The sequence below is a fragment of the Flavobacterium sp. genome (assembly GCF_041392085.1).
In the GTDB taxonomy this organism is placed as follows: Bacteria; Bacteroidota; Bacteroidia; order Flavobacteriales; family Flavobacteriaceae; genus Flavobacterium.
In genome coordinates, this window is the sequence record NZ_JAWKMW010000005.1 from 288,358 (window position 1) to 403,700 (window position 115,343).

The window sequence follows — 115,343 nt, forward strand, 5'->3', positions numbered from 1 at the left end:
TATATTCTCATCAGTGTCACTCACGGTATATTTTGCAATCACGGTAGCACCATCGCCCGAACGTGTGTAGTTTACATATAAACGCCCATTGGTGGCATAATCCGGGTGAAAAGCCAAGCCCAACAAGCCGCGTTCGCCACCTGCTGTAATGATTGATGTTAAGGATAAAAACGGCGTAGTATTAATGGTTCCGTTTGGATTAACAATTCGGATTAAACCGCCACGTTGCACCACAAATAAACGTTCATCCCCTGCATTCACGACGGCAACCGGACTCGAAAATCCGGTGGCAAACGTTTCTAAAGCGATTGTTTGCGAAAACGAAACGGCAGCAAACAATATAAAACATGCGTGTAGAATTTTTTTCATAGCTTTTTTTTGAATTACGTAAAATTAATAAAAAAATGCAAACTATGCTAATTAGAAACAAGTTAGCGATTGATTGCGTTAAAAATTAAATGATTTACGTTACTTTTTAGGGATTTTTTTTTAATTGTAGCATGATCTACTAACTATTAGAAATCTATTTTCTTCTTACTCAAATAGCCAAAAAACGTCAACGATGGCGTTGTTTACGTGAACGTTCAGGTTGTTTACGACATCGTTGGCGTTGCCGACGTCAAATTTTACGTTGGTGTATGCCAAATTTGACATCGCGAACGTCAACGTTCACGTTCCTGATGCCAACGTTTACATCGAAGACGTCAAACTTGACGTCAACAACGTAAACGTTTACGTATTTAACTTAAATTTTATGTTGCGAACCCCATTTATTACGTAACATAACCCCACGGATGGAGTTTAGAATCCCAAAAAAGGAGTAACAAACCCTATACACGGAGTTAGGAACACTATATATGGTGGTTACTGTGTGGTTGTGATTTTAATAATGTTATAAAATAACACTAGGTAACAATTAATTAATAATATGCAATAATTTTATAAGTAATTTTTTATATTTTAGCTTTTTCGAAAATATAAATTTATAATTTTAATTTTTGATTGTAATATAATTTATGTATTTAGATATAAAAGCTGATTTTTAATAATTATTGATTATTATGAAAAAAATAAATTATTATTTGATTTTAACTGCCTTTTTGTTTTCAATTCTTTTGTGCATGGTTAGCTGTGAAATGGAATCAGATTTAGAAGGATTAAATACTCAACAGGACAGCACATTTAAAATTGAGATTATAAGTTTTGAACAACTGAAATCTAATGATAAAATAATTCAGAAGTTAAATCGTTTTAATAGTAAGTCTGTTAGTAAAGAAATAGATAATTCAAAATTTAGTAGGTTTATATACAATAGTGATTTCGATTTTGTTATTAATACTAATTCTGTAAAACACATTATTAATATAGAAACTGGAATGCAATCTTATAATTTTTTCAATAATTAGGGATAATCCGGATACTGAAAATATTGAAAATTTATTGTTGCAGTCTAATAATCAGGGTAGTTATGATGCATTTATTGTTGAATATGGTTTTAATGAAGAACAGTATAGTACTTTAACAGAAGGCACACTATTTAATACTGTAACAAAATACACTCCAATAGATTTTGATACAACACTTTTTAATAGTGACGAACTTTCAAGAATTATCACTCAATATTATTGTGCTGAGCTTTGGGTTTTGGTAACAGGTATTGATAATAATGAAGGTGAGTTGGTAGGAGCGGGAAATTCTGGAACTCATAATGAATGGGTGTTAATTTCTACAGATTGTGGTTGGATGTCATATGAAGAAGGAACAAGTTCTGGCGGAGGAGGATCATCCGGAAGCAATCCCCCATCAGGAGGAAGTGGAGGAAACGGCATCCCAAGTCCTTCTAATAGTAATAGTCCTTATAATGTCATTTTAAGCTCACCAGTGTTTCAAACCCATATTGATAAATTATCAGAGGAAACAAAAAACCCTCAAATAAAGACGAGAATTCAACAAATGGAACAGAACTTGAATACCATTGTTAAAGAACAAGGTAGTGAATTTAGAAGAATTGCAAGTAATGGAACTATACAAATTGGAAACGTGTATGAAGAGTATCAGATCCCAGATTCCCAAACTAATTTTAGTGGTATTAAATTTCCTAATGCTTTATCAAATTCGGAAGTTAGGGTTCATGTTCATCATAATAATTCTCAAGTAAATTCAGATGGAGGAGTAGAAAAATTAGCACCAATTTTTAGTATAGAGGATGTTTACGGTATGTCTGAATTTTTTAAGCAGAAGAAGAGTGCCAATGCTGGTATACCTCTAGCTAGGGACGGAAACATTTCTTTTATTTTAGTTTCTAGACGTGGACTATTTGCTTTACGTGTTACAGATCCACAAAAAGCTGAGGATTTTAATGATTATTTGACGAATGGTGCAACAAATAGTGAAGGAAGAACTTATATAGAAGTTATTTCAGAAGGTTTCAAAAAAGATGTAATAATAAGAACTGAGCAACAATGTAATGGAGGTTGTAATGAAAATCTAGCTGATGCAAAATTTGAACTTAATTTTATAAATTTTTTCAAAAAATTGGACACGGGTTTTGGTCTTTTTGTTGCTTTAGAAACTGACGCAAATGGAAATTATATTTGGAATTTTTTAACAAATTAAAACAAACAAAAGAATGAAAACATCTATCACGATACTACTAATTTTCACTTTTATTACATTTAGGGCACAAGAAATTATTGTGCCTCTTGAAAACCAATTTACATATAATGAATTAAATACTTCAAGTCCAATATATTATAAGGATGTTAATAATACCCTAACTAAATTTTTAGGCAATTGGATTTATAATGATGGTATAAATTATTTAAAAATTTCAATTACAAAAAAGTTGCATCAACAAAAGGGCTTTCCTGGTTTTAATGATCGAAATTTTGAAGATTATTTATCTATCACGATGATTTACAAAATAAATAATACTGAAATATATAATACAACTCCTGTACCTCCTACTGATGGACTAATTTATGGTAATATTATAAAAAGTTCGAATAAGGTAGAATTGAATTATAATGAACCTACTTCAAGTTGTAGAAGGCAAAAAGATGCTGATTTAATACTTGAGTTTATACCTGATGGAGGATTAAGTTTTCTTGATAATCCTACTGGCACGTTAAAATGGAAAAGAAAAAACAGACTCAACCAGATAGCTCCTCAAACAACTTGTCCTGATGGAACTCTAGTTGATTCCTCAAGTTTTATAATACCGAATGAATTAATATTAGATCGAGAATAATTTAGGTATAAATTATAGTTTTAAAAAAAACCGCCCCAAATTACTTCAAGGCGGTTCAACCACAATCCAACTAAAATTAGTTCACTACAACATAACCTTTTGTTTTGGCAACACTATGAATAGAGGTTGTTATGGCATTACCCAAATCGTCTTGCGACTTGGTTTTTTTTGATTCGGTATCAATATAAGCTTGGCGTTTTTTAGAAAGTTCATCCATTTCTTTTTGAATAGTTTCGCGTTCTTTGGTTTTTTGGGCTACAAACGTTTTAATTTCTTCTTTTGACTTGTTTTTTAACTCTGCCGGAAGCTCTTCTTTTTTAAGGTTGTCTAAAACTTTACTGTCTTTTTTGGCTTTGTCCACCAAATCCCAACTGTCATTTTTATACACGGCTTTAGATTTGCTCACCGCTCTTTCGGCATAATTAGCTCCCGAAATGGATTGAGCATTGGCATCTTGCACTTCCTGAGCCATTTTTTTCTCGGCTCCTTTAGAACCATACCCGATATACGTTTTGTTCAACCGCACGTTGCATTGTGAAATCTGGTCGTCATACGGTGTCACGATATACCGCACTTTGGCATTGGAATCAATATTGAAATATTTGCCTTGTCCCACATCGGCACCGTCTTTCCACAACCCGCGAATACCTTCTTCTGCACCACCACAATAAATGGTGTTGATGTAAATGCCTTTTTTCAACGCATCGGCAATCGCCTCTTTGTAGTTGACGGTACCTTGAGTAAACGGTTCATTTCCGGCAATATAAATGAGTTTCATGTTTTGTATGCCGTCTTTCCAGGTCAGTTTTTGCGACGCATCTTGAATCACCGCTCCGCAATATTCGTTACCACCATTGGTACGCAAAGCGAAAAGTTTCTCCGAAATTAAATCTAAGTCATTGGTCAACGGCGTGACTTGTCGGATAAAATTGGAAACACTGCTCAATCCATCGTTGCCGTATTCATACAACGCAATTTCAATATCGGGTGTTTTTCCTTCGTATTTTAAGGTAGTCAAGGTATTTACAATGTTCCACAAACGGGATTTGGCTTGTTCTATCAACCCGTCCATGCTGTTCGACGTGTCTAACAATAAAGCAACTTGAATGGTTCCTTCTGAAGTGGTTTCTTCTTGTTGTTGACTGTTTTTTCCACTTGTATTCTCTGCAAGAGTAGCAGCGTTGATTTTCTTTTCACAGCTAAACATCACCATAGAAGTAAGTAAAGCAAAGGTTAAAACTAAATTTTTCATGAGATTGTGTTTTTTAAATTGTTGAAATTATTTTTGAAGGTTTTTAATGTCATTTTCTATCGAAAGTATCATCAAGCAAGTCGCTGTACAAAACGAAGGACTCGTAATGCAGTGATGACCGTTCCAGCTACCGTCTGCATTTTGAATTTGCATCATACGACCACCAATGTTGTCGTACCATTTTTTCCAATCATCATCGTGATTCACTACCATCGATTCACCGGTTTGAAGGAAGCTCAAGAATTCCTCACCACCGTTGTTTCCAAATCCATTCAATACATCTTCTCGCATAGCAGTAACTTTCGCAGATTGATACACTTTTGTTGCCACATCATACGATTTTGCTTTTTCTTTGGAATAGCCTAAACGTTCTAAATTTTGCTCGTTTAAAACAGCATCTCTTTCGATTTTGCCTTCGGCTTTGGCTTTTTTAAAGACTTGTTCGGCTTCTTTGGCTTCTTCGGCACTATTTCTAACCGAACTGCTCACGGCATAGAGCATAATTCCCGCACCATCCTCTGTTTTAGCGGATTGACTTTCAGGATTGTAATTGCTTTTTTGGTATGCTCTGGCTTGTTGAATTTTGTTTTTATTCACTTTTATATCTTCAATTTTAGCCGCCATTTCTAAACCTGAATTAGCAAACGAAGATTGTAAAACCCCAGCCCAACCCGAGCTCCCCACTTTACCGGAATCGCCCATTGATTTTTCAATTTTATCCACGCAAACCTGAATGCCTTCTTTCACTCTTTTTTTCATTAAGTCATCATTCAAAGTAGGAAGCAATTGGTTAAAAAATTGCAACGTGAGAATAGCATCAATGTGTTCGCCTAATTTTCCTTGAATTTGCGTGCCCCTGATTTGTGTGATGTAGGGAGAATTTTGGTTCTTTTCGATTTCATTTAACAGAAATAAAACAGATTTTTTAAGGGTTTCTTTGTGCTGACCTTTTTCCATAGAAAATCCACAACGGTATAATGCCATTGCCGACATTGCCGTGGTAGCCGGGTCAGATGAAACAGCGTGTGGATTTCTTTCCGATTGATTGTTGCGTGCACCGGCTCCCCAGCCACCATCGGCATTTTGAGCTTGAATGAGCCATTCTTCCCCTTTGGAAATGGTTTCCATGAATTTAGAATTCGTTTTTACTGTGGCTGAACCTTCTATAGATTGTTCGCCCATCAAAGACATAAATACACACGGTTGTTCTTCGTCTTCCATCATTTCGTGTTGAGTGATTTCTTTTTTGGGAAGTTCTTTTGTTGATGCTGAATCATTTCCTAACAAATAAATAAACGGAACACAACTTACTAAAGCAGACATTCCAAGCATGATTTTTGTTTTCATATTATGTTGATTTTGATTAATTTTTTTGATAAAATTACTTTTCATACAAATTCAACTTTGGTCGACTTGGTGAAACCCTTTTTTGACTTGGTGAAATCGTTTTTTAAACCCGAATTAATTTTCGTACTTTACACTATAATATAAATGAGATGGTTATCCGATTTAAAATAGTACTATTGGCAATGTTTTTTCCTTTGGTCATGATGGCTCAAGACAGTGTCAAAACCAAATTGAGCAAATCTTCTGTGAGCAAAAAAGCCAAGGAAGTGGAGCAAACATTGTCTAAAAGTAATCCAGAAAGTACCGCAGATAAATATGTAGAATTGGCGAATGAGTTGGATAAAAAAGGAGATTACGCCAAAGCGGAAGACTATCTGAAAAGAGCTTTGCTGATTTATCAAAAGCAAAAAAATAAAGATAAAATAGCGAGTACAACCCGATCGATTGCTCAAGTTCAGGAGAAGCAAAACAAAGTGAAAGACGCAATCAAAAACTATCAATCGGCGAGTGAAGAGGCGGTAGATGTTGGTTATTCAAGGATGAACTCGAATGATGCGAGCCGATTGCAAAATAAAAGTCCGAAAGTACAAGCGGATTATTTAGATTCCAACATCAAAATTTTGGAGAAAGAAGGAAAATTGGATGATGCCGCGGAAGTGTATAAACAAAAAGCTGTAGTCGATTTAAAATCAGAAAACAAAGAAATGGCAATTGAAAATTATGAAAAGGCCATTGCTGTTTCCAAAGATAAACCGGAAGAAGTTCTAAAAATAAAAAGTGAGATTTCGAAAGTCTATGCTTCGGAAAACAACTTGGATAAAGCGATTGAAATCACCAAAAACACCATTTCGGAAGCGGAAAAAATCGGAAGTGTTTCGCAACAAATTGAGCAGCAGCAAGCGTTGGCCGGGTTGTATTTTAAAAATGAAAACCAAGACGATGCGATTGTTTTATTGGAAAAAACGTATCAACTGGCGTTAAAAAACGGACGTACTTTTGATGCAAAGAAAGCAATGTTGGCTTTATCAGATTATTATCGAGAAAAAGGCAATCAAGCAAAAGCAATTGAATTGTATGATCAATTTCTGAATGATTTTGACCGCATGATTCAAGCAGACAGTTCGTTGGTAGATGCGAAAATTTTTCAAGTTACGGAAGAAAAAATCAAACAGCTGGAGAAAGAACGTGCGTTGAAAGATGAGTTGATTACGAAGAAAAATAAATTCAATTATGTGTTGATTGGCTCCGTGATTTTGATGTTGATTTTGTTGGGACTGATTGCAAAAGCGTTGTTCTCCATCAAAACCAAGAACAAGAAAATTGCCCTACAATCGTTACGAAGAGAAATGAATCCGCATTTTATTTTCAACAGTTTGAATAGTGTAAACCAATTTATTGCTCAAAATAATGAGTTGGAAGCCAATAAATATTTGACTTCCTATTCCAATTTGATGCGAAATATGATGGAAACATCGAACAAAGATTTTATTTCGTTAGCCAATGAATTAGAGCAGATTAAAAAATATTTAGATTTAGAACATTTACGTTTTCAGGACAAATTTGAGTATGAAATTATAATAGATGAAAAGTTGGATGCAGATGCGATTTGGGTTCCGAATATGTTGATTCAGCCCCATTTGGAAAACGCTATTTGGCACGGTTTGCGTTACCGAGAAACCAAAGGAAAATTGAAAGTGACTTTTACAGAAGATAATCAGTTGATAAAAGTTTTGATTGAAGATGACGGCATTGGTGTTGAGAAAAGCAGGGAATTGAAAACTCAAAATCAAAAAGTGCACGAATCCAGAGGCTTGAACAATGTGGAAGAACGGATTAATTTGCTGAACGATTTGTATCATCAGCAGATTTCGTATACCATTTCCAGCGGTTCAGACGGAAACGGAACGTTGGTCACACTTTATTTTTCTAAAACCACCAAAATTGTATGAACGATTTTCAAAAAATAAAAAGTGTCATTGTCGAAGATGAGTCGGCGGCTCGCGAAGCGTTGAAAAATTACTTGGCAAAATATTGTCCGCAAATCGAGATTATTGGCGAAGCAGAAAACAGTCGGGAAGCCATTCCGTTGTTGCACGAACTGCAACCGCAATTGGTTTTTTTAGATGTAGAAATGCCGTTTGGAAATGCGTTTGATGTGTTGGAAGGCTGTAAGAATTTGCATTTTGAAACCATTTTTGTCACCGCTTTTTCCGAATATTCGTTGAAGGCGTTGAACCAAAGTGCGGCGTATTATTTATTGAAACCCATCAGCATAGAAGAATTGATTTTGGCCGTCAACAAAGTGCAACAACAATTGATGAAGCAGGAATTGTTTAATCGAAATCAAATCATTGTTCAAAATTTCCGCGAGACTAAAATCGAGAAACAACAAGTGATTTTACCTACATTAGAGGGTTTTGAAGTCGTGAAAATGGAAGAAATCGTCCGTTTGCGAGGCAATGGCAACTTTACCAATATTCATTTGGCCAACGGAACCAAAAAAATGGTCTGTCGTTTTTTGAAACATTTTGATGAATTATTGGAGTTTCCGTTTATGCGAGTACATAAATCACACATCATCAATTTAAATTTTGTAAAATCGTATCACAAATCGTTAGGCGGATATGTCACGCTTTTTGATGAAACGGAGATTGAGATTTCGTTGGGTTATAAGGAGGAGTTTTTGAAAAAATTTAAATAAACTACCCAAACAATTCTCCTACCACATCTTCAATCTTCGCCACCAATTTCACTTGAATCAATGTTTCTTTCAACGAAATTTTATTGTATTTCGAAACAAAAATTGTAGAAAAACCTAATTTTTCGGCTTCCAAAATGCGTTGTTCTACGCGGTTTACGGGACGAATTTCTCCGGCTAAACCTACTTCTCCCGCAAAACAAAAATCTTTTCCCACCGGAATGTCTTCGTTGGAAGATAAAATAGCGGCAACCACTGCTAAATCAATTGCAGGATCATCGACAGAAATTCCGCCTGTCACATTTAAAAATACGTCTTTTGCTCCCAAACGAAAGCCGGCACGTTTTTCTAAAACCGCCAAAATCATATTCAATCGTTTGGCATTGTAACCGGTCGTGCTGCGTTGTGGCGTTCCGTAAACTGCGGTGCTGACTAAAGCCTGAATTTCAATCATCAACGGTCGCATGCCTTCAAGGGTTGAAGCAATTGCTGTTCCTGAAAGTTCTTCATCTTTGTTCGAAATCAATATTTCCGATGGATTAGCGACTTCTCTTAAACCTGAACCTTGCATTTCATAAATGCCAATTTCTGCGGTGGAGCCAAATCGGTTCTTGAGCGACCGTAGAATTCGGTAGACGTGATTGCGGTCGCCTTCAAATTGTAAAACCGTATCGACCATGTGTTCCAAAATTTTGGGCCCAGCAATCGTTCCGTCTTTTGTAATATGTCCAATCAACAATACCGGAACATTGGTTTCTTTCGCAAATTTGATAAGTTCTGCGGTACATTCGCGAATTTGTGAAATACTTCCGGCAGTCGATTCAATATAATCGGTATGCAAGGTTTGAATGGAATCGATGATGACAATCTCCGGTTCCATTTCTTGAATTTGTTTGAAGATGTTTTGCGTTTTGGTTTCCGTAAGAATAAAACAGTTTTCAAAACGGTTTTCAATTCGTTCGGCACGCATTTTTATTTGTTTCTGGCTTTCTTCACCGGAAACGTACAAGGTTTTATAAGGTAATTTTAAAGCAATTTGAAGTAATAATGTACTTTTCCCAATACCGGGTTCGCCACCCAAAAGGGTTAAAGAACCGGGTACTAATCCGCCACCAAGCACTCTATTTAATTCGCCATCAGAAGTGTCGAGACGAATTTCTTGTGAAGAATCTATATCTTTAATTCGGAGCGGTTTGGGAGCTTTTTTTACTTCAGAAGTGGACTTCCAACTGGTTTTTTCTTCTTTTTGGATGACTTCTTCCACAATGGTATTCCATTCTTTGCACGCGTTACATTGTCCTTGCCATTTGGAATATTGTGTACCGCAATTTTGACAAAAAAAGGAGGTTTTTATTTTAGCCATTTAGTTCATTAATTGCTTCATTTCTTCCGATTTGTCATACATCATGTCTTTATCTAAATCCCCAATAGGTTCTTTTTGAAAAGCACTTAAATATTTTTTCTGGGCTCTTTTATAATCTTCTTTTCGTTCATACATCTGAGCCATATAATAATCAGACAGCATTGTTTTGCCGTAATGTTTGTCTGCAAGAATAGCTAATTCGTCAAATTCGTTATACATTTTATTTTTCACGATAGCCGCTTCAATTGCTCTAAAATCATTTAAACGAATGGGCATTTTGATGTTGAGTGTTTTTTCGAGCGTATTATATTTTTCTTTCAAATACTCAACATAGCCATATTCTAACGTAACAATTTTTTCATTAAATTCATTCGTCGTAATGGGTTGATAAACAGCAAAAAATTGATATAATGCATTCGGAATTGAATGCAAAACCAACGAATAATGGGAAGCTCCTAAGAATTCATCAAATTTATAATTGAGTGTTTCTTTTTGAATAGTTTTTGTTTTTTCGTCTAAAGCTTTTATTCTTGTTTGAATTTTTTTTAAATCACCATCTGATGTTGATTGGTAATAATAAATTGGTTTAGCAATAGCATTTAGTCTTTCTGGAATTCTATTTTCCATATCTAATGCTAACTCAGGACTTAAAGAAATATAGGCATCAAAAATAGGATTCTCTTTGTACAAAAAAAAGTTTAAAAAACCGGCAGTTGTATCGTGACCTGCAATTATTTTAAAAGGAGCAATTCGGTATGTTTTTTGTAAATAAGGCATTAACTCTGTTCCAATGAAATCAAAAAAATTAGTCCCTGTTTCAATTGGCAGACCGCTTTCTTCATCAAATTCACTATCAGCATACCGTTCTTCTTCTTTGTTTTGAGAAATTCCTACTAAGATTACTTCCGGTAAATCATCCCAGTAATTTCCGAATTTTAAAGCCCCTTGAAAAGGGTCAAATAGATATTCGCCATCTAGCACTAAAAGCAAAGGAAATTTTTGGTTTTCATCCCTGTCATAAGAGGGCGGAAGTGATAGGTAAATATCCCGGTCTCCGCCTAACTTTTCAGAAGAAAAGGGGACAACGGTTTTTTGAGCATAACTATACAGGGAAAACAAAAAAACAGATAGGAATGGAATGAATTTCATCGTGTTTCGGTTTTGGAAATTAAGATTAGGCCTAATTTTTTTCGAAAGCAAGATAGTAAATTATTTGTTTTTGTGTAAAATAGGGAGTAATAAAAATGATAATGTGCCTAGAATGACCACCATAAGTGTTTGAGAAGTCCACACTAACCAACCAAAAGCAGTTCCGGCAGTTTCAGGAACGTTGTAAAGCAATAGAATCTCTGCCATTAAGAACGGATAGGCACCAAACCCCGAATTGGTCAAAGTAATAGCAATACCACCAACAATAAATGAAATGACAACAGTACTTAAATTTAGATTACTGGTTTCGGGTAATGCAAAAATGGTGATATAGAACATAAAGAAATAACTTGCCCATATCAGTAGAGAATGAAAAAGAAAAGCCCATTTTTTCTCCATTTTCCAAATACTTGAAACACCTTCTACTAAACCTGAGATTTTTTGTTTGATGGATAGGATTATCTTAAAATTCGAGTACCGGAACAGTAAGATTAAAGCTATCAATGCAAAAGTTCCAACCCCTGTAATAAATATTAGTTTTTCGAATGGAATCTTGTCTAAAACAAAAGCTTTTAATACATTAAATTCCAGAAAAAAAGCTAATGCTATAAATGAAAATAAAAAAAAAGTATCCACAACCCTCTCTGCAATAATGGTTCCAAAAGCTTTGTCAAACGGAACATCTTCATATTTTTTTAAAATCAAGGCACGTGAAACCTCACCAGAACGGGGAATAGACATATTAATAAAATAGCCGATACAAACCGCCATAACGTTTGTAGAAATTTTAGGATGATATCCAAGATGAGCGAGAGAATATTTCCAACGGTAACCTCTTGACCATAATGCTAGGGCACTGATTAGTAAAGAAATAAAGATGTAGAAATAATCAGCATTTTTAAACTGCAGTTTAATTTCTTCTAATTGTTCGGGTGTAAATTTATTGTAAGTATAGATAACCAATGCCAATCCTAGTAGAATAGGAAGTAAAATAGATAGCCATTTACCAATATTCTGTTTCAAAGGATTAAGTCAACGAATTGTCATTTTCATTAGGAAAAACCAGAGCCGGTTTGAATGATTTTGCTTCTTCAAAATCTAAAATACCGTAAGAAATGATAATAATAATGTCTCCTTTTTGGACTTTTCGTGCAGCCGGCCCATTTAGGGTAATTTCGCCACTATTGCGATTGCCTTTTATAACATATGTTTCTAAACGTTCACCGTTGTTTATGTTAACGATAGAAACTTTTTCACCCTCAACAAGATTAGAAGCGTCCATCAGAGCTTCGTCGATAGTAATACTGCCGATGTAATTTAAATCTGCTCCAGTCACCTTTACGCGATGAATCTTGGATTTTACAACTTGAATTTGCATGGTGCAAAGGTAATTAATTTAATGAAATAGTATCAATCAATCGAATGTTGTTAACAAAAACAGCAATAAAGGCACGGTATTTTTTGTTTTTGGATTTGCGTATGCATGGTTTTAATGTGGTTTCATCTGCAATTTGAAAATATTCTAATGAAAATTGAGGATGATTTTCAAATGTTTTTTTAACAAAATTCGAAACTTCATTAGCAGTTTTCGTGCCAAACATTTTTTTGGCGTTTTTTAATGTTTTGAAAATCAAAGCAGATTCCTCTCTTTCGCTTGCAGAGAGGCGTTCATTACGCGAGCTCATTGCTAATCCGTTTTTTTCTCGATGAATTGGACAACCTACAATTTTTAAAGGTATTTTATATTTTTGAACTAATTTTTTAATAATTTGTAATTGTTGAAAATCTTTTTCGCCAAAGTAGGCTTTTGAGGGTTGAACTATTTCGAATAATCTCTTTACAATAGTGCCAACCCCATTAAAATGTCCCGGACGATGTTTTCCTTCCATTTGATGCTCTAAACCATCGAAATGAAAAGATTGTGCAATAATATTTTCTGTATAAATATCCTCTACAGAAGGAGCATAAATAACTATATTATTGCTAACACTAATAACTTTTTCTATGTCTCTGTCTAATGTTCTTGGGTATTTTTCCAGATCTTCAGTGTTGTTAAATTGAGTGGGATTTACAAATATACTCATCACAACCATTTTGTTTTCTTGAAGTGATTTTCGGAGTAAAGATAAGTGTCCTTCATGTAATGCTCCCATAGTCGGAACAAATCCGATAGAGGTATTTGAAGCCAAAAAGGATGCTAAATAGGCTTTGAGGTCGGTTTGTTTATTGAAAATGAGCATATAAAATCGATTTGTTTTGATGCAAACTTACTATTTTACTTAAATATCTGTATAAAATTTTGTAATTTTGCATGCTTTAAAAACTCAAAAGATAAAGTTCAAAACGTATGGAGGATAAGAGGATATTGTATGTATCATCTGAGGTAGTGCCTTATTTAGCTGAAAATGAAGTCTCAATTATGTCTTATGACGTTCCCAAGATGGTAAATGATTTGGGTGGTCAGATTAGAATTTTCATGCCAAGATATGGTAATATCAATGAAAGGAGGCATCAATTGCATGAGGTAATCAGGTTGTCGGGTATGAATCTAGTTGTGAACGACTTAGATATGCCTTTAATTATTAAAGTTGCTTCAATTCCGAGAGAGAGAATACAAGTTTATTTTATAGATAATGATGAATATTTTAAACGGAAAGCTACTTTTTCTGATGAAGATGGAAATTTGTATAGCGACAATGACGAAAGGGCGATTTTTTTTGCTAAAGGAGTGGTGGAAACGGTTAAAAAATTAAATTGGGTTCCTGATATTATTCATGTTCATGGTTGGATGGCATCTTTGTTGCCTATATATATGAAACACTTTTACAAAGATGAGGCACTTTTTTCAGAGACTAAAATCATAACATCTGTTTATGCTCAGTCATTTGATGGGAACCTAGATATGGAACTCATCAATAAAATTAAGTTTGACGGGGTTCCACATCAATCTATTGCTATATTAGAACAGCCTAATTATGAAAATTTAATAAAAGCCTCCGTTGAACATTCTGATGCGGTGATAGTTGCTTCAGAAAAATTATCACCAAGTTTAACAAAATTTATAGAAGCTTCAGGAAAACCTTTTTTACCTTTCATCCCGAAAGAGGAATACCCTGAACATTACACCAATTTCTATAAAAACAAGGTTCTATAAATTTTATTTTTTTATGATATCAAAGAAAATTATCCAATACGCTTCTGTTGTTGCAACTGCATTTTTTCTTTTTTCCTGTGACAAGGAATTTAACACGATTGGAGGTAATGTGCTTGGTGAAGACCATTTTCAATTTGGAGAAAAAGACCAAGAAGCAACAGTAATTGCCTATAATCAAGATTTAGGAGCTGTACAAACCAATAATTTAACAATTAATCCTTTGGGAATATATAATAATACTGCATTCGGGAAGACTACTGCTCATTTTGTTACACAAGTATCGCTTCCAACAACGACTCCAACTTTTACAGCGTCTCCGGAGATTACAGAGGTTATCTTGTACGTTCCTTATTTCAGTACAAAAGGAGATACCGATGAAGAAGGTGTATCAACTTATGAACTCGATTCTGTTTATGGAACTTCAAAGTTAAAACTAAGTGTTTTTGAAAATGGTTACTTTTTAAGAGATTTTGACCCATCAACTGAATTTTCAGAAGCACAAAAATATTATTCTAATCAATTATCCGATTTTGAAAACAATAAAAGAGGAGCTTCTCCCGATGGAACGTCTATTTCACATGGTGAGCGGTTAAACAACGGTACTGATGTTTCTGAAAATGATCAATTCTTTTTTAATCCGGCCGAAATTTCAGTTACAACTGTTGATGATGATGAAGAGGAAACAACCACAAAATCGGTGCCTGGAATGTACTTAAAATTAAACAAAGATTTTTTTCAAAAAAAGATTATCGAAGGATATGACCAGAATAAGTTGGTTAATAATAATGTTTTCAAAGAATACTTTAGAGGGTTGTATTTTAAAGTGGAAGCCTCAGATGTTGAACCGAATGGGAGTAGTCTTGCGATGATTAACTTTAGTGGTGGAAAAATTACCATAAAATATGAGCAAGGTGCAGTAGGGTCTAGAGAAGAGAAAACATTAGAACTAACCCTTACGGGGAATACAGTTTGCCTAACCAGTCAAGAAAGAAATACAAATTATTCTAACGCATTGACCTCTGCTGATGCAACCCTAGGTGATGAACGGTTATACTTAAACGGAGGGGCAGGCTCTATGGCGGTTATTGATTTGTTTGGACGTGATGAAAATGGAGAGTCTGCAGAATTAGAAGCATATCGGGCAAATGGATGGTTGATTAATGAGGCCAATCTAATTTTTAGAATTGACCGTAATGCAATGGGGGAAAATGCTGAGCCCGATCGTATATATTTGTATGACATGAAGAACAAGATACCGCTGATAGATTATTACAATGATTTTACTGTTAATTCAACCAAACCAAAATACGGAAAATTGATTCATGACGGTATAATTAAATTAGAAGATGAAAAGGGAGTTACTTATAAAATCAGAATCACCAATCACATCGCCAATCTGTTTAAAAACCCTGATTCTACGAATGTTAGATTAGGTTTAGTTGTCACAGAAGCAATTGGAAATGTTGGAAATTACAGATTGAGAAATGAAACGGCAAGCGGTATAAAAGAGGTGCCAATTGCTTCAATAATGAATCCTTTAGGAACAGTGTTGTATGGAAGTAAATCTTCTGTACCTTTGGACCAAAGATTACGTTTAGAAATTTATTATACCAAACCTGACTAAATAATTAAAATTATGTGTGGAATTGTTGGATATATTGGAAAAAGAGATGCTTATTCAATTGTTGTCAAAGGACTTAAGCGTCTTGAATACAGAGGCTACGATAGTGCAGGAATAATGCTGCACGATGGTAAAGAACTCAAAGTTTCAAAAACAAAAGGTAAAGTAACAGACCTGGAAGAAGTGTCTGAAAAGGATAATAATTTCTTTGGAACAATTGGAATGGGGCACACCCGTTGGGCCACCCATGGAGTACCAAATGATGTAAATTCTCATCCGCATTTATCTAACTCCGGAAATTTGGCCATTATTCATAATGGGATTATTGAGAATTACGAACCATTAAAAAAAGAATTAATAAAAAGAGGTTATGTTTTTCACTCTGACACAGATACTGAAGTATTGGTTAATTTAATTGAGGATGTTCAGAAAAATGAAAATCTAAAGCTAGGTAAAGCCGTGCAGGTAGCATTAAATCAAGTTGTTGGTGCTTATGCAATTGCCGTTTTTGACAAGAACAAACCTAATGAAATTGTTGTTGCTCGATTAGGAAGCCCATTGGCTATCGGAATCGGAGATGGGGAATTTTTTGTTGCTTCTGATGCTTCTCCATTTATCGAATATACATCCAACGCAATTTATTTGGAAGATGAGGAAATGGCTATTGTTCGATTACATAAACCTATCAAAGTCAGAAAAATAAAAGATGATACGTTGGTTGATCCTTATGTTCAAGAGTTGAAAATGAACTTAGAGCAGATTGAAAAAGGAGGTTATGATCACTTCATGCTCAAAGAGATTTATGAACAACCTAACGTTATTAAGGATACATATCGAGGAAGATTACTTTCCAACAAAGGAATTATTCAAATGGCCGGTGTAGAAGATAATCTTGAGAAGTTCCTTAATGCTGAACGCATTATTATTGTAGCTTGTGGAACTTCATGGCATGCTGGGTTGGTGGCAGAATATATTTTTGAAGAGTTTGCCAGAATTCCTGTTGAAGTTGAATATGCTTCTGAGTTTAGATACAGAAACCCAATCATTAATAAAAAAGATATTGTTATTGCAATTTCTCAATCCGGTGAAACGGCGGATACCTTAGCGGCGATTAAATTAGCTAAAGAAAACGGAGCATTTGTTTTTGGAGTTTGTAATGTCGTAGGTTCTTCCATCTCTAGAGAAACAGACGCTGGAGCATACACCCATGCCGGACCGGAAATTGGTGTAGCTTCGACTAAAGCATTTACCACTCAAATTACAGTATTAACACTCATTGCTTTACGTTTAGCAAAAGCCAAAGGAACAATGTCAAATTCTGATTATCATCGATATTTATTGGAATTGGAAATGATTCCTGACAAAGTAGGTGAGGCACTCGAAACAAATGAAATTGCTAAAGAAATAGCAAAAATTTATAAAGATTCTCCTAATTGTTTATACTTAGGTAGAGGATATAATTTTCCTGTTGCTTTAGAAGGAGCTCTTAAATTAAAAGAAATATCCTATATCCATGCCGAAGGTTATCCGGCAGCTGAAATGAAACATGGGCCGATTGCCTTAATTGATGAATCAATGCCTGTTGTAGTGATTGCACCCAAAATGGGGCATTATGATAAAGTTGTGAGTAATATTCAAGAAATTAAATCGAGAAGTGGAAAGATTATTGCTGTAGTGACCAAAGGCGATACACAAGTACGGGAATTAGCTGATCACGTTATCGAGATACCGGAAACATCCGATGCAATATCACCTCTTTTAACAACGATTCCGTTGCAGTTACTTTCTTATCACATCGCCGTTATGAGAAATTGCAATGTAGATCAACCAAGAAATTTGGCAAAATCAGTGACTGTGGAGTAATTCATTTTCCTGTAATTAATATTAGAAAGTGAACATGAAGATGTTCACTTTTTTTATTTTTTACTAAAGTTGCTAAATTGTTACTTAATATTCATAAAATTATATGAACGCATAGTAAATTGAGCTAAAAAAACTAAAAAACTAAAAATAATGCAAGGATTTGCGTTGTGAAATGTATAAAAACGAGGTGTTTTTAATGATAAATGTGATAAATTAATTCACTTTTTTTATTAATTTCAAAAATATTTGTACTTTGGTAACGTAAACTAACAAAAACTCTAACTTTATGAAAGTGAAAATTATTCTTCTAACATTGTTTTTTTGCAGCATTTCTTTTGCTCAAACAACAATTAAAGGAACAGTTGCTGATAATACAAATCAGCCAATTCCAGGGGCTAACATTAAAATTGTTGGCGAAGATATAGGTACGACAACCGACTTTGATGGTAATTTTACCTTAACAACCCAAAAAAAACCACCTTTTACAATTGAGATTTCTTCAATTGGTTTTGCGACCAAAAGAGAAGAAATAAAGTCAAACAATCAAAAAGTTTCTGCTGTATTGGCTGAAGAAGAAACAAGACTTGACGAAATTGTAGTGTCTGCTTCAAGAGCACCGGAAAGAGTTAGGGAATCTCCGGTAACGATTGAAAGAATGAGTGTTAGAGATATAAAGAAATCTGCATCGGTAACTTTTTACGATGGTTTAGAGAACCTAAAAGAAGTTCATATGAATACAAGTAGTATGTCTTTTAAGTCTATCAATACAAGGGGGTTTGCAACGGTTGCCAACACGCGTTTTATGCAGTTGGTAGATGGAATGGATAACTCATCACCTTTATTGAACTTTGTGTTAGGAAACTTAATAGGTGTATCAGAGATTGATGTAGCTAGTGTTGAATTATTGCCTGGGGCGTCTTCAGCATTGTATGGAGCAAACGCCTTTAACGGGATATTATTTATGACCAGTAAGAGTCCTTTTACCCACCAAGGGATTAGTGCTTATGCAAAAGTAGGACAAACAAGTCAGGAAGCTGCCGGGAATAATATATATTATGATTATGGAGTTAGAGCTGCAAAAGCATTTACTCCGCATTTTGCTGCCAAAGCAAACTTTACGTTTATGAGTGGAACCGATTGGTATGCAACTGACTACAGAGATAAAGATTTGGTAAACAAAATTGGGGCAGATAGAACAGATCCTAACTATAATGGTATTAACGTTTATGGTGATGTAGTTTCTACTAACATTAGAAGTGTAGCTTCTGGTTTACTTAATGCGGGAGCAATTACACCCGCTCAATTTACTGTTTTCAACGCAGTATTACCAAATGTAAATGTTTCCAGAACGGGTTATAACGAAGTAGATATTACGGACAATAAAGTTAGAAATGCAAAAATTGATTTTTCTTTACATTTCAAACCATGGGCAACCGGAAGTTCCGAGTGGGCAAAAGAGATTGAGTTTATATGGCAAAGTAAATTTGGATTTGGAAATACCGTTTATCAAGGAGCGAATAGATATTACCTAAATGGATTTGAAATGCAGCAACATAAGATAGAAGTGATGGGTAAAAATTTCTTTGCAAGAGGATACGTAACTTCTGAAGACGGAGGTAATTCCTATGATATGGAATTTACCGCTGTAAATGTAAACAGAAAGTGGAAACCGGACTCCACTTGGTTTGGCCAATATGCAGGGGCATATGTTCAATCTACGTTAGGTGGAGCTACTCCGGCACAAGCTCATGCATCAGCTAGATTAGCTGCTGACTCAGGAAGATTCTTGCCTGGAACCCCCGAATTTATTAATGCTTTTAATGAGGTAATTGCCGACCCGGATGTGCTAACAGGTTCTAAATTAGTGGATAACTCTAAGATTTATCATGCAGATGCAAATTATAATTTTAGAGATATCTTAAAGTTTGCTGAAATACAAATAGGAGGTTCGTACAGGATTTATGACTTGAATTCATTTGGTAGAATTTATACAGACACACCTGAATTTGGACCAATAGACTACGAAGAATACGGTGTTTATACCCAAGTTCAAAAGAAATTTTTACAAGATAAATTTAAGTTCACAGGTTCAGCCCGTTATGATAAAAGTCAAAATTTCGATGGGAATTTTTCGCCAAGGGTATCTTTGGTTTTCTCACCGGATGAAAGAAAAAATCATAACTTTAGAGCATCTTTCCAAACAGGTTTCCGTAACCCAACTACCCAAGATCAATATATTGGATTTAATGTAGGTAATGCGGTTTTAATCGGATCTGCACCGGATAACTTAGACCGTTACAGTGAAACTTTACCTGTATCTACTGCTGAGGGACAATTTTTCGCCGGAGGTAGTTCAGTGGTGTTAACAGGACAAAATGCTTATTACAACTCGTATACTGCAACATCGGTTCAGGCATTTGCGGCTTTAGCAGGTTCAGATCCGGTTGCAGCTTCTGCATTATTAAAAAGAACAAATGTTGATTTGGTTAAACCTGAAACGGTAAAAGCTTTTGAATTAGGATATAGAGGTCAGTTTGAAAACTTCGCATACGACATTAACGGTTACTATAATATTTATAATGATTTTATTGGAAACCTAAATGTTGTTGCGCCTTTGTATGGAACCGCACAAGATTCTCCAAATCCCGGAGCAGGAGCAACAGATCCTGGCTTCCAAACATTACACGCAATTCAAACAGGGAATATCAGAGCGTATCAGTTGTATACAAATACAGATATTGAAATTAAATCATTAGGTTTCGGTTTAGGCCTTTCTACCAAAATTTACAAAGATTTTGAAATTGGTGCAAATTACAACTATGCTGAGTTTAGTTTTGACCAAGCTTTAGATCCAAGTTTTGAAGCTGGTTTCAATACACCTAAGCACAGAGTAAAAGGATCATTAAGTAATGATAAATTGTTTAAGAATTTTGGGTTTAATGTCAGTGCAAGATGGAATTCGGAATATTTATGGCAATCAACTTTTGTTGATGGTATGATTGAAGAAGCTACCGTTATCGATGCTCAAATTAACTATGCCATTCCAAAATTAAAAACAGTTATAAAAGTGGGAGCAACTAACCTTGGAGGACAAGAGTATATTCAAGTTTTAGGTGCTGGAGCAATCGGTCAACAATTCTTTGTTGGACTAACTATTAATCAATAATCAACAACATAAACCTATATGAAAATGATAAAAAATAATAAATGGCTTTTATTGGTTGCTTTAACCATGATAGCATGTAGTGACGATGATGCAGTAGTTGTTAATGAAACTGCCGATGGATTACCATTAACTGCAGGGTCTGCGGATTTTTCTAAATATGTTTCTTTAGGAAATTCACTAACAGCAGGTTATAGTGATAATGCTCTTTTTATGGAAGGACAAGCAAATTCATTTCCTGCTATTTTAGCAAGTCAATTCGCGTTAGTTGGAGGAGGAGAATTTAAAATTCCGTTTATGAATGATAACGTTGGAGGATTACTCTTGGGAGGAAACCTAATTGCAGGACCAAGATTATATTTTAACGGATCAGGACCGGTTCCGGTATCAGAAATTCCTTCAACAGAGGTTTCAAATGTTTTATCGGGACCTTTTAACAACATGGGTGTTCCGGGAGCAAAAAGTTATCATTTAGTAGCTCCTGGTTACGGTAATGTTGCAGGTGTAGCTTTAGGACAATCTAATCCTTACTATGTTCGCTTTGCTTCTTCACCATCTGCTACAGTATTAGGAGATGCTGTTGCTCAAAACCCAACATTTTTTTCTTTGTGGATTGGAAATAATGATGTGTTAGGTTATGCTACTTCTGGAGGTGCGGGTACAAATCAATTAGGAAATTTAAATCCTGCAACCTACGGAGGAAATGACATAACAGACCCAACAGTATTTGCTAGTGTTTACTCAACTATACTAGATGGCTTAACAGCAGGAGGTGCAAAAGGAGTTGTGGCGAATATTCCTGATGTTACTTCGGTCCCCTATTTTACAACTGTTCCCACCAACCCTATTCCGGGATTACCAAGTGCTAATGCAACTTCTTTAAATCAATTATTTGGAGGTATTAATGCAGCTTTAGCTGGTGCAGGGCTTCCTGCTCGTTATGTTACTTTAATGGCAGACGACGGAAATTCGGCTACCGTTGAGGCAAACCCTTTACTAATTGTTGATGAATCGTTAATTAATATTTCTGCTCAAATTACAGCAGCACTTACTCCTATCTATGGAGGCCCAACAGCTGCCTTTTTAGGAAATTTGTTCGGTCAAACCAGACATGCTAGTAATGCAATGGGTTCGAGAGATTATATTGTATTAACAGCAAGTGGAATAATAGGAACAACTACAACTGCAGCACCGGCTCCTTTTAATACTGTTGGGGTTTCCTATCCAATGCAAGATAGTGCGGTATTGACTGCCGATGAGACTGCTCAAGTCAAAACGGCGACAGATGCGTTCAATGCTACAATTCAATCTTTAGCATCTGCTAAAGGGCTCGCTTTTGTCGATGCTAATTCATTATTAAATCAAGTTTCAAACGGAGGAATTACTGCCAATAACTTTACTGTGACTTCCAACTTTGTAACCGGTGGAGGATTTTCTTTAGATGGTGTGCATCCAAGTCCAAGAGGCTATGCGTTAATTGCAAACAAGTTTTTTGAAGCAATTAATGCTACTTATGGGTCAAATTTTAAAGGGGTAAACATAGGTGATTACAGAATATTATACCCTCAAGATTCAGCTAATTTTTAGTTATAAATATTTTCTTCAAAACCACCTTATAATAAGGTGGTTTTTTTGTTTTTCTACACTATTTTTAAGTTTAGACATACACAACTTCAACTTATTCAAAAAAACCTAAAAAAAACATCTGTTTGCTATTGATTTTATATTTTTAAAATTTATCTTTGCACTCTGAAAAAAGACGTGTTTACAATAAACATAAATAGCTATTAAATAAATACATAAGCAATGTCAAAAGTAGTAGGAAAAGTTGCCCAAATCATCGGACCTGTAGTAGATGTAGTGTTCGATTCTAAAGTTGCAGAATTACCAAAAATTTATGATTCACTAGAAATCAATAAAAAAGATGGTACAAAATTAGTATTGGAAGTACAGTCTCATATTGGCGAGGACACTGTTAGAACCATTTCAATGGACTCTACAGACGGATTAAGTAGAGGTACAGAAGTTGTTGCTACCGGATCTCCTATCCAGATGCCAATAGGTGCTGATGTTTATGGAAGACTTTTTAATGTGATTGGTGATGCCATTGATGGTTTGGGAGATTTGCCAAAAACAGGGGAAAATGGAATTTCTATTCACAGACCTGCTCCTAGTTTTGACCAATTATCCACTTCTACCGAAGTTTTATTCACTGGTATCAAAGTTATTGACCTTATCGAGCCTTATGCCAAAGGAGGAAAAATCGGTTTGTTTGGTGGTGCCGGTGTAGGTAAAACGGTTTTGATTCAAGAGTTGATTAACAATATTGCAAAAGGTCACGGTGGACTTTCAGTATTCGCTGGAGTAGGAGAGAGAACTCGTGAAGGGAATGACTTACTTCGTGAGATGTTAGAGTCAGGAATTATTAAATACGGTGAAGATTTCATGCACTCTATGGAAAATGGAGGTTGGGATTTAACTAAAGTTGATAAAATGGGTATGAGAGAGTCTAAAGCTACTTTTGTATTCGGTCAGATGAATGAACCACCAGGGGCTCGTGCTCGTGTTGCATTATCGGGACTTTCTATTGCAGAATACTTCCGTGATGGAGCAGGTTCAGACCAAGGGAAAGATGTGCTTTTCTTCGTAGACAATATCTTCCGTTTTACGCAAGCAGGTTCTGAAGTTTCTGCTCTTTTAGGGCGTATGCCATCTGCGGTAGGTTATCAACCCACTTTAGCAACGGAAATGGGTGCTATGCAAGAGCGTATCACTTCTACTAAAAAAGGTTCTATTACCTCTGTACAAGCAGTTTATGTACCGGCAGATGACTTAACTGACCCTGCTCCGGCTACAACATTTGCCCACTTAGATGCAACAACCGTATTGTCTCGTAAAATTGCTGAGTTAGGTATTTATCCTGCAGTTGATCCGCTTGATTCTACTTCTAGAATCTTAACTCCTGAAATTTTAGGGAAAGATCATTATGAGTGTGCACAAAGAGTAAAAGAAATTCTTCAAAAGTACAAACAGTTACAAGACATTATTGCCATTCTTGGTATGGAAGAGCTTTCTGAAGATGATAAGCTAGCTGTATCACGTGCTCGACGTGTGCAACGTTTCTTGTCTCAACCATTCCACGTTGCAGAACAGTTTACAGGTATACCTGGAGTATTAGTAGACATTAAAGATACAATCAAAGGATTTAACATGATTATGGACGGAGAATTAGATCATCTTCCAGAGGCTGCTTTCAACTTGAAAGGAACCATAGAAGACGCAATCGAAGCCGGACAAAAAATGTTAGCAGAAGCATAATCAAGTTGTCAGTTTTCAGTTTTCAGTTTTCAGGACTGAGACTGTAAACTGAGAATGTAAACTAAACAAAATGATTTTAGAAATAGTATCCCCGGAAGCTACATTATTTAAAGGCGAAATCACATCAATCACCTTACCTGGAGTTGACGGTTCATTTCAAATTTTAAATAATCACGCACCAATTGTTTCTATTTTAAAACAAGGAACTGTAAAAATTGTTGCCTCAAGTTTCAAAATAAATAAAGATGTGGCTGCAAAGTTTACTAAAGTAAATGACCAAACCTATACGTTAGAAATCAATTCGGGAACCATCGAAATGAAAGACAACAAAGTAATCGTTTTAGCCGACTAAATATTTTCAAAACAGTAAATAAAAAAGTCACGCAGTAATGTGTGACTTTTTTTTATGAGCTATTTCCCGCTATCCGTTTCAAGCTTTTTTGTCTTGTTGCTTTTTTCTAAGGCAAAAAAGAGCTTCCGTTGGTTGCTTTTTTTTGCCAAGAAAAAATGCAACAATCCTGCAAAAGGCTTTTCACTTCTATCGGGGCTAAAAACCGACTTCACAACCAATTCCATTCAATTTCTTCTTAATTCAACTTTCAATTCGTACATTTGAATATCAATTCAAAAAACATGTCAAAAGATAAAAAAGGAGTTTATTCCGGCATCATCGAAAAGGATGAAAAAGGCAATTATTTCTGCGGAGAATATTTGTTAGACTTCAAATATACCGAAGCCAATTTCAAAATAGGCGATGAAATTAATATCAAATCGGTTATAGAAAATCCAAGTGACATCAGTTATAATCAATACCCAAAAAAATCTAAGAATTTCTTTTTAGCAAACGATAAAAAGTAACTACAATGATTGTTTTATTTCGAACAACATCCAATCATACCGATTTTCAAAAATTGGTTGTACAACTCGATGATTATTTGCAGGTTATTGACGGAGAAGACCATGCATTTTATTCGCAATTTAATAAATCGAATTTATTAAAAAATGCACTAATAGCCTATGAAAATAAAATTCCTGTCGGCATTGGAGCTTACAAAGAATATGATACTGAAACAATCGAAATAAAAAGAATGTTTACCTTTCCCGAACAAAGAGGAAAAGGAGTAGCAAAAGCGATTTTAACTGAATTGGAGAATTGGGCAAGAGAGGAAAACTATTCAGTAGCTATTCTTGAAACAGGTGTTGAGTTAAAAGACGCCATTTCTTTATATCAAAAAATGGGTTATCAGATTATTGAAAACTATGGTCAATATATAGGTGTTGAAAATAGTATTTGCATGAAAAAACACCTTTAAACAGATAATTTATTATAAAATTAAACTATGAAGTGGGAACAACTTTTATCCTTAAAACGTCAGGGCGATAAAGGAAAACGACTCAGAATAGAACAAGACGACACTCGTTTGGGTTTTGAAGTCGATTACGACCGAATCATTTTTTCGGCCGCTTTTCGAAGCTTACAAGATAAAACACAAGTTATTCCACTTTCAAAAACTGATTTTGTTCATACGCGACTAACGCATAGTTTGGAAGTATCAGTAGTTGGTCGTTCCATTGGTCGATTAGTTGGTAAAAAAATCATCGAAAAATACCCCTACCTTAAAGAAGCTCACGGTTTTCACATGAATGATTTTGGAGCTATCGTTGCAGCCGCTTGTTTGGCTCACGACATCGGAAACCCACCTTTCGGACATTCAGGAGAAAAGGCGATTGGCGAATATTTTAAAAACGGAAACGGTCAGCAATATAAAAGCCAGCTCACCGCCAAAGAATGGCAAGATTTAATCGATTTTGAAGGAAATGCAAACGGTTTTTCTGTGCTCACCGGAAACCGAGCCGGTATCGAAGGCGGATTGCGAATATCCTATGCTACTTTGGGAGCTTTTATGAAATACCCCAAAGAAAGTTTACCCAAAAAACCAACCAATGCCATAGCCGATAAAAAGTATGGATTCTTTCAGCAAGATAAAGCTTTTTTTAAAGAAGTAGCCGAAGAATTAGGCTTAATTCCAAATAAATCCGGAGATGATTTGGGCTATGAACGACATCCGTTAGCCTATTTAGTGGAAGCTGCAGACGACATTTGCTACACCATTATTGATTTTGAAGATGGGATTAATTTAGGTTTAGTAGAGGAGGACTTTGCCTTAGAATATTTAATCAAATTAGTAAAAGAAAGTATCGATTCGTCCAAATATAATTCCTTAACAACCAAAGAAGACCGTATCAGCTATTTACGTGCATTGGCGATTGGAAGCTTAATCAATGATGCTGTGCGTGTATTTATTGAAAATGAAGAAGCAATCTTGCAAGGAAAGTTTCCGTTTGCGTTAACCGATAAAAGCAAATATAAAGCCCAAATGGATGATATCATCAAATTGAGTGTAAAAAAGATTTATCAAAGTCAGGAAGTTATCCAAAAGGAAATTACCGGTTATCATATCATTAACAATTTGCTAGACAAATTCATCACTGCTTTTAACAATAAGCACGAAGGAAAAATGACCAATTATGACCAATTATTGTTGAAACTATTACCGGAGAAATACCAAGTAGAAAAAGCAAATTTATACGAAAGATTACTGCATATTTCGCATTATATTTCTTTATTAACCGATGGAAATGCTCTTTTATTGAATAAGATTATTTCGTCAAATAGCTAAAATGCATAGGTTACGCCAATTCCTAACGCTTGTTTTAGTTGCAATTTTGGGCCAACAGTCACTTGTTCGCCGGCAATTTCTTCTTTGGCTTTAATGTCATCATCATAAATCATGTGAATGCCTACATTTGCTTTAACATATTGATTAACAACTAAATCTACGCCTAATTGCCAGTCTATATCAACATTTCCAAAGTTATTTATGTAATCGGAATAGAGAGAAAGTCTGTGTTCAAAAAACATATTTTTATAGAATTCTTTCTTCCAATAGCTATTAAAAAGCAAACCAAATTCGGTTCTTGATTTGTGACCTCTTCTAACTAAATTTCCCTCTTCGTCGTAAATTGCTTTAGTCACACCAAATGATCCCATATCAGCTAAACGTTGATCTAGTACAAGCGTTGTTTTTACGGTTAAAGGAGAAAAATAAAAATTCATATTCAAATCTTTCCGATTATATTCAGAACCTGCTCCAAGAAAAATATAAGCAGGTGCAAATAACCTCGATATTGGCTCATCTGTGTTTGGATAGGAGTAACCATCAGTAAATTGCGTAGCAAAACTAAAACGAGCAGAATAATACCAATTCGATTCAGGATGTTTTTTATAGCCATAATTGGAAAGAAATGAAAATGCATCATCTGTTTTACGAAGTTCTCTTCCTTCTTGTTTGTTGATGCCGTAACGTAGCGACATTTCATTATTCCAAATTACGTTTGCTCGAACATATTTGCGAGAAAAATCACCTTTAAGCAATCCAGATACTGAGCTATTTCCTCCCGCATTCCAATTCATAAAGGCAATTTGACTAAAATCTAAACCTGCAATATTCTTCTTGGTCCAATAAGTAGTATCTCTCGGAATTGTATCGCTTTCCGAAACAAGTGTTTGACTAAATAATGGATGAGAATAAAAGAGTAATAGGAAAAGTAAAAGTATGGAAAACCTCATTATCTATTTTAAAATTAAAAAATAATGGCAAAAATGACCATTTTCAATAAGTTGACAAAATTGAAATCAAACTTTTCACATTAATTTCACTAAAACGCTGTAGTTCATCAATTGTTCCTTGTTCAATAAATTGGTCTGGAATCCCTAAAATTTTAAGAGGAATGATGTAATTGTTTTTTGATTTAAATTCCGCAATAGCAGACCCAAATCCACCTAATATTGTTCCTTCTTCAATAGTAATAATGCTACTATATTCTTTAAAAATGATGTGTAAAAGAGTTTCATCCAAAGGTTTGACAAACGGAAAATCATACTGCGAAAAAAGTTCAGCATTTTCCAATTGGGTTAAAGCTATAGTTATATTTCGGCCAATGAAACCATTCGATAATATGGCAACTTTTTTACCTTTTGTCAATAAAGAAGCTTTTCCAATGTCAATTTTTTGAAAGGTTTGACACCAATTAATTATTTCTCCTCTCCCTCTTGGATAACGAATCGCAATCGGATGACTCAAACCTAACTGAGCGGTATAAAGCATATTTCGTAATTCAATCTCATTTCTAGGAGAATAAATAATCATGTTAGGGATACATCGCAAATAAGCTAAATCAAAAACGCCGTGGTGAGTAGCTCCGTCTTCGCCTACCAAACCCGATCTGTCTAAACAAAAGATGACGGGTAGATTTTGCAACGCTACATCATGAATAATCTGATCATAGGCTCGTTGTAAAAAGGTAGAATAGATGTTACAAAAAACGACCATACCTTGAGTGGCCATTCCTGCAGAAAGAGTTACAGCATGCTGTTCGGCAATTCCAACATCAAAGGCTCTGTCAGGAAAAGCTTCCATCATGAATTTAAGTGAACTTCCGGTAGGCATTGCGGGTGTAATACCGATAATTTTCTCATTTTGTTGGGCCAACTCTACCAAAGTCAAACCAAATACATCCTGAAATTTTGGAGGAAGATGCTTTTCTTCTTTTAAATGAATTTCACCGGTAATTTTATCAAATTTTCCCGGGGCATGATACTTTACCTGATCTTCTTCTGCTTTTTTTAGCCCTTTTCCTTTGGTGGTAATGACGTGCAAAAACTTTGGACCTTTTACTTTTTTCAACCGTTCCAATTCCGAAATAATTCCAAAAATATCATGTCCGTCAATCGGTCCTGAATAATCAAAATTCAACGACTTAATCATGTTATTCACTTTTGGATTTTTCCCTTCTTTCACCGCAGTGAGATAATTTTTCAATGCACCAACACTTGGATCAATTCCAATGGCATTATCATTCAAAATAACAAGTAAATCAGCATCGGTAACACCTGCGTGATTCAACCCTTCAAATGCCATGCCACTCGCAATCGAAGCATCTCCAATCACAGCAATATGATGTTTGTTCTCACCTTTCAGTTGTGATGCAATCGCCATGCCCAACGCTGCGGAAATTGAAGTGGATGAATGCCCAACTCCAAACGTGTCAAATTCACTTTCGCTTCGTTTAGGAAATCCGGAAATACCATTGAATTGTCGATTAGTATGAAAAACAGATTTTCGTCCGGTTAAAATTTTATGTCCGTAGGCTTGATGACCCACATCCCAAACCAACAAATCTTTGGGGGTATTGAACACATAATGCAAAGCGATGGTTAATTCTACCACACCTAAACTCGCTCCTAAATGGCCTTCTTTTACCGAAACAATATCAATAATAAAATCACGTAATTCCTGTGCCAATTGAGGGAGTTGAGTTGCGTTTAATTTTCGTAAATCAGAAGGAAATTCGATATGTGCCAATAAATTTGTATGCATGACACAAATGTACGAATTGAAATTGTATTTTTGTTTCTATGGAAAACCCTTTCAATGATGAATATTTTATGAAAAAAGCTTTGCAGGAAGCTGCAATTGCTTTTGAAAAAGGTGAGATTCCAGTAGGAGCAGTGATTGTGATAGATAATAAAATAATTGCTCGAACACACAATTTAACTGAATTACTCCACGATGTTACTGCCCATGCTGAAATGCAGGCGATTACTTCTGCTTCCAATTTCTTGGGCGGAAAATATTTAAAAGGGTGCTCATTGTATGTTACTTTAGAACCTTGCCAAATGTGTGCCGGTGCTTTGTATTGGAGTCAAATCTCCAAAATTGTGTTTGGTGCTCGAGACGAACAACGTGGTTTTTTGTCAATGGGGACAAAACTTCATCCAAAAACGGAGGTTGTTTCAGGTGTTTTGTCTAAAGAAGCAGCTGAATTGATGGTGTGTTTTTTCGCTTCAAAGCGGAAGTGATTAACGGTATAAAGGCATGGATTTGTTATTTTTAATTTATAGGATAACAGTAAATCTTGTTTCAACTATAGATTTGTTGATTACTGAGTTGTATAGCTTTTTCAATAATTTTTCGTATTAAAAGTAAAAATTTAGTAGATGTTTATTGGGGATATTTTTTACAAATAAGGAAATAAAAAAACCCATTTCTTCAGAAATGGGTTTCGGTATTTTAATAACAGTTTCTAGTTAAGCTTCAAAAGGGATAATAGATACAAACGATTTGTTATCTCCTTTTTTCTGAAATTTGACAATTCCGTCAACTTTTGCATGCAAAGTATGATCCTTGCTAATGTAAACGTTTTCTCCCGGATTGTGTTTAGAACCTCTTTGTCTAACAATGATATTTCCGGCAATTGCTGCTTGACCACCATAAATCTTAACGCCCAAACGTTTTGATTCTGATTCTCTACCATTCTTGGAACTTCCGACACCTTTCTTGTGAGCCATGATGTTAGGTTTTTATAAGTTAATATTAAAATTAAACAGCTTTACCGCCATTTAACTCATCTTGTAATTTCTTTAATTCATCCATTTTACCATCAGCTGCTAACTGAGCTTGTTGAGCCCAAGTTGTTGGGTCTAAATGGGAAACTTTGGCTTCTGACGCTTCTAAAATAGTCTTAACATCTTCAGCACTAGTTTTAGCTAATTTAGCAAAGGATGTTATCCCTGCAGCGGCTAAAACCTCGGCGGCAACAGGTCCGACACCTTCAATAATAGTTAAGTCATCGGATTTTTTTGTGGTTTTCGGTGCTTTCGGACTTTCAGATTTGGCAGCAGCTTTTTTTGTTCCGGAAGCTAAAATTCCTTCAACTACAATTTGTGTAAAAGACTGTCTGTGTCCGTTTTTCTTTTTGTATCCTTTTCTTCTTTTCTTTTTGAAAACGATTACCTTATCACCTTTTAAGTGTTGTAACACTTTGGCTTCTACTGAAGCACCTTCTATAGCGGGGGCGCCTATAGTAACTGTTCCGTTATCGTCTAACAACATAACCTTGTCGAAAGAAACTTTAGTTCCTTCTTCAGATGCTAAACGGTGAACAAATACTTTTTGGTCTTTGCTTACTTTAAATTGTTGCCCTGCTATCTCTACGATTGCGTACATAACAATATGTTTAAATTATTTTTTTGAGTTTGCAAATATACAACTAATATTGATTTGTGCAACTTAAAAATTTAAATTATATTTCGTGATGTCAAATTTTGATTAAAAAAGTATTTTTTTTTACTGAAAAACAAAAAAATTGTAACAAAATCACGAAATTGCATACCTATTCAAACAAAAATATATAATTAATTTTATGAAAAAATCATTAATGGCTTTAAGTTCAGTTCTTATGCTAGCAGGAGGAACAGTTTCTGCTCAAAAAGTGGAGTTTGAACATTACACGCTCAATAACGGTATGCATGTAATTTTACATCAGGACAATTCTGCTCCCGTAGTAATTACATCGGTAATGTATCACGTAGGTGCAAAAGATGAGAATCCGGAAAGAACCGGTTTTGCTCACTTTTTTGAACATCTTTTATTTGAAGGAACAAAAAACATCGGACGTGGTGAATGGTTTAAAATTGTAACCGGTAATGGAGGGACTAACAATGCCAATACATCTGATGATAGAACATATTATTACGAGATTTTTCCTTCAAATAATTTAGAATTAGGCTTGTGGATGGAATCTGAACGTTTACTTCACCCTGTAATTAATCAAATAGGTGTTGATACACAAAATGAAGTAGTGAAAGAAGAAAAGAGGTTGCGTGTTGACAATCAACCTTATGGTAATTTAATTGCTGAAGTAAAAAAGAATATGTTTACAAAACATCCTTATCGTTGGGCAACTATTGGTTCAATGGAACACTTAGATGCAGCCACTTTAGAGGAGTTTCAAGCATTCAACAAAAAATACTATGTGCCCAACAACGCTACTTTAGTAGTTGCTGGCCAATTTGATCCTGCTCAGACTAGAGCTTGGATAGATAAATATTTTGGATCGATTCCAAAAGGAGCTCCTGTTACTAGAGAAAAAATAGAAGAAAATCCTATTACAAATACCATCAGGGCTCGATATGAAGATCCTAACATTCAAATACCAATGGTGGTTGCTTCTTACAGAACACCTTCGATGAAAACTAGAGACGCAAGAGTTTTAGATATGATTTCTACCCTTTTGTCTGATGGAAAATCATCGCGTTTGTATAAAAAATTAGTTGATGATAAAAAAATGGCTCTTCAAGTAGGTGCGTTCAACTTTAGTCAGGAAGATTATGGATTGTATATTTTGTATGGTCTTCCTATGGGTGGAAATACACCGGAAAACTTAATGACTGAGATTGATGAAGAAATCGTAAAACTTCAAACTGATTTAATTTCTGAAAAAGAGCACCAAAAGCTACAAAATATCTACGAGAGTCAATATGTTAACAGTAATGCATCTGTTGAAGGAATCGCTGGTAATTTAGCTACTTTTCACATGTTGTATGGCGATGTAAATTTAATTAATACTGAAATAGAAATTTACAGGTCAATTACCAGAGAGGAAATTAGAGAGGCGGCAAAAAAATACCTTAACCCAAATCAACGTTTACTTTTAGATTATGCTCCTAAATCAGATAAAGCTCAAAATTAAGATATCAATCATGAAAAAAATAGTCATTATAGCAACGAGCTTGTTTATTTCACTTTCTATGCAAGCACAAGACAGACCTCAACCAAAACCGGGACCGGCTCCTAAAATCAATATTGGTAAACCTCAAACGTTCGAATTAAAAAACGGATTAAAAGTTTTGGTAGTAGAAAACAATAAGCTTCCCAGAGTTTCCTACAATCTAACAATCGATAACGCTCCTTATGCAGAGGGTATTAAAAAAGGAGTTTCTGATTTAACAAGTAGTCTAATTGGTAATGGAACAAAAACGATATCTAAAGATGAGTTTAATGAAGAAATTGATTTCTTGGGAGCAAATATTAATTTTGATGCAAGTGGAGCTTATGCAAGCGGGCTTTCTAAATATGCAACCCGAATATTGGAATTAATGGCCGATGGGGCATTAAATCCGGTATTTACTCAAGAAGAATTTGACAAAGAAAAAGCTAAATTAATAGAGGGTTTAAAAGCAGATGAAAAAAGTGTTCCTTCTATTGCTCGAAGAGTTCAGCGAGTATTGGCCTATGGAAAAAATCATCCTAATGGTGAATACGTGAGCGAAGAAACCATCAACAATGTAACTTTAGCAGATGTAAATCAAAATTATAATACTTACTTTACCCCAGAAAATGCTTATTTAATAATTGTGGGTGATGTAAAATTTGCTGAAGTAAAAGCTAATGTTGAAAGATTGTTTGTTACTTGGAAAAAAGGAGTAGCTCCACAAGTAACGTATTCTGATCCCAAAGATGTACAGTACACACAAATTAACTTTGTTGACGCTCCCAATGCAGTGCAGTCAGAAATTGCTGCGGTTCACATCACTAATTTAAAAATGACGGATAAAGATTATTTTGCAGCAATCGTAGCCAATCAAATCTTAGGGGGTGATTTTAACAGTTACTTGAACATGAATTTAAGAGAAGCTCATGGATGGACTTACGGTGCCCGATCAGGATTAAGAGGAAATAAGTACACATCTAATTTCAGTGCCACTACACAAGTTAGAAATGCAGTAACCGACAGTGCTGTGGTTGAAATTCTGAAAGAAATCAAACGTATCAGAACAGAAAAAGTATCCGATGAAACGTTGAAAAATGTAAAAGCCGGTTATATTGGTAAGTTTGTTATGGATATTGAAAAACCTGCTACGGTTGCTCGGTATGCTTTGCAAACTAAAACACAAAATTTACCAGCTGATTTCTATGAAAATTATATTAAAAACATCAATGCGGTAACTGCCGATGATATTTTAAGAGTTGCTAAAAAATATTTTTTAGCTGAAAATTTGAGAGTGGTTATTGTTAGTAAAGCTAGTGATGTTTTACCTGGTTTAGAAAAATTAAACATTCCAATTTTCTATTTTGATAAATACGGAAATAAAGTTGAAAAGCCTGAAGAAAAAAAGGTAAGTGCTGATGTAACGGCTAAATCAGTTTTAGAAAAGTATATTGCTGCCATTGGAGGACAAAAAGCCGTATCTGATGTAAAAACCATTTTGACAAAGTCTAGTGGAACGATTCAAGGAACAGCTTTGGAGTTGACCACAAAAGTAAGTGCAGAAAACAAAATGATGGTTGAAATGAAAGCGATGGGAATGACGATGATGAAGCAAGTGGTAACAAAAGATAGTGGTTATATGGTGCAACAAGGTCAACGCAAAGATTTTTCTGCTGAAGAACTAAGCGAAATGAAAGCATCTGCCTATCCATTTGAAGAATTGAACTTATTAAGTGATAACTCTATTACTTTAGGAGGAATTGAAAACATTGGTGGTTCTGATGCTTATGCAGTTAAAAACGGAAAGACTACCTATTATTATGATGTCAAATCAGGGTTGAAAGTAGCCGAAGCAAAAGAAATGGAGCAAATGGGACAAAAAATGACTCAAACAACCAATTATGCCGACTATAAAGAAGTGAAAGGAGTTAAAATTCCCCATAAAACAACGCTAAACATCGGGATGGAGTTAGAAATGACTACCTCGGAAGTTATGATTAACGAAGGAGTTAGCGATGCAGATTTTCAATAATCAGCAAGTAAATAATTTTTTAAAGACTGTCAGCAATGGCAGTCTTTTTTTATGCTTCAAACTGAAACAAAAAAATCATTTCTTAGCCGAAAGATAGACCCCAAACATAATAATTACCGCTCCTAAAAGTTGAACTAACGTTAAACCTTCATGATCTAATAATCCCCAAAAAAAAGCTACTACCGGAATTAAGTACGTAACCGAAGAAGCAAAGACCGGAGAAGAGATTTGAATTAATTTATAAAATAAAATATTGGCTAAAGCAGTTCCAACAATACCCAAAACAGCAATGTAAATTATTACATTTTGTGTTTTCTCCACTTGAACTACTTCGAAAAAGTTAGAGAAAAACAAAACTGCAAAAGCTGGAATCAACATCACTACAAAATTTCCGGTGGTAATACTGAGTGGATTTAAATCGGATAAGTAACGTTTAATAAAATTTACGTTCAAAGCATAGCAAATAGAGGCAATAATTAATAAAATCGCATAACTGTAATTTTGATTCGGATGCGTGGCGGCTCCATTCAAAATTAGCAATGCACTTCCGACTAGCCCAAAGAAAACACCGTAAAGCTGTCGACGTTGAAAGTCAATTTTAAACAATAAAATACCGAGCAATAAGGTGTTTAATGGTGTGAGCGAATTGAGAATCGCACTAATCGTACTGCTAATTTCGGTTTGAGCATAGGAAAACAAATACACTGGAACAAACGTGCCAAAACAAGCAGTTAAAGCCAAGTATTTCCAATGTCGAAGCTGAATTTGCTTCAAACTATTGAATCCGATAAGCAACAAAAACAACCCGGCAAAAACCATTCGCAATGAGCCCAGCTGAAAAGGCGTTAAACCGGTCAATCCCCTTTTTATAAGGATAAAAGAGCTCCCCCAAACGAGAGCCAAAATGGCTAAATAAACGAATCGTAAGTTTTTGTTTTCCATGGTTGGTGATTTCGCATCACAAAACTCCGTTAATTTTGGCAAATAAAAAGCGAAAAAAATGTTATTTTTGTAATATCGTATAAATAAAATTTATATCACTCATTTTAAACAATATAACTATGAAATTCACACAAACAATCGCAGCTATTGCTTTAACAACGTTAATGATGGTAAGCTGCAAAAAAGAAGCAACAGAAAACACAGAAAACACAACGGCAAATACAGAACAAGCACAACCTGCCCAATTGGCAACGGCTTCTTTTACTGTTGAAGGCATGCATTGCGAAGTGGGCTGTGCCGGACATTTAGAAAAAAAATTAGCCAAATTAGATGGCGTTCAAAAAGCAGAAATCGATTTTGAGGCCAAAAAAGCAACCATCGAATATGATGCCAATGTGCTAACACCGGAAGTATTGGTGCAAACCGTAGAAAATGCTGCCGATGGGAAAACTTATAAAGTATCTGATGTTGTTAATACTGCCGACAAAGCAATGCTTTTTAGCAAAGACAAAAAGAAAAAGAAAGCGAAGAATAAAGAAAAAGAAGCCAATTCTTCTGAAGAAAAAAAATCATGTTCTTCCGGTGAGAAAAAAGCGTGTTGTGCTTCTAAAAAAGCAGAAACTTTATAAATATTTTAGGATAATACACAATTGAAAACCTTTATCAATTTTTGACAAAGGTTTTTTTATTTCTTCCAACGCATTGTCTCCATCAACGTTTGCATATCGTCTTTGATATAACTCGCTGCCGGCATAATCGAATCAAAATTAGGTTTGGCATAAAAATACACCGAACCGGTTACAAAGTGTTGGATGCTGTCGGTTAGATAAAATTGCGTATTAGTAGCGGCATTTCCTCCCACTTGATAAAACATACCATACACTTTATCTTTGGTATTGATAAAAGGAGTTTCCACAATATCATCGGCTTTAATCACGTGCTCGTAGGTAAGTTTTTGAGCGTCTTTCAACAATTCATCGATGTTGTTCTCCACTTTTCGATACGTTAAATAAACCGTAGCTTTCATTTTTGGATATTGAATCGTGACATCACAATTGTCTTTCACGTTTACTTTTGTGTCCACATTATGGTCAAAATTAAAGGCACACGGACTGTCAAACTGCATGTAATTTGCCATTTCATAATCCAGTCGCAATTGAGCGGATGGCTTCGGCAAAACGTCTTCTTTACATCCTATTAATAAACAAATGACAAATAGAAATCCGAAGTATAAAATTGATTTAGGCATCTAAAGTTACTTTAATTTGTTTTACGCGTTTTTTGTCAACCGATTCAATCGTGAACAAGCATTTATCAAAACTTATTTTTTGTCCTTTTTTGGGAAACGTTCCGATAATTTCTAAAATAAATCCGGCTAACGTTTCAGCTTCCCCTTTTTTGTCTTCAAATAAATCTTCGTCAACATCTACAATTCTGTAGAAATCTTTCAGGTTTATTTTTCCTTCAAAAAGAAAATTCTTGTCGTCAATTTGTGAATAGTTGATGTTTTCGTCATCAAACTCATCACTGATATCGCCCACAATTTCTTCGATAATATCCTCTAAGGTAATTACACCTGATGTTCCACCGTATTCATCTACAACTACAGCCAAGTGGTTTTTCATCCCTTGAAAATCTTTTAGTAAATTATCTAACTTTTTGTTTTCAGGAACAAAAAACGGTTCTCTAAGTAAGGTTATCCAATCAAAATCAGTTTTATCTATATGAGGCAACAAATCTTTTACATATAAAACGCCTTCAACATGATCAATATTGTCTCGGTATACTGGAATTCTAGAGTAACCTTTATCTAATATTTTAGGTAATATTTCTTTGAATGATTCTTGAATTTCTAAACCAAAAACATCAATTCGCGGGCTCATAACCTGACTAGTATCTGTATTTCCAAAGGAAACGATACCCTCCAAAATTTTTTGTTCTTCCTGAGAGGTATCTTCCGAAGAAGTCAATTCTAACGCCTGCGACAATTGATTGACGGAGATATTGGTCTTTTGTTTGCCAAGTTTATTTTCCAAATAAATTGTCACTGCCCGCATAGGCATATTGATGGGGGACAAAATCATATTGAGGAAATGGATGGGTTGTGCCACCATGTAGGCAAATTTGATATTATTACGATTAGCATAAACTTTTGGCAAAATCTCGCCAAAGAGTAAAATTAAGAAGGTTACTAGCCCAACTTCGATGGCAAACTGTAACCATTCAGGATAAATAGTTCCTAGCAAATCATTTTTAATAAACGAAAAGATAATAACGATACCTATATTAATAAAATTGTTGACTATCAATAGGGTCGCTAATAATTTCTTGGGTCGTTCTAAAAGTTTGGAGATTAAATTACCTTTTGTTTCATTTTTTTCGATGCAATCATCAATATCTTTCTGTGAAAGCGAGAAAAGAGCAACTTCTGCACCTGATACCAAGGCAGAAAAAAACAGTAACAGTATCATTCCAAGTCCTCCAAGGAGTAAGCTTGTATTAATTAATTCCGAGAAACTCGCGGGGTCTGCGTCCAAATGGTTAAGAATTGGTTATACTTTAATACGGTAAATCGTCATTATCTGAATTTCTTCCGCTGTGGTTGTCAAAAGAAGCGTTTTTAGTTGAGTCTTGATTTTGTTTGTTTAATTCAGTTTCTTTTTTAGTTGTTAAAAAAGTAAACTCTGTTACCTGAATTTCGGTGGTATACTTTGTCTGACCGTCTTCGGCTTGCCATTGTCTGGATTTAATTCTTCCTTCTACATATATCTTGTCTCCCTTTGAAAGATATTTTTCGCAAATTTCAGCCGCTTTGTTACGTACAACTAAATTATGCCATTCTGTTGAAGTTAATTTTTCATTGGTCGTCTTGTTTATATAAACCTCATTGGTAGCTAATGGAAATCTGCCTATACAATTACCTCCTTCGAAATAGTGCATTTTTACGTCGTCGCCTAAGTGACCAATTAACATCACTTTGTTTAAAGTTCCATTCATAATGTTCTTAAGTTGTTTTTGGATTGTATCAAAGTTACAAATTTAATAACAGTTTAGAAATTCTTTTCAATAAAATTAAAAATCACAATAGGAAAAGGAAGTTTTTTTACTGCTTCTTTTGATATTCCTTCTCTAAGAATACCCTCTACTTTTATTTCCCAAAACCTGATTTTTAGTCGTTGATGAGACAAAATGTGTAAGACGCTTTTCTCATCATACGGTTTTAAAGAGAGTAATTTGTTTGTAAAAAAAGAAGTAGTAGAAAGTTTTTCTTTTACTTCTTTTTCGTTGAGTTCTTTTTTGGATTCTATCAAGGGGAATTCGTATAAATTATACCAAATATCTTTTGTTGTTCTTTGTTGAATTACATATTGCTCGTTTTCATCTTCCAAAACCAAGTAATTAAAAAATCGTTCTGTTACCTTCGTTTTTTTTAATTTTATTGGAAGCAAATCTACTTTTTTCTTTTGTAATGCGGCACAACTATCATTGAAAACACAAATTGAACAATTTGGTTTTTTGGGAATACATTGTAAAGCTCCAAATTCCATTAAAGCTTGATTAAATACATCGGGTTGTTTTTTATCAATTAATTCATTGGCTAACGAGGTAAATTCTTTTTTTGCTGAAGTCGATGAAATATCAGTTTCCAAATCAAAATAACGAGCCAAGACTCTATAAACATTGCCATCTACCACCGGAACAACTTCCTTTTGACTGAATGAAGCAATTGCCGCCGCCGTGTACGTTCCGATTCCTTTTAATTTTAATAATTCGTTGTAGGTTTTAGGAAAGATGCCCTTGTGCTCAAAGGCTACGATTTGTGCTGTTTTATGAAGATTTCTGCCTCTGGAGTAATAGCCTAATCCTTGCCATAGTTTTAAAACTTGTTCTTCCGAAGCATTCGCTAAATCAAAAACAGTGGGAAAAACTTCAGTAAACTTAATGTAATAAGGTAAACCTTGTGCAACTCGGGTTTGTTGCAGAATAACTTCTGAGAGCCATATATGATAAGGATTTATTGTTTTTCGCCATGGTAAATTACGTTTGTTTTCTAAATACCATGAGATAAGCCGATTAGAAAAAGTCATAAATTTGAATTGGTTAACAAAAGTATAAGTTTATGTAATTAAATTTTAATCAATTATGCTTGAATATTTGTTTTTTTAATTTGTATATTTGCACTCTCAAAAATTTACACATAAAATTAAATACGCAAGAAAATGACGAAAGCAGATATCGTAGCGAAGATTTCAGAAAAATTAGGACTTGAAAAAGGAGATGTTCAAGCAACAGTAGAGTCTTTTATGGAAGAAGTTAAAAACTCATTAGAGACAGGAGACAATGTTTACCTAAGAGGTTTTGGAAGTTTTATCATTAAAACCAGAGCCGAAAAAACAGGAAGAAACATTTCTAAAAACACTACAATCAAAATTCCTGCACACAACATACCTGCCTTCAAACCGGCTAAGGTTTTTGTTGAAGGTGTAAAAACAAACACTGAAGTTACAGTATAAATTATTATTAATACCAAAAAAATCACACTATGCCAAGTGGAAAAAAGAGAAAAAGACACAAGGTAGCGACGCACAAACGTAAAAAAAGAGCGAGAGCTAACCGTCACAAAAAGAAAAAGTAGTTCTAAACTACTTTTTTCTTTTACAAAAAGTTCTTTGAAATGAGACAGTAAAAAACAATAACTGTTTCACCGGGTAAAAATACCTGTTTAAAATATTGTTTAATCCATCCTTACGTATGGTTGATTGGTTATAAGTTGCGAGTTACGGGTTTTACCCCTAACTGACAACCGACAACCGACAACTAAATTGTTTGGATAAAAATTTACAACGTGAATAAAGAGTTGATCATCAGGTCAAGTTCTGAAGCTGTAGATTTTGCCTTATTAAAAGATGGAAAACTAATTGAATTACACAAAGAAGAAGAGCAAAAAAGCGGTTTTCAAGTAGGCGATATTTTTATTGCCAAAATCAGAAAACCGGTACCGGGACTTAATGCAGCTTTTGTAAATCTAGGATTTGAGAAAGATGCCTTTTTGCATTATCATGATTTAGGGCCCAACTTATCTTCTATGTTAAAATTCACTAAACTTGTAAGCACAGGTAAACTAAAAGATTTCTCCCTTAAAAACTTTCAGTTTGAAAAAGAAATCGACAAAGACGGCATCATCACCGATGTGTTGAGTGCCAATCAGTCGGTTTTAGTACAAATCGTTAAAGAACCTATTTCAACCAAAGGACCAAGAATTAGCTCAGAGCTTTCATTGGCCGGAAGATATATTGTTTTGGTTCCATTTTCAGATCGCGTTTCTGTTTCTCAAAAAATAGAATCGAAAGAAGAAAAAGACCGTTTAAAGAAACTTGTACAATCTATCAAACCAAAAGGATTTGGTGTTATTGTTCGCACAGTAGCAGAAGGCAAAAAAATAGCCGAACTAGACCAAGACATGCAGCATTTACTTAGTAAATGGACTGCCATGTGTAAAAAATTACCAACGGCTCATCATCCGTCAAAAGTTCTAAGTGAAATGAACAGAGCTTCATCTATACTTAGAGATGTTTTTAATGATTCCTTTACAGGAATTTATATAGACGATGAAGAGTTGTTTGAGCAAACTAAGGAGTCAATTGAAGAAATTGATCCCTCAAAAGTATCTATTGTCAAGTTATACCAATCGAAAGAATTGCCCATCTTTGAAAAATATCATATTGAAAGACAAATCAAAACGTCTTTTGGTAGAACGGTATCGATGAGCAAAGGAGCATATTTAATTATTGAGCACACCGAAGCTCTTCATGTTATTGATGTGAACAGCGGAAATCGTTCTAATAAAGCTCAAAATCAAGAAGACACAGCCTTGGAAGTAAACCTAATTGCAGCAGCAGAAGTTGCCAGACAATTGCGTTTAAGAGACATGGGCGGAATTATTGTAGTCGATTTTATCGATATGCAAAATCCCGAAAACCGAAAAGTACTTTTTGATTTCTTACGACAGGAAATGAGTGATGACAAAGCCAAACACAAAATCTTACCACCGAGTAAGTTTGGATTAATCCAAATTACACGGCAACGTGTAAGACCAGAAGTTAACATAAAAACAAGAGAAGAAGATCCAAACAACGGAAAAGGAGAAATTGATGCTCCAATTCAAGTGATTGATAAAATTTCTCTTGATGTTGAACGATTAAAAGACCATAAAAAATTGGTGCTTAACGCCCATCCTTTTGTGGCAGCCTATCTAACCAAAGGTTTTCCATCATTACGTTCAAAATGGTTTTTTGAACATAAAAAATGGGTGAAAATAATACCTCGTGATGCTTACACGTTTTTACAGTATCATTTTTTTGACAAAGATGGTAAGGTAATTAAAGATTAAAAAAAACGTCTACCTTTTGGTAGACGTTTTTTTTTGTATAAATTTTAAATTTTTTCTTACCTAAAACTTAGCTTAAAAATAGGTCATTTGAAAAAAAATATTCAAATGACCTATTAAAACTAAACTTTTATTGTTATTAATATCTGTAATAATCAGGTTTAAATGGGCCTTGAACTTCCACACCAATATAATCGGCCTGTTCTTGGTTTAAAGTTTCTAGCTCAACTCCTAATTTAGCTAAGTGTAATGCTGCTACTTTCTCATCCAAATGTTTTGGTAACATATACACTTCATTTTTATAAGCAGAACTGTTATTCCATAATTCAATTTGAGCTAACGTTTGGTTTGTAAACGAATTACTCATTACAAAGCTCGGATGACCGGTTGCACAACCTAAATTTACCAATCGACCTTCGGCTAGAATGATGATATCTTTTCCTGCAATAGTATATTTATCAACTTGAGGTTTGATTTCTACTTTCGTTCCACCGTGATTTTTGTTTAGCCAAGCCATATCGATTTCATTATCAAAATGCCCAATGTTACAAACGATGGTTTTGTCTTTCATTTGCTCAAAATGTCTTCCTACCACAATATCTTTGTTTCCGGTAGTCGTAATCACAATATCAGCATTTCCAATAACCGTGTCTAATTTTTTCACTTCAAAACCGTCCATAGCAGCTTGTAAAGCACAAATTGGGTCGATTTCGGTAACAGTCACGATAGAACCGGCACCTCTAAATGAAGCAGCTGAACCTTTCCCAACATCTCCGTAGCCACATACAACAACTCTTTTTCCTGCCAACATCACATCAGTCGCACGACGAATGGCATCAACAGCAGATTCTTTACAGCCGTATTTGTTGTCAAATTTTGATTTTGTAACGGAGTCGTTTACATTGATGGCCGGCATGTGTAACGTTCCGTTTTTCATTCTTTCGTACAAACGGTGAACACCTGTTGTAGTTTCTTCTGATAAACCTTTGATTCCGGGAATCAACTCAGGATAACGATCAAAAACCATGTTCGTTAAGTCACCACCATCATCTAAGATCATATTTAAGGGTTTTCTGTCTTCTCCAAAAAACAAGGTTTGCTCAATACACCAATCAAATTCTTCTTCGTTTAAACCTTTCCAAGCATAAACTTGAATACCGGCAGCGGCAATAGCAGCGGCAGCATGGTCTTGTGTAGAAAAAATATTACAAGAGCTCCAAGTAACTTCTGCCCCTAGAGCAATTAGTGTTTCAATAAGAACGGCCGTTTGAATAGTCATATGTAAACAACCGGCAATTCGAGCACCTTTTAGAGGTTGGTTGTTTTTGTATTCTTCGCGAAGTGCCATTAAACCGGGCATTTCCGCTTCGGCTAATTCAATTTCTTTTCTTCCCCAAGCGGCTAGTGAAATATCTTTCACTTTAAAAGCAACGAAAGGCATTGTTTGTGTACTCATTTATAAAATAATTATATTAGCAAAAATTTTTACAAATTTACATAATACAGAAGGAATTAAAAAACCTTTTTTTATTTTTTGTGATTTGTTTAAACTGCTAACATTTTGAAATACAAATCGATAAATAAACCTCAGCAATGCCATTTTACCAAAGAATAGAAGTTGATGATAATACAGCTCTTTTTGTATGGAAAATAACGGAATCGTATAACGATTTGTTTCGTGAAGTTTCGTTAAAGGATACATCATTGGCTAGGCTGGAAGGCATGAAGTCCGAAAGTCATCAAAAAGGTTTTTTGGCCGTAAGAATGTTATTGCAATATAACGGTTATTCTGATTTTGATTTGTATTATGATGAGTTCGGAAAGCCTCATTTGAATGATGGAGTTAACATTTCTATCTCACATTCTTTCGGTTTTTCTGTAATTATTTTATCAAATAAAAATATTGGAATTGATCTTGAGCTTCGACGTGATTTGGTAAAAAAAATCGCATATAAATTTGCCGAAGAAAAATTTGTTTATGAATACGAAAATAATTCCTCTGAATTTATCAGTATGTTAACAGTGATTTGGGGTATAAAAGAAGCCGTTTTTAAAGTTAGAAATGAAATCGGAATTAGTTTTAAAGACCATATTTTTGTTCGTCCTTTTCAAATGAATGAAAAGAAAACGACTGCACTGTTAGATTTTAATGCCTTAAAAAGCGAATTTTTAGTTTACTTTACTGAAATTGAAAATTACACTTTAGTTTGGCTTTGGGAAACCGAATCATGAGAGAAATTTACCAAGAAATACTGTTGGCAAAAAGCCAAAATAAAAAATTATTAGCCATTTTATTAGATCCTGATAAAGTTGAATTAAATCGATTGTCAGATTTGATTGAAAAGATAAAAAAGAGTCCGGCAACACATATTTTAATAGGCGGGAGTATAGTAGAATCCAATAAGATAGATGAATTGATTTTTTTGCTCAAAGAAAAATTAACCTTACCGATTATTTTATTTCCGGGAAATCCTTCGCAAATTTCGCTTCATGCAGATGGAATTTTGTTTTTAAGCTTACTGTCGGGAAGAAATCCTGATTATTTGATTGAACACCAAGTAAATGCAGTTCCATTATTGAGAAAATCCAATTTGGAAATCATTTCTACAGGTTATCTGCTAATTGAAAGTGGAAGTCAAACAGCTGTAGAACGCGTTAGTCAAACTTTACCATTAAACAGAAATAATTTTGAAATGGTTTGTAAAACTGCCAAAGCAGGAGAATATTTGGGAAATAAATTAATCTATTTGGAAGCGGGAAGTGGAGCTAAACTGGCAGTTCCTTTTGAAATGATTAAAGCAGTTTCAAATGAAATTTTAGTTCCGCTAATTGTTGGGGGTGGTATTCGTTCGCATCAAGCCATCCAAACGGCATTTGATTCCGGTGCAGATATGGTTGTTATTGGGACTGCATTTGAAAACGATAGTAATTTTTTTAACTTTAGGTAATGAACAATTCAGGCAATTTTATCAAATTTGAACTTTTGTAAGCCAACATGATTGATTTTTTCTTTTCACAATATAAAACGTATTCAGGACTTGATATTGCGATGGAGCTGATTGCTGTTATTTTTGGTTTAATCAGTGTTTTATATTCCAAAAAGAACAACATTTTAGTTTTTCCAACCGGTATCATCAGCACTGGAATTTTTATTTATTTATTGTGGAAATGGGAATTGTTAGGCGACATGACTATCAATTTTTATTATACCGTCATGAGTATTTATGGATGGTACAATTGGACCAGAAAAAAAAATGGTCAAACCAAGTTTCCCATTTCATGGATGAATCAAAGTGAAAAAAAAGTTAGCGGAATAGTTTTTATCGCAGCTATATTTTTTGTCATGAATGTTTACACGTTTTTTAATAAATTTACAAGTACAATTGCCTACGTGGATACGTTAACTACAGGCCTGTTTTTTGTAGGAATGTGGCTTATGGCCAAACGAAAAATTGAGAATTGGATTTTTTGGATTATTGGGGATATTATTTCAATTCCTTTGTATTTTTATAAAGGTTATACACTCACCAGTATTCAGTATTTTATATTTACAATAATTGCCTTTTTTGGCTACATAGAATGGAAGAAAATCTTAAACAACTATCATCAAGCATCATAAAAATTGCCCTTTATGGGCCTGAATGTACCGGCAAAACTACTTTAGCTAAACAATTGGCAGAACATTATAATACAGTTTGGATACCTGAATTTGCCCGTGATTACCTTCAACAAAAGTGGGATGTTGAAAAACAAACTTGTAGAAAAGAAGATTTGTTGCCCATTGCAATTGGTCAAACCAAATTAGAGAATGAAGGATTAAAACAAGCAAACCAATATTTGTTTAGCGACACAAGTTTGTTGGTAACCAAAGTTTTTTCAGATTTGTATTTTGGTGAGTGTGATGAAGCCCTAGAAAAAGCCGCAAAAAAGCACAAGTATGATTTGTTTTTTTTGACTGACGTAGATGTTCCATGGGAGAAAGATGATTTACGAGACAAGCCAAACGAACGGGAACTGACTTTGCAACAGTTTGAGGAAAACTTAATTCGATTTAAAAAACCATATATAAAACTTTCAGGATCTAAAGAAAAACGATTTCAGAGAGCGTTAACTATTCTATCAAGGTTAGAAATGGCTAAAAAATTGGGTTTAAATTCTTTTGATTGTATTCAAATTGAAGCTAAAGAAATGCATTTCGAAAAAATTGAAAATCAGATACATTTCTTAATCAACGGTGTACCTTCTTTAAATTTAGACAGACCTGCTAAGCTTAAAGATGGTATAGAACCCCTTTCAGTCGATGAAGCAAACTATTATGCCACTTTTTTTGAGAAAGAAAAAAGTCATTTGAAATTAAAGAAATTTGTGCCGGCATCTGGTGCAGCTAGTAGAATGTTTAAGTTTTTAAGTGAATTTATTAATGATTATAAATTAGGGGAAGAATCTATTAACGCCTACATTAATAGAAAAAAAGCTAAAAATTTATCAATTTTTTTAATAGGAATAGAAAAGTTCCCCTTTTATGAGGATGTCATTGCTCAACTCAGAAATACCTTTTCGGAATATGATTCTTGGGGATATGACACTAAAAACTATGCCTTTGTCAAAACGTTACTTTCCAATACCGGATTTGATTTTGCTAATAAACCCAAAGGCGTTTTACCATTTCATAAGTATAAATCTCATATTGCCACTCCCATTGAAGAGCATTTACAAGAGGCCATAGCTTATGCAACTTCAAATAACAAAGCAAATTTACATTTTACGGTTTCTGAAGAGCATCAACCGGAATTTGAAAAAGTAATTGAACTGGTAAAACCGAAAATAGAAGCCAATTCAGATATAGAAATTAAAGTAAACTTTTCCTATCAAGACAAATCAACAGATAGCATTGCTCTTGATACCGAGAATCATTTTTTTAGAGAAGAAAATGATAGTTTAGTTTTTAGACCGGGTGGACATGGAGCATTGATTCAAAATCTTAATCAATTAGATGCAGATATCGTTTTTATTAAAAACATTGACAATGTAATTCAAAATCATATTAATGAAATTGCCTTATATAAAAAGGCGTTGGCAGGTATTTTATTAGAAAAACAGTATCAAATTTTCAATTATCTTAAACAACTTGATGAGGACATTATTTCCAAAGAATTATTAGATGAAATAGTGTTGTTTATCCAAACTAAACTGCATTTTGAAGTTGTTGAAGATTTTTCAAAATATACAAAAGAAAGCAAAGTTGATTACATTAGAAATTATTTAAATAGACCCATTCGAGTTTGTGGTATGGTTAAAAATGAAGGAGAACCTGGAGGAGGGCCTTTTTGGGTGAGAGACAAAAAAGGGTTGGTTTTTCTCCAAATTGTAGAATCTTCTCAAATCGATCATAAAGATGTTAGTCAAATGAAAATACTCTCTGATTCTACTCACTTTAATCCGGTTGATTTGGTATGCGGAATTAGAAATTATCGTGGAGGAAATTTCGACTTAACAGAATTTGTTGATCATTCGAGTGGTTTTATCGTACACAAAAACAAAAGTGGTCGAGAGTTAAAAGCATATGAATTGCCTGGACTTTGGAATGGAGCAATGGCAAAATGGCTTACTATTTTTGTCGAAGTTCCCCTCATTACTTTTAACCCAGTGAAAACAGTAAACGATTTATTAAAAACAGCTCATCAACCTCAGTAATTGGATACCGATAAACTCATATCAGAACTTTTTTTTAAAGCCGTGAGAAGCAGTGGTGCTGGAGGGCAAAATGTGAATAAAGTTTCATCAAAAGTGGTGCTAACTTTTGATTTGATTAATTCGCAAAGTTTCAATAGTGATGAAAAAATACTGCTTTCTGAAAAATTAAAGAAAAAATTAACTTCAGAAGGTATTCTTAGCCTAAACTGTGATGAAGACCGAAGCCAACTCAAAAATAAAGAAATTGTCACAAAACGTTTTTTGAAAATCATTCAAAATGCTCTGGTTAAACCCAAAGAAAGAAAAGAAACAAAAGTTCCTCGTGCTGCTGTTGAGAAAAGAATCAATGAAAAAAGAATTACTTCAGAAATTAAACAAAACAGAAAACGTCCGGATGTTTGAAGAAGGTAAAAGGTGAATGCCAATGGGTAAAAGAAATTTATCATTGCCATTGATTTTTGTTATTGCCATTGAAATTCTTTTATTACCTTTGCCCCGTCTCAAAGGGGTGCTCTAAAAAACGAGCTGAGATCATACCCAACGAACCTGGAACAGGTAATGCTGTTTAGGGAGTAGACAAAGAAATAAAAGTGCACGTTTATTTTGATGTCAAGAGTATCAATTTTAAATATTAACAAAGAATAATTACCCCTTTTATTCGTAATTTTTTTACGAATGAAAACTTTATTCAACAATTGCCAGTTTGGCATAAAAACACCAAGTAAGTATTGCTTTGCGAGTTTTTTTCTATTTTCTTTTATCGGTTTTTCGCAGGAGCAACAAGCCGTTACAGATTCAACCAAAACTAAAGACATTCCTTTAGACGAAGTCTTGGTTTCAGCCGTTCGAGTAAATGAACAATCGCCTGTAACCTTTTCCAATCTTCGCAAGGAAGAATTTCAATCTCGAAATCTGGGTCAGGACATTCCGATAATGATGAATTATCTTCCTTCAGTAGTCACTACAACCGATGCTGGTGCAGGAGTGGGCTATACAGGAATTCGAGTGCGTGGTTCCGATGCAACACGAGTGAACGTATCTATCAATGGAATTCCGTATAACGATTCTGAAAGCCAAGGCACATTTTGGGTAAACATGCCCGATTTTGCCAGTTCTACTGAAAGTTTACAATTACAACGTGGTGTTGGAACTTCAACTAATGGTGCGGGAGCATTTGGAGCTAGTTTAAACTTATTGACTGATTCTTATGCAAATGAAGCAAGTGGGGAAATTTCCAATTCGTTTGGGAGTTTTAATACACGAAAGCATACTTTGAAATTCAGTACGGGTTTGATGAATGACAAATTTGAAATTGCTGGACGATTATCAAATGTGGTTTCTGATGGTTATATTGACAGAGCTTCCTCCGATTTAAAATCGTACTTTTTACAAGGAACGTATGTTGGTGAAACCAGTTTAATTAAAGCTCTTGTTTTTGGAGGAATTCAAACAACCTATCAAGCGTGGTATGGTTTAGAAGACCCTGAATTGTTAGAAAATGACAGAACCTTTAATGTAGCCGGAATGTATTTTGACGATCAAGGAAACATGAAATTCTATGATAATGAAACAGATAATTATCAGCAAGATCATTATCAATTGCATTGGAATGAACGTTGGAGCAGCAATTGGAGTACGAATTTAGCCTTTCACTATACAAAAGGTAAAGGATATTTTGAGCAATACAGAGAGGATGAAGATTTTGCTGATTATGGTTTAAATCCAATATCCTTAGGAGGAGAAACCATCGATGTAACCGATTTAATTCGTCGTCGTTGGTTGGATAATGATTTTTACGGAACAACTTTTTCTTTAAATTACAAAAAAGATAAAGTCGATTTTATTTTTGGGGGAGGAGCAAACAAATATGAAGGATCTCATTTTGGCGAAATCATTTGGGCAGAATTTGCCTCGCAAAGCGAAATAAGAGACCGCTATTATGACGATTTTTCAACCAAAACCGATGTCAATGTTTTTGCGAAAATGAATTATAATTTAACTAATAAATGGCGACTTTTTGGAGATGTTCAATACAGAAATGTTGGATTTAAAGCCAATGGCGAAGATACCGGAATTGTGAACGACAATTTTAATTTTATCAATCCCAAAGCAGGAATTACTTTTACTTTAAATCAGAATAACAACTTTTATTTTTCATATGCTAAAGCCCAACGAGAACCAAACCGAAACGACTACGAAAACGGAAGTCCAAGACCTGAAAAATTAGATGATTTTGAGCTAGGGTGGCGATATGCAACAGAAAATATTAAGTTGAATATCAACAGTTATTGGATGATGTACAAAGACCAGCTAGTTTTAACCGGAGAATTAAATGATGTTGGAGCACCAATTCGTGCCAATAGCGGAGATAGTTACCGAGTTGGTTTAGAAGTTGATGCCACGTTGAAACTTTCAGATAAATTGTTTTTACAACCCAATTTCACAATAAGTCAAAATAAAAACCAAGATTTTGTTTTTCAGAGAGATGGCGTACTAAAAAATTTGGGTTCAACAAATATTGCTTTTTCACCTAATTTTATTGCTGGAAGTAATTTGACTTTTATTCCGGTTAAAAATTTACAGCTTTCATTATTGTCAAAGTATGTAAGCGAACAATATATGGGAAATATTGATGCGGAAAGCTCTAAGTTAAATGCTTATTTTGTCAATGATTTAAATGTTTCCTATGAAATTGAAACTAAAAAAGTATTTAAAACCATACGATTTAATGCTTTAGTGAACAATGTTTTTAATCTGAAATACGAAAGCAATGGGTATTTCTATACGTATGATGACGATTTTTCATCACCGGGAACAATAACAACCATTGAAGGAACAGGTTTTTATCCACAAGCCGGAATCAATTTTTTAGTAGGTGTAACACTCTTGTTTTAATTAATAAAAAATCCTGACTGTTAAGTCAGGATTTTTTAGTTATAAACCCGAATATTTGATTCATTTATCACTTCAACACGGTATCTTTTCAAGGGATATTCCAAGTTGCCTAATCCGGTAAACAAACTGTATGATTCTTCATCACAAGGGCAAACCACATTGGGCTCTTGTAAAATTAATCTTGAGCAAGAAGAAATTTGCTGATTTGGGCAAGCGGCATCGAATGCATTAAATCCACTTCCGGTATTAAAAATAATAATGCCAATAGACCCTGCGTTCTGTCCATCATATAAGATGCCTTCTCCGGGAAATTTTAAGCTACTGTATAATGGTAAATCTAAATTAAAAGGTATTGAAAAGGAATAATTAGGAATATAAGGATTATTATTATTAAAATTTTCATCGTCGCATCCTGAAAAGAAAATCAAAACAACCAAAAACAAAACAATTTTTTTCATGAGCATAATTTTTCGTTAAGCAAATTTAATTTAATTACCTTTGAATGTCCTTCTAAAAGAATAAATTTTCAAATAATTAAAAATTATACTATCTTTGTTGAAAGGAATCCTCTCAAAGGGGATTTTTTCTATTTTATATAACGATAAAAATATAAATTTTATATGTCAAAGTTCATCTTTTTATGAATTTTGAAGAATAGAATGGTATTAAAAAACACATGAAGTTATGAGTACAGTTTCGTATTACACCGCTGAGGGGTTAAAAAAATTAAAAGAAGAATTAGAACAATTAAAACATATTGAGCGTCCTAAAGCATCACAGGCTATTGCCGAGGCCAGGGATAAAGGAGATTTGTCTGAGAACGCAGAATATGATGCTGCTAAAGAAGCACAAGGATTGTTGGAAATGCGAATTTCTAAAATGGAAGAAATTTATGCCAATGCCAGATTGATTGACGAATCGCAACTTGATCTTTCTAAAGCATTAGTGTTGTCCAACGTAAAAATAAAAAATCAAGCGAATGGAATGGAAATGAAATATACTTTGGTTGCCGAGAGCGAAGCTGATTTAAAATCTGGTAAAATATCGGTTACTTCGCCTATTGGAAGAGGGTTGTTAGGGAAATCCGTTGGAGATATTGCAGAAATAACCGTGCCAAACGGAGTATTAAAATTTGAAGTTTTAGAAATTACCAGAGACTAATTCCTAAGAAAAAAATGGCAAGTATATTCACTAAAATAGTAAATGGTGAAATTCCATCCCATAAAATTGCTGAGGATGAACATTTTATTGCTTTTTTGGATGTAAATCCAAACGCTATTGGTCATACACTTTGCGTGCCAAAACAAGAAATCAATAAGATTTTTGAGATGGAAGAAGACCATTATTTAGCATTGATGAAATTTTCGAGAAAAATTGCTTTAGCTTTGGAAAAAGCAATCTCTTGTAAACGAATTGGAGTAGCTGTGGTTGGATTAGAAGTACCGCATGTACATGTTCACCTTATTCCATTGCAAGATATGGATGATATGCGGTTTCAAAGGAAAGTGACTTTATCTAAAGAAGTATTTGAAGCAACACTGCAAAAAATTAAGAATGCTTTATAAAGTAAAATCCCGAATTTATCGGGATTTTTTTATTTTTTAATCAAGCTTATGATAAAAAGCAGTACCCAAGCTCCTCCAGCCGAAATTAAAATTTGCCAAATCAAACCGCCGCCGCCAATTCCTAATTTACCGGCAAGCCATCCGCCAACAAAACTACCAATAATACCGACAACGATGTTGCCAATCAAACCAAAACCTGACCCTTTCCAAAGTTGCCCGGCCAACCATCCGGAGATAGCTCCAATGAGTAAAAAATACAAAAATTCCATAAATATAATTTTAGGATTGAAATATAAAAGTAATAAAAAAAAGCACAACTAATTGATTGTCATAGCTTTTTATAAATTACAATCATAGTAGTACCTTTGCCAACTTCTGATTGATTAACCCTAATTTTTCCTTTATGGTATTCTTCTACAATACGTTTTGTTAATGAAAGACCAAGACCCCATCCTCTCTTTTTGGTTGTATATCCGGGTTCAAATACTTTTTTAAATTGTTTTTTCGGAATTCCTTTTCCTGTATCAGTAACTAAAATCTTCACTTCTTTTTCGTCTTCAATAATAGTTAGCGATAATTTTCCCCGACCTTTCATGGCGTCAATAGCATTTTTTACCAGGTTTTCTACTGTCCAACTGTGAAGAGTAGGGTTTAGGTTGACATAAATGGTTTTGGTAGGTGCTGAAAATGAAAACTCAACTTGTTTAGAAAAACGTGCTTTTAGGTAATCGAATGATTGAATGGTCTCCGTCACCAAATCTAATTTTTCTAATGCAGGTTCTGAACCAATTTTGGAAAATCGATCGGCAATGGTTTGCAATCGAATGATGTCTTTTTCAATTTCTTTGATTGTATTTTCTTCTACATTTTCAAATTTTAAAATTTCTAACCAGCCAATTAAGGAAGAAAGTGGTGTGCCAATTTGATGAGCGGTTTCTTTTGCCATCCCGGCCCAAAGTTTGTTTTGCGTAGCAACTTTAGTACTCCTGTAATAATTATAAACCAAAGCACTAAACAGAATAATAATTAAAATTAATGCAATAGGATAATATTTTAATTTAGTGAGTAACGATGAATTGCCGTAATACAAATACCAAAATTTATTTGGATTGTATTCAATTACAATAGGCGTGTTTTCTTTTTTTAGTTTATCAAGAAACTGACTAAGTTTTTCTTTATTTGAAATGATGTTATCATCAATGTTAATTTGATTGATTATTGTGTTGTTTTCTGTCACAATAATCGGAATTGTTTTATTGTTATTAATGATTTGAAGAGGTAATTCAATTTCGTCGGTTTCCGGATTGGCATTGTTAACCGTTTTGAGACTTTCGGCCCAAAGTTCCATTTTTAGTTTCTCTTCATTTTTAAAAAGTTGAAAAAAAGTATACGTATTCCAAAGAATTAGTGAAACAATCACAAAAGAAGTGAGAATTAAAAACCATCGGGTTACATTTCTGCTTTCAGAAAATTGCATAAATAGGTATTTAGGATAAAAGTACTAAAATCTTGTGTGAATTGAAAAATTCAATTATCAAATAGTTTTCAATTTTTATACTTTTGTATAAACTAAAAAACAATGGTTAGTATTTCTCCAAAAGATGTTTCTCCTTTAAAATTACAAGGTTATCTGCAAAGTTCGGTTGGCCCAAGGCCCATTGCTTTTGCGAGTACGGTTGATACAAATGGTAATCCGAATTTGTCTCCGTTTAGTTTTTTTAATGTGTTTAGCTCTAATCCACCTATATTGGTTTTTTCTCCGGCCAGAAGAGTACGAGACAACACCATCAAACATACTTTAATGAATTGCGAAGCCACAAAGGAAGTAGTGATAAATGTTGTTAATTTTGAAATTGTTCAGCAAATGTCATTGTCCAGTACTGAATATGCTGAGGGCGTAAATGAGTTTCTTAAAGCGGGTTTAACTATGTTGCCTTCAGAATTGGTTAACCCTTTTCGGGTAGCTGAGAGTCCTGTTCAGTTTGAATGCAAAGTCAATCAAATTATTAGTTTAGGAAATGAAGGAGGAGCTGGCAATTTGATTATATGTGAAGTTGTCAAATTACACATCAAAGAATCTATTTTAGACGAAAACGGCAACATCGATCAACACAAAATCGATTTAGTTTCTCGAATGGGAGCCAATTGGTATTCTCGGTCAAATCAAGGGCTTTTTGAAATTCCAAAACCGTTGGCAACACTCGGAATTGGGGTGGATCAAATCCCTGATTTTATTAAAGAAAGTAACGTTTTTGATGGAAATGATTTAGGAATGTTAGGAAATGTAGAAAGTTTGCCATCCACTGAAGAAATTAATATATTTGTAAACAAGAATATCCAGGTAAAAGGTGTTTTGAGTTCTTCCGATGAAGAGAAGGTGCATTTGAAAGCAAAAGAATTTCTCAACAGACAAGATGCGTTATCTGCTTGGAAAGTATTATTAGCCAAACGGGTTTGATATAAGCCAAATTAATAATTTTAAAAAATCAATATCATGGAAGTTTCAGGAAAAATTAAAGTCATTAACCCAGAACAACAAGTTAGTGCATCATTTAGAAAAAGAGAAGTAGTAGTTACAACTGAAGAACAGTATCCGCAACATATTATGATAGAATTCACACAAGACAAATGTGATTTGTTGAATTCCTATAAAGTGGGAGAAGGCGTAAAGGTTTCCATTAATCTGAGAGGAAGAGAATGGGTAAATCCACAAGGTGAAACAAAGTATTTCAACTCTATTCAAGGATGGAGAATTGAACGTCTGCAAATGGAGGCTTCTGTAAATCAAATACCACCGGTTCCTGCAGCAGAAGCTTTTGAGCCGGCAACTAACTTTAATGAAGAAGAACACGACGATTTACCATTTTAATTTAAAATGTAATGAATAAACAAATTCCAAATTCCAAATTTATTTTTGGGGTTTGGAATTTCTTATTTTGACAATCTAACCTATGTATTTCTTAAGTAAAGAATTATATTTTCCGCCTGTTTCTGAGGCTTCCTACGAAGGAATTTTGGCTGTTGGAGGCGATTTAAGTACTGAACGATTGCTTTTGGCTTATCGAGAAGGGATATTTCCATGGTTTGAAGAGGATGAACCTATTTTGTGGTGGAGCCCACCGCAACGAATGGTTGTAAATCCAAACGAATATAAAGTTGCTAAAAGTCTACGCAACATTTTGAATCGTAAAATATTTGATATTACATTTAATCAGAAATTTTCAGATGTGATCAAACATTGTCAAACCATTAAGCGAAAAGGTCAAAAAGGTACTTGGATAACTGATTCAATGTACGAAGCTTATATGAAGTTACACAGTTTAGGAATTGCCCAATCGGTTGAAGTATGGCAACAAGGTAAATTAATTGGCGGATTATATGGTGTAGATTTAGGAAAAGTTTTTTGTGGCGAAAGCATGTTTTCATTGGTTCCAAATGCTAGTAAAGTGGCTTTTGTCTCTCTAATAGAAAAATTGAAGTGGGAAAATTACCATTTACTAGACTGTCAAGTACACAATGATCATTTAGAAAAACTAGGGGCGTTTGAAATTTCTAGAGAAAACTACCTCAAAATACTAAAATCTTCGGTTTAACTTCTTTTCCAACAATCCAAAAAATGATCATTTACCATTCCGGTTGCTTGCATGTGAGCATACATAGTAGTTGGACCAATGAATTTAAAACCTCGTTTTTTTAAATCTTTGCTAATTTTTTCTGCCAGTGGGGTAAAAGTAGGTACTTCACTTAGGGAAGTGAAATTATTTATGATAGGTTTTCCGTCTACATGACGCCAAATAAATTTAGAGAAAGAACCAAATTCTTCTTGTATTTTTATAAAAGCTTTTGCATTTGCAATTGCAGATTTAATCTTTAAGGTATTTCTAATAATTCCGGCATCTTTCATCAATTCTTGCACTTCATAATCACCAAATAAAGCAATTTGTTGATAATCAAAATTGAGAAATGCTTTTCTGAAATTTTCTCGTTTTTTTAAAATCAAATGCCAGCTCACTCCGGCTTGAAAAGTTTCTAAAACTAAAAACTCAAACAGTTTTTGATCATCGTATACCGGAATACCCCATTCTTCATCATGATAGTTACGGTATAAATCATCTTTTTCACACCAAGCACATCTTTTTTTAGGTTCCATCTAGTTTAGTTTTTAAACAAATATAAAAAATCAATACATTAATTTGAGGTATGTGCTCAAAATAGGGGTGTTTATTTAAAAAACAATAAAAATTACAAATAAGTGTATAAATATGTAGGGTTGTTATTAAATTTGTACAATAATTTGAAATAATAGAGTAATGAAAATAGGGGTTCCTAAGGAAGTTAAAAATAATGAAAGTAGAGTTGGAATGACTCCGGCAGGAGTTTTTGAACTCATAAAAAACAATCATACTGTCTATGTTCAACAAGATGCTGGATTTGGAAGCGGATTTTTTGATTCGGACTATGCGGTGGTAGGTGCTATTTTAGTCTCATCAGCAGCAGAGGTTTATGCCAATGCAGATATGATTGTAAAAGTCAAAGAGCCTATAACAGAAGAATACAAGTTAATTAAAAGAGGTCAAGTTATTTTTACTTATTTTCATTTTGCCTCCAGTGAAGAATTAACAATTGCCATGTTGGAGTCTAAATCAATATGTATTGCTTACGAAACAGTGGAAGAAGAAGATGGTTCGTTACCATTGCTCACGCCAATGTCTGAAGTTGCAGGAAGAATGGCTATTCAACAAGGAGCAAAATACCTGGAGAAACCAATTAAAGGAAGAGGGGTTTTGTTAGGTGGGGTTCCGGGTGTTCCTCCCGGGAAAGTATTGGTTTTAGGTGCCGGAATAGTTGGTATTCAAGCTGCAAAAATGGCAGCTGGTTTAGGAGCTCATGTAACAATTTTGGATATTAATATGAAACGATTACGTTATGTGAATGATGTAATGCCTAGTCATGTAGTAACCGAATTTTCGAGTGAATATAATATTAGAAAGCATATCAAAACACATGATTTAATTATTGGAGCGGTTTTGATTCCTGGAGCCAAAGCACCTAAATTAATTACTAGAGACATGTTGAAAGAAATGCATCCAGGAACTGTTATGGTAGATGTAGCCGTTGATCAGGGAGGTTGTTTTGAGACAACTGTGGCTACTACTCATGAAAATCCAACTTATATTATTGATGATGTGGTGCACTATTGTGTGGCCAATATGCCGGGTGCTGTGCCTTATACTTCTACACTAGCACTAACAAATGTTACGTTGCCCTATGTTTTAAAATTAGCCAACTTAGGGTGGGAATTGGCTACTGAAAAATACCCTGATTTAGGAAAAGGACTTAATATAGTTAACGGGGAAATTGTCTATAAAGAATTAGCCGAGACGTTCAATTTTAGTTAATAGGTTTTATTTGTTTGTTTAAAAATCCCATTCGGAGTGAAAACCGGATGGGATTTTGATTTTTTACATAAATAAAAACCCCATTTTGTTTAAAAATGGGGTTATAAATATGAAAAGGAATTGATAGTTATCCTAAGGCTACTCTTTTAAATCCGGTAACGGTTAAATTAGCGTCAACAGATTTTACATAAGCGGCAACGCTCATAGAGCTATCTTTGATGTAATCTTGGTTCACCAAAGTATTATCTTTGTAAAAACGTTGGATTTTACCCTTAGCGATGTTGTCTAACATTGCTTCTGGTTTACCTTCCGCTCTTAATTGTTCTTTAGCAATTTCGATTTCTTTTTCAATGATTGCTACATCAACTCCAGCTTCGTTTAACGCAATTGGATTCATGGCTGCGGCTTGCATTGAAACATTTCTAGCAGCTTCCTCTGCACCGGCTACAGAAGCTGATAAAGCTGTTAAAGTACCTATTTTGTTTCCGGCATGGATATATGAACCAACAAAAGCACCTTCTAATCTTTCAAAAGAAGCAATTTCAATTTTCTCACCAATAACACCTGTTTGCTCAATTAATTTTTCAGCAACAGTCATTCCGTTGAAATCAGCATTTAAGAAATCTTCTTTATTTGTAAAGTTCAAAGCTAAAGCAGCTAAGTCTTGAGCTAATTTAACAAATGATTCATTTTTACCCACAAAGTCAGTCTCGCAGTTTAATGAAATCACTACACCAGCTGTTTTTTCGTTGTTAACAACAGCAATAACAGCACCTTCTGTAGATTCTCTATCTGCTCTGTTTGCGGCTACTTTTTGACCTTTTTTTCTAAGGTTTTCGATGGCTAAATCAAAGTCTCCATCAGCTTCTACTAAAGCTTTTTTGCAGTCCATCATCCCTGCACCGGTGATTTGTCTTAATTTATTTACGTCTGCAGCAGTAATTGTTGCCATTTTGTATCTATTTTTAAGTGTTTAATTTTTTTGTAAAAAAACAAATTCCGGTAATCAAATTCTAAATTCCAATTTTATTAAATCATCAATTTTAAAAAGATAATCTTTTGGAACTTGGAATTTTCCTATCGGAATTTGTAGTGTTTATTCTTCTGAAGTAGAATCAGCTTCTGCAACTGGAGCGGCAGCTACTGTCTCTTCTACTGCATCTTCTGCAACCTCAGCTTCCTTCTCAGATCCTCTTTCCGTAAGACCTTCAACGATTGCACCGGTTACTAAAGATAAAATTTTGTCTATTGATTTAGAAGCATCATCATTTGCCGGAATTACATAATCCACTTCACGGGGATCTGAATTAGTATCAACCATTGCAAAAACTGGAATGTTTAATTTTTGAGCTTCTTTTACTGCGATGTGTTCCGCTTTGATATCTACTACAAATAATGCAGCAGGTAATCTTGACATATCAGCGATAGAACCTAAGTTCTTCTCTAGTTTAGCACGAAGACGATCGATTTGTAATTTTTCTTTCTTAGAAAGTGTATTAAAAGTGCCATCTTTCTTCATTCTATCGATAGAAGCCATTTTTTTAACCGCTTTACGGATAGTAACGAAGTTAGTCAACATTCCACCAGGCCATCTTTCTGTGATATACGGCATGTTAGCGGCTGTTGCTTTTTCGGCTACGATATCTTTTGCTTGTTTTTTGGTAGCTACAAAAAGTACTTTTCTACCGGAAGCTGCAATTTTTTTCAAAGCTTCATTCGCTTCTTCAATTTTAGCAGCTGTTTTATATAGGTTAATGATATGAATACCATTACGTTCCATATAAATGTAAGGAGCCATGTTTGGGTCCCATTTGCGAGTCATGTGTCCAAAATGAACACCAGCCTCTAATAAGTCTTTAACTTCAACTTTGTTTGCCATTTTTGTACTAGTTTACGTTCTGTTGATTAGCAATGATGGAGTAGCGAATTTCTCTGGTCTTCATCATTTAGATGCTAAACTAATTTTCCGATTGCTTCGGAATAATAACAACAATAACTTTTTTAATAATAATTTTGTAAATCGATTAACGTTTAGAGAATTGGAATCTCTTACGAGCTTTCTTCTGTCCAAATTTCTTACGTTCTACCATTCTAGGATCTCTTGTAAGTAGTCCTTCTGGTTTTAAGATAGCTCTGTTTTCAGCTTCTACCTCACACATCGCTCTAGCGATAGCCATTCTCACAGCTTCAGCTTGACCGGTTGAACCACCTCCATATACATTTACTTTAACATCAAAGTTAGTTGCATTTTCAGTCATAGACATCGGTTGCATAACTTTGTACTGTAAAGTAGCTGTTGGGAAGTAGTTTTCAAATTCTCTTTTGTTTACGGTGATTTTTCCTGTTCCTTCTGAAACATAAACACGTGCTACAGCACATTTTCTTCTACCGATTTTGTGAATAACTCCCATTACTTTAGATCGTTTAAGTTAACGGTTTTTGGTTGTTGAGCGGTATGTTTGTGCTCAGAACCAACATTTACATTTAAATTGCGGAATAGTTGAGCCCCTAATTTATTTTTAGGCAACATTCCTTTTACAGCCTTTTCTACCAATAATGCAGGGTTTTTTTGTTGCATTACTTTAGCAGTCAAGCTTCTTTGTCCACCTGGGTAACCTGTGTGACGGATGTACGTTTTGTCATCCAATTTGTTACCAGTCAGGTTGATTTTTTCTGCGTTGATAACGATTACGTTATCACCACAATCAACGTGCGGAGTGTAACTTGGTTTATATTTACCTCTCAATAGCATTGCTACTTTTGAAGCAAAACGACCTAAGTTATGACCCTCAGCATCTACAACAATCCACTGCTTGTCTGCAGTAGCTTTGTTGGCTGAAACTGTCTTGTAGCTTAATGTGTTCACAATAATTTATTTTAATTAAACATTCCATCCCCAATAAAGGGGATGCAAAAGTACAATTAATTATGATAAAAGCAAATAGCTTCTTCAGAATATTTTTTTGGTACTGTTTTTTGATTAAAATTGTAGCTAATTCTAATACTGTAAAGAAGATAGCAACGTTTGATGTCAAACTATTTTAAACTAAAAAAACTGGTTTTTATTAAAAATTCATCATTATTGTTGTTTATGACATCATTTAAGACTAAAATCTATTAATAATTTTTTATTTTTACATCTAAATTTTTGTAACATGAAGCCAAAAGCCACCTTAAAGCAGATTTCAAAAGATTTAGGAATTTCCGTTTCAACTGTTTCCAAAGCTTTGAGTGATAGTCATGAGATTAGTGAACCCACTAAATTAAGGGTCCAAGAATATGCAAAGCTTCAAAATTATAGGCCTAATTCAATGGCCAAGAATTTAAAAAATCAACGAACCAATACAATAGGCGTTATCATACCCAATATATTAAATCCTTTTTTTGCCAAAGTTTTTAGTGGAATCGAGAAAAAGGCAAATGAAAAAGGGTACAATGTAATCACCTACATTTCTAATGAATCCTTTAACAAAGAAAAGCAAGCAATGGATTTATTAAGTAATGGAACGGTTGATGGGTTTATATTGTCTGTTGCAGAAGAATCTCAAACGAAGAATGTATCTTCACACTTTAAAGAAATTCTTCGAGAGGGTTTGCCTATTGTTATGTTTGATCGTACAATGGATGATGTAAATTGCGACAAAGTAATTGTGGACGACTTTGAATCATCTGTTGAAGCAGTCAATCACTTAGTTAAATTAAGATGTAAAAAAATTGCACTTCTGTCTTGTATTGATAATTTAAGTGTGGGGAAACTCCGGGCATTGGGTTATGAAAGGGCTTTAAAAGACAATAAAATTGAAATTAATAATCAGTATATCATCAAAACCGACAACCATAACGATTTTGATTTACGGTTGGAAAAATTAATTGCCACAAAAGAAATTGACGGAATTTTTGCTTTAGATGAACATGCCTCAACAATGGCAATGAAAATGGCTATTCAAAAAGGCATTCAGATACCAAAAGAATTGTGTGTGATTGGGTTTGCTGATGGTATCTGGTCTCGTAGGTTAACACCAAGTTTATCAACCATTAGCCAACACGGACCCGAAATAGGTGAAGAAGCGGCTAAACTTTTAATAGAAAAATTAGAAAATAAACAAGAAACACCAACGTTTAAGACTACAGTTGTTAAAACAGAATTGAGACAACGAGATTCAACAAGGAGGGTTTAGGTTTGTTTATGGTAATGTTTAAAGAAGTTTTTTAGAAACAATGATTTTAAGTTTTCATGACTTAATTCAGTTTTCTGATTATTCTTTTCGTTTGTTGGAACAAAACTTTCCAATTTTAAATCAGATATTAAATTTTTATTTTTAGCAATTATATGAATAGGGGTTTTAAATGAATTTCTTTCAGAGGTAAGTAAAGGGGGTTGATGGTCGCCAAAAATCACGAAAATGGTCTCGTTGTATTCCGTCAAAACAAATTCTGTAATTGTTTTAATTTGATATTCAATAGCAGCAAAGTAGTTTTCTTTTATATTGTTGTTCTGGCTTGTGGTGGGTTTAAATGCTTTTCTTTCTGCGGAATTACATTCTTCCCAATTTGAAAACAAATGTGTGGGGGTTTCAAAATCAGCATGAGAATTAATTGTTTCTACAAAAAAACTAATGGGTTGATTAGGATACTTTTCTTTTAAAATAGTTCTCGATTTATGTAGCATATATTGGTCAGGTGCCGAAGGGCCGAAGTTGAACTTTTCGCCATTATATTCTAAGTCTTTAAATTTTATTACATTTTTTGCCCCCAAAAAAGACAATGTTTCGTCCCATTCTATCTGAAAATTATCATATCCGCCAACGGCCGCTATAAGATTGGTAGCATATCCAAATTCATTCAAAATAGCCAGTATAGATTGTGTTTTGTATTTTTTTCGTTCGTAAAACAGTTTTCGGTAAAGAAAATCTGAAGTTATGTTGATGCCCATCAAAAGACTTGAATATGCCATCCATGATCCGCCTCCGGATACAGGAGATTTTGAGAAGCTGCTTGTTATATGCCAATTTTTTGATTGTAGATTTTGATTAAATTCGGTCATCAGTTTGGTATATTTTTCACGAAAAAAAAGATCTTCATGTAGAATTGCACCATAAGATTCGATGGCTATAAAATAGATGTTTGGTTTGCTTTGTAAAGAAATGTCTTTTTCAACTGAATAAGCTTCATTTTCTATAATTTTAGTCAAATTAGTTAATTCCATTTTGGTTTTTTTACAAAAAAAACGATTCGACTGAAGGACTAAAATTGAAAATTGAATTGTGAAAAAACGAAGATAATTAAAATCAAATTCTTTTTTAAAGACAAATGGGTTTGTTTTTTTTGCTAAAGAATTTACGAGAGTGACTCCTATTATGCTGAAACAAAAAAGGACTAACATTTTTGCATCACCATAATAAATTAGCTTAATTAAAATACCGTTTATGTAAACTAAGATTGTAAGAACTACTAGACTTAAAAAAAAGCCAAATACTAATTGTATTCGATAGCCATTAAGAGCAATTCGAAGTCCTTGTTTAATCAGTTGCCAATCGGATGCTATACATGGAAACGTTTTGTAGATTCCTAAAATAGTGTAATGATAGTAAAAAAGAACAAGCGTAAATATGTAAAAAAATGACGAAATGACTATTGCCCAAAAAAAAGGAATTGTGCTTTTTAAAAAAAGAAAAACAAGTACTAAAAGTACAAATTCAAAATTTATTCGGAAGATATCTTCATTAAATCGATTGATTATTTTTTTAAACTGAAATGATTTGTTACTAAAGATTTCTTTTATTGGAAAAAATTCACTTGTATTTTTATGAAAAAAATACCTTGGAAGGAAAAGAGAAAAATTTAACAGTAAAAAAAGTAATAAAATTATCATTTATAAAAATTAAGGTTCAAATCCAGCCCAAGCACTTGGATTTTCTTTTATAGTAACGCCTATTTTTCCCGAAAAAGTGTTTTTTACTTTTGCAGAAACTTCTTCAAAGATATGTCTTGCTACAAATTCTGTAGTCGTCAATTTTCCTTTAAATAGTTCTAAATCATCTAGGTTTTGATAGTCTAACTTTTTCAAAACATCCTTCACAATCTTGTGAGCTAAACCAATATCGATGACAACATTGTGTTCATCAAGTTGTTCGGATTTAAAAGAAACATCTACAACATAGGTGGCTCCATGTACATTTTGTGCAGGACCAAAAAAAGGATTTTTTAAGGAGTGGGCTATCATTATGCTTTCTCTTATTTTAACAAAATACATCGTTTATATAGTTTAATATTTAACAACAGTTATAAAATTAGTATTGATTTTGTGGTTAAAAAAATAAGGTAACTCTTCAAACGGAATAAGTGAAATATAATCACGAATGGGAATAGTATGCACTAGTTTTTCGGCTAGTTTTTTTCGACTAAAAAAATCTTCTGAATTTTTCTTTATCAATGGAATGGCAGAAACTTGAGCACTTATAATCTGTAATCGGTTATAATGAAAATTGCCACCTAAATTTAACTGAATAGGATGATTTCCATACCAACTTAATTCTATAATTTTCCCTTCCTCAGCAGCATGGTCAATACAATATTGTAACCCTTTTTCACTCGTTGAAACATGAAAAGAAAGGGTAAATGCATCGGTTTCTTTTGCAATTGTAAAGCCATTTTTTGCTAAAATCGCCACTTTTCCTTCGTCCTTTTCTTTTACATAAACCACGGCTTGGCAATAACCTCTCAATGTTTCAGCCAAAAGCACACCCACACTTCCGAGTCCGCAAACCAACACTTTTTGATTGGGTTGAACATCCGAAACCCAAATGGCATTAATTACGGTTTCCATATTGGCCAATTGTGTCGCTAAAATTGGATCGGATTGTTCGGAGCATACAAAACAATCTTTTTCTTCCACCCAGCATGTTGTTTGATGCGGATGCATCACGTGTATTAACGCTCCGTTATTGTTTGTTCCCACCAAAGAATAGCCATATTTTATAGGAAAATTGAAAGAACCTACCATGTAAGGAACAGCCATTTTTTCATGTAAAGACGGAGGAACTTTTCCTTGTGATACAATTGTTTCTGTTCCCAAACTAATGGAAGAATACAGACTGCTGATTTCTATTTTATCCGAATTAGGCATTTCAATACTTTCCGAAATAATTTCTGAGTGATTGTTTTGTAGATGCCAAAAGGATTTGTAATTCATTACGTTATAAATTTGAGACAGTCATTATGGCGTTGCCAATTTTATAATAAGTCGGATTTTTTAAATGAATAGCACCGGAAAGTTCATTTATTTCTTCTAATTCTATTCCATTTAATCCTGAGCCAAAAAGTAATGGAGCGATATGAAACTCAATCCGTGAAAGCGTATTTTCTTCTATAAATTTCCGAATTGTTTGAGATCCACCTTCTATTAAAACCGAATGAATTCCTTTTTTTTTCAATTCCTTCAATAATTTTGTGGAGTTAATCCAACCATCTTCATTTTTAACAACAATTACTTCAGTTTCTGCCGGTAAATTACCATAATCCAAATCAGTAGAACTCATTAATAAGGTTTTACCGGTTGAAAGTGTTTCTAAGGCTAGTGTTGAATTGGCAACAATCACTTTTATTGGGTTTTCACCCTTGACTAAACGTACATTCAATTGCGGTTTATCAATTCGAAAAGTGTTTCCTCCAATTAAAATAGCATCTACTAAGGCTCTAATGCGATGCGAATGGATTAAATTTTCGTGATTGCCTATCCATTTTGATTTTCCGGTTGGGGTGGCAATTTTCCCATCAATGGTTTGGGCTATATGTACGCAAGTAAACGGAACTTCTGCTGCTCGATTGACTAAAAAATAACCTAAGTAAAGTAAAAAAATTTTCTTTACCTTTTTTGGAAAAACATCTGCAAAAGCTACATCGTAAAATTCATCCGCTTGAAGGTGTGCAGGATTAAACCGAATAATAGCAATACTGTTTAACGGCAATGAAGTGGAAAAACTTTTTTGTGCTTTTAGTTCATGTGAAATCAAAATAGATTCTCGATTACAATCAATCGTTTTATAAATCGCTTTGATTTCTAAAAGTAATTCCCAATAAATCGCTTTGATTTTCATTTAATGCAAAATAGATTTTAATTTTTTTCGATAAAAATGAACAAATAACAATCCAAGCACAATGCATTGTCCGGATGCTATCAAATATACAAACTTTGTTTGTGGTTTAAAAAGTAAAAATAGATTCAACGCAATGAATCCAACGATAAAAGCCATCACTTTTTTTGATGGGAGTAATTTGTTTTCTATCATAAAATAAAAAATCACCAAATTAAGCAGATTTGAAATGCCTATGGAAAGGATAGCCCCATTGATGCCTATGATTGGAATCAAGAGATAAAACATTCCCGCCATGACGATAATTTTTATCAAAAGTACGTTGTTTAATTTTGAAACTTTTTGCTTGTAAATAAGGATTAAGGCCATAAAACGAATGCCAATTAAAGGGAAAAAGGCCAAAACCATAGGGATGAAATAAGTGGTTAGTCCGACATATTTTTCATTTTGTAAAAACCAATCAATATTAAAACCAAACCCGATTAAAAAACTAAATACAACTAATCCAATCCATAGATAAAAATCCAATTGTTCTTGAATTTTATTTGGATTTGAAAACGTTTTATCGCTTAAATTACTATACAAATCCGGACGAATAGCATTGTCAACAGCATTAAAAAAAGTATTCGTTGCTCCGATAATGCTTATTAAAACGGCATAGCGGGCTAACTCTGAAAGGGTCAAAAAACGTTCTATAAAAAATCGGTCCATTTGACTTTCTATGCTGTATAAAACTAAAAAAGGTAAAAAAGGCCATGAAAAACGGAGTGATTCCATTAAAAGTTTTTTGGAAATCGAAAACTGAAATAAAGTAGAATTTTTAAATAATATAAACGAGAGTACGAGTAAATTTACAATAAGAGCCGCCGCTAAAAATCCAAAAAAGGAAGTGTGAAAAACAAAGACACAACACAATTGTAAACCATGTGTGGCAAGAGCAAGAACAATACTAAACAAGCTATACGCTTTAACTTTAGAATTGTTTTGTAAATAAATAAAAAATAAGTTGTTTAAGTTGCCAACAAGAAAACTAGAAAATATCAGATACGAATAAGGGAAAAACTGCATGTCGTTTTTGAACAGTACATCAAAAAGGTTTTTGCCAAAAAACAAAAACAAAACCAGCCAAACGAGCGTACAAATGACATTGAAATGAAATATAGTTCGAAAAAGAGCAAGTTGTTTGACCTTATTTTCATTCTCGTAAAAGAAAATGGTTCTATAAGCTTGTTCTGTTTTCAAGTTGAAAAAAATGGAAAAAACAACCAAAAAGGAATTGGTTAACGCAAGCACTACATATTCTGTTGGTGTCAGAAATTTTAAATAAATAGGGAGTAATACCAACATCAGAATTGGGGAAAGGATTCCGGTGAACGTATAGACTACTGTTTTTTTCATCTATTTTTAGTAATGATCAACAACTTGTATTTCATTTGTTTTTTGGTATACAAATGGTCTAATAAAACCCCGCCTTTAAATAGTTTTTTATAAGGGGAATTTTTTTTAAACAACCTAAAAAACAGCCTTTGAGTATAAATTTTAAAAAGTGATTTTAATCGCATAAAGGGAGTTAAATCTTCACTACTTATACTAAAATTAGCATCATCTATTTGTATGTCATTTTCTGAAATAAGGCTGTTTAAATGCCAATTTTCTTTTAATTGTTGGCTGATGGTATTCTCGTGACCGTCAAAAAAGTCATCTACAATAACAAGTTGACCGTTTGGCGTTAATGCATCTAGTAAAGTGGTGAATGACTTTTGAATGTCTAAACTATGCTTCAACGATTCTACACAAAAAATAAGGTCAAATGAGGTTGAAATTTCATCAAATGAGGCCAATTGAAACTGACAATTTTCGATTTTTAGTTTAGTTTTTATTTCATTGGCTCGTTCAATTTCTCTTATACTCACGCTAATGCCTACTACTTCTTTTGCTTGATTTTTGACAAAAAGAAAACTACCAAATCCAACGCCACATCCCGCATCAAGAATTGTTTTTCCTTTGCAGTCTACTTTCGAAACCAGGAATTCATAAATGTCTGAAAATCGCTCAGAGAAATGTAATTGCTTATGTATTGGATAGACAGCTTCTTTCTTGAATTTAGCTTCCAATTCAAAAAGCGAATTGTAAAGTTGCGATATGTCTTTTGCGGTATTCAAACTAGTACTTCTTTTTCAAAATAAATATAAATTCATTAGCAAATTGGAGAGGGACGAAACTTTTGCTTACTTTTTTATAGTTTTTAAATAGGCCAAAACTGATGATTTTTTTAATTTTCATCAGTTGCCATTGATCGGCAATACAGGTTTCAATTATAAAATGGTGTTGGTCAAAAAGTAACTTCCATTCCTGATAGGTTTTGGCATCTTGATGTCCTTTTTTATTAATAGTAAAAAGCATTTTTTTGGTAAAAATCCATCGCCAGGAATTGGCATTTCGAACCATCAAACAAATTTTTGCATCGGGTTTTGTCACACGGTTTATTTCTTCTAAAACACTCTTTTTATCAATCATGCGTTCTAAAGAGCCGAGACAGGTTACATAATCAAATGTGCAGTTTTCAAATGGCAAATGCTCTGCATTTCCAACTACAATGTTGTCATTGGGCAACTTCAGTTTTGCTTTTTCAACAGCAACTTCGGAAATGTCGATGCCATAGTTATTTGTTTTATAAAGTTGACTAACTTCTAACATTCTCCCTAAACCACACGCCACATCTAAAAAGTTTTTAGCGGGTTGGAGTTGTAATAATTCAGCAAAAATAAGATAGGCTTCCTTCGGGCGAAGATAACTTTCTCCACGTTTCGAGTAAGTTGTGTTAAACCATTTTTCGATGGTTTTTTGTTCTAGTTCAGTTGCGTTCAAAATAATAAAAAGCGTTTGGTGTTTACACAATAGTCCGTATATTCTTGTTTGAATAATTCTTTTAAAAATTCTTCTTCAATTCGCACTCGAAAAAGCATATATACAAAATAGCCTACTAAACCAATCCAGCTTATATAGGTTGGAAAAATGAGTCCAAAGCCAATAAAAAACAGAAACATACCATCTAACCCCGGGTTTCTGGTGTACTTAAAAATTCCGTTGGTATGCAATTTAAACGAATCGTTTTTCTGTTTGTTTTCCTTTCTGATATAAAGCATCGAACCGAATGTAATTGCTCTTCCCAAAAGGACGAACAAAACACCTAATAGTTGTAATTCGAAAGCGGGTTTAAAAATTTGAAAAGAATCAGCCATTGGATAAAAATAGAAAAAAGGAAATAGAAAATAGCTATTAACCAAAATCGTAGGGATAAATAATAGGATAACTTTTTTGGCAAAAGACCATCGATAAATGGTTTGAATTAGTGCACTTTCTACTTTTGGATAATTTTTATTTTTGACAAAAAAATTGCTTGTATTGGCCACACTTGGTACGTGAAAAAATACTAATTCAATCACTAACGTAACATAGCCAAAAAGAAAAGCAAATAATATCATTTAAGATTGTATTGAGCTAATAGTGGTTTAAAATTTTCATCCCAAGTGGCTACTTTTACCTTAGAAACCGCTTGAATTAAAGAATGGTATGTTTCTTTCTCTGTACTAATTTCGTTTATTTTAGCAGCAATCAGGCTTGGATCAAAAGTATCCAAAACTCCAGCTGATTTTAATTTTTGGTTGTTTTTAAAATCACCTACCGGTGTAATGAGTACCGGAAGATGCGTGGCAATTGCTTCTAAAATCCCCATACCAAAACTTTCATAATCTGAAAAGTGAAAACATAAATCATACTTTAAAAGTAATGCATTAATATCTTGATGGGAAATTTTTCCTTTATAATTAATTTTTTTTGGCTTAATAGACATAAATTTTTGAAAATAATCATCCGATAATATTTCACCATAACAATCGATTGACAATGTATTCGATTTTGCATTTGCAACTGCATCAAGCAGACGAAAATGACCTTTCCCTTCAATAAAATTAGCGAGATAAATGACTTTTTTAGGTAAATCAGGAAATGATGTTTTGTGTCTCCAATTTAAATCTACACCTGGTTGAATAATGATTCCAGCATCTGAAATTTCCAAGGTATCAAGAAGGTGTTTCTTGGAGTTTTCTCCTGTAAAAAGAAGTTTGAAATTTTTACCGATTTCTCGCTCAATTTGTTCAAATAAGTATTTTTTCTCATTTGTAGGTTGAAGGATTGAAGGCCAAAGATGAATTAAAAACGTAATGGAATAGTTAGCCAATTTGGATAAAGTAATGTTTTCAGAAATTAGTATGCCATCCAGAATATAATGACAATTTTTGTCAAAGGGATAAGTGTTTACCTCTTCAATAATTTCAATCTTTGTTTCGGTATACTTATTTAAAAATTCATTTAAATGAGCATTAAAAATGGTTCCACCACTAATTTTAAAATGAATATTGGTTGTGAGAATAAAAATCTTCATTTTCGAAAGGTAAAAAATTCATAAAAAGAAATTGAAAATGAAAAAATTATTAGGGCAGTTCCGGTAGTAATCAGATAAATTCCGATTGTGTTTGCGAAGAAAAAAAATAAAGGAAATGACACAAAATAAAATCCCGCAATAAAACGAGCATATTTCTTTTTTTGTTCAACAAATGTTGATTTGCTGTACACAAACGTGATTATTTTATAGAGATAACGCAATAGGCCACCGATAGTTATCCAACTTAATTCAGTATGTTTGCTACTAATTAAAAGAGAAAAAAGTAAACAGTAAAATGCATCTACTTCCATGTCTAAATTCCCGCCAAAAGTAGTTACTTGATTCAATTTTCGAGCTAAGAAACCATCTAAACCATCTAAACTAACGACTACTAGCGAAAGTAGTGCTAGTTCTGTTGTTTCTGTGAAAAAAGGAATTGTAAAGAGTAGTCCCAAGCGAGTTAACGTTATAATGTTTGGAATCCCACCCCATTTTTTGTAGGTTGTGAACGATTTCCAATTTTGAACGACATAAATACTAAACAAAATGGCTCCTAAAAAGTAGGTAAGCAAAAACTGATTGTAAAATAAATCAAGAAGAGCAGCACAAACCATGCTAACGGAGTGAAGAAACAAAAAATCTATGTTTTTCCCCTTTAAAAACATTTTATAGTTCTAAAAAATGGTTGAAAAATGTTTTTTTGGTTTCCAAGTAGTTTTGATTGTGAACAGTAGCTTTAATTTGAATAGGAATTCTATCGATTAATTGGATGCATGATTGCTCAAAAGCAGCTATTTTTTCTGGATTATTGGTCAATAAGTAAATAGATTTTATTTTTAAATCTTGTAAAATTTGCACAGCATCTTCAAAATTACGTCCATCTGCTGGTAAACCTAATGCTAAATTAGCTTCAACTGTATTTTTACCGTTTTTTTGTAAATTATAGGCTTTCATTTTATTGATAATTCCAATATTTCTGCCTTCCTGACGTAAATACAGCAATACACCACCATTTTCTTGAAAATAATCAAGAGATTGATGTAATTGTTTCCCACACTCGCATTTGGTTGAGTGGAAAATATCTCCTGTAATACACTCCGAATGTATTCGAACAGGGATAGGAGTTTCAAAATTTGTTTTTTCATGTACGAATACCAAGTGAGGCATCCATTCTCCTTCATTTGCAGAATAGGCAATCATTCTAAAGTTTCCCCATTCCGTGGGAAGAATTGTTTCAACTTGATTTTTTAACATATTCATTATTTTATAAAAACAAATTTACTAATTCAAAAATAGATTTATTCTAAACAATTATGGCTTTTCAGTCTATAAGGATTAAACTAATCATTAGTAAAAAAGCTGCTCCAAACAGTGTCTACTTGACATGGAAATTTAGGATTAAATCAAGTTTTTCCTGTGTGTGATTAAATTGAAAAAAGTCAAAGAGAAAACAAACAAATGCTAGAGTCAGTAATTGTTTGACCATCATAATTATTTTTCAGTAGATGCTTTTAACAAAAAATGGTTGCGTCAAATAATTATCAATGTGCTTCCAACCAATTTTTACCTATTCCCATTTCTACTTCTAATGGAACATCAAGTTTGAATGCATTTTCCATTTCATGTTTAATTAGAGGTTTAATTTTTTCTAATTCAGAATTATGAACATCAAAAACCAACTCGTCATGTACTTGTAACAACATTTTTGATTTCCAATTTTCTTCGGTTAGTTTTTTATGAATATTGATCATCGCAATTTTTATGATATCAGCAGCCGAACCTTGAATTGGTGCGTTTACGGCATTACGTTCAGCAGCTCCGCGAACTACTGCATTTGCTGAATTGATGTCTTTCAAATAACGTCTTCTTCCGGAAACTGTTTCTACAAAACCATTTTGTCTTGCAAAATCTACTTGATTAGACATATACGATTTTAGTTTAGGATATGTTTTATAATAAGCATCAATCAAGGCAGCACTTTCAGAACGTGACAAATTGGTTTGATTACTTAATCCAAAGGCAGAAACGCCATAAATAATGCCAAAATTTACTGTTTTGGCATTACTACGTTGCTCTTTTGTGACTTCTTCTAAAGCTACATTAAATACTTTTGCGGCTGTACTTCTGTGAATATCTTCATTATTTTGAAAAGCTTTAATCATATTTTCTTCACCAGAAAGTGCAGCAATAATTCTCAATTCGATTTGAGAATAATCGGCAGAGAGGAGTTTGTAATTTTCATCTCGAGCTATAAATGCTTTTCTGATTAATCTTCCACGTTCCGTACGAATCGGAATATTTTGCAGGTTGGGATTATTAGAACTTAATCTTCCTGTTGCCGCAACTGTTTGCATATAATCGGTATGAACGCGACCTGTTTTTTTATCAACTTGTTCAGGTAAAGCATCAATATAAGTGCTTTGCAATTTTACCATTTGACGCCATTCTAGAATGTCACGAACAATTTCATTGTCTTTTGCCAAATAACTTAATACTTCTTCGCCGGTTGCATATTGTCCAGTTTTGGTTTTCTTTTGTTTTGTTCCACCAATTTTAAGTTTTTCAAACAAAATATCACCTAATTGTTTTGGGGAAGCTAAGTTAAATTTTTCACCGGCAGTTTCATAGATTTTTTGTTCTAAAGCACTACTTTCTTTAGCCATTTCAACAGACATTTTCTTTAAGAAATCTTCATCGAGATTAATGCCTTCCATTTCCATCGCCGCTAAAACTGGAACTAATGGAATTTCGATTTCATCGAATAATTTTTTGGTTCCAACTTTTTCTAAAATCGGTTGAAAATGTTCTTTAAGTTGCAAGGTTATATCGGCATCTTCAGCTGCATATTCTTTAATAGCTTCTAATTCAACTTGTCGCATAGAAAGTTGATTTTTGCCTTTTTTACCAATTAAAGTTTCAATGGATTTTGGTGAATACTTTAAATAAGTTTCACTCAAAACATCCATGTTGTGACGCATATCAGGATTTATCAAATAATGTGCAATCATCGTATCAAACAATTTCCCTTTTACTTGAATTCCATAATTTGACAGTACTTTTATATCGTATTTACAGTTTTGACCAATTTTTTCAATTTTTTCATTTTCAAAGAAAGGCTTGAATTTATTGGCTAAAATCTGTGCTTCTTCTTGGTTTTCTGGAAATGGAACATATAAAGCTTTCCCTTTTTCATAAGAAAACGACATTCCAACTAACTCCGCGTTTAAAGCATCAATTCCTGTAGTTTCAGTATCAAAACAGACAGAAGGTTGATTCATAAGATTTTGAACAAGTAGATTGACAGGTAAATTGCCTTCAACAATTTGATAATGATGTTCAGTGGTTTCCAAAGTAGCATATCCTGAATGATAAGTTGTTGAATCATCATCTGAAAATCCAAATAAATCCATTTGTTCATCGCTGGATTTTTTTGGAGTAGGTTTTTTTACTGTTTGAGTATTTGGTTTTTCATTCCCATTGGTTTCAATTTCATCATATTCTTTTCCGGTTCCAAAGAATTTATCGAACTGAGTTTTCATTTGACGAAATTCTAATTCCTGAAATAAGGCATCGGTTTTTTCTACATCGGGTTTGGACAATTCATAATCGGTAGCATCAAAAGTCACCGGACAATCGAGTAGGATGGTGGCTAATTTTTTGGAAAGCAATCCTTTTTCTTTATTCGCTTCAATTTTTTCTTTGATAGCACCCTTAAGTTCATGCGTGTTAGCCAATAAATTTTCAATTGAACCGTATTCTGCCAAGAATTTTTTAGCCGTTTTTTCTCCTACTCCCGGAAGCCCTGGAATATTATCAACAGCATCACCCATCATTGCCAAGAAGTCAATTACTTGCAACGGATGTTCAATTTCAAACTTTTGTTTCACTTCTTCAATACCCCAAATTTCAATGTCATTTCCCATTCGTGCGGGACGGTACATAAAAATATTTTCAGAAACCAATTGACCAAAATCTTTGTCAGGTGTTACCATAAACACTTGATAGCCTTCTTTTTCAGCTTGTTTAGCAAGTGTTCCAATCAAATCATCCGCCTCATAACCTGCTTTTTCGATAATCGGAATATGCATTGCTTTCAATAATTCCTGAATATACGGAACTGCAATTTTGATAGCTTCGGGTGTTTCATCGCGATTGGCTTTGTATTCCTTAAACATTTCCAAGCGGTAATCGCTTCCCCCTTTGTCAAAAGCAACCGCCAAATGATCTGGCTTTTCGCGTTTAATCACATCCATTAGCGAATTCATGAACCCCATAATAGCGGAGGTATCCATTCCTTTGGAGTTAATTCTTGGATTCTTGATAAAAGCATAATACCCACGAAAAATTAAAGCGTAAGCATCGAGAAGAAAAAGACGTTTTTGCGTTGACATAATCCTTAAATATTGAAGAATTCAAAGATACATTTTTGATAGCTAAAAAAGAAAAATGCCGAAACCAATTTCTGATTTCGACATTTTCCAACCACTATAAAACACCAACTTTATTTTATATTCATTTGTTCTAACTTAGCTTCGAGAGCATTAATTTTTTCTAATGCTAATTTTAATTGGGTATTTTCTTTTTCTAAATTTTCAATTTTATCGTTTAAGGCTTTGATGGCTTGAAAAACGATTGGGTCATAGTCACCGTAAGCTGTTTGTAAATACCCAAGATTATCTTTAGTTACTTTTTCCGGGAAAATTTCAGCAATTTCTTGAGCAATAAAACCCATTTGATAACCTTTTGGTCTATTTATATTAGTAGAATTATCATCCCACTCATAATTTACACCTCTAAGTCTTATTATTTTTTTTAATGCCTCTTGTGGGTTAATTGTAGTTATATTTTTTTTCAAACGTTTGTCTGAATTTGCTAACCAACTACCAGCAGTTGCTTTTGAAGCAGTTCCGCTTACTTCTAAATCATTTGTGGATGGAGTCATATTAATACCTACTTTTCCGTCACCAGTTGCAACTATAATATTTCCGGCACCCCCGCTATGAAAAACATTGAATCTGCTATCTGCCGGGGTATCATCGGTTCTACCAAAGAGAACCCACTCATTGCTGATTTCAGTAGCGTTTTTAAAGCGAATTCTTGCTCCTGTGTTGGCAGAGGATTGTTCTAATTCAATATGAGAGACAGTGCCATCACTTATACCACTTATATTCAATAGAGCATTACTATTGTTTAATTCACCTATACTTAAACGATCTGAAATATAATTTCTTCCCACAAAATAGCCTGCCCATCCATTAGAAGCGGCAACTTCGTTATAGGTACCATAATGGGTACCTCCTGCAGAAGCAGAAATTTGGTTGAAAGTACCGTATTTAATTCCATTTCCTGTAGATGATGCACCATATTCATTCCGAGTACCGTAATAAGTCCCGTTAGCAGAGATTGCAAAATCTGTAAAAGTTCCTGCAAAACCATTTGCTCCTGGGGTTCCACTAGTAAATCGATTTCTGACACCTGCCATCAAAGAGCTACTGGAATTTGCTGTTAAGAATTCGTTGTATACACCAAACATGTTTGATGCATTTGTAGAACGCATTCCATTATATACTCCATATTGGTCTCCAGTGCTGCCATTTTCCATATTGTTAAAAGTTCCAAACTGCTCTGCAGAGGTGGTTCCTCTAACCCAGTTGCGGGTACCATATTGACTCCCTATGGCGGTAGAGTTTAGTTCATTAAATACTCCATATTTTTGTCCAGTACCAGTTCCGTCAGTAAGATTGTAAATAGCATAATTATTTCCAGCACCAGTTGCAGATGATTCATTAAAAATAGCATGACTTCTACCTGTTCCTGCAGCTGTTTTATTAATATTGAGGCCATAAGTTGACCCTGTAAAATTATCAGTTTTGGTAATTCTTACTGCAATTAAATCAGTGTTGTCAGTTTCTAATATATCTAATTTTGAATTTGGATTACTTAAACCAATACCAACATCGCCGGTATCTTCTACAATAAAAGCATCAACTCCATTGTCTTGTATTGCAAAATCACCCGTGCTGTTTAAATTAATATCAAAGCTATTTACACCTTGACTAATTACTGTAGGTTGAATAAGGGCTCCACCTAATCGTATATCATTCCCTACTTCTGTTAATCCATTACTGGCGGAGGTGCTCTCGCCTATACTTGGAGTTACCCAACTTAGATTACCAAATGCATCGGTTTGCATAATTTGGCCATTGGTACCTCTTGTAGCAGGAAATACATAATTATTACCAGTCGTAGTTCCAATTGACACATTTCCTAAAAAGTAGCCAGCATAACTATTTGACTTTAATGCTTCGCTGTAGACCCCATAGTGGGTACCTCCAGCAGTAGTTTCAATGATGTTATATGAACCATATTTAGAGCCTAAACCAGCACCTCTAACATCGTTATAAGTTCCATATTTAGTTCCATTTGACCCACCCCATAAATCATTTCTAACCCCTATTTCAGTATCATAATTAGAAAATGAAATAAACCAATTTCTTTGTGCAGTCATCCCAGCCCCTGAACCTGCTAGGGAATTATATAGGTTTATCTTATTTCTTGTTCCTGTAGATTCATCACGTAAACTAATAGATTGTACTACTCCTCCTGTTGTGTAGGAACCTGAGTTTACTACATTAATGCCAGCACCTCCTTGGTCGTTTTCGATATACAATCCTCCATAATCTCCAGTGCCTGTATCAATTTTTAATCTGTATAAATTAAATCCATCGGTATTATCATTAATACCAATTGCAGTTCTTCCTAAATGATATATGTTGTCATTAATATTATCCGGATTCGTATTGGTAGGGTATTCTAACCAATCCACATCACCACCTGATACATTTTGAAAGCTTAGGTTTCCGGATCCATCAGTCACCATGACTTGTCCGGCTGTACCGTCTGTTCCGGGCATTAAGTAACGATTGGTTGTTCCTTGTCCTAATGAAGTACGCCCTTGAAAGTAGGCAGCATAACCGTTTGTAATATCTTCAACATTGGTCCTAATTCCGTATTCAATACCTGCTCCTGTTCCTGTAATATCGGCAAGAAAACCATAGCGAGTGCCTGTCCCGCCTGTCATACTAACTACATTTCCATAATTTGTTCCTGTTCCTCCTGTTATTTGCGTTCTCGTTCCATAAAGAGTGCCTACACCTCCTGTTATAATGTTGTTTAATCCGGTTGCATTTCCGTTAACGGTGCTAAAATTATTTTCAAAACCAACTCTTGAACCAAAACCAGTTATATTGAAATTGTTTTGAATACCATAGGATTGTGTAGAATTATTGTTGTTATTAAAACTATTGTTCATACCCGTTAAAAAGGAAGCTCCTGTGCTTGAGAAAGTATTTTGAAGCAAGGTTTGACTCCCTGTCCCATTACCAGTATAAACGTTGTTGTACATAAAAGAATTATTACTCCCTAATAATGAAACAAAATTATTTACTGAACTGTAAGTTAGTGACCCAGCATTGGAAATGGTTTTACTAACAACTAGTCCTCCAGAGCTATTTGTAGGTGTTGTGATAGAAAGAATTCCATTATTAATATCTACGTCACCTTCAGTATAAATATCATCGGTTATAGCATTTGGTGCATTACTTGTTCCTTGTTCATACCAATCCACATCATTTCCTGCTAAACTGGAAAGATTTACTGTTTGAGGGATAATCCCATCATCTTCAATTTCTAAGGTTAGAATATTAGTTGTAGAATTAAAACTAAAATTATCAATGGTTTGATTATCTGTTCCCGTTCCATCTTGAAGCGGAGCTAAATCAATGGAAGTTCCTGTTCCATTTTCAATGTTTAGATTTAAAGTTGTTCCTGCTAAAGTTGGGGTAATCAAATTTTGGTCATCAGTATTTATGGATGCTAAGTTTACCGTTTGAAGCGGTTGCCCATCATTTTCTAATGAAAGTCGCAAAGTTGATCCACTTAAACTGAAGTTATCAATGGTTTGATCATCGGTCCCGGTTCCGTCTTGAAGCGAAGCTAAATCAATAGAAGTTCCTATGCCGTTTTCTATGCCTAAATTTAAAGTTGTACCGGTTAAGGTTGGAGTAACAAGGTTTTGATCATCTGTTGAGACAGACGGTGTTGCCCAGGAAACATTTCCAGTCCCGTCGGTTTGCATTACTTGACCATTAGTTCCTCTAGAGGCTGGAAGAATGTAATTATTTCCTGTGGTTGTTCCGATAGAAACATTTCCTAGAAAATATCCTGCAAAACTGCCACTTTTTGAAACATTAGAATAAATTCCATAATGATTACCTGGTAATGAGTCGTCTATAGATGTGTAAAAACCATACTTGCTGCCGGTATTTGTAATACTTGAAGTAAAAGTTGAACGATAACCAAACATTCTGCCATTTCCAGCGTTTGAAGAAAAAACACCGTCATACAGTAATAAGTCTTGTGAGTTACTGGCAGAATTTATAGCATAAAAATTTGAACTTGTTGAAGAGAATGTTCCGGATAAAGAATTTTCTAAACCATAATAATTATCAGTACTAAATCCTTGTAAAGCTAAATTAATTCCTCTGCTCCGTCCGGATGTATTAGGAGACATTAGAGAGCGAGCAACAGATAAACCAGAATTATTACTTGGATTAAAATCTTGAACGTACAAGGTTGAACCAAAATTAGAAGTGGAACTTGTACCTAAATTAAGTTTTCCTAATTTAAAAATGTTATCGGCGATAGAATTTGGAGGAGAGGTTGTACCAACTTCGTAAAAATCATGATCGATTGTTGGTGCTTGTGTGATGGGCATCCACTGCGTACCATTAAAAAAGTAAAAGCCCACTCCATTTCCACCAACCGTAGTAGCATTAGTGTTCCAAATTATTAATCCTGTGGCAGCAGTATTTGTTCCGTCTAACTGTGAAGTTGTTACATTAGGCAGGTTTACTCTCGGTACCAAAACACCTTTATCTGTAGCCGAAATGTCAAGTATCGAAGATGCGTCCGGAGTAGTAGTATTAATACCAACTTGTGCATTTACAGATAAACCTGTAAACAAAATGATTAGTACAATTTTTTTCATCACTTTATTAGATTAATTTTAGTATTTTTTTTAATGGAAGGTTAAGTGATTTGGGAAATCAAGATGATGTAAAATTCTGCATTTTAAAAATTTCCTTTTTCACCCTTTTGGGTTATTTTTATTTAAATTAGTGTTATTAAATTTGTCATCAGTCACTACAATAAATTATGCGAGTTAAACAAATTGTTTTATTATTCTTTTTATTTACCAGTCTAATTTTTAATGCTCAAGATGCTAAGCCAGACGCTTATCAGGATAGTTTACAAACAATTGTTCAATCGTCTAAGGATAAAGTTCAAAAGAAAGAAGCCTTGTTTTTGTTAGGAGAGCATTTGGTCCAAAGAAATCCTCAACTTGCTGAGGAAATTGGAAATGATATCAAAGCAAATTATTTAAATAAAAAAAGTACTAAAGAGAAAATTCGGTTGCATTGTATTTATGGTGCAAGTCATCGTTGGCAAGGAAATTATACCACTTCACTGGAAAATTATAATGAGGCTTATAGTCTATCTAAGAAAAGTAATGACTCTTTAGAAATTGCCAGAAGCAGTTATTTTATAGGGAGTATTAACATGTTTGTTGGAAATAATGTTTTAGCTCAAAAACATTTATTAGAGGCTTCCAAGATTTACGATAAAATAGGCAAACCCATTGAAAAAGCAGAAATAAACAAATCGCTTGCAAGTTTTTATTTAAATCTTAATCAATTTGAGAAAGGAAAAGATTTATACATCAAGGCTTTAGAGCAGTTTAAAGTATTAAATGACAGTGCAGGAATGTCAAGTGTAAATGCAAATTTAGGATATGTTTATACAGAACTTGGTGATTTCAAAAGAGCAGAATACCATTTGATGGAACAGAAAAAGCTAAATGTTGTTTTTCCTACATTAAGAGAAATGGGTTTTCACCATGACTTTTTAGGTTTGTTAAGGCAAAAACAAGGCCGATTAGAAGATGCCTATAAAGAACATTTAAAAGGATATTTAATTCGCAAGAAGCTTAGTAGTACTTATAATGTTTGTGAATCTAGTTTAAATATGGGAGAAGTATTGATTAAGTTAAAGCGTTATGATGAAGCTATTCCTTATTTGCAAGATATTTTTATATATAAAGAACATGAATCGTTAAACCAAAGACAAACAGCTTATTATTTACTTTCCGAAGCATATGAAAAAAAAGGAGAAATCGATTTGGCTTTGGCTAATTTTAAACGATATAAAGAAGTAAGTGATTCTATTTTTTCTGAAGAATCACTTGAAATAATTGCCGAAAAGGAATCGCAATATAATCAACAAAAAAAGGACAACGAGATTCAACTATTAAATAAAGAAAAAGAAATTTCAGAGGCCAAACTTTCACGATTTAAAACCTTATTAATCCTTTTTTTAATTGGATTAGGAATTGTATCAGTAGCTTCTTTTGCATTATATAAACTGTATGCTAAAATAAAAGCGAAAAACAATATCATTGAAAAAGCTTTAAAAGACAGGGAATTACTTTTACATGAAACACATCATCGGGTAAAAAATAATCTGCAGATGATTTCTAGCTTGTTGAACTTACAATCTAAATATGTTGAAGACAAGAAAGCATTGGAAGCTTTGCAAAAAGGAAGAAATAGAGTTGAGTCGATAGCTATTTTACACAAGCATCTTTATACAGATGAAAATTTGACAAAAGTTAACATTCAAAATTATTTTGAGAGTTTAGTTGCCAATATTATGAATTCGTATTCGAAAGGAAATAGAAATATTGAGGTAAAATGTAATGCTAAAGGAATATTGATGGATGTTGAATCTGTAATACCAATTGGTTTTATTGTGAATGAATTGGTTACCAATACTTTAAAACATGCTTTTCCTAATCAAGAAGAAGTCATCCAACAAGAGATTTCTATTGAGATGAAAGAGTTCGAAAAGCTATATGTTTTACAAGTTAACGATAACGGAATTGGCATGAAAGAGGAGGTTATTAAAAATGAAAAAGAAGAAACTTTCGGACAACGTTTAATACAATCTTTTATTCAGAAACTAAAAGCTAATTTATCAATAGATATAGCTGATGGGACACATGTTAAAATTGAAATTCCGAAAAAAAGTTAACGCAAAATTTCGTTTATTTTTGCAATCGTTTCGCTTCGGCTATGGGTATCCATTTTTTCAAAAATATTTTTTAAATGTGTTTTTACGGTATTTAAACTGACAAAATTTTCCTCAGCAAGTTGCTGATTGTTCTTGCCTTCATACAACCCTTTTAATATTTCAAACTCTTTTTGTGTTAATTCGTTTGTAATCAGCTTGTTGATATTTTCTCTGTTTAGGTCTATAGGAATCAGGAATTTTGAAAAATTATAAATAGCAATTTCAATTGCAGAATAGAGCTCTCTTTCATTAAATGGTTTTACGATATAACCCATTGGCAAAGTATTTTTTGCCTTGTCTAAAATTTCTTTACCAGAATAGGAAGTTAGGTATATAAAAGGTATTTTTTTGGAGTTAATGTAGTTTGCGATTTCAAAACCTTCATATTCTCCCGATAAATTTAAATCAAGTAATACCAAGTCGGGTTTTGTTTTATCCAAAATTTCCAACGCATCATTTTTATCATAAGCAATTCCCTGGACAGAATAGTTTACATTGGTAAGCATTTCTTTGATGTCTTCTGCTATGATAGGGTCGTCTTCAACGATTAAAACACGTAAGAATGGCATAATCTATAAACAATTTTAAATAAATTAAGTCCTTGATTTCAAATATATGTTAAATTATTCTTTAAAGCTAATTTATAAAGTTTATCTAATGTATTTTTGTTAGAAGTATAAAAAAATGGGTTTAAGACTCTTCATTCTATTTTTGCTTGTTGCCCTCGTTGAGGTTTACGCTTATCAAGCAGTTAAAACAGTTGCTAGAAACAAATGGATTCTCATTTCTTATGTAATCATTTCACTTTCTATTATTTTTTTTATTGTTTATCAGTTTACCAAGTTCGATAGAAGCGTTGGTCAAACTAAAATGACAATGTTTACGCTCGGGCTATTACTTATAATAGTGATTCCAAAATTAATTTTAACTATCTTCATGCTGTTTGAGGATATATTTCGATTTTTTTCTGGTACACTCACTTATTTTTCAGGAACTACAAAAACCAATTCGTTTTTGCCTGAAAGAAGAAGATTTTTAAGTCAATTAGCTTTAGGATTAGCAGCTATACCTTTTACCTCTTTGATTTATGGAATGACAAAAGGGAAATACAATTACAAAGTTATTAAGCAACAATTATTTTTTCAAGATTTACCCGATGATTTTGATGGATTTACAATTACACAAATATCGGATGTACACAGCGGAAGTTTTGATAATGCCGAAAAAATTAATTATGCTATTGATCTAATCAATGAACAAGATTCAGACATGATTCTTTTTACAGGCGATATAGTAAATACGCATGCTAAAGAAATGTTTCCGTGGATTGAAACTTTTAACAGAATCAAAAAACACCAATATGGAAATTTTTCAGTTTTAGGAAATCACGATTATGGAGAATACATTCGTTGGAGTTCGCAAGAAGAAAAGGAAGAAAATTTTGAAGCAATCAAAAAACTATATAGTCAAATAGGGTTCGAATTAATGCTGAATGAAAATAAACACATACAAAAGGGTAAAAATAAAATAGCTTTAGTAGGAGTTGAAAATTGGGGGGTGAGTTTTAAAAAAGCAGGCGATTTAAACAAAGCTTCTCAAGGATTATCAAAAGAAGAGTTTAAAATCGTAATGAGTCATGATCCAAGTCATTGGGATGCAGAAATAAACAAACATGAAAAGGATTTTCATTTAACGTTTTCAGGTCATACTCATGGATTACAATTTGGTATAGAAATACCGGGTTGGTTCAGTTGGTCTCCAGCACAGTTTGTCTACAAACAATGGGCCGGATTATATGAAAATATGGGTAAATACATCTATGTTAATCGTGGATTTGGTTTCCATGCCTATCCGGGTAGAGTTGGTATCATGCCGGAAATTACGGTTATAGAACTAAAAAAAGGAGAAAAAGTAGCGTAATTCGTAAAATATGCTACATTTGTATTAATTATGTTAAAAAATAGGTTTAAATTTAAATAAAATTTGTCCTTATGTCAAAGTTTGGTGAACTTATTAATGCTCAGGTTCCGGTGCTAATTGATTTTTACACGGAGTGGAATGAGTCATCTGTAGCAATGCATCCTGTGATTAGAGATGTTGCCGCTGCTTTGGGTGATAAAGCGAAGGTAATTAAGATAGACGTTGATAAAAATCAGGAACTTGCAGATGCTCTTCGTATCAAAGGTCTTCCTACCTTGATGATTTATAAGGAAGGCCAAATGGTTTGGAGGCAATCAGGAGAGTTAGATGCCAATACAATTATTGGTTTGGTTCAAGAGCAAGTCTAACGGATTATAGCACATTGATATCCGTTTTCGGATAGAAATTCAAGCGTTTTTGGGAGTGTATATTCCAAATTCGGAAATGCTTTTATACTGTCGTGAAAAACAATAATACTTCCCGATTCAATGTTTTTTAATACGTTTTCTAAACATTTTTCTTTAGAAATTTCTTTTTTATAATCGGCACTCAGTACATCCCACATGATTATTTTATACCCTAATTTTCGCAATTTTTTAGATTGTACAGGTGTGATTTTACCATAGGGTGGACGAAAAAGGGTTGAATGTTTTTTTTCTCTGGCTGATTGCTGAATAATATTCGAGCATAGTTCAACTTCATCAAGGTAGTCTTTGGTTGATGTATTCCAACCTTTTACATGATTATAGGTGTGATTTCCTATAGCATGACCTTCAGAGATTAGCTTATTAAATTGAGTAGGATACTTTTCAACATTATTACCAATACAAAAAAAAGTGGCTTTGTAATTATATACTTTTAGTTGTGCTAAAACCCAATCGGTTATTTCAGGAATTGGACCGTCGTCAAAAGTTAAAAACACTATTTTCTCGTTGTTTGGAATACTCCAAACATAATTTGAAAAAAGTTTTTTTATAATTGGTTTCGTTTTAATCCAAAGGGAATCCATAGCTTTAAAACAAAAGAGCCAAATTATTGGCTCTGTTCTTTACTCATTATCACGACCAAATCGCTCAAATATTTTGTTATAACTGTTGAATGTCTTTCTGTTTTTTTCATAAAAAACAGTATCCTTTTTGCTTTTTATAACCTGAATCAAAGAACGATAACGTTCTAAATTTTTGACAATTTCATAGATGTTATCATTCTGTTCGGATGCTTTTAGGCTAACATAATAATTTAGATTTTCGTTGTATTTTTTGGCTAATTTGGATGTCAATTCTCGTGCCTTTTCAATTTCACCTAAATCATAATACCCTCCTACAAAAGGCTCTAATAAAGTATAAAAACCATATTTATCTAGTGGTAATTTTTCCAAGGCTAATTCAATAACTTTCCTAGCTTTGTCCTTTTTTTCTTCAACAATAAGCTGCTGCATCAAACGAGATAGATTTAAGCGATAAGTTATACTGTTTCTGCGTGTTTCAACATCGTGATAAATATCACCGTCACTATTTCCCCAATCCCACTTCATCACAATATCATACATTTTATCACTATCTATCATACCCATTTCTAATTGTCCGTTTTCGGGATTATAAGGTGTTTTTATGGGGACCAATTTATAAACTAATCCATCTAATTGAAGGTATTGTTTCATCCAAAGAAAATCTTCGTCACTATCACTTCCACCGGTAAAATAAATTGGCCTTTTCCAATTATTATTCTGGATGATATCAAACATCATGGTTCTTGCTTTGTAAATAGCCCTGTCTTTAATATCAATATCCATGTACGGCACAATTGAATCATAAAATTTTTCTGAAACCACTTTGTTTTTGATTACAGCATCTTTATCTACGGTATATCTAATTTTGTTAGTAGGGAAAAAGTGCACCTTTTGGCCACTTTGCATCTCAAGTTTGGTGTTAGGGTCGTCACTTTTGATAAAATCAATAAAACTTTTTAATTCCCAACGATTCTGAGTTATTTCATTAAAAACGCAGTAGTCTAATTTGTCTCCGGCATATTGTTCTCTTTTAAATGAAATTGGCAAGGGTTCTGAATCATATGCTTTTGCTTTCATTTGATCTATATGCCAATCCGTCATAAATAATTGGGTGTTAACTACTCTAACGTCTCTGCGAATTCCCTCGATTTCTTGAGCATACCACAAAGGGAAAGTATCATTATCGCCTATAGTAAACAAAATTGCATTGGGCTCGCATGATTCTAAATAACCTTTTGCATTTGCTAGAGCGGTATATTTCCCGGAACGATCATGATCATCCCAATTTTGAGAAGCCAGTAGTATAGGAGCCGCTAAAAGCGTAGTAATAAATACAATCGGTAAGACAATCTTAGGTTGCAACCATTTCCTTAAAGTGTCAAAAATGGCATATACACCAATACCTATCCAAATAGCAAAAACATAAAATGAGCCAACCAAGGCATAGTCTCTTTCACGAGGTTCAAAAGGTCTTTCGTTGAGGTAAATTTTTAATGCTATACCCGTAAACAAGAATAAGGCAAGTAGTACATAAAAACTTTTTAAATCTTTTTTAGAATGGTATAACAAACCGATAATTCCTAAAATAAAAGGTAAAAAGTAATACACATTTCTTCCTTTATTGGTGACAACATCTTGAGGTAAGTTTTCTTGAGATCCTAAAAAGACTTCGTCAATAAAATTGATGCCACTCAGCCAATTTCCTTCATTGTCGTATTTTCCTTGGACGTCACTTTGTCTTCCAACGAAATTCCACAATAAATAACGAACATACATATACCCAAATTGGTATTCAAACATAAATTTAAAATTGTCTGAAGTTTTAGGTTTTTCTACGATAAGGTAATTTCCATACCCTTTTAAAAATGAAATGTAATCTTCTGTATCTAATCTGCCGGAACTATAAGCTTGTCTAAATTGTGATACAATATTGACTAATTCTTCTTCATGAGCATATTCAGGATCTATTTTAAAATCAACTACATTAGTAAATTCCATGTAATTTTGAGCACTTTCACCATTCCACATTCTGGGCAGAATGGTTTTATGGGCATGATGACTGTTTTGTATGGCATTAATATAATTGTTAGTAATTATATATTTACCAGTTTTATAGTCACGTTCATAATTAGGAGCTTTATCTAAGTAAGGCTCGTCAGGATCTAATCCCGCAAACATATCTGTGAATTGTGGGCCGTAGAAAAGTGGATTTTGCGGATATTGTTCTCGATTGTAATAAGCTAACACTTCACGAGCATCAGAAGGGCGATTTTCATTAATTACTACATTTGCATTAGCTCTGATAGGTAACATCATCCAAGTTGAAAACCCAATAAGTACAAAAAGAACGCATAATAATATCGTGTTGTATTGTGGAAGATTCTTTGTTCGGGTAAACTTTAAGCCAAAGTAAAAGAAAGCGATTAAAAATAAGGTCATAAAAATAGTACCTGAGTTAAAAGGCAACCCAAAGGTGTTAACCATAAAAACCTCTGTTTTCCCGAAAAGCGACATGGTTAGAGGTAAAAGCATTTTGAATATAAACAACAAAATTGCCACGACAACAACATTAGCAATGATGAAATTTTTAACGGAGATGGTTTTGTAATTTTTAAAAAAATACAACAAACCGATGGATGGTATTGTCAACAAAGCCATAAAGTGTACGCCAAACGAAAGCCCAACAACCAAGCAGATTAATAAAAGCCACTTGTTTCCACGAGGAGAATGCATCTCGGTTTCCCAACGTAAACCTAACCAAAATAATAGCGAAATTAATAAAGTGGCCATGGCATACACTTCGGCTTCCACAGCATTATACCAAAAACTGTCTGTAAATGTAAAGGCTAATGCACCTACCAAAGAAGCACCTAAAATAGCTAGTTCATCTATTTTTGTTATTTCTTTGAATCGAGCAATTATTTTTCTCAATAATAGTGTAGATGACCAAAACATGAATAATATTGTAAATGCACTAGAAAACACAGACATCATATTTACCATGAGGGCCACTTTTGTATCGTCTGGGGCAAACATAGCAAAAAATGCACCCATCATTTGAAATAAAGGTGCCCCTGGTGGGTGACCGACCTGCAATTTAGCGGAAGTAGCTATGTACTCGCCACAATCCCAAAAGCTTAGTGTTGGTTCAACAGTTAATGAAAAGGTAAGTAAGGCAACGGTAAAAGCAAACCAGCCTACAACAGTATTCCACTTGTTAAAATTGAATGTTGTCATTAGTGATATTAGATATTTTATGCTTGAATCTAATTACAAAGAAACTGTTTTTTTGTGTAAACGTGGGTGACTTAACAAAATTTTCTTATTTAATGTCAGTAGTTTTTTGAATTTTAATCGAAAGGATGTTGAATAGCCACTAAAATATTTTAGATAAAATTCTTTCATTTATTTGCTTTAAATAAAAAATATTATAAATTTGCACCCGCATTCAAGCATTTATTGGTCCATGGTGTAATGGTAACACTACGGTTTTTGGTGCCGTCTTTCTAGGTTCGAGTCCTAGTGGACCAACAAAAAAACCCACTTTTAAAGAGTGGGTTTTTTGTTTTTATTAAACAGTAAATTATATCTTAAAAGTTAGTACCGGTTTCACGGCATGATTTACCAAGTCTTCACTAATACTTCCGTTGAAAAAGTGTGAAAGGCCTTTTCTGCCGTGGGTGCACATCCCAATTAAATCTGCGTTGATGCTGTTAGCAAAATTCAGGATTCCTTTTTCAACATTTGCGTCATTGAAAATATGAGTGGAATAGTTGTTTATTTTGAATTGTGCAACAAACGTATCCATAATTTCTTGAGCTACTAAAGTTGATTTAAAACTATTAGGAGTGTTAATCATAACCAAATTTAGTTCTGCTCCAAACTTATTAGCTACTTCAACCACTTTGGTAAAGGGTTTTTTCACTTCATCAGCAAAGTCAGACGCAAAAACAAATTTATTGATGTTGAAATTAGGAATTTCTTTTTTAATGATTAAAACGGGAACCTCAGAATGGCGAACAACTTTTTCTGCGTTTGAACCAATGAACATGTCTTTAAATCCACTTGCACCATGAGAACCCATAACGATTAAATCTACATCATTTTTTTTGCTTAGGTTGATGATGCCATCAAAAGCCAACTCAAATTGAATAATTTCGGATACTTTTAAACCTTCTAAATAAGGGGCATCCATCAAGCTTTCTAATTTATCAATTGCTGCATTTTTAAAAAACATAAGCTCAGGAATAGCATGACCACTACTTACCTGGTCGCCGGATTGATGAGGAAGCTCTAACATATGAAGTAATATGATCTCTCCGTCATGTTTTTTTGCGATTTGAGCCGCTACTTTGAGAGCGTATTCTGCGTGCTGAGAAAAATCGGTTGGAATTAAAATTTTTTTCATAAAAGTCGTGTAAAATAGATTGGTTTTTTAGGTTGTTTAAAAAAATAAAGGTACAAAAATTTTTATGATTTCGCAATGAATTTTTAATTATAAAAAAAATCGTTATATTTGCACCGTTATTTGATTAAAATGTAAATAATGAGGCACGCAATGCGTGCCTCTTTTTATAAAAATATGACATTTAGAGATAAAGTTGTTCATTTATTAAATCAGGGTTTGTCTGAAAAGCCAAGTGTTTTTTTGATTGATTTGACCATCACTGAAAGTATGAAAATTATCGTAACTTTGGATGGCGATAATGGAGTGACACTTCAGGATTGTATTGATATCAGTAGAGCAATAGAGCATAACTTAGATCGTGAAGAAGTTGATTTTTCTCTCGAGGTAGCTTCGGCAGGAGTTTCTTCGCCACTAAAACTGATTAGGCAATACAGAAAAAACATCGGAAGAACGGTCAAAGTAAAAACGGCTTCTGATTCAATAGAAGCAGTTTTGTCAGGTGTTAATGAGGAATATATAACCTTAACTTGGAAGGCAAGAGTGCCCAAGAAAATTGGTAAAGGAAAAGAGACGGTAGAAAATAGGATTGATTTACCGTATTCAGAAATAAAAGAAGCAATTGTGACCATAACATTTTAAAATAAAGCAAGTATTCAGCATGGAAAATATAGCCTTAATTGAATCATTTTCAGAGTTTAAAGACGATAAATTAATTGACCGTGTGACCCTCATGGCCATCTTGGAAGATGTTTTTAGAAATGCCTTAAAAAAGAAATATGGTTCAGATGACAATTTCGATATTATCATTAATCCTGATAAAGGAGATATGGAAATATGGCGAAATCGTGTGGTGGTGGCAGATGGAGAGGTAGAAGATGAAAATTCAGAAATTTCTTTATCTGAGGCTAGAAAGATTGAACCTGATTTTGAAGTTGGCGAAGATGTTTCGGAAGAAGTTAAACTAATCGATTTAGGAAGAAGAGCCATTTTAGCTCTTCGTCAAAATTTAATTTCTAAAATTCACGAACACGATAGCACCAATCTTTACAAGCAATTTAAAGATTTAATTGGGGAAATTTATACCGCAGAAGTGCACCATGTTCGTCCAAGAGTAGTAATTTTGGTTGATGATGATGGAAATGAAATTGTATTGCCAAAAGAGAAACAAATTCCATCAGATTTTTTCCGTAAAGGCGATAATGTTCGCGGAATTATTGAAAATGTAGAATTGAAAGGGAATAAACCTCAAATTATCATGTCAAGAACTTCCGAAAAGTTTTTGGAAAAATTATTTGAACAAGAGATTCCGGAAATTTTTGATGGACTAATCATGATAAAAAAAGTAGTCCGAATTCCTGGGGAAAAGGCAAAAGTAGCTGTAGATTCTTATGATGACAGAATTGATCCTGTGGGAGCATGTGTTGGAATGAAGGGTTCTAGAATTCACGGAATCGTTCGCGAGTTAGGAAATGAAAATATTGATGTTATCAATTATACAAGTAACAATCAGTTATTTATTACAAGAGCATTGAGTCCGGCAAAAGTATCTTCAATAAAAATTGATGAAGAGAAAAAAAGAGCTGAAGTATTTTTGAAATTAGAAGAAGTTTCAAAAGCCATTGGACGTGGCGGGCACAATATTAAATTAGCAGGTTTATTAACCGGTTATGAGTTGGATGTTATACGAGAAGGAAATATTGCTGAAGAAGAAGATGATGTAGAATTAGCAGAATTCTCAGATGAAATCGATGAATGGGTAATTGATGAATTTGCAAAAATTGGTCTGGATACAGCAAGAAGTGTATTGAAACATTCGATTGAAGATTTAGTTAGAAGAACAGATTTAGAAGAAGAAACAGTTCAGGAAGTGATGCGAATTTTAAAATCTGAATTTGAAGGATAAACTTCACAAAAAAGAACACACACTAAAAAAAATATATGTCTGAAGAAAAGAACATAAGAATTAATAAAGTTTTAAGGGAATTAAATATTTCTTTAGAAAGAGCCGTCGATCATTTAAAAGACCAAGGTGTTTCTATTGAAGCAAGTCCAAATACAAAAATTTCTGAAAGTGAATATTCAATTCTTTGTAATGAATTTGCCCGTGACAAAGGAAATAAAGAAGCTTCTAAAGAAGTAAGTGAAGAAAAGCGTAAAGAAAAAGAAGCACTTCGCGTAGAAAGAGAAAAAGAATTGGAGTTGCAGAAAAAGCATGAGGAAGAACTGCTGAAGCAACAACAAGAAGTTATTAAAGCCAAAGCAACGGTTAGTGGACCTAAGCAAGTTGGGAAGATTGATTTAGAAGTAAAAAGGCAATCCTCAACAGAAGTTGAACAGTCAGTAGAAAATAAAACAGAGGCTTTTTCTGAAAAAAAATCACCGGTTCAAGAGGAAAAGGCAAATTCTTTTGTTGAAAAAAAGGACTCTAAACCAATCGCTGATAAAAAAGAAGAGCCTAAAAAAGACATTCCATCTTCACCTTCAGTGCCAACTGATGAGAAGTTTGAAACTCAATATCAAAAATTATCGGGAGCTACCATAACAGGACAAAAAATTGATTTATCTCAATTTGAAAAACCAAAAAAGAAAAAGGAGGAGCCAAAAGCTCAATCAAAACCCTCTACCCAATCTGCTGGATCAAATGATTCTAATAAAAATAAAAGAAAAAGAATCCAATCTAAGCATGGTGGACATGCTGGAACTCAAAATCAAGGGAATGCACAAAGTGGTTCAATGCGACCAGGACAGTCGCCAAGACCGGGATTCAACAAAGGACAACGTCCGGCAATAGTAGCCAAAGTTGAGCCAACAGAGGAAGAAGTACAAAAACAAATCCGAGAAACCTTAGAAAAACTCCAAGGAAAAGGAAATAAGAGTAAGGCAGCAAAATACAGAAGAGACAAAAGAGAATCACATCGTCAACGTACCGATGATGAGTTGAAAGCAATCGAAGAAGGAAGCAAAATTCTAAAAGTTACGGAATTTGTTACTGTCGGTGAAATTGCCACGATGATGGATGTTCCAATTACTAAAGTTATCGGAACATGTATGTCATTGGGAATTATGGTGACGATGAACCAACGATTAGACGCTGAAACGTTATCAATTGTTGCAGATGAGTTTGGCTACGAAGTAGAATTTATAACTACAGACATTGAGGATGCTATTGAAGTAGTAGAGGATAGAGAAGAAGATTTGGTACATAGAGCTCCTATTGTAACGGTAATGGGGCATGTGGATCATGGTAAAACTTCATTGTTGGACTATATTAGAAAAGCAAATGTTATTGCAGGAGAATCAGGAGGAATTACGCAACATATCGGTGCTTACGGTGTAACATTGGAGAATGGTCAAAAAATTGCATTTCTGGATACACCCGGTCACGAGGCGTTTACGGCCATGCGTGCCCGTGGAGCTCAACTTACCGATATTGCTATTATTGTAATTGCGGCTGATGATGATATTATGCCTCAAACAAAAGAAGCTATAAGTCATGCACAAGCTGCCGGTGTTCCGATGATTTTTGCTATTAACAAGATTGATAAACCGAATGCTAATCCGGATAAAATTAAGGAGAAATTAGCCGGTATGAATTTATTGGTAGAAGACTGGGGAGGAAAGATTCAATCACACGATATTTCTGCAAAAATGGGAATTGGTGTAAAAGAGCTCTTGGAAAAGGTTTTGTTGGAAGCAGAGATTTTAGATCTCAAGGCAAACCCGAATAAACCGGCTGTTGGAACCGTAGTTGAAGCCTTCTTAGACAAAGGGAAAGGATATATTTCAACAGTTTTAGTACAAGCGGGAACTGTAAAAATAGGGGATTATGTATTAGCCGGAAAAAATCATGGTAAAGTAAAAGCCATGCATGATGAAAGAGGCAATACTATAAAAGAAGCCGGTCCATCTACACCAATTTCAATTTTAGGATTGGATGGTGCTCCTACTGCCGGTGATAAATTCAACGTGTATGAAGATGAACGTGAAGCTAAACAAATTGCAGCAAAACGTTCTCAATTAATGCGAGAGCAATCAGTAAGAACACAAAAACACATTACGCTTGCCGAGATTGGAAGACGTATAGCTTTAGGACAATTTAAAGAGTTAAATATTATCTTGAAAGGAGATGTAGATGGATCAGTTGAAGCTCTTTCCGATTCTTTTTCTAAGTTGTCTACTGAAGAAATTCAAATTAAAATTATACATAAAGGCGTTGGTGCAATTACCGAATCAGATGTATTATTAGCATCGGCTTCTGATGCAATCATTATTGGATTTAATGTACGTCCTGCCGGAAATGCAAAACAATTAGCCGATAAAGAAGAAATTGACATCAAAACGTATTCAATCATCTATGATGCAATTGATGATTTGAAAGATGCAATGGAAGGTATGTTGTCACCGGAGTTAAAAGAGGAAATTTCCGGAACCGCCGAAATACGTGAGACATTTAAAATATCTAAAGTTGGCACAATAGCCGGTTGTATGGTAACCGATGGTAAGATAATCAGAAGCTCTAAAGTTAGATTAATTAGAGAAGGCGTGGTTATATATACCGGAGAGCTCGCAACGTTAAAACGTTTCAAAGATGACGTTAAGGAGGTTTCAAAAGGTTATGATTGCGGTATGCAGATAAAAGGATATAATGATATTCAAATCAATGATATTATAGAGTCTTTCAGCCAAGTAGAGGTAAAGAAAAAATTAAAATAAACGCAATAAAATCCCGATTAATCGGGATTTTTTATTTAATAAGTTTTATACTTTTACTTATTCGGTTTTATCAAAAAAGCATTTGGATATTTTTCTTTTAATTCCTTCAAATTTCTTTCAGCTTCTATCCTTGTTTTGTAATTACCAACCCAAACTTTGTAAACCGGAGTGTGAAATACAATCGTTGCATCAAAATCTTTATATTCTCTTTTAAATGAAATAAGTTCTTTTTTAGAATTTTCATTATTCCCGGTAAAAATTTGAATTTTCCACCTGTCATTCACAGTTAACGATGCATTTGCCTTTCTTTTCTCATTTAATAAGTGTTCAAATTTCGCATCTTGTTCGATTGTTACACTTTGTGCTTTAAGCTCATAATTTATAAATAATAAAACAAGTAAAAATAAGGAATAAACAAACTTTTTTATTTGTGTAAATAACATAATGAATTGATTTTAATGCAAATGTACAGCTTATGAAATAAAACAAAACAATAAATATTATTTAGAATAAATATAAATTACTATTTAAGGTTATTTTAAGGTTTTGAGAATAGTTCATAAGTCGTATTTTTGTCGGAGTTTAAAATAAAATGTACGTTTTATAGAGAACTATAGAAAAAATCATACCAAAATAAGTCGACAAATTATATTCTACTATATGAAAAAGGTGGGTAACCCTAATTCGATTTCAAGAATTCTGCTGTTTAGTTTAGCATTCATGCTAAGTTTTTCTTTTCAAATTTTTGCTCAAGACGCTGCTGCTCCGGCTACTGAAAGTCCAGTTGCTGAGGCTCAGGGTGCTTCTGGTGACCCTGTAGCAGGGAAAGCATTGTTTAATGCACAATGTGCCGCCTGTCACAAGTTAGATGCAAAAATGACAGGTCCTGCTTTAAGGGGAGTAGGAGATAAATATGAAAAAGAATGGTTGTATAAATGGATTCGTAATAGTGCCGATTTAATCAAATCAGGAGACGAAAGAGCCAATAAAATTTTCAATGAATTCAATAAGTCGCCAATGACGGCTTTTCCTCAATTGTCAACTGCAGATATTGATAATATTATTGCTTACACTATGGAGCCGATTGCTGCTCCGCCTGCACCAACACCAGGTACAGAGGGTGTCGTTGCTCAATCGGGAGGAATTTCAAACGAGGTTATACTTGGTGCCCTTTCTTTGGTATTAGGTATGTTGGTTGTTATGTTGTTCTTAGTTAACAATGTGTTGAGCAAAATTGCCAAAGCAAACGGAATTGAAGTTGTAAAAAGTGAAAAATCATTACCTATTTGGAAGGCATTTGCTAAAAATCAATTTTTAGTTTTGGTTTCAGTTATTTTCTTTTTGTTGGCAAGTGCTTATTTTGTGTACGGATGGTTCATGCAAATCGGAGTAGATCAAGGATATGAGCCTATCCAGCCAATTCATTATTCACATAGAATTCATGCTGGAGATAACGGAATAGATTGTAAATATTGTCACTCAGCTGCCAGAGAAAGTAAGCATTCTAATATTCCATCCTTAAATGTATGTATGAATTGTCATAAAAACATTTCTGAAGTTGCTGAGGCAACATTGGCTGAAGGAAATGAGTATGGTGTAAATTATAATGACGAAATCCAAAAATTATATGATGCAGTAGGTTGGGATAAAGCCAATCAAAAATACACCGGTAAAACACAGCCTGTAAAATGGGTTCGAATTCACAATCTTCCAGATTTAGTTTATTTTAATCACGCCCAACACGTAACGGTAGGTGGAATTGAATGTCAAACATGTCATGGTCCGGTAGAGGAAATGGAAATCATGAAGCAACATTCGCCATTAACTATGGGTTGGTGTATTAATTGTCACAGAGAAACCGATGTGAAATTACAAGACAACGAATATTATAAAAAAATCCACGAAGAACTATCTAAAAAATATGGTGTAGAGAAATTGACAGCTGCACAAATGGGAGGTTTAGAATGTGGAAAATGTCACTATTAATTAATTAAGAAGCTAATATATATACAGTATGTCATCAAACAAAAAATACTGGAAAAGTGTTGAAGAGCTAAACGATAACAGTTCTATTGTTGAGACGTTAAGAAACAATGAATTTGTTGAGCCAATACCAACGGACGAGTTTTTGGGAGACAAAGACAGTTTGTCGAATTCTTCTACTTCAAGACGTGATTTCTTAAAATACGTTGGTTTTAGTACCGCTGCAGCATCGTTAGCTGCCTGCGAAGGACCGGTTATCAAGTCAATACCTTATGTGGTACAGCCGGAGCAAATTATTCCCGGTATCGCAGATTATTATGCGACAAGCATGTTTGACGGTTTTGATTTTGCAAATATTCTGGTTAAAACCCGCGAAGGTCGTCCAATCAAAATAGAAAACAATACAATTGAAGGGGCTAATTTTAGTGCCAACGCAAGAGTACATGCTTCGGTTTTATCCATGTATGACAACATGCGTTTAAAGCAACCCAAACTCAATCAAAAGGATGCTTCTTGGTCAGAGGTTGATGCCAAAGTAAAAGCTAGCTTAGCAGATGCTAAAGCTAACGGTGGTCAAGTTGTTCTTTTAACCGGTACATTAGCAAGTCCCTCTACTGATAAATTAATTGCAGAATTTATTATAAATAATCCAACAACAAAGCATGTTGTTTATGATGCTGTTTCTTCTTCTGAATCATTAGATGCTTTTGAAGAAGTTTATGGTGAAAGAGCTTTAGCAGAATATGATTTTTCAAAAGCCTCTACTATTGTATCTGTTGGAGCAGATTTCTTAGGAGACTGGCAAGGAGGTGGTTATGATAAAGGATATGCACAGGGTAGAGTTCCTAAACAAGGAAAAATGTCAAAACACATTCAGTTAGAAGCAAACATGACGTTGTCCGGGGCTGCGGCAGACAAAAGAATTCCGATGTCTACAGCAGAACAAAAATTAGCTTTAGTAAAAATCTTCAGTATAGTTACGGGAACCCCTGTTTCAGTGGGGAAATTAGCAAACGAAGCTGAAATTGTAAAAATTGCAGAACAATTAAATCAATCGGGTTCTAAAGGAGTTTTAGTTTCCGGTATCGATGATAAAAATGCTCAATTATTAGTTTTAGCAATCAATGCTAAATTAAATAGTGAAGCTTTTAATCCAAATCAAACACGTCAAATCAGAAAAGGATCTAATCAAGCAGTAGCTCAACTTTTGGCTGATTTGAATGCCGGAAAAATACACACCCTAATTATGAGTGGAGTAAATCCGGTTTATACATTGGCTGAAGGAAAATCCTTTGCTGAAGGATTGAAAAAAACAAAACTTTCTGTTGCTATTTCATTAAAAGAAGACGAAACGGCTTCTTTAACGACTATCGCAGCACCTGCTCCACATTATTTAGAGAGTTGGGGAGATGTTGAAATTATAAAAGGCACTTATGGAGTTACACAACCCACAATTCGCCCATTGTTCAATTCTCGTCAGTTACAAGATAATTTGTTAGTGTGGAATGGAAGTGATAAAACCTACTATGATTATTTAAAAGAAACTTGGTCTAACGGAATTTTATCCGGTAAATCATGGAATCAAGCAGTTCACGATGGAATATTTGTTTCTGCTACTACAACATCTAATAGTGCAGCCGGTGTTGATTTTTCAGCAGCCGCTTCTTCCTTAGCTCAAACTAAGTCAAGCGAATATGAGTTAAACTTATACACAAAAACAGGTATGGGTGATGGACAACAGGCCAACAATCCTTGGTTACAAGAGTTCCCTGATCCTATTACCAGAGTATCTTGGGATAACTATTTAACCATATCTAAAGCAGATGCGGATAAGTTAGGTGTTAGTAATGAAATAGTTGCCAATGGTGGACTTAACGGTAGTTATGTTACCGTTACAGTGGGCAATACAATATTAGAAAAAGTTCCTGTTATTATTCAGCCCGGGCAAGCCAAAGGCACCGTAGGTCTTGCTTTCGGTTATGGTAAAAAAGCTTCATTGAAAGAAGCAATGCAAGTGGGTGTGAATGCTTATGCTTTGTACAAAGGATTTAACGGAACACAAACAGTTACAATAAAGCCTGAAGAAGGTGTGCACGAATTTGCGTGTGTTCAATCACAAAAAACATTAATGGGACGCGGTGATATTATCAAAGAAACTACGTTAACCATTTTCAATACAGAAAAAGATGCTAAGAAGTGGAATCCACCGCCAATGGTTTCTATCGATCATAAACCTATTGAAGCTACAAAAGTAGATTTATGGGATAGTTTTGATAGATCTGTTGGGCATCATTTTAACTTATCAATTGATTTGAATTCTTGTACCGGTTGCGGTGCTTGTGTTATAGCTTGTCATGCTGAAAATAATGTTCCTGTAGTTGGTAAATCAGAAGTAAGAAGAAGTAGAGATATGCACTGGTTGCGAATTGATAGATATTATTCTTCTGAAGAAACGTTTGCAGGTGATGTGAAAAGAAAAGAGGAATTTGATGGATTATTCGGAGAAAAAGGTTCGTTAGGAGGATTTGGTCAAATGGAAAATCCTGCTGAAAACCCTCAAGTAGCTTTCCAACCGGTAATGTGTCAGCATTGTAACCATGCTCCATGTGAAACAGTTTGTCCTGTAGCCGCTACTTCTCACAGCCGTCAAGGTCAAAACCACATGGCTTACAACAGATGTGTGGGTACTCGTTACTGTGCTAATAACTGTCCATATAAAGTTCGTCGTTTCAACTGGTTCTTATACAACAAAAATAATGAATTCGATTTCCACATGAATGACGATTTAGGTCGTATGGTATTGAATCCGGATGTAAATGTTCGTTCAAGAGGGGTAATGGAAAAATGTTCAATGTGTATTCAAATGACACAAGCCACTATCTTAAAAGCGAAAAAAGAAGGTCGTCCGGTTAATAAAGACGAATTCCAAACAGCTTGTTCAAGTGCTTGTTCTACCGGTTCCATGGTATTTGGAGATGTAAATGATAAAGAAAGTGAAGTAGCCAAGTTGGTAGAAGACGACAGGATGTATCATTTGTTAGAACATGTTGGAACAAAACCAAATGTATTCTATCATGTTAAAGTTAGAAATACGTAATTAAAATTTAATTAATAAGAAATACTATAAAGGATTATGTCGTCTCACTACGAAGCACCCATTAGAAAACCTTTAGTTATTGGTGATAAATCTTATCACGATGTAACAGTAGATGTCGCAGCTCCTGTTGAAGGAAGAGCAAATAAACAATGGTGGATTGTATTTTCAATTGCATTAACTGCTTTCCTTTGGGGATTAGGTTGTATGATTTATACCATTTCTACCGGTATCGGAACATGGGGATTAAATAAAACTGTTGGTTGGGCTTGGGATATTACTAACTTCGTTTGGTGGGTTGGTATCGGTCACGCCGGAACATTGATTTCTGCCGTACTGTTATTATTCCGTCAAAAATGGAGAATGGCCATTAACCGCTCTGCAGAAGCAATGACCATCTTCTCAGTAATGCAAGCAGGTTTATTCCCAATTATTCATATGGGTCGTCCATGGTTAGGATATTGGGTACTTCCAATTCCAAACCAATTTGGGTCATTATGGGTAAACTTTAATTCGCCTTTACTTTGGGACGTATTTGCAATTTCTACGTATCTTTCAGTTTCCCTAGTTTTCTGGTGGACCGGTTTACTTCCTGATTTTGCGATGTTAAGAGACAGAGCCATAACTCCTTTTACAAAAAGAATTTACTCTGTTCTATCTTTCGGGTGGAGTGGAAGAGCAAAAGATTGGCAACGTTTTGAAGAAGTTTCTTTAGTGCTTGCAGGATTAGCTACTCCACTTGTACTTTCTGTACACACCATTGTATCCTTTGACTTTGCCACTTCGGTAATTCCGGGATGGCACACAACAATCTTCCCTCCCTATTTCGTTGCGGGTGCGGTATTCTCAGGGTTCGCGATGGTAAATACATTATTGATTATCATGCGTAAAGTTTCGAATTTAGAAGCTTACATTACCATTCAACACATTGAGTTGATGAATATCATTATTATGATTACGGGTTCTATTGTGGGAGTTGCTTATATCACAGAGTTATTTGTGGCGTGGTATTCCGGAGTTGAATATGAACAATATGCTTTCTTAAACAGAGCAACAGGTCCTTATGCTTGGGCATATTGGGCGATGATGACTTGTAATGTGTTTTCTCCACAATTTATGTGGTTCAAAAAACTTAGAACTAGTATCATGTTCTCCTTTGTAATCTCAATTGTTGTAAATATAGGAATGTGGTTTGAGCGTTTCGTAATTATCGTAACATCTTTACACAGAGATTACCTTCCATCTTCTTGGACGATGTTCTCACCAACCTTTGTTGATATTGGAATCTTTATCGGAACAATCGGATTTTTCTTCGTGTTGTTCTTATTATATGCACGTTCATTCCCTGTAATTGCTCAAGCAGAGGTTAAAACTATCTTGAAGTCTTCAGGGGATAATTATAAAAGAAAAAGAGAACAAGAAGGCGATCACCACAATCATTAAGATAATTAGTAGTAAGAAATTATGAGTACTAAAGTTATACAAGCACTATATAATGATGATGACATCCTGATGGATGCGGTTAAAGAAACGCGAAAAGCTCATCACCATATTGAAGAGGTTTATACACCTTTTCCTGTACACGGTTTAGATAAAGCTATGGGTTTAGCTCCAACAAGAATAGCTATTGCATCTTTTTTATATGGCTGTGTTGGTTTATCTGTTGCAGTATGGATGATGAATTATATCATGATTCAAGATTGGCCACAAGATATTGGAGGAAAACCAAGTTTCAGTTACATTGAAAACATGCCTGCATTTGTGCCAATTATGTTTGAGTTAACTGTTTTCTTTGCTGCTCACTTAATGGTGATTACTTTTTATATGAGAAGTAAATTATGGCCTTTTAAAGCAGCAGAAAATCCTGATGTTAGAACAACTGATGACCATTTTTTAATGGAAGTATCAGTTCATGATAATGAGCAAGAGTTGTCTGACTTTTTAAAGAAAACAGGAGCAGTAGAAATTAAAGTTGTAGAAAAGCATTAAGATAGAAATATGAAAAGCTTATTTAAAATAGCCATGTTGTTTGGACTTGCGGTTTCCGTTACGTCTTGCTTTGACAGTAAAAGTCCAAATTATCAATTTTTCCCTAATATGTATCAATCTGTAGGTTATGAAACGTATGCAGAGTCTGATGCTTTTAATGGACAAAATCAATTAAAAGGTCAAACCGCCCAAGTACCACCTCAAGGAAGCATAAAGAGAGGTTTCGAAATTTATGATTATGAAAATTCAACTGCCGGTTATGAATTGGCAAAACTAAATCTTACTTCGCCTCTTGATTCAATTTCTGAAAAAGAAGCAGCAAAAGGTAAAGAATTATACGGAATTTATTGTGCGATTTGTCATGGTGAGCAAGGTAACGGAAAAGGTAAATTGGTAGAAAGAGAAAAATTCTTAGGAGTTCCAAGCTATGCTGACAGACAAATTACTGAAGGAAGTGTTTTTCATGTAATTACCTATGGATTAAATTCAATGGGTTCTCATGCCAATCAATTGTCTCAACATGAGCGATGGTTAGTAACTGATTATGTTCTTCAGTTAAAAAGTAAATTATAATTATTGACAACAAGATTGTATAGATATGTATACCTTTTCAAGTAAATTAAAAGTTTTTTCCATTATTCTGATGATTATTGGATTGTTGGGAATTGGATATAGTTTTATTTCTGCTCCAAAAACCACTGCCGATGTAGAAAAAATTCTTGAGGCCGAAGCACATGCTCATCATGGTTCTCATGATGCACATGCTCATGATACACATGCTCATGCTGCAAATGATGCAGCTGCACACGCAGAACACGAAGAACATTTAAACCATGTTTTACATCAATTACAAAATAAGCCTTGGGCTGCTTTTTATGTGGCTGCTATATTTTTCATGCTGATTTCATTAGGTGTTTTGGCTTTTTATGCAATTCAAAACGTTGCTCAAGCAGGATGGTCTCCTGTCTTATTCCGTGTGATGCAAGGGTTAACTGCATATTTACCTATTGGGTCATTAATTTTCTTTGTTTTATTGGTACTTTCTGCATTGCATTTTAATCACTTATTTGTGTGGATGGATCCTGAATTGGTAAATCCTGAAAGCCCTAAATTTGATAAATTAATTGCAGGAAAAAATGGCTACTTAAATGAATGGTTTTGGTTAATTCGTGCAGCAGTTTTTATTTTGGGTTGGAATTTATATCGCTACTTTTCTAGAAAAAATTGTTTGGCTCAAGATGAGGCTTCTGATAATGCATTTTATAAAAAGAATTTCAAAATATCAGCGGGGTTTTTAGTGTTCTTTATCGTTACGGAATCTATAATGTCATGGGATTGGATAATGTCTGTTGACCCTCACTGGTTTTCAACATTGTTTGGATGGTATGTGTTTGCCTCATTCTTTGTAAGTGGTATTACAGTGATTGCCATGACAACCTTGTATTTAAAATCGAGAGGGTATTTAGAATATGTAAACACCAGTCATATCCATGATCTTGCTAAGTTTATGTTTGGTATTAGTGTGTTTTGGACCTATTTATGGTTTTCGCAATTTATGTTAATTTGGTATTCAAATATACCCGAAGAAGTTACTTATTTTGTTACAAGAATAGAACAATATAATTTACCTTTCTTTGGTATGATTGTAATGAATTTTATTTTTCCGTTTCTAATTCTAATCAATACAGATTTTAAACGTATTACTTGGATTTTAGTAATGGGAGGAGTAGTTATTTTGTTAGGCCACTATGTTGATTTCTTTAATATGATTATGCCGGCAACGGTGGGAGATAGATGGTTTATTGGAGTAGCAGAAATTAGTTCTTTACTTTTCTTCCTAGGGTTATTTATTTTTGTTGTTTTTACGGCTTTAACAAAAGCACCGCTTTTACCCAAAAGAAATCCGTTTATTGAAGAAAGTAAACATTTTCATTATTAATATTTAAAGATTTAGACAGATGACAAGTTTGTTAGTACTAGTTGTTTTAGTTTTAGTATCAGTAGCCATATGGCAATTAACTAAAATATTTGATTTAACTCAAATAGGAGGTGATACTGATAATTCTCAAGTGGCTAATGATAATGATAATAATGTAAATGGTTACTTAATGTTTGCCTTTCTAGTTTTCATTTATATTACTACAATTTTTTGCGTTGTGAAGTACGGTCATTTTCCATTAATGAGTAATTCTGCCTCTGAACATGGAGTTGAAGTAGACCGTTTGATGTGGATTTCCATGATTCTAATTTTCTTCGTTCAAACTATAACGCAAGCTTTATTACATTATTTTGCCTACAAATACAGAGGTAAAAAAGGGAAGACAGCGTTGTATTTCGCAGACAATAATAAATTAGAAATGATTTGGAGTATTATTCCAGCGATTACTTTGGCTGGTTTAATTCTTTACGGATTGTATGCTTGGACAAATATTATGTTTGTGGATGAAGAAACTGAAAACCCAATGGTTGTTGAAATTTATGCAAAACAATTTGGTTGGGAAGTAAGATATGCAGGTGAAGATAATGTATTAGGAAAAGCTAATGTTAGATATATTGAAGGTGTAAATACATTAGGTGTTGATTTAGCAGATCCAAATGCTCAAGATGATATTCAAGCGAATGAATTACATTTGCCAGAAGGGGTTAAAGTTGTTTTTAAAATTCGGTCACAAGATGTTTTACATTCTGCTTATATGCCACATTTTAGAGCTCAAATGAATTGTGTTCCTGGAATGGTAACTCAATTTGCCTTTACGCCGACAGTTACAACACTGGATATGCGCAACTCTCCGGAAATGCAAGAAAAAGTTGCGAACATTAACAAAATAAGAGCAGAAAAAAGTAAGCAATTAGTTGCAGAGGGCAAACCGGCTTTAGATCCGTATACATTCGATTATCTTTTATTGTGTAATAAAATTTGTGGAAGTTCACATTATAATATGCAAATGAAAATTGTAGTCGATAGTAAAGAAGATTTTACTAAATGGTTAAATGAAAAACAAACTATAGCACAAGTCATAAAAGCTCAAGAACAACCGGAAGAAGAGTTGATTGAAATTGGAAAAGATACTGCAAAAGTTGTTGTCGATTCAACGTTAGTAGCTCAAGTTATAGAGAAAAAATAGCTAAACAAAAATTATAATTTAAGATTATGTCAGCACACGATCACGCAAACGAACACGATCACGGACACGAACATCACCACAAAGATACCTTTATCACAAAGTATATCTTCAGTATTGACCATAAAATGATAGCCAAACAATACCTTATAACAGGATTGATTATGGGTATTATTGGTGTGGCAATGTCTCTATTGTTTAGAATGCAATTGGCATGGCCGGAGGAATCCTTTAAAATTTTTAATGTATTGTTAGGAGATAATTTTGCTCCGGACGGTGTGATGCGTAATGATATTTATCTAGCATTAGTTACTATTCATGGAACAATTATGGTGTTCTTTGTTTTAACAGCCGGATTGAGTGGTACTTTTAGTAATCTGTTAATTCCTTTACAGATTGGTGCTCGTGATATGGCTTCAGGCTTCATGAACATGATATCCTATTGGTTGTTCTTTTTGTCCAGTGTAATTATGATTATTTCATTGTTTGTTGAGTCTGGTCCAGCCTCAGCAGGATGGACAATTTATCCTCCCTTGAGTGCCCTTCCTCAAGCGATTCCGGGTTCAGGAGCCGGTATGACTTTATGGTTGGTTTCAATGGCCATTTTCATCGCTTCCTCTTTGATGGGGTCACTGAATTATGTGGTTACGGTTATTAATTTAAGAACAAAAGGGATGTCAATGACTCGATTGCCTCTAACTATATGGGCTTTCTTTATTACAGCAATTATTGGTATTGTATCATTCCCTGTACTATTATCAGCAGCATTGCTATTAATCTTTGATAGAAGTTTCGGAACTTCATTTTTTCTTTCTGATATTTTTATTTCTGGAGAAGTATTACACTACCAAGGGGGTTCACCGGTGCTATTTGAACACTTGTTTTGGTTTTTAGGTCACCCGGAAGTTTATATTGTACTTTTACCGGCTTTAGGGATTACTTCTGAAATTATTGCTACCAACGCCCGCAAACCAATTTTTGGTTATCGTGCAATGATAGCTTCAATTATTGCGATTGCTTTCCTTTCAACAATTGTATGGGGTCACCATATGTTTGTGTCCGGAATGAATCCGTTTTTAGGCTCTGTGTTTACTTTTACCACATTGTTAATTGCTATTCCTTCTGCAGTAAAAGCATTCAATTATATTACTACACTTTGGAGAGGTAACCTTCAGCTAAATCCTGCAATGTTATTCTCTATAGGATTAGTTTCCACTTTCATTACAGGAGGTTTAACAGGAATTATTTTAGGAGACAGTACACTTGATATTAATGTTCACGATACCTATTTTGTTGTAGCTCACTTTCACTTAGTAATGGGTATTTCTGCTTTATACGGAATGTTTGCCGGAATCTACCATTGGTTCCCAAGAATGTTTGGTAGAATGTTAAATAAAAACTTAGGATACGTTCATTTCTGGGTAACTGCAGTTTGTGCTTATGGTGTTTTCTTCCCGATGCACTTTATAGGAATGGCCGGTTTACCGAGACGTTATTACACTAATACAGCTTTCCCTTTATTTGATGATTTGCAAAATGTAAATGTTATCATTACCATGTTCGCATTGGTTGGTGGGGCATTCCAATTAGTTTTTATTTGGAATTTCTTCCATAGCATTTTCTATGGTAAAAAAGCGGAAATGAATCCTTGGAAATCAAATACTCTAGAATGGACAGCACCTGTTGAGCATATGCATGGAAACTGGCCTGGAGCTATTCCTGAAGTGCATAGATGGCCCTACGACTATAGTAAACCCGGACACGATAGCGATTTTGTGCCGCAAACGGTTCCTATGGGTCCTAATGAAGAACAATTACATCACTAATCAATACATTATTAATTCATATTTAAAAGAGTCCTTTCATTTGTTGAAAGGGCTTTTTTATTTTTTATAATTCATTTTTGAAATACAAAATCAGACTAAACTATTATTATCTTTGTGATTATGAATGAATATTTAAATCCCACAAACAAAGGTTTTAATCCTGAAGATCTTGACATTGAAAAAAAATTAAGACCTCTTTCTTTTGATGATTTTTCCGGTCAAGATCAGGTTTTAGAAAATTTAAAAGTTTTTGTTGAAGCTGCCAATCAAAGGGAAGAAGCTCTAGATCATACTCTTTTTCACGGTCCACCTGGTTTAGGAAAGACGACTTTAGCGAATATTTTAGCGAATGAGTTAGGGGTTGCGATCAAAATTACTTCAGGACCAGTATTAGATAAACCGGGCGATTTAGCCGGATTACTTACCAATTTAGAAGACAGAGACGTTCTCTTTATTGATGAAATTCACCGTCTTAGTCCAATTGTAGAAGAATATTTGTATTCTGCAATGGAAGACTTCAAAATTGATATAATGATCGAATCCGGTCCCAATGCAAGAACAGTTCAGATAAATTTAAATCCATTTACATTAGTTGGAGCAACCACTCGTTCAGGTTTACTTACCGCACCAATGCGAGCTCGTTTCGGAATACAAAGTCGATTGCAATATTACAATACAGAATTGTTGACCATGATTGTTCAACGTAGTGCGTCCATTTTGAAAGTGCCAATTTCTATGGAAGCCGCTATCGAGATTGCAGGAAGAAGTCGAGGAACACCTCGTATTGCCAATGCATTATTACGCAGAGTTCGAGATTTCGCACAAATAAAAGGTAACGGAAAAATCGACATCGAAATTGCAAAATACGCTCTAAAAGCTCTAAATGTTGATGCTCACGGTTTAGATGAAATGGACAACAAAATCTTAAACACCATCATTGATAAATTTAAAGGCGGACCAGTAGGGTTATCAACCTTAGCAACAGCCGTTTCCGAAAGTGGCGAAACCATCGAAGAAGTCTATGAACCATTCTTAATTCAAGAGGGTTTCATTATGCGAACTCCTAGGGGAAGAGAAGTGACAGAAAAAGCGTATAAACATTTGGGTAAAATTAGAACGAATATTCAAGGAGGACTTTTTTAGGAGGGAAGATTGAAGATGGAAGCGGGAAGAAAAGCAGATAAATTTGTATTTTAAATTAAATTTTAATTATGAGTTTTAAATTCGAAAAATTAATTATTTGGCAGAAGGCGATGGATTTTGGTGAAGAAATTAATCTTTTAGCAGAAAGTCTTCCCAAACGAGAAATTTATAATTTATCCTCCCAAATTTCAAGAGCTGCCGATTCAATTGCGTTAAATATTTCTGAAGGTTCAATTGAACAATCAAAACCCGAATTCAATCGTTTTTTAGGATATTCTGTTCGTTCCATTGCAGAAGTAGTTACTTGTTTACATAAAGCAAACCGGAGGAATTATATCAATCAAGAATTATTCAATAAACTATATAAAGATGCTTTTGATTTAATGAATATGACATTAGCATTCAAAGCACAATTAAAATATTAGCAGAAAATTAACCCAAATTCCTTCCATCTCCCATCTTCCCGCTCCCATCCATGAACAAAAATTATCCTTCATTTATCATTAAACATGAAGCTCTTCGCCTCGGCTTCCTTTCCTGCGGAATCTCCAAAGCCGGTTTTCTCGAAGAAGAAGCCCCCAGACTGGAAAATTGGCTGAATAACAACATGAACGGTCAAATGCGTTATATGGAAAACCATTTCGACAAACGTTTAAATCCTACGTTATTAGTTGATGGAGCCAAAAGTGTCATTTCGTTATTACTGAATTATTATCCATCCGAATTTCAAAACGAAGAAAGTTATAAAATTTCAAAATATGCCTACGGACAAGATTATCATTTTGTCATCAAAGAAAAACTCAAAGAACTTTTACACTTTATTCAAACTGAAATTGGTGAAGTATCCGGACGAGCTTTTGTCGACTCCGCACCAGTGCTAGACAAAGCTTGGGCAGCCAAAAGTGGTCTGGGTTGGATGGGAAAAAACACCAATCTCATCACTCAAAAAGTGGGTTCTTTCTATTTTATTGCTGAGCTAATTGTGGATTTAGAATTAGAATACGATGCTCCAACCACCGACCATTGTGGTTCGTGCACAGCCTGTATTGATGCTTGCCCAACCGAAGCCATTGTTGCTCCGTATGTGGTGGATGGCAGCAAATGCATCTCCTATTTCACTATCGAATTAAAAGAAAATATTCCCGCCGAAATGAAAGGCAAATTCGATGATTGGATGTTTGGTTGCGATGTCTGTCAAGACGTTTGTCCTTGGAACCGTTTTTCAAAATCACATAGCGAACCGCTTTTTCAAGCCAATCCCGAATTGCTTTCTTTTACCAAAAAAGATTGGCAAGAAATCACCAATGATGTTTTTAAAAAAGTGTTTAAAAATTCAGCGGTTAAAAGGACTAAGTTGGAAGGGTTGAAGAGGAATATTAATTTTATAAAAAAGTAGTGTCAATTTTAGTAAAATAAAATGAAAAAAAATGTTAAATATTTCTTCATTTGTCTAATAGTAACTTTAGTCTCATGCAAATCAATTCAATTACGAAATGAAATTGATAATTATTATCAAAAAAAATACTTAGATAAACTAGACAAAAACGGTTCAAAATTCAGAAAACAAGCTATCAATGCCTTTTTTAATGAATTTGAACAAGAGTTTTCAAATATTGTAATTATTGAGGAATATGATCACAATTTGCATTCACCTGCTTTAGGAGTTTATTATCATATTTATTTTGTAGTTGATGGTAAGGTGAGAAAAAAATATGTTTCTGGTGAAAAAGAGAAGTTTGAAGAAGCTTTTCATTTTGTTTACCATGAAGAAATTTTGTTCAATTTAGAAGAAGTTATTTATTCAAAATTGATTAAAGGAGAAGAATCTGATTTAGTGGAGTATAAAGATAAAGATCAAGGATTATCACCAAGGTCTTTTATGTATGCAACACAAATTGATAAAAGTCTGAAGATAATTAATGGAGTGAAGTTTACTCAGTTTTATTTTAGCAAAGAATATTACGAAAATAAAATTTTAAAAGAATAAGATTAAATAAAGCTTTAGCTCCAAAAGAATTCCCATTAAAATTTCCTTTTTTCCATAACTCTCTTACCTTTGTGAGTCAAACATAGAAGAATTAAATTCATGCACAAAGACACCAAACGCAGAGAAGCCCTTTTATATCATGCAAAACCAAATCCAGGGAAAATTCAAGTGGTTCCTACTAAAAAATACGCCACTCAACGTGATTTGTCGTTGGCCTATTCACCCGGTGTGGCCGAACCTTGCTTGGAGATTGCCAAAGATGTCAATAATGTTTATAAATACACCGCCAAAGGAAATTTGGTTGCAGTAATTACTAATGGAACGGCTGTTTTAGGATTGGGAGATATTGGTCCGGAAGCCTCAAAACCCGTGATGGAAGGAAAAGCGTTACTCTTCAAAATTTTTGCTGATATCGATGTGTTTGATATTGAAGTGGGCACAAAAGATATTGATGCCTTTATTGAAACGGTTAAAAATATCGCTCCGACTTTTGGGGGAATAAACCTCGAAGACATCAAAGCTCCTGAATCATTTGAAATTGAACGCCGTTTAGTGGAGGAATTAAACATTCCGGTCATGCATGACGACCAACACGGTACTGCAATTATTTCTTCTGCAGCCTTGTTGAATGCTTTAGAACTAGCCAATAAAAAAGCCGATGAAATAAAAATTGTTGTTTCCGGAGCCGGTTCAGCTGCCTTGGCTTGTGCTAATTTATACCTTTTATTGGGTGTAAAAGCTGAAAATATCATTATGTTTGATAAAGATGGAGTGCTTCATGCAGAGAGAACTGATTTATCACCTTTGCAGCAAAAATATGCTTCCGGACCAAAAGGCACTAACTTAGGTGATGCCATGAAAGGAGCCGATGTTTTTTTAGGATTGTCTGCCGGAAATATTTTAACACCGGAAATGTTGCTTGATATGGCTCACGACCCCATTGTTTTTGCTATGGCTAATCCTGTTCCTGAGATTGATTATGATTTGGCTATTTCTACCCGAAAAGACATTATCATGGCAACAGGACGTTCCGATCATCCTAATCAGGTGAACAATGTACTCGGTTTTCCATATATTTTTAGAGGAGCGTTGGATGTAAGAGCAACCAAAATTAATGAAGCGATGAAAATGGCCGCCGTTCATGCGTTAGCGGAATTGGCCAAAATGCCTGTGCCGGAACAAGTCAATATTGCTTATGGCGAAACCAAATTAAACTTTGGTCGCGATTATATTATTCCAAAACCATTTGATCCAAGATTGATAACGATTGTCGCACCGGCAGTTGCCAAAGCAGCAATGGAATCGGGAGTGGCTCAAAATCCTATTTCGGATTGGGAAAAATACGAAGAAGAATTAGCAGAGCGATTAGGTTCTGATAATAAAATGGTTCGCTTGTTGGCGAATCGTGCGAAAACAGACCCAAAACGAATCATTTTTGCAGAAGCAGATCATTTAGACGTATTGAAAGCCGCTCAAATTGTAATGGAAGAAGGGATTGGGAAACCAATCCTTTTAGGAAACAAGGAAACCATTTTAGAATTAAAAGAAGAAATTGGATTTGACGCGGATGTTCCTATTTTAGATCCCAAAACAAAAGAATTAGATGGTAAACGTATGCAATATGCCAATTCTTTTTGGGAAGCCAGAAAACGAAGAGGCATCACGTTGTTAGATGCACAAAAATGGATGCGGGAACGCAATTATTTTGCTTCTATGATGGTGAATGAAGGCGAAGCAGATGCTTTGGTTACAGGTTATTCCAGAAGTTATCCGTCAACCGTTAAGCCGATTATGCAATTGATTGATAAAGCACCAGGTGTAACCAGAATTGCTACAACCAACATGATGATGACCAATCGAGGCCCCATATTTTTCTCTGATACGGCAATAAACGTAGATCCAACCCCAGATGATTTAGCAAAAATTGCTTTAATGACGGCTAAAACAGTCAAAATGTTTGGTCTGCAGCCAATTATTGCCATGGTTTCTTATTCGAATTTTGGTTCATCCTCTAGTCAAACATCTGAAAAAGTACGTCAAGCAGTTACCTACTTACACAAATATTATCCGGATTTAATTGTAGATGGGGAAATTCAAGCCGATTTTGCTTTGAATCCAGAAATGTTGAAAGATAAATTTCCATTTTCTAAATTGGCCGGAAAAAAAGTTAATACACTAATTTTCCCCAATTTAGAGGCGGCTAATATTAACTATAAAATGTTGAAAGAATTATATAAAGTGGATTCCATCGGACCAATTATGCTGGGTTTAGATAAACCGGTTCACATCTTTCAATTAGGAGCCAGCGTGGAAGAAATGGTCAATATGGCCGCTGTGGCAGTAGTTGATGCTCAGGAAAAAGAGAAAAGATACAAATCTTTAAAAGTTAGTTTTTAACTAAATTTTATGTTATTAATCGTTTTGTTGGTTGATAATTAAAGATTTTTGTTACATTTGAAAATTAACTTAAAACTTTCATGATTGCTCATATACAAGGTCGTTTGGTAGAGAAAACACCTACTGATGTGGTTATCGACTGCAACGGAGTGGGTTATCAATTGCACATTTCGTTGCATACTTTTTCATTAATTCCAAATTCAGAAAATGTAAAATTGTTTACGTATCTTCAAATTAAAGAGGATGCTCACACATTATTTGGTTTTGTTGAAAAATCGGAAAGAGAAATTTTTAAATTGTTACTTTCCGTCTCAGGTATTGGAGCGAGTATTGCCAGAACAATGCTTTCTTCTATGGAGCCTAAACAAATTTTAAAAGCAATAGCTTCAGGAGATGTTAATGCAATTCAAGCAATTAAAGGAATAGGTGCAAAAACAGCTCAACGAGCTATCTTGGATTTGAGAGAAAAAGTGTTAAAGGTCTATGATTTAGATGAAGTTTCAATGTCTTTAAACAATACAAATAAAGATGAAGCGTTATCTGCATTGGAGGTTTTGGGTTTTAACAAAAAATTGGCTGAAAAGGTGGTAGACAGAATAGTGAAAGAAAATCCGGATACCTCTGTGGAATCAGTAATTAAACAAGCATTAAAAAATTTATAATTCTTGAAAACTATTTATAATTTTAATTTTGTTACGTCATTTAAAGTTCTCTTTTTTTGGCTTATTTTTCTTTTAAGTTGTACTGTATTTTCCCAAGAAGATGATAATGAAACACCGACAGATTCTGTTGGATATAATGTTGGAAAAGTAACATTAAATAATCCGCCAAGTATTGTATCGGCCTACACTTATGATCCTGTCACTGATAGGTATATATACAATAGTAAAATAGGAGAATTTAACATTAATTACCCCGTTATTCTTACGCCAAAAGAGTATGAAGAATTAGTACTTCGTGAATCAATGCGTAATTATTTCAAACAAAAGTTAGATGCCATTGATGGCAAAAAAGAAGGAGCAGAAGATGCTAAAAAAGATTTATTGCCACGCTATTATGTAAATTCTGGTTTTTTTGAAACAATTTTTGGTAGTAATACAATTGATGTCCAACCCAGGGGATCAGTCGAAATGGATTTGGGCATACGTTATACCAAGCAAGATAATCCGTCTTTTTCACCAAGAAACAGAACCACAACTACATTCGATTTTGACCAACGTATAAACATGAGTTTAACCGGTAAGGTTGGTACAAGATTAAGTGTTAACGCAAATTATGATACGCAATCTACTTTTGCTTTTCAGAACTTAATCAAATTAGAATATACACCTGATGAAGATGCTATTCTACAAAATATTGAAGTAGGTAATGTGAGCATGCCACTAAACAATACTTTGATTCGTGGTGCCCAAAGTTTATTTGGTGTAAAAGCACAGTTTCAATTTGGTAGAACTACAATTACTGGGGTGTTTTCCGAACAAAAATCACAGACCCGTTCGGTAACAGCAGAAGGAGGAGGAACCGTACAAGATTTTCAATTATTTGCATTGGAATATGATGCTGACAGACACTTTTTTCTATCTCAATATTTCCGAAGTAGATATGATGCTTCTCTGAGACAATATCCAATGATTGATAGTCGTGTACAAATTACTAGAATAGAAGTTTGGATTACAAATCGTCAAAATAGAATTAATACCTCTCAAGAAGGTAATAATTTAAGAAATATTATTGCCATTCAAGATTTAGGAGAATCACAATTACCGGGACTTACAGATACAGAAATTGTTGGAATTGATCCGATTCCGGCAGGTTTTTTTAATGTAATAGCGAACACCCCGTCGAAGAACTCAAACAATGATTTTGACCCTGCTTTAATTCAAAGTGGTAGCGGTTTATTACGTCCTCAAATTAGGGAGATTGTAACTTCTAACGAAGGATTTAACTACAATGCCGTGGAAGGTTTAGATTATTCGAAATTGGAAAACGCCCGTAAACTAACATCAAATGAGTTTACTTATCATCCACAGTTGGGTTACATTTCACTTCAACAAAAATTAGCCAACGACGAAGTTATTGCGGTTGCTTATCAATATACAATTGGAGATGAAGTTTATCAAGTTGGAGAATTTGGAAATGATGGTGTGGAATCTACCGTCGTAGATCCGGGAACCAATATTCCGGTGACCCAGTGTTTAATTTTGAAAATGTTAAAGAGTAATTTAACGAATGTTGAAAAACCAATTTGGAATTTGATGATGAAAAATATCTATCAAATACCGGGGGCATTTCAGTTAGAACAGGAGGATTTTAGATTTAATATTTTATATTCAGATCCGTCGCCACTTAATTATATTACACTTACAAACCCTTTGCCATCACCGGAAGACGAAGTTTCAGAAACACCTTTGTTGAGGGTTTTTAACGTAGATAGATTAAATTATACAAATGACCCTCAACAAGGAGGAGATGGTTTCTATGATTTTGTTCCCGGTTTAACAGTGGATACTCAAAACGGACGATTAATATTTACTACGGTTGAACCTTTTGGAGAGCATTTATTTGATAAATTAAAATCAAGTCCGGGTGAAGATTACAACAACACTGTTTCCGGATATAATGCAAATCAAACGAAGTATGTTTACCGAAAAATGTATCGAAGCACTCAGGCCGATGCTCTTCAAGAAAGTGAAAAAAATAAGTTTTTGCTGAAAGGGAGATATAAATCAACCGGTGGAGATGGAATCCCAATAGGAGCATTTAATGTCCCTAGAGGGTCGGTGGTAGTTACTGCAGGTGGGCGTACTTTGGCTGAAGGAATTGATTACACCGTAAATTATCAATTAGGTAGAGTACGAATCTTAGATCCTTCTTTACAAGCGTCAGGAACACCTATAAATATTTCTGTTGAAAATAACTCTGTTTTTGGTCAACAAACAAGAAGATTCATGGGGGTTAATGTAGAGCATAAGTTTTCAGATAAATTTCAAATAGGAGCTACTTACTTGCGAATGACGGAAAGACCATTTACGCAAAAATCGAGTTTTGGACAAGAATCTGTAAATAATTCTATTTTTGGATTTAATGGAAACTATTCAACAGAACTTCCCTTTTTAACTAGACTAGTAAATAAATTACCCAATATAGACACGGATGTTCCATCCAATATTTCTGTTCGAGGTGAAGTTGCATTTTTGAAGCCGGACACACCTAAAGCGGATAATTTTGACGGAGAATCCACACTTTATGTGGATGATTTTGAAGGTTCGCAAACTACTATCGACATGAAATCTGCATTATCTTGGAGTTTGTCGAGTGTGCCACTTCACAATAATGAAAGTACTTATGATTTTGGAGAAACACTAACAGGCAGAAATACCGGTTTCAAAAGAGCAAAATTAGCATGGTATACAGTTGACCCAATTTTTTATACGAGTCAACGACCAAGTAGTATTTCTGATGAAGAGATGGCGTTGAATAAAACAAGAAGAATTTTTATCAATGAAATTTTTCCAGTAACAGATATTGCTCAAGGTCAACAAACCGTTATTAATACGTTAGATTTAACTTATTTCCCAACAGAAAGAGGGCCTTATAATTATAGTCCCGATACAACTCCTGAAAATACTTTACCTAATCCGGAAACAAATTTTGGGGGAATTATGCGTGCCATTAACTCAACTAATTTTGAGCAAGGAAACGTTGAGTATATCCAGTTTTGGATGATGGATCCTTATCACGGAACAGACGAATTTAATCCAACAAATACAGGAGAAATTTATTTAAACTTAGGAGAAATTTCAGAAGATGTTCTAAAAGATGGAAGAAAACAATATGAAAACGGTTTACCGGGGGTTGGTTCAACACAGCCAACAATTCCAACTTTTTGGGGTAAGGTACCGGCTTCTCAGTCGTTGATTTATGCCTTTGATACTGAAGACGGTAATAGAGCTCTTCAAGATGTTGGACTCGACGGAGTGAATGACGCAGAAGAATTAACTTTGGATGGTTTACCTCCTCAGTTTTCTTCATTCCAAGATCCGGCTGCAGATAATTATCAATTTTATTTAGATGCTACCGGTAACGTTATTGAACGATATAAAAACTATAACGGATTAGAACGAAATTCACCGGTGAGTGTTTCAGATAATAACCGTGGAAATTCAACATTGCCCGATGTTGAAGATATTAACCGAGACAATACGATGAATACGATTAACGCGTATTTTGAATATAAAATTGAAGTGTCTCCTAATCTATCGGTTGGACAAAATTATATCACAGATATTGTTTCTGTTGCTGCTACACCACCTAGTAGT

At 34.2% G+C, this 115,343-nt stretch carries 98 protein-coding genes, 1 tRNA gene and 1 riboswitch (2 of these 100 only partly in view); of the genes, 55 read left to right on the forward strand and 44 right to left on the reverse strand.

Going from position 1 to position 115,343, the window contains the following annotated elements; genetic code table 11:
• Positions 1-369: the 5' end (the start) of a PQQ-dependent sugar dehydrogenase gene (locus tag R2782_RS04240; RefSeq protein ID WP_371266826.1), read on the reverse strand. The gene continues 1,008 nt to the left of window position 1, outside the view; only the first 369 of its 1,377 coding nucleotides appear in the window; its start codon is at positions 367-369; the stop codon falls past the left edge of the window.
• Positions 370-1,443: 1,074 nt separating this feature from the next.
• Between R2782_RS04240 and R2782_RS04245 the strand changes: the two genes are divergently transcribed.
• Together R2782_RS04245 and R2782_RS04250 are read left to right on the forward strand one after the other, a co-directional pair.
• A complete protein-coding gene (locus tag R2782_RS04245) occupies positions 1,444-2,616 on the forward strand; it encodes a hypothetical protein (protein WP_371266827.1) in 1,173 nt (390 codons plus the stop codon).
• Between the two features lie 13 nt (positions 2,617-2,629).
• Positions 2,630-3,250: a DUF6705 family protein gene (locus tag R2782_RS04250; RefSeq protein ID WP_371266828.1), complete on the forward strand. Its 621-nt coding sequence runs from the start codon at positions 2,630-2,632 to the stop codon at positions 3,248-3,250.
• A gap of 76 nt (positions 3,251-3,326) precedes the next feature.
• Here R2782_RS04250 and R2782_RS04255 read toward each other — a convergent pair whose 3' ends face one another.
• Both R2782_RS04255 and R2782_RS04260 read right to left on the reverse strand, forming a co-directional pair.
• The gene (locus tag R2782_RS04255) at positions 3,327-4,502 is read right to left on the reverse strand and encodes a hypothetical protein (protein ID WP_371266829.1); all 1,176 of its coding nucleotides are present in this window, start codon (positions 4,500-4,502) and stop codon (positions 3,327-3,329) included.
• A gap of 27 nt (positions 4,503-4,529) precedes the next feature.
• The gene (locus tag R2782_RS04260) at positions 4,530-5,849 is read right to left on the reverse strand and encodes a hypothetical protein (protein WP_371266830.1); all 1,320 of its coding nucleotides are present in this window, start codon (positions 5,847-5,849) and stop codon (positions 4,530-4,532) included.
• A gap of 182 nt (positions 5,850-6,031) precedes the next feature.
• Here R2782_RS04260 and R2782_RS04265 point away from each other — a divergent pair, with 182 nt between their 5' ends.
• Both R2782_RS04265 and R2782_RS04270 read left to right on the forward strand, forming a co-directional pair.
• On the forward strand, positions 6,032-7,798 hold the full coding sequence (locus tag R2782_RS04265) for a histidine kinase (protein ID WP_371266952.1): 1,767 nt from the start codon (positions 6,032-6,034) through the stop codon (positions 7,796-7,798).
• Positions 7,795-8,550 (forward strand): LytR/AlgR family response regulator transcription factor, encoded by a 756-nt coding sequence (locus R2782_RS04270; protein WP_371266831.1) that lies wholly within the window; start codon positions 7,795-7,797, stop codon positions 8,548-8,550. Before R2782_RS04265 ends, R2782_RS04270 begins: the two co-directional genes overlap by 4 nt.
• Before the next feature lies 1 nt (position 8,551).
• Here R2782_RS04270 and radA read toward each other — a convergent pair whose 3' ends face one another.
• From radA to panC, 5 genes are read right to left on the reverse strand one after another with little or no spacing between them, the layout of a single operon-like run.
• A complete protein-coding gene (gene radA, locus R2782_RS04275; RefSeq protein ID WP_371266832.1) occupies positions 8,552-9,910 on the reverse strand; it encodes a DNA repair protein RadA in 1,359 nt (452 codons plus the stop codon).
• Positions 9,911-11,059 carry an alpha/beta hydrolase gene (locus R2782_RS04280; RefSeq protein WP_371266833.1) on the reverse strand — a complete coding sequence of 383 codons (1,149 nt, stop codon included), beginning with the start codon at positions 11,057-11,059 and terminating at the stop codon, positions 9,911-9,913.
• A 60-nt stretch (positions 11,060-11,119) separates the two neighbouring features.
• Positions 11,120-12,082 (reverse strand): YbhN family protein, encoded by a 963-nt coding sequence (locus R2782_RS04285; protein ID WP_371266834.1) that lies wholly within the window; start codon positions 12,080-12,082, stop codon positions 11,120-11,122.
• Between the two features lie 4 nt (positions 12,083-12,086).
• Positions 12,087-12,437: an aspartate 1-decarboxylase gene (gene panD, locus R2782_RS04290; protein WP_371266835.1), complete on the reverse strand. Its 351-nt coding sequence runs from the start codon at positions 12,435-12,437 to the stop codon at positions 12,087-12,089.
• A 13-nt stretch (positions 12,438-12,450) separates the two neighbouring features.
• Positions 12,451-13,299 (reverse strand): pantoate--beta-alanine ligase, encoded by an 849-nt coding sequence (panC, locus tag R2782_RS04295; protein WP_371266836.1) that lies wholly within the window; start codon positions 13,297-13,299, stop codon positions 12,451-12,453.
• A gap of 107 nt (positions 13,300-13,406) precedes the next feature.
• Between panC and R2782_RS04300 the strand changes: the two genes are divergently transcribed.
• From R2782_RS04300 to R2782_RS04345, 10 genes are all read left to right on the forward strand, one after another.
• A complete protein-coding gene (locus R2782_RS04300; RefSeq protein ID WP_371266837.1) occupies positions 13,407-14,213 on the forward strand; it encodes a glycogen/starch synthase in 807 nt (268 codons plus the stop codon).
• A 13-nt stretch (positions 14,214-14,226) separates the two neighbouring features.
• The gene (locus R2782_RS04305; protein ID WP_371266838.1) at positions 14,227-15,837 is read left to right on the forward strand and encodes a DUF4270 domain-containing protein; all 1,611 of its coding nucleotides are present in this window, start codon (positions 14,227-14,229) and stop codon (positions 15,835-15,837) included.
• A gap of 12 nt (positions 15,838-15,849) precedes the next feature.
• Entirely contained in the window at positions 15,850-17,697 is a 1,848-nt protein-coding gene (glmS, locus tag R2782_RS04310; RefSeq protein WP_371266839.1) for a glutamine--fructose-6-phosphate transaminase (isomerizing), read from the forward strand.
• 286 nt (positions 17,698-17,983) lie between these two features.
• Positions 17,984-20,863 carry a TonB-dependent receptor domain-containing protein gene (locus R2782_RS04315; protein ID WP_371266840.1) on the forward strand — a complete coding sequence of 960 codons (2,880 nt, stop codon included), beginning with the start codon at positions 17,984-17,986 and terminating at the stop codon, positions 20,861-20,863.
• Between the two features lie 18 nt (positions 20,864-20,881).
• On the forward strand, positions 20,882-22,447 hold the full coding sequence (locus R2782_RS04320; RefSeq protein WP_371266841.1) for an SGNH/GDSL hydrolase family protein: 1,566 nt from the start codon (positions 20,882-20,884) through the stop codon (positions 22,445-22,447).
• Between the two features lie 219 nt (positions 22,448-22,666).
• Complete coding sequence (atpD, locus tag R2782_RS04325; RefSeq protein WP_371266842.1) at positions 22,667-24,178, forward strand: F0F1 ATP synthase subunit beta; 1,512 nt, start codon at positions 22,667-22,669, stop codon at positions 24,176-24,178.
• Between the two features lie 70 nt (positions 24,179-24,248).
• Complete coding sequence (locus R2782_RS04330; RefSeq protein WP_371266843.1) at positions 24,249-24,530, forward strand: F0F1 ATP synthase subunit epsilon; 282 nt, start codon at positions 24,249-24,251, stop codon at positions 24,528-24,530.
• A 281-nt stretch (positions 24,531-24,811) separates the two neighbouring features.
• Complete coding sequence (locus tag R2782_RS04335) at positions 24,812-25,036, forward strand: hypothetical protein (protein WP_371266844.1); 225 nt, start codon at positions 24,812-24,814, stop codon at positions 25,034-25,036.
• A gap of 5 nt (positions 25,037-25,041) precedes the next feature.
• Positions 25,042-25,491 (forward strand): GNAT family N-acetyltransferase, encoded by a 450-nt coding sequence (locus tag R2782_RS04340; protein ID WP_371266845.1) that lies wholly within the window; start codon positions 25,042-25,044, stop codon positions 25,489-25,491.
• A gap of 27 nt (positions 25,492-25,518) precedes the next feature.
• Positions 25,519-26,859, forward strand: a complete 1,341-nt coding sequence (locus tag R2782_RS04345) for a deoxyguanosinetriphosphate triphosphohydrolase (RefSeq protein WP_371266846.1) — start codon at positions 25,519-25,521, stop codon at positions 26,857-26,859.
• Here R2782_RS04345 and R2782_RS04350 read toward each other — a convergent pair.
• Positions 26,856-27,809 carry a DUF3078 domain-containing protein gene (locus tag R2782_RS04350; RefSeq protein WP_371266847.1) on the reverse strand — a complete coding sequence of 318 codons (954 nt, stop codon included), beginning with the start codon at positions 27,807-27,809 and terminating at the stop codon, positions 26,856-26,858. The two genes, R2782_RS04345 and R2782_RS04350, sit on opposite strands and share 4 nt — an antisense overlap.
• Before the next feature lie 43 nt (positions 27,810-27,852).
• Positions 27,853-29,619, reverse strand: coding sequence for a 1-deoxy-D-xylulose-5-phosphate synthase (locus R2782_RS04355; RefSeq protein WP_371266848.1), 1,767 nt, complete (start codon positions 29,617-29,619; stop codon positions 27,853-27,855).
• Between the two features lie 38 nt (positions 29,620-29,657).
• Between R2782_RS04355 and R2782_RS04360 the strand changes: the two genes are divergently transcribed.
• Complete coding sequence (locus tag R2782_RS04360) at positions 29,658-30,101, forward strand: nucleoside deaminase (RefSeq protein ID WP_371266849.1); 444 nt, start codon at positions 29,658-29,660, stop codon at positions 30,099-30,101.
• A gap of 228 nt (positions 30,102-30,329) precedes the next feature.
• Here the strand turns inward: R2782_RS04360 and rpmA are convergent, their stop codons facing one another.
• Positions 30,330-30,590 carry a 50S ribosomal protein L27 gene (gene rpmA, locus R2782_RS04365; protein WP_371266850.1) on the reverse strand — a complete coding sequence of 87 codons (261 nt, stop codon included), beginning with the start codon at positions 30,588-30,590 and terminating at the stop codon, positions 30,330-30,332.
• 31 nt (positions 30,591-30,621) lie between these two features.
• Positions 30,622-31,248 (reverse strand): 50S ribosomal protein L21, encoded by a 627-nt coding sequence (gene rplU, locus R2782_RS04370; RefSeq protein WP_371266851.1) that lies wholly within the window; start codon positions 31,246-31,248, stop codon positions 30,622-30,624.
• Between the two features lie 196 nt (positions 31,249-31,444).
• Between rplU and R2782_RS04375 the strand changes: the two genes are divergently transcribed.
• Together R2782_RS04375 and R2782_RS04380 are read left to right on the forward strand one after the other, a co-directional pair.
• Complete coding sequence (locus R2782_RS04375; RefSeq protein ID WP_371266852.1) at positions 31,445-32,773, forward strand: M16 family metallopeptidase; 1,329 nt, start codon at positions 31,445-31,447, stop codon at positions 32,771-32,773.
• Positions 32,774-32,783: 10 nt separating this feature from the next.
• Positions 32,784-34,823 (forward strand): M16 family metallopeptidase, encoded by a 2,040-nt coding sequence (locus R2782_RS04380; RefSeq protein ID WP_371266853.1) that lies wholly within the window; start codon positions 32,784-32,786, stop codon positions 34,821-34,823.
• Between the two features lie 75 nt (positions 34,824-34,898).
• Here the strand turns inward: R2782_RS04380 and R2782_RS04385 are convergent, their stop codons facing one another.
• On the reverse strand, positions 34,899-35,765 hold the full coding sequence (locus R2782_RS04385) for a DMT family transporter (protein ID WP_371266854.1): 867 nt from the start codon (positions 35,763-35,765) through the stop codon (positions 34,899-34,901).
• A gap of 119 nt (positions 35,766-35,884) precedes the next feature.
• Here R2782_RS04385 and R2782_RS04390 point away from each other — a divergent pair, with 119 nt between their 5' ends.
• Positions 35,885-36,394: a heavy-metal-associated domain-containing protein gene (locus tag R2782_RS04390; RefSeq protein WP_371266855.1), complete on the forward strand. Its 510-nt coding sequence runs from the start codon at positions 35,885-35,887 to the stop codon at positions 36,392-36,394.
• Between the two features lie 56 nt (positions 36,395-36,450).
• Here R2782_RS04390 and gldD read toward each other — a convergent pair whose 3' ends face one another.
• From gldD to mutY, 4 genes are read right to left on the reverse strand one after another with little or no spacing between them, the layout of a single operon-like run.
• Positions 36,451-37,014 carry a gliding motility lipoprotein GldD gene (gene gldD, locus R2782_RS04395; RefSeq protein WP_371266856.1) on the reverse strand — a complete coding sequence of 188 codons (564 nt, stop codon included), beginning with the start codon at positions 37,012-37,014 and terminating at the stop codon, positions 36,451-36,453.
• Complete coding sequence (locus R2782_RS04400; protein WP_371266857.1) at positions 37,007-38,302, reverse strand: gliding motility-associated protein GldE; 1,296 nt, start codon at positions 38,300-38,302, stop codon at positions 37,007-37,009. The genes gldD and R2782_RS04400 overlap by 8 nt, the downstream gene beginning before the upstream one ends.
• Before the next feature lie 22 nt (positions 38,303-38,324).
• A complete protein-coding gene (locus tag R2782_RS04405; RefSeq protein ID WP_371266858.1) occupies positions 38,325-38,762 on the reverse strand; it encodes a single-stranded DNA-binding protein in 438 nt (145 codons plus the stop codon).
• 53 nt (positions 38,763-38,815) lie between these two features.
• Positions 38,816-39,853, reverse strand: a complete 1,038-nt coding sequence (gene mutY, locus R2782_RS04410; RefSeq protein WP_371266859.1) for an A/G-specific adenine glycosylase — start codon at positions 39,851-39,853, stop codon at positions 38,816-38,818.
• A 132-nt stretch (positions 39,854-39,985) separates the two neighbouring features.
• On the opposite strand from mutY, the gene R2782_RS04415 reads away from it, so the two are divergent.
• Positions 39,986-40,279 carry an HU family DNA-binding protein gene (locus R2782_RS04415; protein WP_026711129.1) on the forward strand — a complete coding sequence of 98 codons (294 nt, stop codon included), beginning with the start codon at positions 39,986-39,988 and terminating at the stop codon, positions 40,277-40,279.
• Between the two features lie 332 nt (positions 40,280-40,611).
• Positions 40,612-42,156 (forward strand): Rne/Rng family ribonuclease, encoded by a 1,545-nt coding sequence (locus R2782_RS04420; RefSeq protein WP_371266860.1) that lies wholly within the window; start codon positions 40,612-40,614, stop codon positions 42,154-42,156.
• Between the two features lie 136 nt (positions 42,157-42,292).
• On the opposite strand, the gene ahcY is transcribed toward R2782_RS04420, so the two are convergent.
• A complete protein-coding gene (ahcY, locus tag R2782_RS04425; RefSeq protein ID WP_371266861.1) occupies positions 42,293-43,609 on the reverse strand; it encodes an adenosylhomocysteinase in 1,317 nt (438 codons plus the stop codon).
• Positions 43,610-43,746: 137 nt separating this feature from the next.
• Here ahcY and R2782_RS04430 point away from each other — a divergent pair, with 137 nt between their 5' ends.
• The 6 genes from R2782_RS04430 (at position 43,747) to R2782_RS04455 (ending at position 50,742) form a co-directional block, all read left to right on the forward strand.
• Positions 43,747-44,385 carry a 4'-phosphopantetheinyl transferase superfamily protein gene (locus R2782_RS04430; protein ID WP_371266862.1) on the forward strand — a complete coding sequence of 213 codons (639 nt, stop codon included), beginning with the start codon at positions 43,747-43,749 and terminating at the stop codon, positions 44,383-44,385.
• Positions 44,382-45,101 carry a geranylgeranylglyceryl/heptaprenylglyceryl phosphate synthase gene (locus tag R2782_RS04435; protein ID WP_371266863.1) on the forward strand — a complete coding sequence of 240 codons (720 nt, stop codon included), beginning with the start codon at positions 44,382-44,384 and terminating at the stop codon, positions 45,099-45,101. The genes R2782_RS04430 and R2782_RS04435 overlap by 4 nt, the downstream gene beginning before the upstream one ends.
• A gap of 47 nt (positions 45,102-45,148) precedes the next feature.
• Positions 45,149-45,772, forward strand: a complete 624-nt coding sequence (gene pnuC / locus R2782_RS04440) for a nicotinamide riboside transporter PnuC (RefSeq protein WP_371266864.1) — start codon at positions 45,149-45,151, stop codon at positions 45,770-45,772.
• Positions 45,733-47,847, forward strand: a complete 2,115-nt coding sequence (locus tag R2782_RS04445) for a DUF4301 family protein (RefSeq protein ID WP_371266865.1) — start codon at positions 45,733-45,735, stop codon at positions 47,845-47,847. The genes pnuC and R2782_RS04445 overlap by 40 nt, the downstream gene beginning before the upstream one ends.
• Complete coding sequence (gene arfB / locus R2782_RS04450; protein ID WP_371266866.1) at positions 47,848-48,249, forward strand: alternative ribosome rescue aminoacyl-tRNA hydrolase ArfB; 402 nt, start codon at positions 47,848-47,850, stop codon at positions 48,247-48,249.
• 92 nt (positions 48,250-48,341) lie between these two features.
• Positions 48,342-48,437, forward strand: a riboswitch (TPP riboswitch).
• Positions 48,438-48,522: 85 nt separating this feature from the next.
• Positions 48,523-50,742, forward strand: a complete 2,220-nt coding sequence (locus R2782_RS04455) for a TonB-dependent receptor (protein ID WP_371266867.1) — start codon at positions 48,523-48,525, stop codon at positions 50,740-50,742.
• 35 nt (positions 50,743-50,777) lie between these two features.
• On the opposite strand, the gene R2782_RS04460 is transcribed toward R2782_RS04455, so the two are convergent.
• Positions 50,778-51,200, reverse strand: a complete 423-nt coding sequence (locus R2782_RS04460) for a Rieske (2Fe-2S) protein (protein WP_371266868.1) — start codon at positions 51,198-51,200, stop codon at positions 50,778-50,780.
• A gap of 226 nt (positions 51,201-51,426) precedes the next feature.
• On the opposite strand from R2782_RS04460, the gene greA reads away from it, so the two are divergent.
• Together greA and R2782_RS04470 are read left to right on the forward strand one after the other, a co-directional pair.
• Positions 51,427-51,903, forward strand: a complete 477-nt coding sequence (gene greA / locus R2782_RS04465) for a transcription elongation factor GreA (RefSeq protein ID WP_371266869.1) — start codon at positions 51,427-51,429, stop codon at positions 51,901-51,903.
• Between the two features lie 14 nt (positions 51,904-51,917).
• A complete protein-coding gene (locus R2782_RS04470) occupies positions 51,918-52,307 on the forward strand; it encodes an HIT family protein (RefSeq protein ID WP_371266870.1) in 390 nt (129 codons plus the stop codon).
• Between the two features lie 29 nt (positions 52,308-52,336).
• Here R2782_RS04470 and R2782_RS04475 read toward each other — a convergent pair whose 3' ends face one another.
• Entirely contained in the window at positions 52,337-52,576 is a 240-nt protein-coding gene (locus R2782_RS04475) for a GlsB/YeaQ/YmgE family stress response membrane protein (RefSeq protein ID WP_371266871.1), read from the reverse strand.
• A 59-nt stretch (positions 52,577-52,635) separates the two neighbouring features.
• Positions 52,636-53,784 carry a sensor histidine kinase gene (locus R2782_RS04480; RefSeq protein ID WP_371266872.1) on the reverse strand — a complete coding sequence of 383 codons (1,149 nt, stop codon included), beginning with the start codon at positions 53,782-53,784 and terminating at the stop codon, positions 52,636-52,638.
• Between the two features lie 102 nt (positions 53,785-53,886).
• Between R2782_RS04480 and R2782_RS04485 the strand changes: the two genes are divergently transcribed.
• The 3 genes from R2782_RS04485 (at position 53,887) to aat (ending at position 55,900) form a co-directional block, all read left to right on the forward strand.
• On the forward strand, positions 53,887-54,765 hold the full coding sequence (locus R2782_RS04485; protein WP_371266873.1) for a flavin reductase family protein: 879 nt from the start codon (positions 53,887-53,889) through the stop codon (positions 54,763-54,765).
• A gap of 36 nt (positions 54,766-54,801) precedes the next feature.
• Positions 54,802-55,176, forward strand: coding sequence for a DUF3127 domain-containing protein (locus R2782_RS04490; RefSeq protein ID WP_371266874.1), 375 nt, complete (start codon positions 54,802-54,804; stop codon positions 55,174-55,176).
• An 82-nt stretch (positions 55,177-55,258) separates the two neighbouring features.
• Positions 55,259-55,900: a leucyl/phenylalanyl-tRNA--protein transferase gene (aat, locus tag R2782_RS04495; RefSeq protein ID WP_371266875.1), complete on the forward strand. Its 642-nt coding sequence runs from the start codon at positions 55,259-55,261 to the stop codon at positions 55,898-55,900.
• Here aat and R2782_RS04500 read toward each other — a convergent pair.
• On the reverse strand, positions 55,897-56,457 hold the full coding sequence (locus R2782_RS04500; protein ID WP_371266876.1) for a DNA-3-methyladenine glycosylase I: 561 nt from the start codon (positions 56,455-56,457) through the stop codon (positions 55,897-55,899). The genes aat and R2782_RS04500 overlap by 4 nt on opposite strands.
• 160 nt (positions 56,458-56,617) lie before the next feature.
• On the opposite strand from R2782_RS04500, the gene ald reads away from it, so the two are divergent.
• A complete protein-coding gene (gene ald, locus R2782_RS04505; protein WP_371266877.1) occupies positions 56,618-57,706 on the forward strand; it encodes an alanine dehydrogenase in 1,089 nt (362 codons plus the stop codon).
• A gap of 127 nt (positions 57,707-57,833) precedes the next feature.
• Here ald and tsf read toward each other — a convergent pair whose 3' ends face one another.
• The 4 genes from tsf to rplM form a co-directional block, all read right to left on the reverse strand.
• Positions 57,834-58,658 (reverse strand): translation elongation factor Ts, encoded by an 825-nt coding sequence (gene tsf / locus R2782_RS04510; RefSeq protein ID WP_371266878.1) that lies wholly within the window; start codon positions 58,656-58,658, stop codon positions 57,834-57,836.
• 144 nt (positions 58,659-58,802) lie between these two features.
• Positions 58,803-59,585, reverse strand: coding sequence for a 30S ribosomal protein S2 (rpsB, locus tag R2782_RS04515; RefSeq protein WP_371266879.1), 783 nt, complete (start codon positions 59,583-59,585; stop codon positions 58,803-58,805).
• A gap of 145 nt (positions 59,586-59,730) precedes the next feature.
• Positions 59,731-60,117 (reverse strand): 30S ribosomal protein S9, encoded by a 387-nt coding sequence (gene rpsI / locus R2782_RS04520; RefSeq protein ID WP_129463372.1) that lies wholly within the window; start codon positions 60,115-60,117, stop codon positions 59,731-59,733.
• Entirely contained in the window at positions 60,117-60,572 is a 456-nt protein-coding gene (gene rplM, locus R2782_RS04525) for a 50S ribosomal protein L13 (RefSeq protein WP_371266880.1), read from the reverse strand. The genes rpsI and rplM overlap by 1 nt, the downstream gene beginning before the upstream one ends.
• A gap of 289 nt (positions 60,573-60,861) precedes the next feature.
• On the opposite strand from rplM, the gene R2782_RS04530 reads away from it, so the two are divergent.
• On the forward strand, positions 60,862-61,884 hold the full coding sequence (locus R2782_RS04530; protein WP_371266881.1) for a LacI family DNA-binding transcriptional regulator: 1,023 nt from the start codon (positions 60,862-60,864) through the stop codon (positions 61,882-61,884).
• On the opposite strand, the gene R2782_RS04535 is transcribed toward R2782_RS04530, so the two are convergent.
• From R2782_RS04535 to R2782_RS04595, 13 genes are all read right to left on the reverse strand, one after another.
• On the reverse strand, positions 61,881-62,912 hold the full coding sequence (locus R2782_RS04535) for a sulfatase-like hydrolase/transferase (RefSeq protein ID WP_371266882.1): 1,032 nt from the start codon (positions 62,910-62,912) through the stop codon (positions 61,881-61,883). The two genes, R2782_RS04530 and R2782_RS04535, sit on opposite strands and share 4 nt — an antisense overlap.
• A 675-nt stretch (positions 62,913-63,587) precedes the next feature.
• Complete coding sequence (locus tag R2782_RS04540; protein WP_371266883.1) at positions 63,588-63,959, reverse strand: 6-pyruvoyl tetrahydropterin synthase family protein; 372 nt, start codon at positions 63,957-63,959, stop codon at positions 63,588-63,590.
• Between the two features lie 12 nt (positions 63,960-63,971).
• Positions 63,972-64,898 (reverse strand): hypothetical protein, encoded by a 927-nt coding sequence (locus tag R2782_RS04545; RefSeq protein ID WP_371266884.1) that lies wholly within the window; start codon positions 64,896-64,898, stop codon positions 63,972-63,974.
• A gap of 4 nt (positions 64,899-64,902) precedes the next feature.
• Entirely contained in the window at positions 64,903-65,802 is a 900-nt protein-coding gene (locus tag R2782_RS04550; RefSeq protein ID WP_371266885.1) for a RibD family protein, read from the reverse strand.
• Positions 65,803-67,197, reverse strand: a complete 1,395-nt coding sequence (locus R2782_RS04555) for a lipopolysaccharide biosynthesis protein (protein WP_371266886.1) — start codon at positions 67,195-67,197, stop codon at positions 65,803-65,805.
• Positions 67,194-67,961: a class I SAM-dependent methyltransferase gene (locus R2782_RS04560; protein ID WP_371266887.1), complete on the reverse strand. Its 768-nt coding sequence runs from the start codon at positions 67,959-67,961 to the stop codon at positions 67,194-67,196. Before R2782_RS04560 ends, R2782_RS04555 begins: the two co-directional genes overlap by 4 nt.
• 1 nt (position 67,962) lies before the next feature.
• The gene (locus R2782_RS04565; RefSeq protein ID WP_371266888.1) at positions 67,963-68,667 is read right to left on the reverse strand and encodes a class I SAM-dependent methyltransferase; all 705 of its coding nucleotides are present in this window, start codon (positions 68,665-68,667) and stop codon (positions 67,963-67,965) included.
• On the reverse strand, positions 68,664-69,284 hold the full coding sequence (locus R2782_RS04570; RefSeq protein ID WP_371266889.1) for an isoprenylcysteine carboxylmethyltransferase family protein: 621 nt from the start codon (positions 69,282-69,284) through the stop codon (positions 68,664-68,666). Before R2782_RS04570 ends, R2782_RS04565 begins: the two co-directional genes overlap by 4 nt.
• On the reverse strand, positions 69,281-70,243 hold the full coding sequence (locus tag R2782_RS04575; protein WP_371266890.1) for a glycosyltransferase family 4 protein: 963 nt from the start codon (positions 70,241-70,243) through the stop codon (positions 69,281-69,283). The genes R2782_RS04570 and R2782_RS04575 overlap by 4 nt, the downstream gene beginning before the upstream one ends.
• Positions 70,240-70,878 carry a CDP-alcohol phosphatidyltransferase family protein gene (locus tag R2782_RS04580; protein WP_371266891.1) on the reverse strand — a complete coding sequence of 213 codons (639 nt, stop codon included), beginning with the start codon at positions 70,876-70,878 and terminating at the stop codon, positions 70,240-70,242. The genes R2782_RS04575 and R2782_RS04580 overlap by 4 nt, the downstream gene beginning before the upstream one ends.
• A gap of 31 nt (positions 70,879-70,909) precedes the next feature.
• Positions 70,910-71,503: a GTP cyclohydrolase II gene (ribA, locus tag R2782_RS04585; RefSeq protein WP_371266892.1), complete on the reverse strand. Its 594-nt coding sequence runs from the start codon at positions 71,501-71,503 to the stop codon at positions 70,910-70,912.
• 281 nt (positions 71,504-71,784) lie between these two features.
• Positions 71,785-74,634 carry a DNA polymerase I gene (polA, locus tag R2782_RS04590; protein ID WP_371266893.1) on the reverse strand — a complete coding sequence of 950 codons (2,850 nt, stop codon included), beginning with the start codon at positions 74,632-74,634 and terminating at the stop codon, positions 71,785-71,787.
• Between the two features lie 110 nt (positions 74,635-74,744).
• Positions 74,745-79,292 (reverse strand): tail fiber domain-containing protein, encoded by a 4,548-nt coding sequence (locus tag R2782_RS04595; RefSeq protein ID WP_371266894.1) that lies wholly within the window; start codon positions 79,290-79,292, stop codon positions 74,745-74,747.
• A 167-nt stretch (positions 79,293-79,459) separates the two neighbouring features.
• Between R2782_RS04595 and R2782_RS04600 the strand changes: the two genes are divergently transcribed.
• On the forward strand, positions 79,460-81,394 hold the full coding sequence (locus R2782_RS04600; RefSeq protein WP_371266895.1) for a histidine kinase dimerization/phosphoacceptor domain -containing protein: 1,935 nt from the start codon (positions 79,460-79,462) through the stop codon (positions 81,392-81,394).
• Here the strand turns inward: R2782_RS04600 and R2782_RS04605 are convergent.
• A complete protein-coding gene (locus R2782_RS04605) occupies positions 81,391-82,002 on the reverse strand; it encodes a response regulator transcription factor (RefSeq protein WP_371266896.1) in 612 nt (203 codons plus the stop codon). The two genes, R2782_RS04600 and R2782_RS04605, sit on opposite strands and share 4 nt — an antisense overlap.
• Before the next feature lie 115 nt (positions 82,003-82,117).
• Between R2782_RS04605 and R2782_RS04610 the strand changes: the two genes are divergently transcribed.
• Both R2782_RS04610 and R2782_RS04615 read left to right on the forward strand, forming a co-directional pair.
• On the forward strand, positions 82,118-83,353 hold the full coding sequence (locus tag R2782_RS04610) for a metallophosphoesterase (protein ID WP_371266897.1): 1,236 nt from the start codon (positions 82,118-82,120) through the stop codon (positions 83,351-83,353).
• Between the two features lie 71 nt (positions 83,354-83,424).
• Positions 83,425-83,721, forward strand: coding sequence for a co-chaperone YbbN (locus tag R2782_RS04615; protein ID WP_248435864.1), 297 nt, complete (start codon positions 83,425-83,427; stop codon positions 83,719-83,721).
• On the opposite strand, the gene R2782_RS04620 is transcribed toward R2782_RS04615, so the two are convergent.
• Together R2782_RS04620 and R2782_RS04625 are read right to left on the reverse strand one after the other, a co-directional pair.
• Positions 83,718-84,362 (reverse strand): polysaccharide deacetylase family protein, encoded by a 645-nt coding sequence (locus R2782_RS04620; protein ID WP_371266898.1) that lies wholly within the window; start codon positions 84,360-84,362, stop codon positions 83,718-83,720. The genes R2782_RS04615 and R2782_RS04620 overlap by 4 nt on opposite strands.
• 39 nt (positions 84,363-84,401) lie before the next feature.
• A complete protein-coding gene (locus tag R2782_RS04625) occupies positions 84,402-87,599 on the reverse strand; it encodes a DUF2723 domain-containing protein (protein WP_371266899.1) in 3,198 nt (1,065 codons plus the stop codon).
• 223 nt (positions 87,600-87,822) lie between these two features.
• Here R2782_RS04625 and R2782_RS04630 point away from each other — a divergent pair.
• Positions 87,823-87,893, forward strand: a tRNA-Gln gene (locus R2782_RS04630).
• A gap of 52 nt (positions 87,894-87,945) precedes the next feature.
• Here the strand turns inward: R2782_RS04630 and R2782_RS04635 are convergent.
• Entirely contained in the window at positions 87,946-88,770 is an 825-nt protein-coding gene (locus tag R2782_RS04635; protein ID WP_371266900.1) for a universal stress protein, read from the reverse strand.
• A gap of 174 nt (positions 88,771-88,944) precedes the next feature.
• Between R2782_RS04635 and rimP the strand changes: the two genes are divergently transcribed.
• Genes rimP through infB form a run of 3 tightly spaced genes read left to right on the forward strand, consistent with a single transcriptional unit; the run spans position 88,945 to position 93,483 of the window.
• Complete coding sequence (gene rimP / locus R2782_RS04640) at positions 88,945-89,409, forward strand: ribosome assembly cofactor RimP (protein WP_371266953.1); 465 nt, start codon at positions 88,945-88,947, stop codon at positions 89,407-89,409.
• A gap of 19 nt (positions 89,410-89,428) precedes the next feature.
• Positions 89,429-90,673 carry a transcription termination factor NusA gene (nusA, locus tag R2782_RS04645; RefSeq protein WP_371266901.1) on the forward strand — a complete coding sequence of 415 codons (1,245 nt, stop codon included), beginning with the start codon at positions 89,429-89,431 and terminating at the stop codon, positions 90,671-90,673.
• A 35-nt stretch (positions 90,674-90,708) separates the two neighbouring features.
• Positions 90,709-93,483 carry a translation initiation factor IF-2 gene (gene infB / locus R2782_RS04650; RefSeq protein WP_371266902.1) on the forward strand — a complete coding sequence of 925 codons (2,775 nt, stop codon included), beginning with the start codon at positions 90,709-90,711 and terminating at the stop codon, positions 93,481-93,483.
• A gap of 53 nt (positions 93,484-93,536) precedes the next feature.
• Here infB and R2782_RS04655 read toward each other — a convergent pair whose 3' ends face one another.
• The gene (locus tag R2782_RS04655) at positions 93,537-93,926 is read right to left on the reverse strand and encodes an SPOR domain-containing protein (protein WP_371266903.1); all 390 of its coding nucleotides are present in this window, start codon (positions 93,924-93,926) and stop codon (positions 93,537-93,539) included.
• Between the two features lie 217 nt (positions 93,927-94,143).
• Between R2782_RS04655 and R2782_RS04660 the strand changes: the two genes are divergently transcribed.
• The 15 genes from R2782_RS04660 to sprA all read left to right on the forward strand — a co-directional run.
• Positions 94,144-95,469: a c-type cytochrome gene (locus tag R2782_RS04660; RefSeq protein ID WP_371266904.1), complete on the forward strand. Its 1,326-nt coding sequence runs from the start codon at positions 94,144-94,146 to the stop codon at positions 95,467-95,469.
• 28 nt (positions 95,470-95,497) lie between these two features.
• Positions 95,498-98,563: a TAT-variant-translocated molybdopterin oxidoreductase gene (locus R2782_RS04665; RefSeq protein WP_371266905.1), complete on the forward strand. Its 3,066-nt coding sequence runs from the start codon at positions 95,498-95,500 to the stop codon at positions 98,561-98,563.
• A gap of 36 nt (positions 98,564-98,599) precedes the next feature.
• Positions 98,600-100,003 carry an NrfD/PsrC family molybdoenzyme membrane anchor subunit gene (gene nrfD / locus R2782_RS04670; protein WP_371266906.1) on the forward strand — a complete coding sequence of 468 codons (1,404 nt, stop codon included), beginning with the start codon at positions 98,600-98,602 and terminating at the stop codon, positions 100,001-100,003.
• Between the two features lie 21 nt (positions 100,004-100,024).
• The gene (locus tag R2782_RS04675; RefSeq protein ID WP_371266907.1) at positions 100,025-100,549 is read left to right on the forward strand and encodes a DUF3341 domain-containing protein; all 525 of its coding nucleotides are present in this window, start codon (positions 100,025-100,027) and stop codon (positions 100,547-100,549) included.
• A 9-nt stretch (positions 100,550-100,558) separates the two neighbouring features.
• Positions 100,559-101,122 carry a cytochrome c gene (locus R2782_RS04680; RefSeq protein ID WP_371266908.1) on the forward strand — a complete coding sequence of 188 codons (564 nt, stop codon included), beginning with the start codon at positions 100,559-100,561 and terminating at the stop codon, positions 101,120-101,122.
• Between the two features lie 25 nt (positions 101,123-101,147).
• Positions 101,148-102,488, forward strand: a complete 1,341-nt coding sequence (locus tag R2782_RS04685; protein WP_371266909.1) for a quinol:cytochrome C oxidoreductase — start codon at positions 101,148-101,150, stop codon at positions 102,486-102,488.
• A gap of 19 nt (positions 102,489-102,507) precedes the next feature.
• A complete protein-coding gene (locus R2782_RS04690; protein WP_371266910.1) occupies positions 102,508-103,674 on the forward strand; it encodes a cytochrome c oxidase subunit II in 1,167 nt (388 codons plus the stop codon).
• 26 nt (positions 103,675-103,700) lie between these two features.
• Positions 103,701-105,497 carry a cbb3-type cytochrome c oxidase subunit I gene (locus R2782_RS04695; protein WP_371266911.1) on the forward strand — a complete coding sequence of 599 codons (1,797 nt, stop codon included), beginning with the start codon at positions 103,701-103,703 and terminating at the stop codon, positions 105,495-105,497.
• Between the two features lie 120 nt (positions 105,498-105,617).
• Complete coding sequence (gene ruvB, locus R2782_RS04700; protein WP_371266912.1) at positions 105,618-106,640, forward strand: Holliday junction branch migration DNA helicase RuvB; 1,023 nt, start codon at positions 105,618-105,620, stop codon at positions 106,638-106,640.
• Between the two features lie 68 nt (positions 106,641-106,708).
• Positions 106,709-107,065 carry a four helix bundle protein gene (locus tag R2782_RS04705; RefSeq protein WP_371266913.1) on the forward strand — a complete coding sequence of 119 codons (357 nt, stop codon included), beginning with the start codon at positions 106,709-106,711 and terminating at the stop codon, positions 107,063-107,065.
• A 50-nt stretch (positions 107,066-107,115) separates the two neighbouring features.
• Positions 107,116-108,036 carry a tRNA epoxyqueuosine(34) reductase QueG gene (queG, locus tag R2782_RS04710; RefSeq protein WP_371266914.1) on the forward strand — a complete coding sequence of 307 codons (921 nt, stop codon included), beginning with the start codon at positions 107,116-107,118 and terminating at the stop codon, positions 108,034-108,036.
• A 21-nt stretch (positions 108,037-108,057) separates the two neighbouring features.
• On the forward strand, positions 108,058-108,627 hold the full coding sequence (locus R2782_RS04715; RefSeq protein ID WP_371266915.1) for a hypothetical protein: 570 nt from the start codon (positions 108,058-108,060) through the stop codon (positions 108,625-108,627).
• A 99-nt stretch (positions 108,628-108,726) separates the two neighbouring features.
• Positions 108,727-111,024: an NADP-dependent malic enzyme gene (locus R2782_RS04720; RefSeq protein ID WP_371266916.1), complete on the forward strand. Its 2,298-nt coding sequence runs from the start codon at positions 108,727-108,729 to the stop codon at positions 111,022-111,024.
• A gap of 80 nt (positions 111,025-111,104) precedes the next feature.
• Entirely contained in the window at positions 111,105-111,686 is a 582-nt protein-coding gene (gene ruvA / locus R2782_RS04725) for a Holliday junction branch migration protein RuvA (RefSeq protein ID WP_371266917.1), read from the forward strand.
• 3 nt (positions 111,687-111,689) lie between these two features.
• Positions 111,690-115,343 carry the 5' portion of a cell surface protein SprA gene (sprA, locus tag R2782_RS04730; protein WP_371266918.1) on the forward strand. It continues 3,573 nt past the right edge of the window, so 3,654 of the gene's 7,227 nt are visible here — the first part of the coding sequence; the start codon lies at positions 111,690-111,692; the stop codon falls past the right edge of the window.

What these genes read in the sequence shown, in the direction of transcription:
- R2782_RS04250 (WP_371266828.1), top strand. Translation starts at nt 2,630, where the DNA reads ATGAAAACATCTATCACGATACTACTAATTTTCACTTTTATTACATTT.
- R2782_RS04255 (WP_371266829.1), bottom strand. Translation starts at nt 4,502, where the DNA reads ATGAAAAATTTAGTTTTAACCTTTGCTTTACTTACTTCTATGGTGATG.
- R2782_RS04260 (WP_371266830.1), bottom strand. Translation starts at nt 5,849, where the DNA reads ATGAAAACAAAAATCATGCTTGGAATGTCTGCTTTAGTAAGTTGTGTT.
- R2782_RS04265 (WP_371266952.1), top strand. Translation starts at nt 6,032, where the DNA reads ATGTTTTTTCCTTTGGTCATGATGGCTCAAGACAGTGTCAAAACCAAA.
- R2782_RS04270 (WP_371266831.1), top strand. Translation starts at nt 7,795, where the DNA reads ATGAACGATTTTCAAAAAATAAAAAGTGTCATTGTCGAAGATGAGTCG.
- radA (WP_371266832.1), bottom strand. Translation starts at nt 9,910, where the DNA reads ATGGCTAAAATAAAAACCTCCTTTTTTTGTCAAAATTGCGGTACACAA.
- R2782_RS04280 (WP_371266833.1), bottom strand. Translation starts at nt 11,059, where the DNA reads ATGAAATTCATTCCATTCCTATCTGTTTTTTTGTTTTCCCTGTATAGT.
- panD (WP_371266835.1), bottom strand. Translation starts at nt 12,437, where the DNA reads ATGCAAATTCAAGTTGTAAAATCCAAGATTCATCGCGTAAAGGTGACT.
- panC (WP_371266836.1), bottom strand. Translation starts at nt 13,299, where the DNA reads ATGCTCATTTTCAATAAACAAACCGACCTCAAAGCCTATTTAGCATCC.
- R2782_RS04300 (WP_371266837.1), top strand. Translation starts at nt 13,407, where the DNA reads ATGGAGGATAAGAGGATATTGTATGTATCATCTGAGGTAGTGCCTTAT.
- R2782_RS04305 (WP_371266838.1), top strand. Translation starts at nt 14,227, where the DNA reads ATGATATCAAAGAAAATTATCCAATACGCTTCTGTTGTTGCAACTGCA.
- glmS (WP_371266839.1), top strand. Translation starts at nt 15,850, where the DNA reads ATGTGTGGAATTGTTGGATATATTGGAAAAAGAGATGCTTATTCAATT.
- R2782_RS04315 (WP_371266840.1), top strand. Translation starts at nt 17,984, where the DNA reads ATGAAAGTGAAAATTATTCTTCTAACATTGTTTTTTTGCAGCATTTCT.
- R2782_RS04320 (WP_371266841.1), top strand. Translation starts at nt 20,882, where the DNA reads ATGAAAATGATAAAAAATAATAAATGGCTTTTATTGGTTGCTTTAACC.
- atpD (WP_371266842.1), top strand. Translation starts at nt 22,667, where the DNA reads ATGTCAAAAGTAGTAGGAAAAGTTGCCCAAATCATCGGACCTGTAGTA.
- R2782_RS04330 (WP_371266843.1), top strand. Translation starts at nt 24,249, where the DNA reads ATGATTTTAGAAATAGTATCCCCGGAAGCTACATTATTTAAAGGCGAA.
- R2782_RS04335 (WP_371266844.1), top strand. Translation starts at nt 24,812, where the DNA reads ATGTCAAAAGATAAAAAAGGAGTTTATTCCGGCATCATCGAAAAGGAT.
- R2782_RS04340 (WP_371266845.1), top strand. Translation starts at nt 25,042, where the DNA reads ATGATTGTTTTATTTCGAACAACATCCAATCATACCGATTTTCAAAAA.
- R2782_RS04345 (WP_371266846.1), top strand. Translation starts at nt 25,519, where the DNA reads ATGAAGTGGGAACAACTTTTATCCTTAAAACGTCAGGGCGATAAAGGA.
- R2782_RS04350 (WP_371266847.1), bottom strand. Translation starts at nt 27,809, where the DNA reads ATGAGGTTTTCCATACTTTTACTTTTCCTATTACTCTTTTATTCTCAT.
- R2782_RS04355 (WP_371266848.1), bottom strand. Translation starts at nt 29,619, where the DNA reads ATGCATACAAATTTATTGGCACATATCGAATTTCCTTCTGATTTACGA.
- R2782_RS04360 (WP_371266849.1), top strand. Translation starts at nt 29,658, where the DNA reads ATGGAAAACCCTTTCAATGATGAATATTTTATGAAAAAAGCTTTGCAG.
- rpmA (WP_371266850.1), bottom strand. Translation starts at nt 30,590, where the DNA reads ATGGCTCACAAGAAAGGTGTCGGAAGTTCCAAGAATGGTAGAGAATCA.
- rplU (WP_371266851.1), bottom strand. Translation starts at nt 31,248, where the DNA reads ATGTACGCAATCGTAGAGATAGCAGGGCAACAATTTAAAGTAAGCAAA.
- R2782_RS04375 (WP_371266852.1), top strand. Translation starts at nt 31,445, where the DNA reads ATGAAAAAATCATTAATGGCTTTAAGTTCAGTTCTTATGCTAGCAGGA.
- R2782_RS04380 (WP_371266853.1), top strand. Translation starts at nt 32,784, where the DNA reads ATGAAAAAAATAGTCATTATAGCAACGAGCTTGTTTATTTCACTTTCT.
- R2782_RS04385 (WP_371266854.1), bottom strand. Translation starts at nt 35,765, where the DNA reads ATGGAAAACAAAAACTTACGATTCGTTTATTTAGCCATTTTGGCTCTC.
- R2782_RS04390 (WP_371266855.1), top strand. Translation starts at nt 35,885, where the DNA reads ATGAAATTCACACAAACAATCGCAGCTATTGCTTTAACAACGTTAATG.
- gldD (WP_371266856.1), bottom strand. Translation starts at nt 37,014, where the DNA reads ATGCCTAAATCAATTTTATACTTCGGATTTCTATTTGTCATTTGTTTA.
- R2782_RS04405 (WP_371266858.1), bottom strand. Translation starts at nt 38,762, where the DNA reads ATGAATGGAACTTTAAACAAAGTGATGTTAATTGGTCACTTAGGCGAC.
- mutY (WP_371266859.1), bottom strand. Translation starts at nt 39,853, where the DNA reads ATGACTTTTTCTAATCGGCTTATCTCATGGTATTTAGAAAACAAACGT.
- R2782_RS04415 (WP_026711129.1), top strand. Translation starts at nt 39,986, where the DNA reads ATGACGAAAGCAGATATCGTAGCGAAGATTTCAGAAAAATTAGGACTT.
- ahcY (WP_371266861.1), bottom strand. Translation starts at nt 43,609, where the DNA reads ATGAGTACACAAACAATGCCTTTCGTTGCTTTTAAAGTGAAAGATATT.
- R2782_RS04430 (WP_371266862.1), top strand. Translation starts at nt 43,747, where the DNA reads ATGCCATTTTACCAAAGAATAGAAGTTGATGATAATACAGCTCTTTTT.
- R2782_RS04435 (WP_371266863.1), top strand. Translation starts at nt 44,382, where the DNA reads ATGAGAGAAATTTACCAAGAAATACTGTTGGCAAAAAGCCAAAATAAA.
- pnuC (WP_371266864.1), top strand. Translation starts at nt 45,149, where the DNA reads ATGATTGATTTTTTCTTTTCACAATATAAAACGTATTCAGGACTTGAT.
- R2782_RS04445 (WP_371266865.1), top strand. Translation starts at nt 45,733, where the DNA reads ATGGAAGAAAATCTTAAACAACTATCATCAAGCATCATAAAAATTGCC.
- R2782_RS04455 (WP_371266867.1), top strand. Translation starts at nt 48,523, where the DNA reads ATGAAAACTTTATTCAACAATTGCCAGTTTGGCATAAAAACACCAAGT.
- R2782_RS04460 (WP_371266868.1), bottom strand. Translation starts at nt 51,200, where the DNA reads ATGAAAAAAATTGTTTTGTTTTTGGTTGTTTTGATTTTCTTTTCAGGA.
- greA (WP_371266869.1), top strand. Translation starts at nt 51,427, where the DNA reads ATGAGTACAGTTTCGTATTACACCGCTGAGGGGTTAAAAAAATTAAAA.
- R2782_RS04470 (WP_371266870.1), top strand. Translation starts at nt 51,918, where the DNA reads ATGGCAAGTATATTCACTAAAATAGTAAATGGTGAAATTCCATCCCAT.
- R2782_RS04475 (WP_371266871.1), bottom strand. Translation starts at nt 52,576, where the DNA reads ATGGAATTTTTGTATTTTTTACTCATTGGAGCTATCTCCGGATGGTTG.
- R2782_RS04480 (WP_371266872.1), bottom strand. Translation starts at nt 53,784, where the DNA reads ATGCAATTTTCTGAAAGCAGAAATGTAACCCGATGGTTTTTAATTCTC.
- R2782_RS04485 (WP_371266873.1), top strand. Translation starts at nt 53,887, where the DNA reads ATGGTTAGTATTTCTCCAAAAGATGTTTCTCCTTTAAAATTACAAGGT.
- R2782_RS04490 (WP_371266874.1), top strand. Translation starts at nt 54,802, where the DNA reads ATGGAAGTTTCAGGAAAAATTAAAGTCATTAACCCAGAACAACAAGTT.
- aat (WP_371266875.1), top strand. Translation starts at nt 55,259, where the DNA reads ATGTATTTCTTAAGTAAAGAATTATATTTTCCGCCTGTTTCTGAGGCT.
- R2782_RS04500 (WP_371266876.1), bottom strand. Translation starts at nt 56,457, where the DNA reads ATGGAACCTAAAAAAAGATGTGCTTGGTGTGAAAAAGATGATTTATAC.
- ald (WP_371266877.1), top strand. Translation starts at nt 56,618, where the DNA reads ATGAAAATAGGGGTTCCTAAGGAAGTTAAAAATAATGAAAGTAGAGTT.
- tsf (WP_371266878.1), bottom strand. Translation starts at nt 58,658, where the DNA reads ATGGCAACAATTACTGCTGCAGACGTAAATAAATTAAGACAAATCACC.
- rpsB (WP_371266879.1), bottom strand. Translation starts at nt 59,585, where the DNA reads ATGGCAAACAAAGTTGAAGTTAAAGACTTATTAGAGGCTGGTGTTCAT.
- rpsI (WP_129463372.1), bottom strand. Translation starts at nt 60,117, where the DNA reads ATGGGAGTTATTCACAAAATCGGTAGAAGAAAATGTGCTGTAGCACGT.
- R2782_RS04530 (WP_371266881.1), top strand. Translation starts at nt 60,862, where the DNA reads ATGAAGCCAAAAGCCACCTTAAAGCAGATTTCAAAAGATTTAGGAATT.
- R2782_RS04535 (WP_371266882.1), bottom strand. Translation starts at nt 62,912, where the DNA reads ATGGAATTAACTAATTTGACTAAAATTATAGAAAATGAAGCTTATTCA.
- R2782_RS04540 (WP_371266883.1), bottom strand. Translation starts at nt 63,959, where the DNA reads ATGTATTTTGTTAAAATAAGAGAAAGCATAATGATAGCCCACTCCTTA.
- R2782_RS04545 (WP_371266884.1), bottom strand. Translation starts at nt 64,898, where the DNA reads ATGAATTACAAATCCTTTTGGCATCTACAAAACAATCACTCAGAAATT.
- R2782_RS04550 (WP_371266885.1), bottom strand. Translation starts at nt 65,802, where the DNA reads ATGAAAATCAAAGCGATTTATTGGGAATTACTTTTAGAAATCAAAGCG.
- R2782_RS04555 (WP_371266886.1), bottom strand. Translation starts at nt 67,197, where the DNA reads ATGAAAAAAACAGTAGTCTATACGTTCACCGGAATCCTTTCCCCAATT.
- R2782_RS04570 (WP_371266889.1), bottom strand. Translation starts at nt 69,284, where the DNA reads ATGATATTATTTGCTTTTCTTTTTGGCTATGTTACGTTAGTGATTGAA.
- R2782_RS04575 (WP_371266890.1), bottom strand. Translation starts at nt 70,243, where the DNA reads ATGAAGATTTTTATTCTCACAACCAATATTCATTTTAAAATTAGTGGT.
- ribA (WP_371266892.1), bottom strand. Translation starts at nt 71,503, where the DNA reads ATGAATATGTTAAAAAATCAAGTTGAAACAATTCTTCCCACGGAATGG.
- polA (WP_371266893.1), bottom strand. Translation starts at nt 74,634, where the DNA reads ATGTCAACGCAAAAACGTCTTTTTCTTCTCGATGCTTACGCTTTAATT.
- R2782_RS04595 (WP_371266894.1), bottom strand. Translation starts at nt 79,292, where the DNA reads ATGAAAAAAATTGTACTAATCATTTTGTTTACAGGTTTATCTGTAAAT.
- R2782_RS04600 (WP_371266895.1), top strand. Translation starts at nt 79,460, where the DNA reads ATGCGAGTTAAACAAATTGTTTTATTATTCTTTTTATTTACCAGTCTA.
- R2782_RS04605 (WP_371266896.1), bottom strand. Translation starts at nt 82,002, where the DNA reads ATGCCATTCTTACGTGTTTTAATCGTTGAAGACGACCCTATCATAGCA.
- R2782_RS04610 (WP_371266897.1), top strand. Translation starts at nt 82,118, where the DNA reads ATGGGTTTAAGACTCTTCATTCTATTTTTGCTTGTTGCCCTCGTTGAG.
- R2782_RS04615 (WP_248435864.1), top strand. Translation starts at nt 83,425, where the DNA reads ATGTCAAAGTTTGGTGAACTTATTAATGCTCAGGTTCCGGTGCTAATT.
- R2782_RS04620 (WP_371266898.1), bottom strand. Translation starts at nt 84,362, where the DNA reads ATGGATTCCCTTTGGATTAAAACGAAACCAATTATAAAAAAACTTTTT.
- R2782_RS04625 (WP_371266899.1), bottom strand. Translation starts at nt 87,599, where the DNA reads ATGACAACATTCAATTTTAACAAGTGGAATACTGTTGTAGGCTGGTTT.
- R2782_RS04635 (WP_371266900.1), bottom strand. Translation starts at nt 88,770, where the DNA reads ATGAAAAAAATTTTAATTCCAACCGATTTTTCTCAGCACGCAGAATAC.
- rimP (WP_371266953.1), top strand. Translation starts at nt 88,945, where the DNA reads ATGACATTTAGAGATAAAGTTGTTCATTTATTAAATCAGGGTTTGTCT.
- nusA (WP_371266901.1), top strand. Translation starts at nt 89,429, where the DNA reads ATGGAAAATATAGCCTTAATTGAATCATTTTCAGAGTTTAAAGACGAT.
- infB (WP_371266902.1), top strand. Translation starts at nt 90,709, where the DNA reads ATGTCTGAAGAAAAGAACATAAGAATTAATAAAGTTTTAAGGGAATTA.
- R2782_RS04655 (WP_371266903.1), bottom strand. Translation starts at nt 93,926, where the DNA reads ATGTTATTTACACAAATAAAAAAGTTTGTTTATTCCTTATTTTTACTT.
- R2782_RS04660 (WP_371266904.1), top strand. Translation starts at nt 94,144, where the DNA reads ATGAAAAAGGTGGGTAACCCTAATTCGATTTCAAGAATTCTGCTGTTT.
- R2782_RS04665 (WP_371266905.1), top strand. Translation starts at nt 95,498, where the DNA reads ATGTCATCAAACAAAAAATACTGGAAAAGTGTTGAAGAGCTAAACGAT.
- nrfD (WP_371266906.1), top strand. Translation starts at nt 98,600, where the DNA reads ATGTCGTCTCACTACGAAGCACCCATTAGAAAACCTTTAGTTATTGGT.
- R2782_RS04675 (WP_371266907.1), top strand. Translation starts at nt 100,025, where the DNA reads ATGAGTACTAAAGTTATACAAGCACTATATAATGATGATGACATCCTG.
- R2782_RS04680 (WP_371266908.1), top strand. Translation starts at nt 100,559, where the DNA reads ATGAAAAGCTTATTTAAAATAGCCATGTTGTTTGGACTTGCGGTTTCC.
- R2782_RS04685 (WP_371266909.1), top strand. Translation starts at nt 101,148, where the DNA reads ATGTATACCTTTTCAAGTAAATTAAAAGTTTTTTCCATTATTCTGATG.
- R2782_RS04690 (WP_371266910.1), top strand. Translation starts at nt 102,508, where the DNA reads ATGACAAGTTTGTTAGTACTAGTTGTTTTAGTTTTAGTATCAGTAGCC.
- R2782_RS04695 (WP_371266911.1), top strand. Translation starts at nt 103,701, where the DNA reads ATGTCAGCACACGATCACGCAAACGAACACGATCACGGACACGAACAT.
- ruvB (WP_371266912.1), top strand. Translation starts at nt 105,618, where the DNA reads ATGAATGAATATTTAAATCCCACAAACAAAGGTTTTAATCCTGAAGAT.
- R2782_RS04705 (WP_371266913.1), top strand. Translation starts at nt 106,709, where the DNA reads ATGAGTTTTAAATTCGAAAAATTAATTATTTGGCAGAAGGCGATGGAT.
- queG (WP_371266914.1), top strand. Translation starts at nt 107,116, where the DNA reads ATGAACAAAAATTATCCTTCATTTATCATTAAACATGAAGCTCTTCGC.
- R2782_RS04715 (WP_371266915.1), top strand. Translation starts at nt 108,058, where the DNA reads ATGAAAAAAAATGTTAAATATTTCTTCATTTGTCTAATAGTAACTTTA.
- R2782_RS04720 (WP_371266916.1), top strand. Translation starts at nt 108,727, where the DNA reads ATGCACAAAGACACCAAACGCAGAGAAGCCCTTTTATATCATGCAAAA.
- ruvA (WP_371266917.1), top strand. Translation starts at nt 111,105, where the DNA reads ATGATTGCTCATATACAAGGTCGTTTGGTAGAGAAAACACCTACTGAT.